Genomic DNA, 112,805 nt, shown 5'->3' on the forward strand with positions numbered 1-112,805 from the left:
GGCGTCGGGCACGTACTTCACGGTGACAACGATCCTCAAGCTCACGCCGGCTCTCCTCGCTCAGAGCGTCCTGGACTGCCTACGGACGCCAACGTATGGCACTCAGTTCCCTCTCGCAAGGTACGTAGTGCCAAAACGGCCTTCGCAGTGTTACGTTCCCGGCATGAGCGAGGCGCGCGAGGTCGACGGGGCACCGAAGAAGGCACCCATGCGGGAGGTGCTCGCGAAGGCGGCGTTCCAGCTGTTCCTGGAGCGCGGGTTCGAGCGGACGACCGTGGACGACATCGTGGCGCGGGCCGGTGTCGGACGGCGCTCGTTCTTCCGGTACTTCCCGTCCAAGGAGGACGCGGTCTTCCCGGACCACGAGAGCTGCCTGGCCGACATGACCGGCTTCCTGGACGCCGCGAGCGACGAGCGGGACGCCGTGGACGTGGTCTGCGGCGGGGCGCGGCTCGTCCTGCGGATGTACGCCGCGAACCCCGAATTCTCCGTGCAGCGCTACCGGTTGACCCGGGAGGTGCCGGGGCTTCGGACCTACGAGCTGTCCGTCGTGCGGCGCTATGAGCGGACGCTCGCCGGCTATCTGCGCCGACGCTGGGACCGTGCCGACGACGGCGCCCTGCGCGCCGAGGTCGTGGCGGCCTCCGTGGTCGCGGCGCACAACAACGCGCTGCGCACCTGGCTGCGTTCGGGGGGCGAGGGCGACGCCGAACAGGCCGTGGACCGGGCCCTCGAACTCGTACGGCGGGTGTGGGGCGAAGCGGAGGCGGCGCCGGCCCCGGCAGCCACGGACGAAGAGGTCGTCGTCATGGTCGCCACCAAGGGCGCGCCCATGTGGCGCGTCATCCAGCAGGTCGAATCCGCGCTGAGGAACGACTGACTCCGCCTTGAGGGGTACTCGGTGTCTTTACCGGGCGGCACTCAGTGTCATACGCTGCGAAGGTGCCGCGGCGGCAGCCCGGCACGCGGCGGACGAGCGCGGGGAGACCGAGTGATGTCAGCGATATCCGGGATGTCCAGGGGCGGTACGGGCGTCATGGCGCCGGCCGCGGAAGCCGATGCGGGCTTCGTCTACCAGCGGTGCCGGTGGTGCGGTACCTCGTCCTTCCGGCGGCTGCTGTGTCCGGTCTGTGCGTCGAGCGACCTGAAGACCGAGCACAGCACGGGGCCCGGCATCGTGGTGCAGTCCCGCGTCGTGAACCGTGGCACCGGAGTGGCGCGCAACGAATCGATGGTCCGTTTTCCCGAGGACTTCGTCGTGCCCTGCCGGATCGTGGGCACGGCCCCGCACATGGTGTGGGTGGGGGCCGCGGTGCGCCCCGCCCGAGGCGCCCACAACGACTCGGGGGAAGTCGTCTTCGAGCTGTGCGACCCGGCCGGGGACGACGACCTGCGCTGAGCCGGTGGCCGTCGCCCGGTGCCGGCGGCCCGTCAGGCGCCGGCCGCCTCCTGATCGATCCGGTCGAACTGCGCTCCCATCGCCGCGGCCAGCGCCTGCGCCGCCGACAGCGGCCGGACCATCACCATGAAGTCGTCGATCAGGCCGTCCTCGTCGAAGTGCAGGAAGTCGCAGCCGGTGATCTGCCGGTCGCCGACCCGCGCCTCAAAGACCAGTGCGTGATCGCGCCCGTCGGCGCTGTCGATCTCGCGTACGTAGCGGAAGTCCTCGAAGACCCGCGTGACACCGCGCAGGATCGCCGCGGTGATCGCCTTGCCCGGGTACGGCTTGAACACGATCGGGCTGGTGAACAGCACGTTCTCCGCCAGCATGGCCTCGACCGCGGCCAGATCGCCCTTCTCCACCGCAGCGCGGAAGGGATGCATGGACGCCACCTCGCTCCTCATAGACAACTATTTGAATAGGTGCGGAGGAGAATAATCGCCTCACGGTAAGGTGTCCATATGTCTCTCAAGTACGCCGTCCTGGCCGCCCTGTTGGAGGGCGAGGCGTCCGGGTACGACCTGGCGAAGATCTTCGACGTGTCGGTGTCGAACTTCTGGGCGGCGACGCCGCAGCAGCTCTACCGCGAGCTGGACCGGCTGGCCGCCGAGGGGCTGATCGACGCGCGGGTCGTGCCGCAGGAGCGGCGGCCGAACAAGCGGATGTTCACGCTGTCCGAGGAGGGCCGCGCCGATCTCGCCGCGTTCACGGCGAAGCAGCCGAAGCCGATGGCGATGCGCGACGAGCTGATGGTCAAGGTGCAGGCCGCCGACGTCGGCGACCTCGGCGCGGTGCGCGAGCACGTCGAGGAGCGCATGACCTGGGCGCACGGCAAGCTCGCCCGCTACGAGCGGGTGCGCCGGCATCTGCTCGGCGGGCTCGGCGAGGACGAGTTCCTCGCCGAGGGGGAGCGCGTCGGCCCCTACCTCACGCTGCTCGGGGGCATCGCGCTGGAGGAGGAGTACCTGCGCTGGGGGAGGCGCGTCCTGGACGTCCTGGAGCGCCGCGCCGCCCGGGCCGCGGGCGCCTCGGATCAGGCTTCGGGCCCGGTGAGCTGAAGCCCGTTCCCCAGCGAGCCTGCATGCGGACACGGGCCGCCTCCGGGGGCCTCTGTGACGTACGGCGACACGGCAGTCGACGGCGTGTGAGCGGGCGGACGACAGGTAGGGAAGCGGGGGTTGCCGGGGGTGGTCCTCCAGGTGAAGCGTGCGCCAGGATGGAGGTATGACCGCGGCCCAGCGCGCCATGACCGAACTCGGGACATGGCCGAACCTGGTAAGTGGCCCGCCCCGGTGCTCGGTTGGGCACGCCTTCGGCGCGGCAGGCCACGAACTCATTCATTTCCACGCCGACGACTGCGCCGATCTGTATCTCACCTCGACGGCGGTGCAGCGACTCCTTCCCCAACTGCGGCACAACAGCGCCATCCGCGTCCATCCGGGCGCCTCCTGGATCACGGTGCTCCTGGAGTGCGACACGGACGTGGAGCTGCTGCTGAGCCTCGTGAGCCTGGCCCTCAAGGAGCACGACGCGCACGCCTTCCCCTCGCCGCCGTGCGACTGGGAGCGTCCGCGCGCCTCCTGAAGACGTCCTCCACGGGTACGCGGTGAGCGGCGCGGCCGCCGATATCGCCCTGGGCGAAGCCCGGTTGCCGTGCGCCTGCCCCGTCGTAACCTGGGCCGATGAGCAACCACGAGACCCCCAGGCCCCGTCCCGTCGCCGCTCAGGAACCGCTGTGGCGGCATGTCGTCGGGGACGTGCTGCGCCGCCGACGCCGGGACCAGGGGCGGACCTTGCAGGACGTGGCCGACGTCGCGGGGATCTCCATGCCCTACCTCTCCGAGGTGGAGCGGGGCCGCAAGGAGGCGTCGTCGGAGATGCTCGCCGCCGCGGCCGGCGCGCTCGGCCTCGGCTTGGGCGACGTACTGTCGCTCGCGCAGAGCGAGTTGGCACGGGTCGCCCGGTTCCGCAGGCCCGTCTCCGTCACCGCGGCCACCGTGCTCGGGGCGGGCGCGACAGGCGCCCAGGGACGCGGCACCATGTGCCTGGCCGCCTAGACAAGGTCTCCGGAGCAGGTCTCAGGACTCTTCGGTGGCCTCTTCGAGGTGACGTACGAGCACAGGTACGTGGCTGTGCTCGACGTCCTTCACCGAGGTCACCAGCGTGACGGCGCCCCGCCGGGCCAGCGCGCGGACATGATCGACGAGATCGGCGCGCTCCGGCTCGGCCAGCTCCGCGCCGTACCGCTCGGCGAACGCCGCATGCCGCCCCTCACGGTCCTCGTGGTACCAGGAGCGCAGCTCCTTGGAGGGTGCGATGTCCTTGAGCCACTCGTCGACGGCGGCCCGCTCCTTGGAGATCCCGCGCGGCCACATGCGGTCGACCAGCAGGCGGGTGCCGTCGTGCGGGGCGGGCGGATCGTAGACGCGACGGGTCGGGAACGGTCCGGGCGCGGCGTTTGCGGTCATGCGCCCATTGTGCTGCTTTCGCGCGCTTTGCGTAGGCGGTGATCGCCGGGTCGGTGCGGTCCCGACCGTCGGGTCGCGCCCGCCCCACGTCACCCGTTCGGCCCTATCCCGGTGGCGGCCGAGAGGGCCCGGTGGGAACAGTCGGACATGACCCAAGCACCGCACGAACCGCAGAGCACGCACCGGAGCACCGAGCGGGAGGAAACCCCGCGCCGTCCCGAGGGCCCGCTCGGCAGACTCGTCGATGCCGCGTGGCAGGCGGTCCTGCTGGCGGGCGTCGCCGCGCTGATCCTCGGGGTGCTCGTCCTCGTCTGGCCGGGCGCCTCCCTGTGGGCCGCCGGCATCCTGTTCGGCCTCTACCTCGTGATCAGCGGTGTCTTCCAGCTGGTCACGGCGTTCGGCACCCATGTGACGACGGGGCTGCGCGTGATGGCGTTCATCAGCGGCACCGTCTCGATCCTGCTCGGTCTGTTCTGCTTCCGCGGTTCGATGCAGTCGATCCTGCTGCTCGCCCTGTGGATCGGCATCGGCTGGCTCTTCCGCGGCATCACCCAGACCGCCGCGGCCGCGTCCGACCCCGCGATGCCCGCGCGCGGCTGGCAGATCTTCCTCGGGATCGTCAGCGCCATGGCCGGCATCGTGCTGATCGTCTCGCCGTTCGAGTCGGTCGCCGTCCTCACCCTCGTCGGCGGCTGCTGGCTGGTGGCGATGGGCGTCGTGGAGATCGTCGAGGCGTTCATGCTGCGCGGCCGGGCCAGGAAGATGCCGCGCGGCGTGTGAGGGCCTGTCTTCGCACCCGGGCTCAGACGCCGACCGCCTCCTCCAACTCCTCCTCCACCTGCTCGTCGTCCCCGGCCGGGGCGGTGGCGGCGGCGAGTGCCCGCCGCTGCCGGCGTTCGGCGAGCGCCGCGACCGTGAACACGACCGCGCCCACCGCGAGCCACGCCACCAGCGTCCACACGTAGCGGCCCAGGCCGTAGTGGTCGAAGTACAGGAGGCTGCGGGCGCCCTCGACGAAGCCGGCGCCGTTCCAGAAGGCGTGCAGGCTGCCGAAGAACCCGTTCTGCAGCTCGGGGCGGAAGACACCGCCGGAGCTCGTGAAGTTGAGCATCACGAACAGCACCATCACGGCGAGCGTCGTCCACCGCTTCAGGAACGTGTGCAGGCCGACGCCGATCAGCAGGATCCCCGCGGAGTACCCCCAGGCCATGCCCCACACGCCCCACAGGCCGGCGTGCGCGAGGTGGAAGACCGGGCCCGCGAACGCCGCGCCGATGAGGCTGACCACCGCGGAAACGCCGACCACGAGCAGGGCGCGTGCCCGCATCCGCAGCGCGGCGCCCGCACCGCCCAGCACCGCGACCGACGCGTACGAGCCGATGCTCAACGCGACGAGCAGGAAGAACAGACCCTGTCCCGTCGGGTCGTCGGACACAGTCGGGGCCACGTCCGTCACCTTGAGCGGCTCGCCCTGCTCCGCGGCGACCGGCGTGAAGATCTTCTGTACGACGGAGACCGTGGTGTCGGAGCCCGCCGAGGCGACGATCAGCTCCGGTACCTCGCTGCCGAGCACATAGGCGCCGTCGATGTGCCGTGTCCTGAGCTGGTCGACGGCCGTGGCGCGGGTGGCGAGCGTCCGCACGTCGAGGGCGTCGCCCGCCTTGTCCTTCACGGTCTGCGCGAAGGCCTTCGCCTCGGGCCCGGAACCGACGACGGCGACGGGCAGATGGTGCGGCTCGGGCGCCGCGAAGGCGCCGAGGTAGGCCAGGCCCATGCCGACACACATCAGGAGCGGGGTGAGCAGATGCGTCAGGACGTGGCGCAGTGCTCGGTGGTCGGCGGACATGGGCAGGACCTCCAGGCGGTCGATCCGTAAAGTTGGCTTATACAACCCTTAATCAAGTTGTACTGTACAACCACATGGAGCGGGTGTGTCCCCGATCGGCTGTGACCATCGACACCGGGGGTGGAGGAGGGTCAGGCGGGCCGTGACAGGGGATGGTCCCGGAAGCCGGGCAACGGGGGAGTGGAGCGGTCCTCGCTCTCGCCCTCGCTCTCGTACGCACGCAGGCGCTCGCGCAAGGCGCGCAGACGCAGGCTCGTCTCGTACAGATAGCGGACCTTCGTCCGCATCACCCACGGTTCTATGGGTTTGACGACGTAGTCGGCGACGCCGAGTTCGAAGGCCTTGACGGCGAGCGCGGGGTCCTGGCCGGCGCCGGTGATCATCATGATGGGTATGTCCTGCGTCTGCTCCAGGCGCGCCATGTAGTGGGCCACCTCGAAGCCGCTGACGTCGGGCATCAGTACATCGAGGAGGACCACCGCGATTCCGCCGCGCAGGACCGCCTTGAGGGCGTCGTCGCCGGTGCTCGCCCGGTCCACCGGGTAACCGAGCGGTGCGAGAGCGCTCTCCATCGCGAAGAGAGTGTCCTCGCGGTCGTCGACGACCAGGACCTTGGGCCGTGCAGCGGTGGGCATCGCCGTGTGCCTCCCCATGTCGGCAACGACAGCATATGCCGGAACACGGGCGGTGGAAGGGGCTCTCAATCCTCTCCGCGCACCAGATTCCAGTCGGGATCCCGCTCGGCCTCGGGTTCGGCGGCGTCGCGTCCGTCGCGGCGGGCCGGGCGGCAGGTGCGGACGCGGCCCCTGACCTCGTGGTTGGTCTCCGCGGGGTGGGGCGCGCGCGGGCGGGTGCTCATGATCGGACCTCTCCTCGGACAGGTACGGGCTGATTCGGCTTGTAGACGGCTATGCAGACGGCCCCTTGCCGCCCACGTGCGATCACGGATGCGCAGAATGCGCCAAGTGGACGCCGGAGACACCGAGTTGGGCGGTCCCCGGCGTGGAGCCGGACCGACGGCCGTGTCCCTGCGAGTACCCCACGCGGTCCTCCTGACGCCCTACGTCAGAGGACCGGCGCACGTTTCACGCCCCCCTGGCGTTCCGGTACGGGAAACCGGCCATTTCCGGGACTTCGCGGCCGGTGTCAGTGGGCCTTGGGCTTCGGGAGGTGTTCCGCGCTGCGCAAGGAGAACGGGTGGCCGGCCGGGTCGGCGTACAGGCGGGTCTCGGTGCGGCCCTTGGTGCCCCGCGTCTCCAGCGGCCGGGCGCCGAGCCCGACGATCTGCCGCTCCACCTCGTCCAGGTGCTCGGCCGCCACGAGCAGGTCCAGATGGGCCTGCTGCGAGTCGTCGGGGCGGGGCCAGCTCGCCGGGGCGGCGTTGAGATCACGGCGGAACGCCAGCCGGGTGCCGCCGGCCCCGACGAGCTCGACGCGGTTGCCGCCGTCCGGCGGCTGGATCTCCCCGTCGAGCAGGACCCGGTAGAACTCGCAGAGTTCCTCCGGCTCCGCACAGTCGAACACCAGCACCGCCGCTTCCACCTGGCTCATCGGACCTCCCCTGCCGACCGGTGCGGCCGGCGTTCGCATGGCTGCGCTAGTACCCGTGTTCCCTTTGCCGAATCAGTCGGCCGCCGCCGTCACTCGCGTACGCGCAGGGGGACTTCCACCACGTCCAGGAAGACCTGGTCGGCCTCGGGCCAGGTGTCCTGGATGGTGCCCTTGATGCGCTCGCTGACCAGCTCCAGGCGTTCGCTGTCGATGCCGGGGGTCAGATCGACGCGGGCCGCGACGAGCGTCGAGTCCATGCCGAGACGCATGGTGTGCAGTGCCGCCACGTAGTCGATCTCTGGCTGGGCGTCCAATAGTTCGAGGATTCCGCTGCGCAGCTCCGGGTCGACGGCCTCGCCGATCAGCTGCTCGCGGGCGCTCTTGCCGAGCCGGTACGCGACGTAGACCAGCAGCGCGCCGATCGCCAGGGACGCCGACGCCTCCCACACGATGTCGCCGGTGACCATGTGCAGCACCATGCCGCCCGCGGCGAGCAGCACGCCGAGCACCGCCGTGCTGTCCTCGGCGAGGACCGTGCGCAGCGCCGGGTCGGAGCCGATCCCCTTGCCGGGCTGGGCCCGGACCTGGAGGACGGCGCGGATCAGCGAGGCACCTTCCGCCAGCAGCGCCACGCCGAGGACCACGAGGCCGGCGACGTAGCCCGAAGGCGACTCCTCGGTGGCCGGGCCCGTCAGTGCCTCGAAGCCCTGGAAGAAGGAGAAGCACCGCCCATGACGAAGATCCCGACGGCGGCCAGCAGCGACCAGAAGAACCGCTCCTTGCCGTAGCCGAACGGGTGCCGGCGGTCCGCGGGCCGGCGGCTGCGGTGCAGTGCGGCGAGGAGGAACACCTCGTTGAGGCTGTCGGCGACCGAGTGCGCCGCTTCCGACAGCAGCGCGGGCGACGCGGCGATGAGGCCGCCGATCGCCTTCGCCACGGCGATGAGCAGATTCGCGGAGAGAGCCACCAGAACCGTCAGACGGGTCTTGCGGTCCTCCCGCGTACCGGACTTCTCGGGCTCTGTCACTTGTCAACTCGCAGAAGGTGAGGGGTGGTTGCGGATGCACGCCGCGGCATGTGGGCCTGCGGCGAGCGGAGCGCGGGCCGCGCTCCGGCAGGGACTTCCAGTAACCGGGCCGGTGACGGCGTAAACCAGGCGCCCCCGGAGGCGAAGCCCCTGGCCGGACAGTGTGGAACCGGCCCTCGTACGCCGTTCGGCCGGATGGTGCGGGGCGTGCGGGCGCGCGGGGTGCGCCGGAAGTGACCCCACGCGCCGCCTCCCGCACGCGGTTTGATCGCGCAGGCGCCGTCGTGCCGGTTTGGCCATCGGCGATGCGGCTACTCGGCACCGGATCAGACGTTCCCTGAAAGGAGCCGGGCCGGTGACCCCCCTGGCGAAGCACCCGCACCTCCGCGCCGAGACCACAGAGGCCGCTGACCCCGCTTTGACGACCGACCCGCCCAAGGACACCCTGGTCCGCTTCCTCGAGGCCCGGTTCGCCTGCGCACAGGCCTGCACCGACTGCGCCCGCGCCGGCGCCCTGCGCGTCAGCGCCCTCGAACCGGGGCCCGCTGCCCCGCCCGCACACGGTCCCGTACGCCCCATGTCGGCGTGGGACTCCGAGCGGGAAGGCCTGCGGCACGGACTGCGGCGCTCCCTGCTGCTGTGCATCGAGGTCTGCGACGCGACGTGCCGCCTGCTGTCGGAGGAGGCCCACCAGGACGAGTACGGGCTGCGGCTCCAGGTCGAGTGGTGCCGCGCCGTCGCCCTGGAGTGCGCGCACGTCTGCGACGGTCTGCCGGACGCCGCGGACTGCGCCGAGCAGAGCCGTGCCTGCGCCCGGGCCTGCACCGACTTCCTGGCGATCCTCGACTGACGCGCCGGCGGCGGCCGGTTCGTGTGGCTCGGCCGATCTGTCCCCGGCATTCCCTATTTCTGGAACGAGTTCTACTGTGTGCGCCGTCAGTGCCCGGCAACGCCACGCCGACGCCGCCCAGTTGACCGCCAGGAGGGGCCGTGCACCTCGCATACACGCCTGAGCAGCAGCAGTTGCGCACCGAGCTGCGCGCCTACTTCGCCGACCTCGTCCCCGACAACGCGTACGCGCGCTATGAGGACCCGGGTGCCCAGAAGCGCTTCTACCGCGAGACCGTGCGCCGCCTCGGCTCCGACGGCTGGCTCGGGGTCGGCTGGCCGAAGGAGTACGGCGGCCGCGGCCTGACACCCATGGAACAGTTCCTCTTCTTCGACGAGGCCGCCCAGGCGGGCGTGCCGCTGCCGCTGATGGCGCTCAACACGGTCGGTCCCACGATCATGCGGTTCGGTACGGACGAACAGAAGGAGTTCTTCCTGCCGAAGATCCTCTCCGGCGAGCTCGACTTCGCGATCGGCTACAGCGAACCCGACGCGGGCACCGACCTCGCGGCCCTGAAGACCCGCGCCGTGCGGGACGGCGACTCCTACGTCGTGAACGGCCAGAAGATCTGGACGACCAACGGCGACACCGCCGACTGGGTCTGGCTCGCGGTGCGCACCGATCCGGGCGCCCCGTCCCACAAGGGCATCACGATGCTGCTCGTGCCGACCTCCGACCCCGGCTACTCCTGCACGGTCATCAACACCCTCGCCTCGCACTCCACCACGGCCAGCTACTACGAGAACATCCGCGTCCCCCTCTCACGCCGCGTCGGCGAGGAGAACAAGGGCTGGCGGCTGATCACCAACCAGCTCAACCACGAGCGCGTCACCCTCGCCGCGCACGGCACCATGGCGATCCGCGCCCTGCACGACGTCCAGCGCTGGGCCATGGAGACCAAGCTCGCCGACGGACGGCGCGTCATCGATCTCGGCTGGGTCCGCAAGCGGCTCGCGCAGACCCACACCAAGCTCGACGCGATGAAGCTCCTCAACTGGCAGATGGTGAACGCCGTCCAGGAGGGCACCCTCACGCCGCAGGACGCCTCCGCCGTCAAGGTCTACGGTTCCGAGGCACGCCGTGACGCGTACGCCTGGCTGATGGAGGTCGTCGCCGCGGCGGGCGCCCTGAAGGAGGGCAGCGCAGGCGCCGTGCTCCACGGCGAACTGGAGCGCGGCTACCGCTCCGCCGTCATCTTCACCTTCGGCGGCGGCAACAACGAGATCCAGCGCGAGATCATCTCCTGGATCGGCCTGGGCATGCCGCGGGTGCGCCGCTGAACCCACGGCATGCCGCGTCCAGGCTGGTGATGTCGGGCACGGCAAGGCTGGGAGGCCTGGGTGGCGCAGGCGGGCGCGGCGGATCCGGGGCTTTTCGGGCCCGACTCGGTGACCTGGCAGATGCATGCCGACCCCATGATGTGGGTGGCCGGCATCCGGGCCCTGTACCTACAGGCGCTGCATCCGCGCGCGGTGCGCGGCGTCATGCAGAACTCCGACTTCCGGCGCGACGCCTGGGGACGGCTGATGCGCACCGCGAGCTTCGTCGGGACGACGACGTACGGCACCGGGGAGGCGGCCGAGAAGGCGGGCGCCCGGGTCCGCGGGATCCACCGCCGCCTGACGGCCACCGACCCGGACACGGGGGAGCGGTACGGCGTCGACGAGCCCGGACTGCTGCTGTGGGTGCACTGCGCCGAGATCGACTCCTATCTGCACGTCGCACGGCGCTCGGGCTTCTGTCTCACCGGGGCGCAGGCCGACCGGTACATCGCCGAACACCGCACCAGTGCCCGCCTGGTCGGCCTCGACCCGGAGCAAGTGCCGGGCAGTGTGGTTGAGTTGGCGGCGTACTTCGAAGGGGTACGGCCCGAGCTCGCCGCCGGTCCCGAAGCCCGCGTCGTCGACGACTTCCTGCAACGGCCGCCCACCCACGCCCTGTTGGTCCCGGCGCGCGAGCTCCTGTGGCGGCGGGTGGCCGATCTGGCGTACGCCTCCCTGCCGCCGTACGCCCACGAACTGTACGGCCGACGCGCCCCCGCCCCTGCCGTCGTCACCCGCCGCCTGCGCGCCACGGGCACGGTGCTGCGCTGTGTCCCCGACCGTGTGCGCTGGCAACTGCCCCCGAAACACATCCTGCGGGCCATGGCGCGACTCGGCCCCGCGGCCCGCCCGGCACCCTACAAAGTCGGCAGACGGGTAGCCATACTGGGCCGGGGGAGGGTGCGGCGAGGCGACGGGGGCGACAGCGGGACATGCCAGAGCTGGGGGAAACCAGGAACATCCGGCTGATCCACGGGAGGTACCGGCTGCTCGACCAGATCGGCCGCGGGGGGATGGGCGAGGTGTGGCGCGCCCGCGACGAATCACTGGGCAGACACGTCGCGGTCAAGTGCCTCAAGCCGCTCGGACCCCAGCGCGACCAGTCGTTCACCCGCGTGCTGCGCGAGCGCTTCCGCCGGGAGGCCCGGGTCGCGGCGGCGCTCCAGCACCGCGGCGTCACCGTCGTGCACGACTTCGGCGAGTACGAAGGCATCCTGTACCTGGTGATGGAGCTCCTGGAGGGCAGGAACCTCAGCCAGCTCCTGGAGGACAACCGGCACCACCCGCTGCCCGTCGACGACATCGTCGACATGGCCGAGCAGGTCGCCGCAGCCCTCGCCTACACGCACGAACAGGGCATCGTGCACCGCGACCTGAAGCCCGCCAACATCGTGCGGCTCGCCGACGGCACGGCGAAGATCTGCGACTTCGGCATCGCCCGGCTCGGCCACGACATCGGCTTCACCGCCCGCCTCACCGGCACCGGCGTCGCCATGGGCACCCCGCACTACATGTCACCCGAGCAGATCGGCGGCACCCACGTCGACCAGCGCAGCGACCTGTACTCGCTCGGCTGCGTGCTGTACGAGATCGCCACGGGCGCGCCGCCCTTCGACCTCGACGACGCCTGGGCCGTGCTCGTCGGACACCGCGACACCCCGCCCGAGCCACCGCGCAACCACCGCCCCGAACTGCCCGCGTACGTCGAACAGATCATCCTCGACCTGCTCGCCAAGGACCCCGGGCAACGGCCGGGCGACGCACGGGAACTGGGACGCCGCCTCGCCGGCGGACGCCTCGGACGCGGGGCGTACGTGCCCACGGTGCGGGCCCCGCAGGTCGAACCGCGCACGGACACCCGCGTCGTCGCCGGGGAGCCGCTCTCCCGCGAGCCGCGCCTGCCGTCGTGGACGCGCGGCATGACCACCGGGCACAAGGCCACCGGCGGCGCGGGGCTGCGCCTGGCCCCGCCCGACTCGGCGGCGGGACTGTCCGGCGAGTGGATCCCGCGGCCCGCCGCCGATGCCCGCGCGACCCCGCCCGAGCGTGCCGAACGACCCACTCCCGCTCCGGAGTTGCTCGCCACGCTCGCCTCCCGGCACCACGCGGGACTCAGCCTCGGCCGGCTCGGCCGCTGGGCCGAGGCCGGCGAGGTGCACCGCGCCGTCGCCGCCGAGCGCGAGCACGCCCTGGGCCCCGACCACCCCGACACCCTCGCCAGCCGCTACGAGGTCGCCTTCTCGCTGAGCCGCACCGGACGCGCCGCCGACGCCCTGCGCGAGTACCGGCGCGTCGTCGAGGGACGTGAGCGCGCCCTCGGCCCCGAGCACCCCGAAACACTCGGCGCCCGGCAGGAAGTGGCCTACGTCATGGGCAAGTTGGGCCGCCACCTGGAGGCCCACCAGGTCTACACCTCGGTCCTCGCGGCGCGCGAGCGCACCATGGGCCCCGAGCACCCCGACACCCTGCGCTGCCGCCACAACCTCGCCTTCAACCTGAGCCGCCTCGGCCGACTGGAGGACTCCTACCGCATGGCGAGCGAGGTCGCCGACGCGCGCGCCCGCGTCCTCGGACCCGAGCACCCCGACACGCTCGTCACCCGGTGCGAAGTCGGTTACACGCTGGGCCAGTTGGGGCGCTGGAGCGAGGCGCTGCGGGCCTACCGGGAAGTGGCCGAGGCGCGGGCGCGGGCGTTGGGCCCCGACCACCCGGACACCCTCGCCGCGCGCTACGAGGTGGGCATCAGCCTGGGCCGCCTCGGCCGCAGCGCGGAGGCGCTCACGCTCTACCGGGACCTGATCGACGACCGCACCCGGGTCAGCGGCCCCACCGACCCCGAGACACTGCGCGCCCGGCACGGCCTCGGCGTCAATCTCGGCCGGATGGCCCGCTGGGAGGAGGCACTCGCCGAAGCCCGTGACGTGTGCGCGATCCGCGAGCGGGTCCTGGGCGAGGACCACCTCGACACCCTCGTCAGCCGCCGTGAGGTCGCGGTCGGGCTCGGCTGGCTGGGGCGGTGGCAGGACGCGCTGGCCGAGTACCGGAAGGTGGCCGCCGCGCGGGAGCGGGTGCTGGGGGAGGCGCATCCGGACACGCTCGCCAGCCGTAACGACGAGGCGCACTGTCTGGAACAGGTGGGGCGGGGGGTGGAGGCGGTGGAGTTGTACCGTCGTGTTGCCGAGCTGCGGGAGCGGGGTCAGAATCGCGGCTGAGGTCGCGGGGCTCCGCCCCGGGCCCCGCTCCTCGATCGCCGGAGGGGCCACCTTGTACTGGAGGGGCTTGTTTTGGATCAGTACGACGTCGTCATCGTCGGTGGCGGTCACAACGGGCTCGTCGCCGCTGCCTACCTCGCCCGGGCCGGCCGCAGCGTCACCGTCCTGGAGCGGCTCGGGGCGACCGGCGGCGCCGCCGTCTCCACCCGGCCCTTCCCCGGCGTGGACGCCCGCCTCTCCCGGTACTCGTACCTGGTCAGCCTGTTGCCCCGGAAGATCGTGGCCGAGCTGGGGCTCGACTTCGCCGTGCGGCAGCGGACCGTGTCCTCGTACACGCCGGCCGTCCGCGGGGGCCGCCCGACGGGGCTGCTGGTCGGCGGCGGTCCCGGGCGCACGCGCGAGGCGTTCGCCCGGCTGACGGGCGGCGAGCGCGAGTACGAGGCGTGGGACCGGTTCTACGGGACGACCGGGCGCGCCGCCGAACGGATCTTCCCCACGCTCACGGAGCCCCTGCCGACCCGGGCCGCGCTGCGGGAGCGGGTCGGGGACGAGGAGGCCTGGCGGCTGCTCTTCGAGGAGCCCGTCGGCGTCGGCATCGAGGAGCGTTTCGAGGACGACCTGGTGCGCGGCGTCGTCCTCACCGACGCGCTGATCGGCACGTTCGCCGACGCCCACGACGCCTCGCTGGCCCAGAACCGCTGCTTCCTCTACCACGTCATCGGCAACGGCACCGGTGACTGGGACGTGCCCGTCGGAGGCATGGGCGCGCTCACCGACGCCCTCGCCGCCGCGGCCCGCGCGGCCGGCGCCGACCTCGTCACCGGCCACGAGGTGACCCGGATCGAGACCGACGGGCGGCGCGCCGAGGTGACGTACAGGACCGAGGAGGGCGTCGGCGCCGTCGCCGCCCGGCACGTCCTCGTCAACGCCTCCCCGCAGGACCTCGCCCGGCTCCTCGGGGACACCCCGCCCGCCCCGGCCGAGGGCGCCCAGCTCAAGGTCAACATGCTGCTGAAGCGCCTGCCGCGGCTGAAGGACACGTCCGTCGACCCGCGCGAGGCGTTCGCGGGAACCTTCCATGTCGCCGAGGGCTACGACCAGTTGGCGACCGCCTACGCCGAAGCGGCCGCCGGGAACCTGCCGAGCGTGCCGCCCTCCGAGATCTACTGCCACTCCCTGACCGACCCGACGATCCTCGCCCCGGACCTCGTCGCGCGCGGCTACCAGACCCTCACCCTGTTCGGGCTGCACACCCCCGCGCGCCTGTTCGCGCAGGACAACGACGCCGCGCGCACCGAACTCCTGAGGGCGACCCTGGCCCAGCTCGACGCGCACCTCGCCGAGCCGCTCGCCGACTGCCTCGCCGAGGACACCGACGGCCGCCCCTGCATCGAGGCGAAGACGCCGCTCGACCTGGAGCGCGACCTGCGCCTGCCCGGCGGCCACATCTTCCACCGCCCCCTGTCCTTCCCGTACGCCGAGGACGGCACGGGCCGCTGGGGTGTGGAGACGGCGCACGCGAACGTACTGCTGTGCGGCGCGGGAGCGGTGCGCGGTGGCGGGGTCAGCGGCATCCCCGGGCACAACGCCGCGATGGCGGTGCTCGGCCGCTGACCCCGTCCCGGGGCGCCCCGGGGGCGGGTTCGGGGCGGATCAGTCCTGGGACGCCGTCCAGCCCACCGCGTCGATGCGCGAGGAGTCGGCGGGGCGGGCCTCGTCGAAGACGACCCGGTGGCCGTCGGTGACCCGTACGCCGTCCACGTAGACACCGCGGCCCACGTACAGCTGATCGGTCGTGTACCGCCACCGTACGCGCGTAGACGCGGAGCCGAAGTCGCCGAGGCCGGCGGTGAGACGGTGCCAGACGCGGCCCGCGTAGCCGTCCACCGCGCCCGCCGCGTGCTCGTCGGCCCGGTCCGTGGTGAAGGGCAGCGCCTTCCAGGTCGAGCCGCCGTCCGTCGAGACCTCCAGGGAGAGGGAGTCGGAGTGCGGTTCCGTGTCCCACCACAGCGAGCACGTCAGGCGGGCGGCGGGCGAGGTGAGGCGCAGGTCCGGCAGGGTCAGGGTGGCCGACGCGGCGCCGGCCATGCCGGAGAACCAGGCGGTGCGCCCGTGCGCGGGACGTACCGCGACGGCGCGCGCCATGTTGTTGCCCGCGGCGACCCGGGGCGCGGAGCCGGAGCGCCAGTTGCGTACGGGGTGGACGGAGTTGCCGAGCACGATGAGGAAGGAGTCGGTCGTCGGATCGAGGACGATCGAGGTGCCGGTGAACCCGGTGTGGCCCGCGGTGCGCGGGGTCGCCATCGCGCCCATGTACCAGTGCTGGTAGAGCTCGAAGCCCAGGCCGTGCTCGTCGCCGGGAAAGGCGGTGTTGAAGTCCGTGAACATCAGCTCCACCGACTTCTCGGAGAGGATGCGGGCCTTGCCGTACACCCCGCCGTTGAGCAGCGTCCGGCCGAGGATCGCCAGGTCCCAGGCGCTGGAGAAGACACCCGCGTGGCCCGCGACACCGCCGAGGCCGAACGCGTTCTCGTCGTGCACCTCGCCCCACACCAGTCCGCGGTCCAGGCCCGACCACGGCGCGCGGGCGTCCTCCGTCGCCGCGATCTTCGGCTTCCAGGAGGCGGGCGGGTTGTAGCGGGTGCGCCGCATCCCGAGCGGGTCCGTGATCCGCTCGCGCAGCAGTACGTCGAGGGTGTTGCCGGTGAGCTTCTCCAGGACCAGCTGGAGCGAGATCAGGTTGAGGTCCGAGTAGAGGTACGTGGTGCCGGGCGGGTTGAGCGGCGCCTCGTTCCAGATGAGCCGCAGCTGCCCCTCGCGCGTGGGTTCCTTGTAGAGCGGGATCCAGGAACGGAACCCCGAGGTGTGCGTCAGGAGTTGACGGATGGTCACGTCCTGCTTGCCCGCGCCCGCGAAGTCCGGGAGATAGGAGGCGACCTTCGCCTCCAGCTCCAGGGTGCCGCGCTCGATCTCCTGCACGGAGAGGATCGAGGTGAACAGTTTCGACACCGAGGCCATGTCGAAGACGGTGTCCTCGGCCATGTCGATCTGCTGGTCCGCGGGGAACTCGACACCGGTGTCGGTCGTGTCGTCGTAGCGCGAGTAGCGCACCGCCTTGCCGATGGGCTGGTGCAGGGCCACCGTGCCGCCACGGCCCGCGAGCAGCACCGCCCCCGCGTACCAGGGGTGCTTCGGGGAGGGCCCGAGGAACTTCTCGGCGTCCACGACCAGCTGACGCAGGTGGCCGGCGAGCAGGCCCGCGCGCTCGGGGGAGCCCCGGCGCAGGGTGGGGCGGCGCCGCTCCTTCTTCCCCGCGGAGGCCGCCGCGGGGCCGGCCGGGAACGGGGCGAGGGCCAGGGCGCCGCCCAACGCGAGTCCCGCGCTGCCCAGTTGGCGCCGCGTGAGGCCACCCCGTGATCTGTCCTGGTCCCCTGAGCTCATGAACAGTCCTCCTGAAAGTATCTTTCGGGATCTCGCCGGACGGATGAAACTTTCATGTCAGTACTGCCTCGTGTCAACCATCGCGAACCCGGCGCGCGGGCGGTCAAAAATCTGACGCTGCATCAGAAAACCCCTTCCGTCGTCCGGTTCGCTGCGGCATCCTGCGCGCATGCAGACGGAGCTGAGCAAGAAACTGGGGATCGAGCACGCCGTCTTCGGCTTCACACCGTTCCCCGCGGTGGCCGCCGCCATCAGCAGAGCCGGAGGCTTCGGCGTGCTCGGCGCGGTCCGCTACACGGCGCCCGAGGACCTCACCCGCGACCTGGACTGGCTGCACGCGCACGCCGACGGCCGGCCGTACGGGCTCGACGTCGTCATGCCCGCGAAGAAGGTCGAGGGTGTCAGCGAGGCGGACGTCGAGGCGATGATCCCCGAGGGCCACCGGCAGTTCGTCCGGGACACCCTCGCCAAGCACGGCGTGCCCGAACTCGCCGAGGGCGAGGCGTCCGGCTGGCGCATCACCGGCTGGATGGAACAGGTCGCCCGCAGCCAGCTCGACGTCGCCTTCGACTACCCGATCGGGCTCCTCGCCAACGCGCTCGGCTCACCCCCGGCGGACGTCATCGCCCGCGCTCACGAGCACGACGTCCTCGTCGCCGCGCTCGCGGGCAGCGCTCGGCACGCTCGCAAACACGCCGAGGCGGGCATCGACATCGTCGTCGCCCAAGGGTATGAGGCGGGCGGCCACACCGGCGAGATCGCGTCGATGGTGCTCACCCCGGAGGCCGTCGAGGCCGTCGCCCCGCTGCCGGTGCTGGCCGCCGGCGGCATCGGCAGCGGGCAGCAGGCCGCCGCCGCGTTCGCGCTCGGCGCGCAGGGTGTGTGGCTCGGATCGGTGTGGCTGACGACCACGGAAGCGGAGCTGAGTTCGCCCGCCCTCACCCGCAAGCTGCTCGCCGCGGGATCCGGCGACACGGTGCGCTCGCGCGCGCTGACCGGGAAGCCTGCGCGGCAGCTGCGTACGGAGTGGACGGACGCCTGGGACGACCCGGCGGGGCCCGGGACCCTGCCGATGCCCTTGCAGGGGCTGCTCGTTGCCGAGGCGGTGTCCCGGATCCAGAAGTACGAGGTCGAGCCGTTGCTCGGTACTCCCGTGGGGCAGATCGTGGGGCGGATGAACGAGGAACGCAGCGTGCAGGCGGTTTTTGATGAGTTGACCCGGGGTTTCGAGAGGGCGATCGATCGGGTGAACCGGGTTGCGGGGCGGTGACGTTCGCTCCGGGCGCCGGCCGTTGCGGGCGTCTTGCGCAGTTCCCCGCGCCCCTGGAGGGATTGCGTCTGCGGCCCCGGTGGGGGCTGGTCGCGCAGTTCCCCGCGCCCCTGAGATGCGCACTTCGTGCGCCACCTCATAGCCGAGGCTACGGCGAAGCCGCAAGCCGAAGGGGGCGCGGGGAACTGCGCGAGCAACCACGACGGTGCCGCACCTTCAAGACGGCGGGAGATGGCACTCGCTCAGGGGCGCGGGGAACTGCGCGAGCAACCACGACGGTGCCGCACCTTCAAGACGGCGGGACACGGCACACGCTCAGGGGCGCGGGGAACTGCGCGACCCGCCACTACGCACCCGCACCCGCACCTGGCACAGGACCCGCCCCCGGCACACCGACCCGCAGAAGGGAACGCCCCCCATGCCCGACCCGACCCCCCCGAACGGCTTCTGGGCCCAGGCCGCGGCCCACTCCACCCGCCCCGTCTTGATCGCCCCGGACGGCGAGGAATGGACCGCCGGCCACCTGCACGCTGCCGCGAACAAGATGGTGCACGGCCTCCGCGAGGCCGGCCTCAAGCGCGGGGACGCGTTCGCCGTCGTGCTTCCCAACGGCGTCGAGTTCCTCACCGCTTACCTCGCCGCGTCGCAGGCAGGCTTCTACCTGGTGCCGGTCAACCACCACCTCGTAGGCCCGGAGATCGCCTGGATCGTCGCCGACTCGGGCGCGAAGGTGCTGATCGCCCATGAGCGCTTCGCCGAGCAGGCACGCGCCGCCGCCGACGAGGCCGTGCTGCCCACGACGCACCGGTACGCCGTCGGCAGCGTCGACACGTTCCGCCCGTACGCCGAACTCTCGGATGGGCAAGAAGAGTCGGCACCGGACGAGCGGACCCTGGGCTGGGTCATGAACTACACGTCCGGGACGACGGGCCGCCCCCGCGGCATCCGCCGCCCGCTGTCCGGAAAGCTCCCGGAGGAGTCCTACCTCGGCGGCTTCCTCGGCATCTTCGGCATCAAGCCCTTCGACGACAACGTCCATCTGGTCTGCTCGCCGCTCTACCACACGGCCGTGCTCCAGTTCGCGGGCGCGGCCCTGCACATCGGGCACCGGCTCGTCCTCATGGACAAGTGGACCCCGCAGGAGATGCTGCGTCTCATCGACGCCCACCGGTGCACTCACACACACATGGTGCCCACCCAGTTCCACCGCCTCCTCGCCCTCCCGCAGGACGTGAAGGACCGCTACGACGTCACCTCGATGCGGCACGCCATCCACGGCGCCGCGCCCTGCCCCGACCACGTCAAGCGCGCCATGATCGACTGGTGGGGCGACTGCGTCGAGGAGTACTACGCGGCGAGCGAGGGCGGCGGCGCCTTCGCCACGGCCGAGGACTGGCTGAAGAAGCCGGGAACGGTCGGAAAGGCCTGGCCCATCAGCGAGTTGGCGGTCTTCGACGACGACGGCAACCGGCTGCCCCCGGGCGAACTCGGCACCGTCTACATGAAGATGAGCACCGGCGGATTCGCGTACCACAAGGACGAGGGCAAGACGAAGAAGAACCGCATCGGCGACTTCTTCACCGTCGGTGACCTCGGCGTCCTCGACGAGGACGGCTACCTCTTCCTCCGCGACCGCAAGATCGACATGATCATCTCGGGTGGCGTCAACATCTACCCCGCCGAGATCGAGTCGGCGCTCCTGAGCCACCCGGCCGTCGCCGACGCGGCCGCGTTCGGCATCCCGCACGACGACTGGGGCGAGGAGGTCAAGGCCGTGGTGGAGGCCGCCGAGGGCCGGGTGCCCGGCGCCGAGCTCGCCGCGGAGCTCCTCGCCCACTGCGAGCGGAACCTGGCGGGCTACAAGCGGCCCAAGAGCGTCGACTTCATCGAGGCGATGCCCCGTGATCCCAACGGCAAGCTCTACAAGCGGCGGCTGCGGGACCCGTACTGGGAGGGCCGGACCCGGGTCATGTGACCCGGGTGTCGGGCACGGGGGAGGGGAGGTGGCGGCCTCCCCTTCCCCTGTGCGCGTCGGCTTCCCGTGTGCGCGTCAGCCGCGCACCCGCACCACCTTCAGTGCGGGCGAGCGCCGGATGTCCTTCTCGCAGAAGCGCTCCGTGACCCACTTCCGCTGCGAGTAGAGGTGGGTCTGGTCGTTGTAACGCGGCGAGTCGGGGTTCGAGGACTGGGAGTACGTGAGGAGCGTGCGGGCCACCGGGCAGCTCCCGCCGTCCCAGCCGACGGCCTGGATGTAGCTGGAGCCGTGCACGACCTCCGTGTAGCCGCCGCCCTTCGGGTCCCAGGCCGGCTCGACCTTGTTCCACACGCCGAGCGACTCCGTGCCGCCGTGCACCGGGATCCGCTTGTCGCCGCGCACCACGAACTGGTTCGCGCCGAGCTTTCCGTCCAACGGGATGCCCGCTCCCCGCAGTTCGGCCACGGCATCGGCGAGGGCGGTCGCGAAACCGGGCTGCCGCGTGTCGAGGGTGTGCGGCGTGCGTACCGGGTCGGCGGCCGAGAACGGCACCTTCCACAGCTTGTCCGCCGGGACCGTCGCCGTCAGCTTCCGCCAGAACCGGTCGAAGAGCAGTGCTCCCCGGCTGCCGGTACTCATGGTGCGGTCCCAGCCGGCGAGGACGCGGCATGCCTGGCCGACCTCAACAGCCGTGCCGTCGCTGCCGGTTGCCGTGCCACCCGGCAAGTCCGCGCACGTCTTCGCCGCGTCCGCGGCCGCCAGATCACCGGCCGGCGCCCGGTCGGCGAACTGCTGCTTCTGCAAGTCCGCGACCTTCAGGCCGCCCTTGTCCGCCATCGCCGACACGTCCTCGACCGCGCCGCGTGTCCGCATGGAACGCGGGGTGCCGACCGTCCCGAAGATCCGCTCGTACCCGGTGAGCGGCCGGTCGGCGTTGGCCAGCCAGGCACTGTCGTTGGAGTTCTCCGCATACGGGGCGTCCTTGAGGACCGGCATCCTGGCGGGCCCGAAGATTCCGGGCTGCACCGCGTCCTTGTCCCGGCCGAGCGCACAGTCACCGCGCGAACCGTCGAGCACCGCGACACCCGACGCCGGGTACGTGACCTTGCCGAGCGGCGTCGAGCAGCGCGCCGCCAGATCGTCGGTGATGCGCGGCAGGACCTGGGACTGCGTGAACAGCGAGTGGCCCCGGGAGTCGGCCGCGATCGTGTTCACCCACGGAATGCCCTGCGTCCGGCGCAGCGCCCGCAGCACCTCGTCCGTCGAGCGTGCCTTGCTGAAGCCGAGGGCGGTGTCGGAGGCCCGCATGTTCACCGCGTTCGGGTCGTTCAGCGCGTACGCCGTCCCCGCCGTCCACGGCAGGGGGAGCTGGGCGCCGAGCGAGGTGACGACCGGCCCGTACCGCGTCCACCACTGCGTACGGGTCACGTCGGCGCCACCCCGCACGGGCACCGTCACGGTCCGCTTCGTCATCTTCTCCCGCCTGCCGTCGACCACGTACGCGGTCGGGTCGGACGGGTCGAGGGTCAGCCGGTGGAGGTTGAGGGTGACGCCGGTCGCGACCGTGTGGCTCCATGCGATACGGGAGTTGTGCCCGATGGATATCGTCGTGGTGCCGAGCAACGAGCCGCCCATGACGTCCAGTTCACCCGGGATCGTCTGCTGCGACTGCCAGAACCGGCGTCCGCCCTGCCAGGGGTAGTGAGGGTTGCCGAGCAGCAGGCCGCGCCCGTTCGCCGTGGTCGCGCCGCTGAACGCCACCGCGTTCGACCCCATGTCGGAGTCTTCCTGGGAGAACAACTCACGCGCGGCGTGCGCGATCTCGTCCCGCGACGGTGACGCCTGCTCCCGCGCGCCCGCCGTCGGCGGCTGCGCGGCCGCGATGCCGTCGACGCCGCGCCCCTGCCCGCCGAGCACCGAGATCGCGAAGCCGCGCGCCGCCACGTCCAGTGTCGTCACCGGCTTCACCCACTCCGCGCCCTTGCACGCCGGGTCGGTGATGCGGTTCTGCTTCAGCCACGCGTTGTACCCGGCGGCCCAGCCGCGCATCGCGTCCTTGACGTCCCTGCTGGGCCCGGCCGGAGCGGGCGTGGCGAGCAGCTTCTCCACCGTGTGTGTATCGCGTACGCCACGGAAGTACAGGTCGCCGGCGAGGTTCGTGGTCGCCGAGGAGAGCGAGCCGTCGGGGGCCGCGTCGGGGCCGAACCAGCGTGAGCGCTCGCCCCGTACGGTCAGGAACCCGTCGGCGAGCGTGCACACCTGGTCGGCGGCCTGGGCCCAGCCGGTGCCGAAGCCGAGGTTCGCGTAGTCCTCGGCGAGAATGTGCGGAATGCCGTACTCGGTGTAGCGGATCGTGGCGGACAGGCCGTCGCCGCGAGGGTGCTCGTGCCGGTCGGCGGCGGCCGGGGGCAGCGCGGCCGTGGTGGTGAGCGCGGTCAGCAGAGCGATCCCGGCGACCGTGTGACGCCGTTGTCTGAGCCGGATACGCATCGTGCTCCCAACTGCAGCGGGGACAGGGGCGGTTGAGCGTACCAATCGGTATGTCGCCTGCCGAGGGCCGTGCGCACACGTCTTGACCTGGCGTCCGCGGGCGCACAGGATCACGCCATGACGACGTCACCGGCGGCAGAAGCGGCAGGCAGCACCGTGGACGGGGTACTGCGGCGCAGCGCCCGCCGCACCCCGGCGCGGATCGCCCTGCGCTACGGGCCGCGCTCCTGGACGTACGAGGAACTGGACGAGGCCGTCTCGCGCGCGGCCGGTGTCCTGCGGGGCCTGGACCTCGCGCCTGGCGACCGGGTCGGCGCCTACGGGCACAACTCCGACGCCTACCTCATCGGGTTCCTGGCCGGCGCCCGCGCGGGCCTCGTGCACGTCCCCGTCAACCAGAACCTGACCGGCGACGACCTCGCCTACATCGTCGAGCAGTCCGGCAGCGCGCTGGTCCTCACCGACCCCGGCCTCGCGGGCCGGCTGCCCGAGGGCGTCAGGACGCTGGCGCTGCGCGACGCGGACGGTTCCCTGCTGGCCCGGCTGCCGGCCGCCACCCCCTACGACGGGCAGCGGCCGGGCGCCGACGACCTCGCCCAGCTGCTCTACACGTCGGGCACGACGGCGCTGCCGAAGGGTGCCCGCATGACGCACCGGGCCCTCGTCCACGAGTACGTCAGCGCGATCCACGCCCTCGACCTCAAGGCCACGGACCGGCCGCTCCACACGCTGCCGCTCTACCACTCGGCGCAGATGCATGTGTTCCTGCTGCCCTACCTCGCGGTCGGCGCCACGAGCACGATCCTCGACGCGCCCGACGCCGCCCGGATCTTCGACCTCGTCGAGGCGGGCGAGGCCGACAGCCTCTTCGCGCCGCCCACCGTGTGGATCGGCCTCTCCCAGCACCCCGACTTCGCCGGCCGGGACCTCGGCGGGCTGCGCAAGGCGTACTACGGCGCGTCGATCATGCCGGTGCCCGTCCTGGAACGGCTGCGCGAGCGGCTGCCGGGACTCGCCTTCTACAACTGTTTCGGGCAGAGCGAGATCGGCCCGCTCGCCACCGTCCTCGGGCCCGACGAGCACGAGGGGCGGATGGACTCCTGCGGGCGGCCCGTCCTGTTCGTCGAGGCGAAGGTCGTCGACGACACCGGCAAGGACGTGCCCGACGGGACACCGGGCGAGGTCGTCTACCGCTCACCGCAACTGTGCGACGGCTACTGGGACAAGCCCGAGGAGACGGCGGAGGCCTTCCGCGGCGGCTGGTTCCGCTCCGGTGACCTCGCCGTGCGCGACAGCGAGGGCTACTTCACCGTCGTCGACCGGGTGAAGGACGTCATCAACTCCGGCGGCGTACTCGTCGCGTCACGCCAGGTCGAGGACGCCCTCTACACGCATCCGGCCGTCGCAGAGACGGCGGTGATCGGCCTGCCCGACGAGCGGTGGATCGAGGCGGTGACGGCCGTCGTGGTCCGCGCCCACGACGTCACCGAGGCCGAACTGCTCGCCCACGCGCGCGAGAAGCTCGCCCACTTCAAGGCGCCCAAGCGGGTCGTCTTCGTGGACGAGCTGCCCCGCAACGCCAGCGGCAAGATCCTCAAGCGGGAGCTCAGGGACGCGCTCTGAGGCCCTCAGCGATTCCGTAGGTCCACGATCCGCTTGATCTTGCCCACCGAGCGCTCCAGCGTCTCCGGGTCGACGATCTCGACGGCCACCGTCAGCCCGACGCCGTCCTTCATCCCCGCCGTGATGGCCCGCGCCGCGGCGTCCCGCTCGTCCGGTGTCGCGCCCGGCCGGGCCTCCGCGCGGACCGTCAGCGCGTCCATCCGGCCCTCGCGGGTCAGCCGGAGCTGGAAGTGCGGGGCCACCCCGGGCGTGCGCAGCACGATCTCCTCGACCTGCGTGGGGAACAGGTTCAGGCCGCGCACGATCACCATGTCGTCGCTGCGGCCGGTGATCTTCTCCATGCGGCGGAACGCGGGCCGTGCCGTCCCCGGCAGCAACCGCGTCAGATCCCGCGTCCGGTAGCGGATCACCGGCATCGCCTGCTTCGTCAGCGACGTGAAGACCAGCTCGCCCGGCTCACCGTCGGGCAGCACCTCACCCGTGACCGGGTCGACAACCTCGGGGTAGAAGTGGTCCTCCCAGATGTGCAGACCGTCCTTGGTCTCCACGCACTCCTGCGCGACACCCGGCCCGACGACCTCGGAGAGCCCGTATATGTCGACGGCGTCGATCCCGCACCGCTCCTCGATCTCCCGCCGCATCTCCTCCGTCCAGGGCTCGGCACCGAGGACGCCGACCTGCAACGAGGTGGAACGCGGGTCGACGCCCTGCCGCTCGAACTCGTCGAGCAGCGTCAGCATGTACGACGGCGTCACCATGATGATCTCCGGCCGCAGGTCCAGGATCAGCCGGACCTGGCGGGCGGTCATGCCACCGGAGGCCGGAATGACCGTGCAGCCGAGCCGCTCCGCGCCGTAGTGCGCGCCGAGCCCGCCCGTGAACAGGCCGTACCCGTACGCGACATGGACCTTGTGGCCGGGCCTGCCGCCCGCCGCGCGGATCGCGCGGGCCACCATGTCGGCCCACATCGACAGATCGTCCTCGGTGTACCCGACGACCGTGGGCAGGCCCGTCGTGCCGCTGGAGGCGTGCAGCCGCCGCACCTCGGCCTGCTCCACGGCGAACAGCCCGAAGGGGTAGTTGTCCCGCAGATCCGCCTTGGTCGTGAACGGGAACCGCGCCAGGTCCGCGAGCGACGTGCAGTCCTCGGGGCGTACCCCCGCCTTGTCGAAGGCGTCGCGGTAGAACGGCACCCGTTCGTACACCCGGCTCAGGGTCGCGCGCAGCCGCTCCAGCTGGAGCGCCCGCAGTTCGGCCGCGCCCAGGCGCTCGCCCTCGTCCCACCATCGCGTCGTCGTCGACGTCATCGCCGCACTCCCGAACTTCAGAACTTCCGCACCGCCGAACGCCGGGCCGATCCCGACCGATCATTCGGTTGACCTGCTGCTCGTCAGTAATTCAAGGCGGGACCGGCCACGTCAAGACATGCGACGCGACGTGTTGATCAGATGCCGGGCGCAAGGCCGGGCGCACGAAGCCGGGTGCAAAGCCGTTGCCGCCGCGGCTGCCCGGCTGTGATGATCACGGCATGTTCACGTTCACCGCGCCGGACGGCACGGAGCTGGCCTGTCACGTCCGCGGTGCGGGCCCGCCCCTGGTGTGTCTGCCCGGCGGGCCGATGCGCGCGTCCGAGTACCTCGGGGACCTGGGCGGCCTCACCGCCCACCGGACCCTGTACCTCCTCGACCTGCGCGGCACGGGGAGGTCGGCGGTGCCGGCCGACGAGGCGACGTACCGCTGCGACCGGCAGGTCGACGACGTCGAGGCCCTCCGCGTCCACCTCGGGCTCGACCAGATGGATGTCCTCGCCCATTCGGCGGGCTGCAACCTCGCCGCCCTCCACGCGGCCCACCACCCGGAGCGCATCGCACGGCTCGTCCTGGTCACCTCCGCGCAACGTGCCCTGGGCCTGCGGGCGAGCCCGGACGAGCGGCGCGCCGCGGCCCGACTGCGCAGCCACGAGCCGTGGTTCGAGGCGGCCTACGCCGAGTACGAGAAGCTGCTCGCCGGCCGGGACGACGCCGACTACCTCTACGACGCCTTCTTCTACGGGCGCTGGGACGAGCGGGCCCGGGCGCACGCGGCCCGCACCGACGACCAGAGCAACGAGCGCGCCGAGGTGCGCTACTCCGCCGAAGGCGCCTACGACCCGCCCGCGACCCGCGCGGCGCTGGCCCGACTCGATGCCCCGGTCCTGCTGCTCGCGGGCGAACTGGACGGCGGCCCGTGCCCCGAACTCGTCCACCGCGCCGCGGAGTACTACCCGCGGGGCCGGGTCGTGGTGCAGCCGGGGGCCGCGCACTACCCCTGGCTGGACGACGAGGAGTTCTTCGTGGCGCGGGTGGCGGAGTTCCTGTCGTCGGCGTGAGGACTTCCAGGGCCTGGCGTCCTCACCCGGTCGCCTTCAGAACGTACGGCGTGGTCGTCCCCAGCGCGACGAAGCCCAGCCGTTCCAGGATGGGCCTGCTGTACGACGTGGCGTCCACGTGCAGGTACGAGAAGCCGCGCTCGGCCGCGATCCGGACCCGGAACGCGACGAGCGCCCGGTAGATACCTCGACCCCGCCACTCGGGCGCGGTGCCGCCGCCCCACAGACTCGCGAAGTCCGTCCCCTCGTGCAGTTCGAGGCGGGCGGCGCTGACCGGTTCCTCGCCATACAGGGCGACCACGGCGGGCACGGTCGCCGGGTCGGCGGCGAGCTGCTGACGCACCTGGTGCCCGATGGAGGACCGTCCGCCGTCGAAGGCCCGGTCGTGCACCCGCTCGACCAGCTCGACCTGGGCCTCCTCGGTGACGGGCAGCAGCCGGATCCCTTCCGGCGCCGCGACATCGAGGGCAAGCCCGGCCGTCTCCGCCACGAGCAGCGTCTCCGTCTCCTCGGCCACGAAGCCGGCGGCGGTCAGCCGCGCCCCCAGATCAGCGGGCCGGTCGTGCCCGTACGCCTTCCACTCCGCCTCGACGCCCAACTCGGCGTAGAAGCGCGCCTGTTCGGCGATGGCCGCGTCCACGCTTGCCGCAGCCTCCGGGCTGTCCGGGGCAGCCGCGCCGAACCCCGACCACAGCACCCCGTTCCACCCGTCGCCGGGACCCACCTGCCGTACGACATCGTCCACCCGCTCGACCCGCGCCCCCGGCTCGTCGGGCCGCGCCTCGCGCCGCATCTGCCGGTCGAACAGGGCCAGCACCGCTTCTTGATCCATCCAGTCACTTCAGCAGCGGTCCGGGCCGCGGGCAACCGGATTAGGGTGCGGTCATGTCTTCCGTGCGCCGCTTCTACGACGACCTCGCCGCCGACTACCACCGCATATTCCAGGACTGGGACACGAGCATGGCAGCCCAGGCGCGGGTCCTCGACGCGCTGGTCGGGGCCTGCCTCGGCGCGGGCCCGCACCGGGTTCTGGACGGCGCCTGCGGGATCGGCACCCAGGCGATCGGCCTGGCCCGCCGCGGCCACCGGGTCGTCGGCACGGACCTGAGCCCGCGCGCCGCGGCCCGAGCGGGGACCGAAGCCGCGGCCCGCGGCGCCGTCCTGCCCGCGGCCGCCGCGGACCTGCGCGCTCTGCCCTTCGGGTCCGCGACGTTCGACGCGGCGATCTGCGCCGACGACTCCCTGGCGCACCTGCTCACGCCCGGCGACCTCTCCGCGGCGCTGACCGGCCTGCGCCGGGTGCTCCGCGACGACGGTCTCCTCCTGCTCACGGTCCGCGACTACGAGGAGGCGCGCCGCACCCGGCCCACGGCGCCGCCGCCGCAGCTGTCGACGGACGCCGACGGCCGGGAGACGATCACCATCCAGCTCTGGCACTGGCACGACGACGGCGAGCGCTACGACCTGCGGCACATCCAGCTGACCGGTCAGGGCGACGAACGGCGGGTACGGGAGCGCCGTACCACCTACTGGGCGTTGACGCAGCGGCAGTTGACAAGTTTCGCGCTCGACGCGGGCTTCACCGAGGTGACCTGGCACGCGCCGGACAGCACGGGCTTCTACCAGCCCGTGCTCACGGCCCGGCGCGGCAGCGGTCAGCCGGCCGACCCGGCGGCCACCGCCCGTGCCCAGCGATAGTCCGCCTTGCCGCTCGGGGAGCGCTGGATGCTGTCTGTCACGACGAGCCGGCGGGGAATCTTGTAGCCCGCCAGGTGGATGCGGCAGTGCGTCTGGAGGGTGTCCAGGGTGAGAGTGGGCACGCCGGGTCTGAGCTGGACGACGGCGGCCACGTGGTTGCCCCACTTCGCGTCGGGGACGCCGGCGACCAGCGCGTCGTAGACGTCCGGGTGCGACTTGAGGGCCTGCTCGACCTCTTCGGGGTAGACCTTCTCGCCGCCGGTGTTGATGCACTGGGAGCCGCGGCCGAGGACGGTGACGATGCCCTCCTCGTCGACCGTGGCCATGTCACCGAGCAGCACCCAGCGCTCCTCGCCCTTCCGGAAGAACGTCTCGGCGGTCTTCCCCGGGTCGTTGTAGTAGCCGAGCGGAACGTGGCCGCGCTGTGCGATGCGGCCCACCTCGCCGACGGCGACCGGTTCGTACGTCGCCGGATCCACCACCTGCGTACGGGAGTTGACGCGTAACCGGAAACCCTGTCCGGCGCCGGAGTCGTCCGTGGCGGTGCCGTTGAAGCCGGACTCCGACGAACCGAAGTTGTTCAGGAGCAGCACGTTCGGGACCAGCGCCTGGAACTGCGCGCGCACCGTGTCCGACATGATCGCGCCCGACGAGGAGACGCTGAACATGGACGAGCAGTCCGTGCCCTTCAGCGGACCCTCCAGCGCGTCGATGAGCGGGCGCAGCATCGCGTCGCCCACCAGTGACATGCTCGTCACCTTCTCCTTCTCGATCGTGCGCAGTACCTCTTCCGGTACGAACTTGCGGTGGATGACGATGCGTTGGCCGAAGTTGAAGCCGATGAAGGCGGTGAGGGTGGACGTGCCGTGCATCAGCGGGGGAGTGGGGAAGAAGGTGATTCCGGCGCCGCCCGCCGCCACCCGCTCGGCCAGCTCCTCGGGTCGCGTCACCGGCTCACCCGTCGGCGCGCCACCGCCCAACCCCGAGAAGAACAAGTCCTCCTGACGCCACATCACACCTTTGGGCATACCGGTAGTGCCACCGGTGTAGATGATGAACTGGTCGTCCGCCGAGCGCGGGGCGAACCCGCGCCCGGGCGACGCGGCGGCCTCGGCCCCGGCGAAGTCCACGGACTTCAGTGGCGGCGCGCCTGGCGCCGGGGTTCCCACCCGCACCAGGTGCCGCAGCTTCTCCGTCCGTGGCAGCGCGGCCGCCACGCGCTCGGTGAACTCCGCGTCGAAGACCAGCGCGGCCAGGTCGGCGTCCCGGTAGAGGTACACCAACTCCTCTTCGACGTACCGATAGTTGACGTTGACCGGTACCACTCGCGCCTTGAGGCAGCCGAGTACCGTCTGGAGGTACTCGATGCCGTTGTAGAGGTGCAGGCCGAGGTGTTCACCGGGGCGCAGACCGCTGTCGATCAGGTGGTGGGCGACGCGGTTCGCCGCCGCGTCGAGCTGTGCGTAGGTCAGCCTGCGCTCCGCGCCCGTGCCCGGGTGGTCGATGTAGACGAGTGCCTCGCGGTCCGGGACCACGTCGACGACCGACTCGAACAGGTCGGCAAGGTTGTACTCCACCGCTCCTCCTGACCGTCGCCCCATCTCGTGTGGCCGTCATCAGAGCAGAGACGGTTTGAAGGGGGAAGGGGCCCCACAGAGATAATCTGACTGAGTGTCAGAAAACTCTTGAACTGGCCCGCCCCCTCCTGCAACCTGTTCTGGTCTCGGAGGCGGGCCCTCAAGGGCCCCGCGGCTCCGGCCGACTGGAGGGCAGTCATGAGTGGGACCGAACATCTCGAAGTACGGCGCGAGGGCGCGACGCTCGTGCTCACGCTCAACCGGCCCGAGGCCAAGAACGCGCTGTCCCTGCCGATGCTCGTCGGCCTCTACGACGGATGGCTCGAGGCCGACGCCGACGACGCGGTCCGCTCGGTCGTGCTCACCGGGGCGGGCGGGTCGTTCTGCGCGGGGATGGACCTCAAGGCGCTGGCCGGAAAAGGCATGGAGGGCGAGCGGTACCGGGACCGCCTCAAGGCCGATCCGGATCTGCACTGGAAGGCGATGCTGCGCCATCACCGCCCGCGCAAGCCCGTGATCGCGGCGGTCGAGGGCTACTGCGTGGCCGGCGGCACGGAGATCCTTCAGGGCACCGACATCCGGGTCGCGGGGGAGTCGGCGACGTTCGGCCTCTTCGAGGTCGCGCGGGGGCTGTTCCCCATCGGGGGCTCGACGGTACGGCTGCCGCGGCAGATTCCGCGTACGCATGCGCTGGAGATGCTGCTGACGGGGCGGCCCTATCCGGCGGCGGAGGCGGCCTCGATCGGGCTGGTGGGGCGGGTCGTTCCGGACGGGACGGCGCTCGATGCGGCGCTGGAGATCGCGGAGCGGGTCAATGCGTGTGGGCCGCTGGCCGTGGAGGCGGTGAAGGCGTCCGTCTACGAGACGGCCGAGCTCTCCGAGGCGGAGGGGTTGGTCTCGGAGCTCAAGAGGGGGTGGCCGGTTTTCGATACGGCCGATGCGAAGGAGGGGGCGCGGGCCTTTGCGGAGAAGCGGTTGCCTTTGTTTCGGCGGGAGTAGGGGTGGGCGGGGTTCCTTGTGCCGGTCCGCTCTGCGGGTTCTGGGTCTTGGGTGCGGGTTCCGTTGTGGCGGGCGTCGCGCAGTGCTCTGCGGGGTTGTGTGTGCGGGTCGATACGACTTTTGCGCAGTTCCCCGCGCCCCTTGGGGGTTGGTGTGTGTCTGCGGGTCGGTGGGGGTTCTCGCGCAGTTCCCCGCGCCCCTTGAGATGCGCACTTCGTGCGCCATCTCAAGGGGCGCGCCCTCCTGGAGCCGCGGCGAAGCCGCAAGCTCCCAGGGGTGCGGGGAACGGCGCGATCAGCCACGACGCACGTGTCACTCGGCAGCGCGCCCAGAGAGGCAGATGCGGCCCCCGAGCTACACCCGCCGAAGCCGCGAGCCCTCAGGGGCGCGGGGAACGGCGCGCTCAGCCACGACGTACGTGTCACTCGGCGCGCGCGCAGAGAGGCAGATGCGGCCCCCGAGCTACACCCGCCGAGGCCGCAGCCTCCAGGGGCGCGAGGAACTGCGCGACCAGCCACGACGCACGTGTCACCCGGCAACGCACCCAGAGAGGCAGACGCAGCCCCCGCGCCGCGACGACCAGCACCCCCGGAATCCGCCCCGCCCCACGCCCGCTCCGCGACGACCGCCCCCGGCCCCGCCGCACCCCCACCCCCCGGACGGCAAGTCCCACCCCAACCCCGCCCCCTTTTGGAGGAGCCCTAATGACAATCGCGCCCCAACCGGAGGTACCGCGCGCACCCTTGGTCGTGGAGTTCCCCTTCACCCGGTCCCTGGGCCCCGTCCAGAGCGCGTTCCTGACCGGGCTGCGCCACCGCACGGTCCTCGGGGTCCGTACGACCAGCGGCAGCGTCCTCGTGCCGCCGGTCGAGTACGACCCCGTGACCGCCGACGAGATCCGGGACCTCGTGGAGGTGGGCAGCACGGGCACCGTCACCACCTGGGCGTGGAACCCCGAACCCCGCCGCGGCCAGCCCCTGGGCACCCCCTTCGCCTGGGTCCTGGTCAAGCTGGACGGCGCCGACACTGCCCTGCTGCACGCCCTCGACGCCCCGGGCCCGGACACCGTCCACACCGGTCTGCGCGTCCGCGTCCGCTGGGCCGAGGAGCGGGCCGGCGCCATCACGGACATCGCCTGCTTCGAGCCGGACGGAGACAACGGAGACAACGGAGACAGCAGCCCTGCCGAAACACAAGTAAGCCCGCACACAGGGCAGTTCGGGGACAACGTCACCGGCATCGTCGCCCCCGCCCGCCTCGACTACACCTACAGCCCCGGCGGCGCCCAGAGCCGGTACATCAACGCCCTCGCGGACAACCGCACCGTCGGCGAGCGCTGCCCGTCCTGCCGCAAGGTCTACGTCCCGCCCCGCGGCGCCTGCCCCACCTGCGGCGTCGCCACCACCGACCAGGTCGAGGTCGGCCCGGCCGGCACCGTCACCACGTACTGCATCGTCAACGTCAAGGCCAGGAACCTCGACATCGAACTGCCCTACGTCTACGCGCACATCGCCCTGGACGGCGCCGACCTGGCGTTGCACGGCCGCATCGCCGGAATCCCGTACGACGAAGTACGCATGGGGCTGCGCGTCGAGCCCGTGTGGAGCGAGGGCGGGCGCTATCCGGACCACTACCGGCCGACCGGCGAACCGGACGCCGACTACGACACGTACAAGGAGCTGATCTGAATGCGGCGACCGCCGATCCGGGACATCGCCGTGGTCGCTTTCGCGCAGACCGACCACCGGCGCACCACCGACGAGCAGTCGGAGGTCGAGATGCTGATGCCCGTGCTGCACGAGGTGCTCGACGCGACGGGGCTCAGGACCAGCGACATCGGCTTCACCTGCTCGGGGTCGAGCGACTACCTGGCCGGGCGGGCCTTCTCCTTCACCATGGCCCTCGACGGCGTCGGCGCCTGGCCGCCGATCTCCGAGTCGCACGTCGAGATGGACGGTGCGTGGGCGCTGTACGAGGCGTGGACCAAACTGCTGACCGGCGAGGCCGACACCGCGCTCGTCTACGCGTACGGCAAGTCGTCACCCGGGTCGGTGCGTGACGTGCTGACCCGGCAGCTCGACCCGTACTACGTCGCCCCGCTCTGGCCCGACTCCGTCGCCCTCGCCGCGCTCCAGGCCCAGGCCCTCATCGACGCGGGCCACACCGACGAACCCGCCCTGGCCGGGGTCGCCGCCCGCAGCCGCACCGCCGCCGCGGACAACCCGCACGCCCAACTGCGCGGCCCCGACGTGCCGCATGGCGAATACGTCGTGCACCCGCTGCGGACCGGCGACTGCCCGCCCATCGGAGACGGCGCCGCCGCTGTGATCCTCGCGGCGGGCGACCGGGCCCGCGACCTGTGCGAGCGGCCCGCCTGGATCCGCGGCATCGACCACCGCATCGAGGCACACAGCCTCGGCGTACGCGATCTGACCGACTCGCCCTCCGCGCGGCTCGCCGCCGAGAACGCAGGGGCTTTCGAACGGCCTGTGGACACCGCCGAGTTGCACGCCCCGTTCACCTCACAGGAAGTCGTCCTGCGCAAGGCGTTGCGGCTCGGCGACGACGTCACCGTCAACCCGTCCGGCGGTGCCCTCGCCGCCAACCCCGTCATGGCCGCGGGACTCATCCGCATCGGGGAGGCCGCCGCCCGTATCCACCGCGGCGACTCCCGCCGGGCGCTCGCCCACGCCACCTCGGGCCCCTGCCTCCAGCAGAACCTCGTCGCCGTACTCGAAGCACCCGACGTACCCGACGTACTCGACGTACCCGACGTGCCCGACGCATCCGAAGGGGAGGACCAGCGATGAGCAGCAGCGGTACAGGCAAGGAGCCCGTGGCCGTCGTCGGGATCGGGCAGACCAGACACGTCGCCGCCCGCCGCGACGTGTCCATCGCCGGACTGGTCCGCGAAGCCGCTCAAGAGGCGCTGGCGGACGCCGAGTTGACCTGGGCCGACATCGACGCCGTCGTCATCGGCAAGGCGCCCGACTTCTTCGAGGGCGTCATGATGCCCGAGCTCTACCTCGCCGACGCGCTCGGCGCCGTAGGAAAACCGATGCTGCGCGTGCACACCGCCGGATCCGTCGGCGGCTCCACCGCACTCGTCGCCACCAACCTCGTCGCGGGCCGCGTCCACGGCACCGTCCTCACCCTCGCCTTCGAAAAACAGTCCGAGTCCAACGCCATGTGGGGGCTCTCGCTGCCCGTCCCGTTCCAGCAGCCGCTGCTCGCCGGAGCCGGTGGCTTCTTCGCGCCACACGTACGGGCCTACATGCGGCGTACGGGCGCACCCGACACCGTCGGCTCGCTCGTCGCCTACAAGGACCGCCGCAACGCGCTGAAGAACCCCTACGCCCACCTCCACGAGCACGACATCACCCTGGAGAAGGTCCAGGCCTCACCCATGCTGTGGGACCCCATCCGCTACTCCGAGACGTGCCCCTCCTCCGACGGCGCCTGCGCGATGATCCTCACCGACCGCGCGGGTGCGGCCCGTTCACCGAAGCCGCCCGCCTGGCTGCTCGGCGGCGCCATGCGCAGTGAGCCCACGCTCTTCGCCGGCAAGGACTTCGTCTCCCCGCAGGCCGGCAAGGACTGCGCCGCCGACGTGTACCGGCAGGCGGGCATCGCGGACCCGCGCCGCGAGATCGACGCCGTCGAGATGTACGTCCCGTTCTCCTGGTACGAGCCCATGTGGCTGGAGAACCTCGGCTTCGCCGACGAGGGCGAGGGCTGGAAACTCACCGAGGCGGGCGTGACGGAACTCGACGGGGACCTGCCGGTGAACATGTCGGGCGGTGTCCTGTCCACGAATCCCATCGGCGCCTCCGGCATGATCCGCTTCGCCGAGGCCGCCCTCCAGGTACGCGGACAGGCGGGAGAGCACCAGGTCGACGGCGCCCGCAAGGTGCTGGGGCACGCCTACGGAGGCGGATCGCAGTTCTTCTCCATGTGGCTCGTCGGCGCCGAACCGCCCACGCGGTGATCCACCGATGACCGTCAGGCGGACGATCGCCACCTTCGTGACCTGTGCGGCGTACGAACCGATCGCTAGGCTGGCGCACGGACGACGAACCGGGAGGAGCACGGACGTGGCCGAGAGCACCATCGACCAGCACCCGCTCATGGGGTGGGACAAGCCGGATCTGGATCTGAGCCAGGCGGACTGGCGCTCCAGCAGCAGGGGAGCGGGCGATGTCCAGATCGCCTTCGTGGAGGGATTCATCGCGATGCGCAACAGCGGGAGCCCGGAGAGCCCGTCGCTGATCTTCACACCGGACGAGTGGGGAGCGTTCGTGCTCGGCGCGCGCGAGGGCGAGTTCGATCTGACATAGGTCCCGCGGGACCACAGGGGGTGCTCGGATGCGAGCGGCGTCGCCGCAGGAGCCGTGGTCGCGCACGCCGGTTCACCCGCCGATTTCCGACACGTGACCTTCGGCCCTGTCCTGTGGCCTCCGGGTGCGCGAGCCTGGCCACAGGAACAGCCGGTCAATGAGGGCGCGGCCAGCGTGCCCTGTGTCGGAGGCGAAGAACCATGAGCACGCCGCACCCCCTGCCCGTCGTCGCCGCCGTCGACGGGTCCGACGACAGCAAACGCGCCCTGCGCTGGGCGCTCGCCGAAGCGGCCCGGCGCGACGCCGACCTGCGCATCGTGCATGTGCGGCAGTACGCGCCCCACCTCCAGCCCGCCGTGCTCGTCGCCGGACCCGACGAGCCCGCCGACGACCCCGTCATCGGGGACGTGCGCAAGGAACTGGAGGGGCGCGAGGGGCCGCCGCCCCTGGAGTTCATCAGCCGCGAGGGCGTGCCCGCCGCGGTGGTGCCCGAGATGAGCAACGAGGCGCAGCTCCTGGTGCTCGGCTCGCGCGGCCGCGGCGGTTTCGCCAGCCTGCTGCTCGGTTCGAACGGGGTGGCGGCCGCCCGGGACGCGGCCTGCCCCGTCGTCGTGGTGCCGCCACCGGGCCGCGCGGTCCACGGTGACGTGCCGGTGAAGGGCGGCCCGCGCGTCGTCGTCGGCCTCCAGACCGACGACCGGGACGAGACCGTGCTCGGCTTCGCCTTCGAACACGCCGCCCGTACCGGCGCACGGTTGCAGGTGGTCGCCGCCTACCCGTGGCCGACGCTCGCCTGGTCCGCGTTCGGCGACTTCACGCCGACCACGGTCGACCAGGAGGCCGCCGAGCGGGAGACGGTGCGATTGGCCACCGAAGTGGTCGCCGACCGGCGAAAGTCTCACCCTAAAGTCGAGGTCGACCTTTATGTGGCGCCCGGCGACGCGGCGGGTCATCTCGTGGCGAATTCGCGCGAGGCCGAGCTGGTCGTCGTCGGCCGCCACCGCCGCCGCTTCACGCGTCCCGCCCCGATCCTCGGCTCGGTCACCCAGGCCGTGCTGCTGCACGCGGCGAGCCCGGTCGCGGTCGTGCCCCCGGCCCGTGAAGAAGAGGGCTGAGAGCCTGTCTTCGGCAAGTACCAGCAGTCGGTTCAGCGCAGTACGACGCATCCGCGCCCGGTCAGCTCGGTGAGCAGGCCGGGCGCGACCCGTACGTCGTTCCAGCGCAGATCGAGCTTCTCCAGAGCGGGCAACTCCGCGACCCAGGCGGGCAGTTCACGTACCCGGTTGCCGCGAAGATCGAGCCTGCGCAGCAGCGGCAGACCGCGCAGCGGCTCGGGGACGGCATCGAGGGCGTTCTCGCGCAGCTCCAGCTCCCGCAGCTCCCGAAGCTCCCGGACGGAGTCGGGCAGTGCCGTGAGCCGGTTGCCGCGCAGCCACAGTTCCCGCAGCGAGCCGAGTGCGCCGACGGTGTCGGGCAGCGCGGTCAGCCGGTTGTGCTGGGCGCGCAGTTCGACGAGGCCGGTCATCGAGCCCAGCGTCGGCGGCAGCGACGTCAGCCGGTTCTCGCCGATGTTCAGATAGGCGAGCCGGCCGAGCGCGCCGACGGTGTCGGGCAGCTCGGTCAGCAGGTTGTCGTGCAGATAGAGGAACCGGGTGAGGCCGGTGAGGTCACCGAGGCTCGACGGCACCGCCGTCAGCCGGTTGTGGCCCAGGTCCAGCGTGTGCATCCGGGTCAGCGTGCCGACACGGTCGGGCAGCCGCGCCAGCCGGTTGTCCGCCAGCAGCAGGACCTCGAGCGCGGGATGGCGCCACACCTCGTCCGGCACGGAGTCCAGACCCGCACGCCAGTAGTCGAGCGTGCCGCCGCCCATGATCCCCCTCGCACACCGACCGGCGATCGTTAATGGTTGACGGGGAACCTATCATTAGGGCATGCCTGACATCAGCACGGCGGGCCCCGACGGCACCCGGCTCGTCCTCGACCTCGCTCTCACGCTGCGCCACGACGGGAACGGGGGCGTGGCCGACGATCTCCACACCCCGCAGGGCCTCACCACGTGGGTGCGTGACCATGCCGCCGAGCTGCCCCTGGACACGGGCTACAGCGCCGACGAGGAGGACCTGCGCCAGGTGTGCGCGGTGCGGGCCGCCGTGCGCACCCTGTTCGCGCACGCCGTACGCCCGGGGGAGCCCAGCCCCGCCGACGCGCGCCGCCTGCTGCCCGTCGCCGACGCCGTCGCCCGTCTGAACACGGCGGCCGCCCGTGTGCCCGCCGTGCCCGTCCTGCACTGGCAGGAGGATGACGGCGCGCCGACGGTACGCGAGACGGCCACCGGCGACGCACCCGCCGCCGACCTGCTCACCGCGGCGCTGGCCCGCGCGGCGCTCGCCTTCCTCACCGGCCCCGACCGGCAGCGGCTGCGCGCCTGCCACGCGCCGCGCTGCGTGCGGTACTTCCTCAAGGAGCACCCGCGCCAGGAGTGGTGCAGGCCGTCCTGCGGGAACCGGGCCCGCGTGGCCCGCCACCACGAGCGCCACAACTCCCGTACGCAGTAGGCCACATGACGCTCCCCGCCGGTCGGTTCGGCGTAGGCTGAGAGACCTGGAACCCGCGGCGTGTACCGGCTCCCCGCGCCGGGCGCACCGACGCGGCTGGGGGTACGTCATGGTGCAGCGCGCAGGCCGGGGCAGGCGGCAGCTGCTCGAGCGCGACAGTGAACTCGCCGCCGTCGACGAGGCGCTCAGCGAGCTGGCCGGACTGCGCCCCAGCGGCGTGGAACCGCCCGAGCGGCCGCACGGCGCGCTGCTCGCCGTCGCCGCCCCCGCCGGACTCGGCAAGACGTCGCTCCTCGCCGAAGTGCGCAGGCGCGCCGCCGCCAAGGGCTGCACCGTCCTGTACGCCCGCGGCGGCGACCAGGAGCAGGGCGTCGCCTTCCACGTCGCACGCCAGCTCGTCCAGCCCCAGCTGGCCGGCGCCCCGGAGGCCGAACTCCGTTCCAGGCTGGGCAGTTGGTACGCCATCGTCGGCCCCGCCCTCGGACTGTGCGCCGCCGCCGAGGGAGCGCCGCCCGACCCGCAGGGCCTGCGCGACGGCCTCGACTGGGTCCTCACCCACCTCGCCGTGCAGCGCGCCCCGATGGTCCTCGTTCTGGACGACGCGCACTGGGCCGACCCGGAGTCCCTGAGCTGGCTCGCCGCGTTCGCGCCGCGCGCCGAGGAACTCCCGCTGCTGCTCGTCGTCGCCTACCGGCCCGAGGAGCTCCCCGACCACGCCGAGGCGCTGCGCGGCCTGCCCGGCCGCGCGGGCCGGCGGCCCCTGGGCCTCGAACCGCTCAGCGCGCCCGCCATCGCCCGGATGGTTCGCGAGTCCGTCGGCGCGCACGCCGACGACGCCTTCTGCCGCGAATGCTGGGCCGTCACCGCCGGCAACCCCTTCGAAGCCGTCGAACTGACCGCGAAGGTGCACGACCGGGGCCTCGTCCCGACCGAGAACGGCGCCCACCTGCTGCGCGACCTCGCCGCCGCCGTCAAGGGCAGCGGACTGATCGCCCGCCTCGAACGTCTGGGCAGCTCCACCGTCCGCTTCGCCTGGGCCTGCGCCGTCCTCGGCACGGAGATCTCCCCCGAACTCGCCGCGGGCGTCGCCGGGCTCGGCGCCGAGGAGGCCGCGGACGCCGCCGACCGGCTGCGTGACGCCCGCGTCCTCACCGGCGTGCACACCCTGGAGTTCGTCCACCCGCTGATCGCCACCGCCGTCTACCGCGCCATCCCGAGCGGCGTCCGCGTCGCCCTGCACGGCCAGGCCGCCTGGACCGTCGTCAACGCGGGACTCGGCTCCTCCGCCGCCGCCCGCCACCTCCTGGAGACCCACCCCGACGGAGACCCCTGGGTCGTCCAGCAACTGCGCTCCGCCGCGCGCGAGACCGTCCGCGCCGGAGCCCCCGACGCCGCCCGCCGCTACCTGGCCCGCGCCCTGCGCGAACCCCCGCCCTACGACGACCGCGCCGTCGTCCTCTACGAACTCGGCAGCGCCTCCCTGCTCACCGAACCCGCCACCACCGTCAACCACCTGCGCGCCGCCCTCGAGGAACCCATCACCGACCCGGCGCTGCGCCACGGCATCGTCTACCGCCTCTCCCAAGTCCTCGCCCACAGCGACCGGTTGGCCGAGGCCTCCGAGACCCTCGCCCGGGAGATGCGGCTCACCACGGACTCCCGGGTCCGGCTGCGCCTGCAGGCCGAACAGTTCATGTGGGACGCCTTTCGCGCCGATGAACCCGAGTCCCCGGCCCGCTCCCGCCGCCTGGCCAGACTCGCCGACCGGCTCACCGGACGCGACCTCACCGAGCGCTACATCATCGGGCTTCGCACCTGGGACGCCACCCTTCGCGGCGAGCCCGCCGCCACCGTGATCCGGCACGCCGAGCGCGCCCTGGCCGGCGGACTGCGCTGGGCCGCCGACGAGGACCGCGGCTTCGAGGTGCCCGTCCTCGTCGCCCTGTCCTTCCTCTACGCCGACCGCCCAGGGCGTACCGAGGAACTCTTCGTCGAAGGCATCGCCGACTTCGAACACGCCGGCTGGCGCGGCGGCCACCTCTCCTTCGCGTACACCCTGCTCGGCTACGTCCGCTACCGGCGCGGGCGCCTCGCCGAGGCCGAGGACTTCGCCCGCGCGGGTCTGCGCCTCGCCGAGCGCGTCGGCCCCGGCACCCCCGCCCACTGGTACGCAGTCGGCACCCTCATCGAGGTGCTGCTCGCCCGCGGCCGGGTCGCCGAGGCCGAGAGCGTGGCCGAGACGTACGCGTTCGGGGCGCCGTTCCCCGCCGCCGTCGTCTTCCCCGACGCGCAGACCGTGTACGGCGAACTGCTCCTCGCCCTCGGCCGCACCAAGGACGCCGCCGTCGAGCTCGCCGCCGCGGGCCGCCGGCTCGATCCGCGCGGCATGCGCAACCCCGCCTGGTGCCCCTGGCAGCTCCACCTCGCCCGCGCCGAGGTGCACGACGCCCCCGCGAGCGCCCTCGCCACCGCCCACGACGCCGTCGACCGCGCCCGGCACTTCGGCGCCCCGTCCGCGATCGGAGCGGCCCTGCGCGCCGCGGCCGAGGTCTCCTCCGGCGCGGCCCGCGGCAAACTCCTGGAGGAGTCCGTCAGCCACCTGGAGCGCTCCCCGGCCGGCTACGAGCTGGCCTGCTCACTCGTCGCCCTCGGCGCGGAACTGCGCCGCACGGGCCGCGCCGAGGAAGCCGCCGACCGGCTGTACCGCGGCCTGGACACGGCCGCCGGCTGCGGCGCCGACGGCCTGGTCGAGCGGGCCCGCGAGGAGCTCGCCGCCGCGGGGCTGCGGCCCCGGCCGCTGCGCAGCGCGGCGACGGACACGCTGACCGCGCGGGAGCGGGCGGCCGCCCAATGCGCGGCGCGCGGGCTGTGCCCGGCGGAGATCACGGGGGAGCTGCACCTGGACGAGCAGACCGTGGTGCGACTCCTGTCGGCGGTCTACCGCAAGGTGGGCACCGACCAGAGCGGCCTCGCGGCGGCCCTCGGCGAGTGACCGGGTCTGCCAAACCCCGGGACGAACCGCCTCCACCGGCGACGTACGATGGACAGCATGTCCTTCCTCCGCCGCCGCGCAGCGACCCCCGCGGGCCCCGACTTCGACGTCCTGGCCATGGATCCGGGCGACTGGCCGGGCAACCTCGGCGCGGGCCTGCTGCCCGCCCCCGACGGCAGCTGCCAGGGCGTGTTCCTGCGCTACGACCTGTTCGGCGGCCGCGGCCCCGCGATGATCATCGGCAATCTTCCCGAGGGCTCCCCGGCCCGCGAGATCGCCGAGGACGAGATCCCCTTCGAGGTCGCCCAGCTGCTCATCGCGCTGGAGAACGAGGAGGAGGTCACGGTCACCGGCGTCGAGGACGTGCCCGTGATGCAGGGCGACAACCTCCTCATCGTGCGGCGGCTGAAGCTCTCCGAGACGCGTATCTCCTGCGTCCAGTTCGACCGCAGTGACAACGTGCTGGTGACGATCGCGTCCTGGGACCGCCCGATCACCGACGATCTCTACGCGCTGCTCAAGCCGCTGCCCGCGGAGCTGTTCCAGCAGGGCTGAGAGCACTCCCGTTCCGGAGCGCTCCCGGCCCTCGCCGCGGAGTCACCGGCCGGTCATGACTTCTTCGAAGACACCACCTGGACGTCGGCGGCCCGCACATAGGCGACCCGGTGGGCGAACTGGATCTCGTAGTACACGTCCTTGCCCTTGACCACCTTGTGCGTCGACGTGTCGAACGTCGGCGAGAAGAAGTACTCGCCCGTCGTCCGCCCGCCGATCACATACCGCTGGCCGGCGAGGAGCTTGTACGGCAGCGGTGAGACCGCCTGCGGCGTCATCCCCGCCGGGTAGGCCGCCGCCTCCGGATAGGCCCGCCCGTACACCGGCACCTCGGTCGCGCCCGCCTTCGGCGTGACCACCAGGCCCTTGGCACCGACCGCGGTCGGCTGCTTCCCCGGGTTCTTGAACCAGGCCTTGTGGCCGAGGTACCAGATCGCCGTCCAGTCGCCCTTGCGGTCTGCGACCGCGTACTGCTGGCCCGTCGAGACCCGCGACGCCATGTCGTTCACATCGATCGTCGAGTCCTGGCCGCCCGGCCGCAGACCGATGTCCTTGACCAGCGGGGCGTCCTCGCTCGGCGCCGTGTACACGCGCACCACGCTCGACCCGTGCGGCGCGCACGCCTCGCCCGCCTTGGCGCAGCCCGTGAACTCCGGCTTGTTCCGCGCGAAGTCGGGGTTGATGGTGACGACCCCGCCGTTCGCCCCCGCCGCCCGGTGGAACGGCCGGCCCATCAGCGCGAAGTAGTGCGCCCAGTCCCAGTACGGGCCCGGGTCCGTGTGCATCGACGGGATGGTCGACGTCGTCGGCCCCGGCACCGTGTCATGGCCCAGGATGTGCTGGCGGTCCAGCGGGATGTCGTACTTCTTCGCGAGGTACGAGACAAGGCGCGCCGAGGACCGGTACATCTCCTCCGTGTACCAGGAGTCCGGCTGCGCGAGGAACCCCTCGTGCTCCAGGCCGATCGACTTCGCGTTCACGTACCAGTTGCCCGCGTGCCAGCCGACGTCCTTCGCCTTGATGGACTGCACGATGTGCCCGTCGGTCGAGCGCAGCGAGTAGTGCCAGGCCAGATACGTCGGATCCTGGACCAGCTTCAGCGTCTGCTCCCACGTCGCCTCCGTGTCATGGACGACGATGTAGTCGATGCTCTGGTCCTTGGGGCGGTCCGCCAGGTCGTGGTTGCCGTAGTCGCCCTCGCCGAACTCCTCGTACGGCGCCGGGATCCACTCGCACGACACGGTCCTCGGGCACTCGGTGTCGGAGGTGTCCGTCCTGCGCAGGCCCATCTCCGTGAGCTGCGCCGCCCGCGGCGTCGCGGCCGGGTCTGCGGCTAGGGCCACGCGCTGGCCCGCGTCCGTGGTCCGCTTCTCGCCGTCGCGGATCACCGCGAAGACATCGTTGGCGTACGTCGCCGCGGTCGCCGAGTCGTCCGCTCCGGAGAACGTCGCGACCGCGCCGTACCAGTCGGACGCGGCGCCGCTGAGCGGCTTCCCGAGCCGCTTCTGCGCCGCCGCGAGCAGGGCCGCGCCACCGCGCACATTGGCCGCGGGGTCGCTGCGCAGCCGCTCGGCGGGGATGCCGGACAGCTCCGCCGCCCGGGTCAACGTCTTGAGACGGGCCGGGAGTTGGTTGTCCGTCGGCACGGACCGCGTGGCCTTCAGCGGGGCGCGCGAGTCGTCGCCGCGGGCGTCGCCCTCCGCGTGGCTGTGCGCCACGGTGTGCGCGATCGCCGTCCGCGCGTCGGTGAGGTGCATGGGCCCGTAGCCGCCGGTGACACTCGGCGCACCGCCGTGCGCGTCCCACCGCGACTGAAGATACGAGACGCCGAGCAGCACGCTCTGCGGCACCCGGTACTCGGCCGCGGCAGCGGCGAACGCGCCCTGCAGCCGCGCCGACGGAGCCGGCCCCGCGTCCTGGGGCGGGGCCGCGCCGAGCAGCGGCAGCAGCAGTGCCGCCGTGGCGAGCGTGCCCGCCGCCCGCACTCCCGCACGGGGACGTCTGCCGGGGATGGAACGGGTGGACCGATGCAACGGTGCCTCCTGGGAGCGCTGGTGGTCGCATTGCTGCGCGGGGCGTGCGGGCGTCTTGTGCGACAGTGGTATCGGCTGGCCGACCATCCGTCAATCATCCGACGGGCAACGGAATTCCCCAGGATTTCCCATGTCAGTGGGCGTGTATGCGAGTTTCCTGTGCGGCGGCGCGACCGCCTGCGGCGCGTCAGTGGCTTAGACCAATGGGCGGCTGCGGAACGGGAGATGACCTCGACCGTGTCCGGCCCGCGACGCCGAAGACCCGCGGTGCGCCATGGTCACCGGCGCACCGCGGGTCTCCGTCCCCGTCAGCGAGTGCCGACCGCCGCACGGACCGCCTTGCGGGCCATGTTGCAATCGTCGTGCAGTCGGCGCAGCAGCAGCCGCTGCTCCTCACCGGACGGCGCAGCACCGGGGTGGGCCGGACCCGGTGCCGCCGGGGTCTGCTCGTGCAGAGAACGCTGCACGGCCGTCTCGTACGTACGGATCTCCCGGGTCAGTACGAGCATCAGGTTGACCAGGAACGCGTCCCGGGACGCGGGGCCGCCGGACTGTGCGAGCTGACTGATCTGCCGGCGCGCCACCGGGGCATCGCCCAGGACCGCCCACAGCGTCGCCAGGTCGTACCCCGGCAGGTACCACCCCGCGTGCTCCCAGTCCACGAGCACCGGTCCCGCGGGCGACAGCAGGATGTTCGACAGCAGGGCGTCGCCGTGGCAGAACTGGCCCATGCCGCCGCGGCCCGACGCGTGGGCGATGCCGTGCAGCAGCTTCTGCAGATCACCCATGTCGCGGTCGGTCAGCAGACCCAGATCATGGAACCGGTTGATGCGCTCCGCGTAGTCCAGTGGCGCGTCGAAGGTGCCCGCCGGAGGCCGCCACTGGTTGAGCCGGCAGATCGCGCCGAGCGCGGCGCGCACATCCGCCCGCGGCGGTGCCTCGGCAGGGTGGCGCTGCAGGGCCGCCACCCGGCCGGGCATCCGCTCGATCACCAGCGTGCCGTTGTCCGGGTCCGCCGCGATGAGACGCGGCACCCGCACCGGCGGCCGGTGCCGGACGAACGATCGGTATGCAGCTATTTCGTGCCGGACCCGCTCCGTCCACATCGGGGAGTGGTCCAGTAAACACTTGGCAACAGCCGTGCTGCGCCCGGTAGTTCCGACGAGTAGCACGGAGCGCGGACTGCGCCGCAGCACCTGCACCGGATGGAACTCCGGGCAGATCCGGTGCACCGAGGCGATCGCGGTGCGCAGCTGGGCGCCCTGAGGGCCGGACAAGTCGAGTCTCCCGCTGAGCGGTGGTGTGCCGATCCCGGGGGCACGACGCGGCCGGCCGACGCCCCCGAGCGTCGTGGTCGCGGGCCGCACGGGGTCGAGGTACGGGCCGCTGCCGGGCACCGCCGGGCGGGCGGGACGGGGCGGCCGGGGCGGGGCGGACACGGAGGACGATGCTGCGTACATGGGCGATACAGATCCCTTCGCGTGCCGACGAGTTGCCTGCGCTGCCCGGCCCGGCCGATTCGGTACACCCTGGGGAATGCCCTGTGGCGACCGGGTCGGGGTGGCGCATTCCTACCTGACACCCCACGGGCAGGAGCACAACAGCTGGCGCACCCTGGCGAACCCTGGCGAATAGTCGCTCAGCAACTGACAGAGGGCTACTGTCGGTTTCAGCCGAGAACCTGGGGGCTCACGTGAACGGACAACCCAACACCCGCCTGAACGACCTGTTCGGCCTGGCCGGCTGGTCCAAGGGCGAACTCGCGCGACTCGTCAACCGGCAGGCGGCGGCCATGGGCCACCCGCAGCTGGCGACGGACACCTCGCGGGTGCGGCGTTGGATCGACATGGGAGAGATCCCGCGCGATCCGGTACCGCGGGTGCTGGCGGCGCTGTTCACCGAGCGACTCGGCCGTGTCGTGACCATCGAGGATCTCGGTCTTGTCCGACGCGGGCGTGCGGGGAAACGGCAGGGCGGCGGGGGCCTGGAACAGCAGGGGCCCGACGGAGTGCCGTGGGCGCCCGAGCGGACAGCTGCGGTCCTCACCGAATTCACGGGAATGGACCTCATGCTCAACCGACGCGGCTTGGTGGGCGCGGGTGCCGCGCTCGCCGCAGGTTCCGCACTCAGCAGCGCCATGCACGACTGGTTGCACACGGACCCGACCCTCGCGGCCGACGCTCCGACCTCCCACGATCCCCTGCACGCCGACCCCGCTGGGTTCGACCGCTACGAGGCCGCCCCCATCGGGTCGCAGGAGATCGAGGAGCTGGAGCGTTCGGTCGAGGTGTTCCGAGCCTGGGACGCCTCCCGCGGCGGCGGGTTGCAGCGCAAGGCGGTCGTCGGCCAACTCAACGAGGTCGGTGGGATGCTCTCCTACCGACACCCCGACCACTTGCAGCGGCGCCTCTGGGGTGTCGCCGCCAATCTCGCCGTCCTCGCGGGCTGGATGTCCCACGACGTCGGCCTCGAACCCACGGCCCAGAAGTACTTCATCATCGCCGCGCACGCCGCGCGCGAGGGCGGCGACCGGCCGCGGGCCGGTGAGGCCCTCTCGCGGGCCGCCCGCCAGAAGATCCACCTGGGCGCGCCCGACGAGGCGCTCGACCTGATGAAGCTCGCCAAGTCCGGTGCGGGTGACGAGGTGCTGCCCCGGACCAAGGCCATGCTCTACACCATCGAGGCCTGGGCCCAGGCGTCACTCGGAAAGGGCCAGGCGATGCGCCGCACGCTGGGCGAGGCGGAGGATCTCTTCGTCTCCGACCGGGGCGACGTGGCACCACCGAGCTGGATGCAGATGTTCGACGAGGCGGATCTGCACGGCATGCAGGCCCTCGCCTACCGCACCCTCGCCGAGCACGAGCCGGGCGCCGCGATCATCGCGCAGCGCCACGCCAAGGAGGCCCTCGCCCTGCGCGCGGGCGGCCGTGACCGTTCGAAGATCTTCGACCATCTGTCCATGGCGTCGGCCTGCTTCATCGCCGACGACCCTGAACAGGCGGACCGGTACGCGCGGTTGGCGCTCTCGTCGATGGGGTCGAACTCGTCCCATCGCACCTGGGACCGGCTGCGCGAGATGTACCGGCTCACCGGTCAGTTCGCCGGCTACGCGAAGATCGAGGACCTGCGCCGGGAGATCAAGCTGGCTCTGCCGAAGTTCCCGGGGAAGCGTGTCCAGGCCTGACGTCCGGGCCTGACCCGGAAGCATCCGCACAGTACTCCGTACCAGTACTCCGTACCAGTACTCCGTACCAGTACGTCGTCAGGAGCCGATCCGGGCGACGAGCACACAGGCGTCGTCCTCGCGCTCACCCGCGTCGAGCCTGTCCACGACCACGCGCACGCAGTCCTGTGCGTCACGGGCCGCGGCCAGGTGCGGTGCCAGAGCGAGCAGTCGGCCCACGGTGGCCCTTCCGTCGTGCTGCGGTACCAGGCCGTCGGTGTGCAGCAGCAGTATGTCGCCGGGGCGCAGTGTCTCCTGCGACTGTCCGCGGGCGGAACCGGAGGCCGTGCCGTGGGGCCGGTCCTCTGGCGACGTGAGCGCACGCCCCGTTCCGTCGCGGAAGAGCAGCGGGGCGGGGTGTCCCGCCTGCGCCCACGCCAGTGTGCGGGCCACCGGGTCGTACCGGCAGCACAGGGCGCCGGCGAGGCAGGGCCCTGTGGAGTCGTCGAGGAGGTGATGCAGCCGGGAGAGCAGCTCGCCCGGGCCCGCTCCACAGACGGCCAGGCCACGGACCGTGCCGAGCGTCATCGCCATGGCGGAGGCGACCGCGACGCCGTGCCCGATGAGATCGCCGACGGCCAACAGGGCTTGCCCGTCGGGTAGTTCGAGTACGTCGTACCAGTCGCCGCCGATCAGGCCGCCGACGGACGAAGGGAGGTGACGGGCGGCCACCTCGAGGAGAGCGCCGCCCTCGGGGGCGCTGCGCGGGAGCCGCAGGGAGCCACGCCGCGGCGGCAGCACGGCCTCCTGCAGCTCGACCGCGAGCCGGTGCTCGGTCTGCGCGATGTGCCGCTGGCGCTGGAGCGAGTCACGGGTCTCACTCACCGCGCGCTGGCTGCGGCGCAGTTCGCTGACGTCGCGCACGACCGCCCACATCGAGGCGGTCGAGCCGTCGGCGTCAAGCACGGGCTCGCCCATCATGTGCACCGTGCGCACGGTGGTGTCGGGGCGCACGACACGGAACTCCCCGTCGATCGGCTTGCCGTCGATCAGGCAGTCCGTGACCATCGCGGTGAGCTGCGGCTGGTCGTCACGGTGTACCAGGGACGGCAGCTCGTCGAGGGTGAGGGCGGGCGCGGCCGGATCCCGGCCGAGGATCTGGTACAGCTCCCCGGACCAGCTCGCCTCGTCGGTGAGCAGGTTCCACTCGGCGCTGCCGACCCGGCTCAGCAGTGATCCCGGCCGGTCCTCGGCGGCCGTCGGCCGGGGCGCAGGCGCGGTGCGGTCCGCGGGGCCGTCGCGCAGTTGGGCCAGGTGTTTGTCGAGGTCGCTGAGTTGATGCACCGCCAGCTCGTACAGGGCGCGCTGCCATCGGACCTCGGGGTCCGTCCCGTCGTCGGCGGGGCCCGAGGCCTCGCGGCGCACCGCGTCGACATCGCCGAGGAGTCGGCGTGTCTGCGTGATCAGTGCGTCGACCGTGCCACGCTCCGGCGGCTGGCCGGCGGGGCGGTCCGCGAAGACATGGGGGGGCATGACGAACTCCGATGCAGGCGCGGGGGCCACGGCGGATGGGAGGACCGGTTACGACTGTGGCACAGGCCGCCTGGCCTCGTAAGGCATTTCGCCATACACGATGCGGTGGTGCTTCTGGCATATGACATAGTCCTCCGGAGCCCGCTTCCCGGCCGTCGCGGTCGAACGGACGGCCGGGTGCGGCGTATGCCCCTCTGGTCGACGCGCCGGGCCGGGGGAGGGCCGAACGCCGTAGCTCGTCTACGTCGCGGAGGCTGTCCGCAACCACACCGCCGTGTCGCCTGGCAGTCGCCCGTCGTCGTCCAGGGCGTCGCTGGCCAACAACACAGCCTCATGCGGCGGGAGTTGCACCGGCTCGGCGGCGCCGAGGTTCACGACACACACCAGACCGTCCCCGCGGGCGAAGGCGAGTACGCCCTCGGGCGCGGAAAGCCAGCGCAACTCACCGCCTTCGAAGCCTGGTCGACTGCCGCGAAGGAGCAGCGCCGTGCGATACAGCGACAGCATCGAGGTGGGGTCCGCCGCCTGGTCCTCGGCGGCGTACGTGCCCCAGTCCGCCGGCTGCGGCAGCCACGGCTCGCCCGTGTTCCCGAAGCCGTACGACACTCCGTGCGCGGCCCACGGCAGCGGCACCCGGCAGCCGTCGCGTCCCGGGTCGACGCCGCCGGAGCGGAAGTGCATGGGATCCTCGATGCGCTCGCGCGCCACCTCGACCTCGGGCAGCCCCAACTCCTCGCCCTGGTACAGGTACACGGCCCCCGGCAGGGCCAGCGAGAGCAGGGCCGCGGCCCGGGCGCGGCGTCCGCCGAGTGCCAGGTCCGTCGGCGTGCCGAACCGCTTGGCCGCGAAGTCGAAGCGGGTGTCGGCGCGGCCGTAGCGGGTGACGGTGCGGGTCACATCGTGGTTGCAGAGCACCCAGGTCGCGGGAGCGCCCACCGGCGCGTGGTAGGCGAGGGTGTTGTCGATGGACGCGCGCAGTTCGGCCGCGTCCCAGGCGCGGGACATGAAGTCGAAGTTGAAGGCCGTGTGCAGCTCGTCGGGGCGCAGGTAGCGGGCGAAGCGCTCCGGGTCCGGCACCCACAGCTCGCCGATCAGGACGCCGTCGTACTCGTCGGCGATGGCGCGCCAGGCGCGGTAGATGTCATGCAGTTCATCGCGGTCGACGTATCCGCTCTCGTCGCCGTCGACGGCGTCGGCGAGCCCCGGGTCCTTCGCGACGAGCGCGGCGGAGTCGATCCGGACCCCGGCCGCGCCCCGCTGGAACCAGAATCTGAGCACGTCCTCGTGTTCCTGGCGCACCGCGGGGTGCGCCCAGTTGAGGTCCGGCTGCTGCGCGGTGAACAGGTGCAGGTACCACTCCCCGTCCGGCACCCGCGTCCAGGTGTCACCGGAGAACTGCGAGGGCCAGTTGTTGGGCGGCAGTTCACCGTCGGGGCCGCGGCCGGGGCGGAAGTGGAACAGCTCCCGCTCGGCACTGCCCGGCCCTGCCGCCAACGCCGCCTGGAACCAAGGGTGTTGGTCGGACACATGGTTCGGCACGATGTCGACGATCACGCGGATGCCCAGATCCCGGGCTTCCTCGATGAGCTTCTCGGCCTCGGCGAGCGTGCCGAACGCCGGGTCGATCACGCGGTAGTCGGCGACATCGTAGCCGCCGTCCGCGAGCGGTGAGCGGTACCAGGGCGTGAACCAGATCGCGTCGACGCCGAGCTCCGCCAGATAGGACAGGCGCGCTCTGACCCCGGCGAGGTCTCCCGTGCCGTCGCCGTCGCCGTCGGCGAAGCTGCGGACGTACACCTGATAGATGGCTGCGGAACGCCACCAGTCGTCGGCCACCACGAAGGGTCCTTTCGGGCAGGGCGGGGCGCGCCGCGGCGGACCGCGGCGGCACACAGAGAGAGGAGAAGAGGAGGGGAAGGTGCGGCGGCGTCAGCCTTTGAGGCCGCCGGCGGTCAGGCCGCTCATAATGTTGCGCTGGAAGAGCAGGAAGAGGATCAGCGTCGGCACCGAGGCGATGGTGAGCGCGGCGATGAGCTGGTTCTGCGGGACACCGTTGGCCAGGGAGTAGATCCCGACGTTCAGGGTCTGCTTGGACGGGTCGGGCAGCGTCAGCATCGGCCAGAGGAAGTCCTTCCACACGCCGACGACCGCGAAGATCGAGACCACGCCGAGGATCGGCCGGGAGATCGGCAGGACGATGGAGCGCAGGGTGCGCACCGGCGAGGCGCCGTCGATGGAGGCCGCGTCGAGGAGTTCCTGCGGGATCGAGTCGAAGAACCGCTTGAGCAGGAAGATGTTGAACGCGTTGGTGACGGACGGCAGCCAGATCGCCCAGGGACTGTTCAGGAGGTTGCGCTCGAAGATGGGTACGTCGAGCACGGTCAGATACTGCGGGACGACCAGGACGGTCGCCGGGATCATCAGCGTCGCCAGCATCATGCCGAGGATGACGTTGCCGAATATCGGCCGCAGCTTGGACAGGGAGTACGCGGCGGCCACGTCGAGGACGAGTTGGAAGGCGAGTGCGCCGAACGCGTAGTAGAGCGTGTTGAACAGGAGCTTGGCGAGGTCCATCACGCGCCAGGCGTCCTGGTAGTTCTCCGGGTGCGTGCTGTGCGGCACGAGGGTCGGCGGGGACTGGACGATCTCCGCGGTGGTCTTGAGGCCGCCGGTGACCATCCAGTACAGCGGGCCGAGGAAGACCAGGGTGAACAGGCCCATGGTCATGCCGAAGACGGTCCAGTAGATGATCTTTCCGCGGCGCCGGCCGAGCTGGGCCGGGGAGATCAGGGTGCGGGGGCGCATCGTGTCGGTTGCCATGTCGGTGTTTCCCTACTCCCTGGGCGGTCAGTCGTCCGATGAGCGGCTGAGGCGTACGTAGACCGCGGAGAAGGCCGCGAGCAGGACGAGCAGGACGAGGCCGAGGGCTGCCGCGCCGCCGTAGTTGTTGAAGTTGAAGGCGTACTGGTAGATGAGGTAGACGACGGTGGTGGTGGACCCTTCGGGGCCGGCCCCGTTCGTCAGCAGGAACGGCTCCGTGAAGACCTGCATCGTGGCGATGATCTGCATGAGGAACATCAGCGAGAGGATCAGCCGCGTCTGCGGGATCGTCACGTGCCAGATCTTGCGCCACAGGCCCGCGCCGTCCAGTTCGGCGGCCTCGTACAGCTCACCGGGGATGCCCTGGAGCGACGCCAGGTAGATGAGGGTCGCCCCGCCCATGTTCATCCAGGTCGCCGCGATGACGACGGACAGCATCGCGGTGTCGGTGGACTGCAGCCACTGTTGCTCGGGGATCCCGAAGATGCCGAGGACCCGGTTGAACAGGCCGTACCCGGGGTCGTAGAAGTACTTGAAGAGCAGGACGGAGGCGACCGGCGGGAGCATCACCGGCAGATAGACGAGCATCCTCAAGTAGCCCTGGCCGTGCCGGAATTCATTGAGGAGGACCGCCACGAGGAACGGGACGGCGAAGCCGAGGACCAGGGCAAGCGCGGTGAACAGCAGGGTGTTGCGCCAGGCCTGCCAGAAGGCCGGGTCGTTGAAGACGTAGGTGAGGTTGGACCAGCCGGCCCAGGTGGTGCGGCCGTCCTTCGTCTTCTGGAAGGCCAGGATGAACTCCCTGACCATCGGATACCAGGAGAAGAAGGAGAAGCAGAGCACCGCGCCGATCAGGAAGCCGTGAGCGGAGATGTTGCGTTTCACGGTCCGCGCCAACGAGCCGTCGCTGGGGCTGGGTTGATGCTTGGCGGGCGGTGCGGCCTGCTGGGTCTTCGCGGGCAGCGTCGGGGCCGACATGGTCACTCCTCGGATCACAGGTACCGGTGGGGCTGCTTACTGGTTGGCCAGCACCTGGTTGACCTGCTGCTCGGCGGTGGACAGGAGCTTGTCGATGTCGGCGTCCTTGTTGGTCAGAACACCCGACATGACGTTGTCGAGAACCTTGTAGATCTCCTGCGCCTTCGGCGGCTCGGCCTTGCCGGGCACCGGGTTGTCCATGAACTGCTTGAAGTTCTCGACGGGCATCGTGGCGTTGTCCGTACGGGACTTGAGGTCCTGCTCCTTGGTCTCACCGGTGAAGAAGTTCGGCTGCGGCAGTCCCACGGGCAGCTTGTCGGCCTTGGTGCGCTCCCACTGGAACTGGCCCTTGCCGGGGGTGAGCGTCTTGAAGTTCAGCCAGGCGATGGCCGCCTTGATCTTGTCGGGCGACGAGCCCTTCTTGATCATGTAGTCGTTGCCGCCGAACAGGGTCGCCTTGCCGCCGGGGATGGGGCCCATCCCGAAGTTGTCGTAGTCCGCGCCCAGTTGCTGCACCATGTACGTCACGTCGTCGGGCGCGGCGAGGAACATGCCGAGCTTGTCGGACGCGATCTGCTTCTGCAGGTCGCCCCACTTCAGCAGCTGCGTCTTGCCCATGCTGTTGTCGGTCCAGCGCATGTCGTGCAGCTGCTGGACGACCTGCTTGCCGGTGGCGTCGTTGAACGCGGCCTTCTTGCCGTCGGCGGTGACCATGTCTCCGCCCAGGCTGTACTGCGCCGCCGCGAAGTGCCAGCCGCCGGTGTTCTCCGCGCTGTACTCGCCGTATCCGGAGATGCCGTTGCCGAGCCCCGCGATCTTCTTCGCGGCGGTGCGCACCTCTTCCCAGGTGGTCGGCGGCTTGTCCGGGTCGAGCCCGGCCTGCTTGAACAGCTTGCGGTTGATGAGCAGGCCCATGGTGTAGTTGCTGGTCGGCACGCCGTAGAGCTTGCCGTCCTTCTTCAGGGCGTTCATCACGTTCGGGTCGATGGAGTCGATCGCCGGGACGGTCTTCGGCGTGACGTACGCGGTGATGTCCTCGGCGCCGTTGTTGTCGAGGACCTGCTGGAGGTCGGTGAAGTACGTGTAGAAGACGTCGGGCTGCGACTTCGCCTTGAGCGCGGCGGTGAACCGGGCGGGTTCCTCGCACTGGCCCGCGGTCGACTTCCCGTCGATCGTGACGTTCGGGTACTTCTTGTTGAACTCCTCGACGTCCTCCTTCCACTGCTTGAGCTCGGCCGCCTTGGCCTTCGGCGGCATGCAGTCGATGGTCAGCGTGACCTTGGTCTTGGGGTCGAGCGGAGCGCTGATGTCGGCCTTCGACCCGGCGCCGCCCGACCCGCCGCCGTCGTCGGAGCTGCTGCTGGTGCCGCAGGCCGCGAGCGAGCCCAGGGCGAGGGCGGTGGCGATGGCCACCGCGGACGTGCGGCGTACAGGGCGTGACCAGGTGCTGCTTCTCATCGGTGGGTCCCCTTCGGGCCTGAGCCTGTGCAGGCAGGAACGTGGAGGCCCGCGGCACGGGATGCACGGGGAGGTGCGTGCCGGGGCGTGCCACACTCAAGCACCGTCGACGGATGTTCGCAAGATGTCGCGCGTACTCCGCAAAAAACGAACAGACGCCATGGGTTCGCCGTTGCCGGCGGACCCATGGCGTCCGGTTCTTGCTGTCGAATGTCGTCGGATTCCGGTCGCTACGCGGTCGCGGGCGCCGGCGGAGGAGCGGTCGAGCCCCGCACCACCAGCTCCGGTTCGAAGAGCAGCTCACCCGGCGGGACCGTGCCGCCCTCGATCTGCGCGACGAGGAGTTCGACCGCGGCGCGTCCCATCGCCTCGATGGGCTGGCGTTCCGTGGTAAGCGGCGGCTCGGTGCAGTTCATGAACGCCGAATCGTCGTAGCCGACCACCGAGACGTCCCGGGGTACCGAGAGCCCGGCCCGGCGGGCGGCGCGCACGGCGCCGAGCGCGAGCGGGTCGCTGGCGCAGATGATGCCGGTGATGCCGCGCTCCAGGAGCCGGGAGGTCGCGGCGTGCCCGCCCTCCAGCGAGAACATCGCGCGCTCGACCGCGTCGTCCGGGAGCTTCCCGCCGGCCGCGCGGGCGGCGGTGCGGGCCGCGGTGAGCTTGCGCCGCGACGGCATGTGGTCCTCGGGGCCGAGGACCAGACCGATGCGCTCGTGCCCGAGGGAGGCGAGGTGCCGCCACGCCTGCTCGACCGCGACGGCGTCGTCGCACGCCACGCGCGGGAAGCCGAGCCGCTCGATGGAGGCGTTCACGAGCACCACCGGCACATTGCGCTCGGCGAGCCGCTGATAGTGGCTGTGCTCGGCGTCCGCCTGGGCGAAGAGACCGCCCGCGAACACCACGCCGGACACCTGCTGTTGCAGCAGCAGCTCCACGTAGTCCGCCTCGGAGACCCCGCCCTTGGTCTGGGTGCAGAGCACCGGGGTGAGGCCCTGCTGGGCGAGCGCCCCGCCGATCACTTCCGCGAACGCCGGGAAGATCGGGTTCTGCAGCTCCGGCAGGACCAGGCCGACGAGGCGGGCCCGTTCACCGCGCAGCTGTGTCGGCCGCTCGTAGCCGAGCACGTCGAGCGCGGTGAGTACCGCCTGTCGCGTGGCCTCCGATACGCCGGGCTTGTTGTTGAGCACCCGGCTGACCGTGGCCTCGCTGACTCCGACCTTCTTCGCCACCTGAGCAAGTCTGCGCGTCATGGAACGCAAGATTAGCGCAAAGCTTGCGGTTGGTTTGCGTGACGGGGGCATCGGATCCGGCCGAACCGGGGACCGCGCGCGGGAGGCCGGTCACCGCCGGGCGGCGCTCCGGGGCAGCTCGGCGGCGAGCAGTTCCAGTACGCGCCGGTCGTCCTCCGCGCTGCCCCGGGAAACCGGGTCGCCCGGATATGTGTCGAAGAGCAGATGGGTGGCGCCCAGTTCCGCGAGGGTCTCCACATCCGCGCGGATGCGCTCGATGCTGCCGTGGCCCAGCGGCCGGTCCTCCGTGTCCGGCACCGACCCCACCGCCACCTGGATGCGCGGCGCGAACTCCGGTACCGGCCGCCCGGCCCGGTCCGCCTCCTCGGCCAGCCGAGGCAGCTGCCTGCGCAGCGCCGCGAGCGTCGGGCGGAACGGGTGCCACGCCTCGCCGAGCCGCGCCGCCCTGCGCAGCGCCGCCGGGGAGTCGCCGCCCACCCAGACCGGCAGATGGGGTGATGTCGCGGGGGCCGGCGCCGTACGGACGCCCTCGAAGGCCACGTACCGGCCCTGGAAGGTGCACGGATCCTGCGTCCACGCCGCCCGGATCGCCGTGAGGTACTCGTCGGTGATGGCGCCGCGCTCCTCGAACGGGACGCCGAGAGTGCGGTACTCGGCCGCCGACCAGCCGACGCCCGCGCCGAGGATGAAGCCGCCGTCGGTCATCCGGTCGAGGTTCGCGGCGAGCCGGGCCGTCTGCAACGGATGCCGATAGGGGATCACGGTGATCGTCGTGCCGAGGGTGAGGCCGGGTACGCGCCCGGCGAGATGGGCCGCGGTCAGGAACTGGTCGTAGAACGGGGCCGGATAGACCGTGTGCACATCCGGGGTGACCGCGATGTGGTCCGAGATCATCGCGAAGGTGAAGCCCAGGTCACGCGCGTCCGTGGCCTGGCGGACCAGGCTCTCGGGGGTCGTGCCGGAACCGAAGTTGAGGAGATTGACGCCGTATCGCATGATCCGAAGTCTTGATCATCGACGACTCCGTGTCGAGTTCGCGCCGGGGCGGGCATCCGTCGCGCACCCCGGGCGTTCCCGATCGCGATCGTTTCACGCGGCGAGCGTGACCGTGCCCGACCACAACTGCCGTACGGGTGCGCGGACGGCGCCGCCGGGCAGCAGTTCCCCGGTGTCGTCGAAGACGATCGTGCCGTTGCACAACAGGCTCCAGCCCTGCTCGGGGTGGGCCGCGACGACGCGGGCCGCGTCGTGGTCGGGACGGTCTGCGCCGGGGCACGGCGGCTGGTGAGCGCACATGGGGCACCTCCTGGGCGGGCGGGTCGTTCCCTTGCCTTTAAGACTCCCCCGGAGGTGTGTACTCATCGTCGCGAAGATGTCTCAGTCCTTCGTCAGTACGAAGACGCCGTACCCGAATCCGTCCGCCTCGACCGCGGTGCCGTCCGCGGACACGCGCACCCCGGACACCTCCACCGGACGCACCTGCGCCAGATGCCGCGCGTCAATCGTCGCCCAACTCGCCTGTTGCGCGGCCGGATTGATGACCACGAGGAACTCCTCCCCGCGCACGTACACGAACGGATGGCCCTCGTGCAGCACCTCGACGGGGGAGTGGTGGCCGAGGGCCGGGGCCGACCTGCGCAGCGCGACGAGACGGCGTACGAGATGCAGCAGGGAGCGCTCGTCGGCGCGTTGCGCGGCGACCGAGGGGCGCCGCGGGTCGGGGTCGAGCGGCAGGTAGAAATCTTCCTCGGGCGCGCTCGAGAAACCCGCGCCGGGGCCCTCGTCCCACTGCATCGGTGTACGGGAACCCGCCCTGTTGTAGTGCGGGCCGAGCACACTGCCCTCGGTGTCCGGCAGGCCCGGCACGTACCGCATGCCGATCTCGTCGCCGTAGTAGATCGCGGGCAGTGTCGGCCAGGTGAGCTGGAAGGCGAACGCGGCCGGGAGCTGACCGGCGGTGCGGGGGCCGCAGTTGAGGCGGGAGAAGTCGTGGTTGGAGGTCGGCAGCGACACGAAGCCGGTGGAGCCCAGGGCGGTCGCCGCCGCGCGCCAGGCCTCGACGAACGGCCGGGGCGAGCCGAGGCCCGACGCGTCGAAGAAGCAGTCCAGCGGAGCCCACGCCTCGTTCCTCGTACCCGACCCGTTGTTCCACAGCGAGCGCATCGCCAGGCCGTCCGTCGGGCCGCCGAACTGGAGGAAGAAGTCGGCGTGGAACCCGGCCGGCACGGACACCTGCGGGTCGCCCCACTCGGACAGCAGCACGGCGTCGGGATGGGTGCGGTCGAGCCAGTGCCGCAGCTCGGTCCAGATCCGCGAGGTCGCCCGCTTGTCCGGGTCGTCCTTCACCAGAGAGGCCGCCATGTCGACCCGGAACCCCGCCAGGCCCAGGCGCAGCCAGTGGTCCATGACGGTGCGCAGTGCCGCCCGGTTGGCGCGCGGCCCTTCGGCGTCGACCGGCTGCCGCCAGGGCTCGGCCGAACTCTCCTGCCCGTAACCGAAGTTGAGTGCAGGCTGTGAGTCGAAGAAGTTCGGCAGATACGCGCCAGGGCGCGCGCCGGGTGAGGGTACGAAACCGTCGGGGACGCCGTCCGCACTCCAGATGTAACGGTGGTCGGCCGGATCGTCCACGGTCGCACGGAACCACGGGTGCTGGTCGGAGGTGTGCCCCGCGACGAGGTCGAGAAGGACGCGGATGCCCCGCCGTCCGGCCAGCTCCACCAGTTCGGCGAGGTCGTCGTCGGTGCCGTAGCGCGGCGCCACCGAGAGGTAGTCCGCGACGTCGTAGCCCGCGTCGCGAAACGGCGACGCGAAGCAGGGATTGATCCAGACGGCGTCGACACCGAGCCAGGCCAGATGGTCGAGCCGCTCGATGATGCCGCCCAGGTCGCCGATGCCGTCGCCGTTCGAGTCGGCGAACGACTGCGGGTAGATCTGGTAGAACACGGCGTCGGACAGCCAGGCCGGGGCGGGGCGGAACGGAGTCATGAGGGCGCCACTGCCTTTCGGTCGCGGAGGACCGAGCCTACGAGGAGCGGCGGCCTCCGGACAGCGGGCCTGCGATGACGGGCTGCGCGGTGACGGGCTCTGCGGTGGAGGGCCGTGCGGTGGCTCAGGTGTGCGGGACTATGGCCACCGGGCTGGTCACATGGTGCACCACCGAGTGCGCCGTGCAGCCCAGCCGGTTCGCGTCCATGCCCCGCCCGATGACCGTCAGGCTGGCCGCCGTGGACGCCTTCAGCAGATGGTGACCCGGCTGTCCGTACACCAGCCGCTGCACCACCGGCACCTCCGGGTACTTCGCGCGCCACACCTGCAACGCGCCCGCCAGGGCCCGGCGGCGCAGCGTCTCGCGGCGTGCCGCGTCACCCGGCGGCGTCGGCGCGCCCGCCGCCGTGTCCCCCCGCAGCGGCGGCAGCGTCCAGGCGTGCAGCGCGTGCAGTTCGGTACCGCGCAGGGCCGCCGCCTCGAAGGCGTAGGAAAGCACCTCGTCGGCGGGGCCCGACACGTCCAGGCCGACGACCACCGGCAGGAAGCCGGGTTTGTCGGGCGCCCGTTCGTCCTGCGGGAGCCCGCCCGCCCGCACCAGGACGACCGGCCGGTCGGCCCGCGCCGTCACGGCGAGCGCCACCGAACCGACGAGGAACCCGGAGTACCCGGCGAAGCCGCGCGATCCGAGGACCAGTGTCTCGGACTCGGTGACCGCCTCCAGGAGCGCGGTGATCGGCGGTGCGGGGCGACGGCGGGCCAGGATCTGCAACGCGGGGTGTGCGTAGGAGAGTTGGAGTGCCGCCCGGTCGAGGACACTGCGGCCTGGCAGGTCCACGTCGGGTGGCGGTGGGGTGCGCCGCTCGCCGCTGTCGGCGTGCAGCAGCCGCAGGGGCAGGCCGCGCCGCAACGCCTCGCGGGCCGCCCAGTCGGCGGCGTTCATGCTCTCGCGTGAACCGTCCGTCCCGACGGTCAGGACGCGCATGCTGGTCATGGCGGAACCTCTCGGACGACGTGAGTGATGTGTGCTGTTGCGGGTTCCACGCAAGGGAGCGGTCACGCGTGTCCGACCCCAGAACCGGGTGCACGATGCGGCCCGCGCGCCGGGCATGCGGATGGGCGCGGGGGCAGGCGTGCCTTGGACCCTGCCACCCGTGCCGTTCGCGCCGGGAGAGGCGGACCGGCCCCGGCGCCGGGGTCGTTCGGCCCCTGTGCCGCGCCGGCGGGCCGCGCGAGCGTGGGACGAGGAGGCCGCCATGTCGACGTGCAGGCCGAGTCGCCGGGCCCTGCGGAGCAATCCGCTGCGCCGCAGGTCGGACGTGGTCGAGGCCTGGGCGGCGCTGCTGCTCGGCGTGCTCGCCGTCCTGGTGGCCCCGGCCGCGGGCGCGCTGAGTGGCTGGGCCGCCCACGGGGAGGCTCGTGAGCACGCCCGCGCCCAGCACGCGGCCCGCCATCCCGTACGGGCGCAACTGATCGAGGACGCGCCGGAGTACGTCCCCGCGGCGAGCGGCGTCCAGAACAACCCCACCTACCCGGTGACGGTGCGCTGGACCGGCCGGGAGGGCCGCACGATCACCGCGCTCGCCCCCGTCGAGGCCGGTTTCGTGCGCGGCGACGCCGCCACCGTCTGGCTCGACGGCCGGGGCGACGTCACCACGGCGCCCTGGAGCGGCGACGACGTCTGGTCGCACACGCTCGCCGCGGGGTTCCTCGTCACCGCCGCCACCGCGGGGCTCGCCGTCATCAGCCGCCTCGTCCTGCACGGCATCCTGGACCGCCGCCGCCTCGCCGCCTGGGAACGCGAATGGAACCGCGTCGGACCCGAGTGGGGGTCCAGACGGCCTTAGGGCCTGCCTTCGAACCGGTGTCCGCTCGACGGGCGCGCCGGGGTCGGCCACGCCACGTCGTCTATCGCGAGCCACGGCGCCGAGGCGACGCCCGCGGGTGTCAGGCCGGCGAAGTCCCTGACCTCGCGGTGGAGGTGGGACTGGTCGACGTAGCCGCTCTCGACGGCGACGCGCGCCGCGGGGTGGCCCGCCGCGAGAAGGTGGGCGGCGTGGTCGAAGCGGACCAGCCGGGCGGCGCGCTTGGGTGTGATGCCGAGCTGGGACCGGAAGCGGGCCGACAGGCGTTTGCGGCTCCAGCCGACCTCCCCCGCCAGGCCATCGACCCGCACCCGCCCCCGGTCCGCGAGGGTGCGCCGCCAGCTGTGGGCGACCTCCGGGTCGACCGGAGGCCGGCTGTCCGCACGCCCGCGCAGGAGTTCCCCCGCGATCGCGAACCGTGCGTCCCACGACTCCACGGCCCGCAGCCTGTCCTCGGCCCGTCCGGCGTCCGGGCCCCACACATCGGCCAGCGGCACCACCGTCCCGCTGAGCTCGGTCGACACCCCCAGCACCGCGGCCGCCACGGCCGGCTGGAGCCGGATCTGCAGGCACGCGCCCACCCGGCCGCCGGCCCGCAGCTCGCCGGGAAGCAGCCCGACGACGGCGCTGCCGCGCTCCTGCCGCCCCCGGGCGTCGTAGACGAGGCCGTCGCCGTCGCTCAAGTCGAAGAGGAGGGTGACGGACGGATGCGCGACCATGGCGATGTCCATGGGTACGGGGGCCCGCTGACGGAATCCGGCCATACTGACGCCCGGCAGGTGCCGGGCCGGCCGGGGGACCGCGATGTCCACCGACGCCCAGTCGGGCCCCCGGGCCCCGGCTGCCGGCAGCTGACCAGCCCGCATGCGCTCACCCTAGGACCTGTCGGACGAGGTGTCAGCGCTCGTCGCCGCGAAAGCCAGCAACAGATCGCAGGTCGCCCCCGGCGCCTCGATCAGCGGGATGTGCCCGATCCCGGGCAGCAGTTCCACCCGCGCGCCCGGCACCGTGTCGTACTGGTGCGCCGACGAGGGGTCCCAGCGCGGATCGGCGGCGCCGCTGATCACCAGCACCGGGACATCGAGGGCGGCGAGCCGCGCGGGCACGGCCCGCTCGACGACGTACGCCGTGTTCTCGCGCAGTACCGCCCGGAACGCGCGGTACGTGATGCCCCGTACCCCGGCGACCAGTTCGTCCGGGACCTCCACCGGGCGTGCGGTCGTCGCCGTGATCCCACCGCGGATCCACGCGTCCGAGCGCAGCGCCCAGAGGAACCGGCCGAAGGGCGGGCCCAGGAGGACCCGGAGGATGAGGGGTTGGGGGAGCAGCGCGTCGAGGCTCGGGCCTGTACTGATCAACGCGAGCGAGCGCACCAGGTCGGGGCGTTGCTCGGCCAGCGCGGTGGCGACGTAGCCGCCGCTGGAGTGCCCGGCCGCGCAGACGTCACGCAGGCCCAGGTCGTCGAGGAGAGCCGCCACCCGGCCCGCCTGCACGGGCACGCCGTACGACCGGGCGGGCGGGGACTGGCCGCAGCCCGGGAGGTCGACCCGGATGACGTGATGACGCTCGGCGAGCGCCGGGACCATCGGAGCCCAGGAGCCGCCCGAGGCCCCCGATCCGTGGATGAGCAACAGGGGCGGCGCCGCGCGGGGGCCGTCGTGGACCACATGCATTCCGTGCGCGAGTTCGGTGTCGTACGCAGTCATGCGAACGATGATGCGCGGGCCGCCGAGGGGCGGTCTTGTACAAATGTCAGCGTCGCGCGTGCGCCCCCCGGATCCGACAGGCCCCCTGGCCAGAGCCGTTCGGCCCCTGGTCGCGGCGGCCCCGGACGACGATCGTCGAGTTAGCGCACGACGGCAGTCCGGACAGTGCCCGGACAGTGCGACGGCCGCCGCCAGGGCCACGCGCCGACCCACAAAGCCCCGGCGGCGGGCGCCGGAGGGAAGCGTTCCCGGCCGTCGTCCCGCGCCCCGAAAGGAGGCCGCTCATGACCACCACGGCCCCGCGCATGAGCCAGACCCTGCCCGAAGAACACCGCGGCCGGCTGATGCGCATCGCCCGCGAGGTCACCTTCGCGCGACACGACCGGCTCTTCGAGGAGGGTTCGCGCGCGGACCGCTTCTGGATCGTCCGCAGCGGCAGCGTCGCCCTGGACATGCGGGTGCCGGGGCAGCGGGCGCCCGTCGTCGAATCGCTCGGCCGCGGTGAACTGATCGGCTGGTCCTGGCTCTTCCCGCCGTACGTCTGGCAGCTCGGAGCACAGGCCGAGACGCCGGTCCGCGCCCACGAGTTCGACGCCTTCACGGTGCGTCTGATGTGCGCCTCCGATCCCGGACTCGGCTCGTTCGTCGCCCAGTGGGTCGGCGGCGTCCTCGCCCACCGCCTGAGCATCACCCGCTCCCGGCTCCTCGACCTCTACGCCCCCTACGGGTACGACGCGGCCTGAGGACCTGTCCACGCAGCCCTGTTCGCGCAAGCCTGCGCGACGAAGTCCGCCCGAAGGACTGATCGGGACCGTTCGGCCCTGGCGGATCACCGCGCACGGCCCCAGGATCGAGGAACACCATATCCGAGGGGGACGTATGCCTCAGCCACCCGGTTTCTCCGCGGACCGTCCCATTCGCATCCTGCTCCTCGACGATCACGAAGTGGTCCGCCGCGGCCTGCGCGATCTGCTCGGCGCCGAGCCGGACATGGAGGTCGTCGGGGAGGCGGCCACCGCGGCGCAGGCCCTCGCCAGGGGGCCCGCGCTGCGGCCCGACGTCGCCGTGCTCGACGTCCGGCTGCCCGACGGGGACGGCATCACCATCTGCCGTGAACTGCGTGGCCTGCTGCCCGAGTTGAGCTGTCTGATGCTGACGTCGTTCGACGACGACGACGCGCTGCTCGACGCCATCATGGCGGGCGCGGCCGGCTATGTGCTCAAGCAGATCAAGGGCTCCGACCTCGTCTCCGCCGTACGTACCGTCGCCTCCGGCCAGTCGATGCTCGATCCGGCGACGACGGCACGGCTGATGCGCAGCCTGCGCGGGCCCGAGGTCTACGGCGCCGAGCGGGACGACAGCGACGCCGCGGCCGACGGCAGGCTCGCCGACCTCACCGAGCGGGAGCGGGACATCCTCGCCCTCGTGGGGGAGGGGCTCACCAACCGGCAGATCGGTCTGCGGCTGTTCCTGTCCGAGAAGACGGTGAAGAACAACATCTCGCGGCTCCTTGCCAAGCTGGGGGTGGAGCGGCGGATCCAGGCGGCGGTGATGGCCAGCCGCCTGCCCCCGCGCCCCCGGTAGAGCGCCCCGGTCAACTCCCGTGCCGCAGCGGCACCTGCCACTCCAGGCGGGTGCCGCCGCTCTCCCGCCGCGTGGTGGTCAGCGTGCCGCCCCGGCCCCGGGCCCGCGCCGCCATGTTCGCCAGTCCGCTGCGGTGCTCGTCCGCCACCTCCGGGATGCCGACGCCGTCGTCCTCCACGATCAGCGACACGGCCCGGCCGCGTACGACGAGCGCCACCTCCGCCGAGGACGCCCGCGCGTGCCGTGCCACGTTCGTCAGAGCCTCGCCGAGCACCGCCACCGCGTCGTCGGCGACGGGCGGCGGTACGTCCACGTCGATCAGGCCCTCCATGCGCAGCGCCGGAGTGAAGCCGAGCACGCGGGCCGCGTCCTCCACGGCCCGCACCGTGCGCACCCGCAGCCCGGCGCCCGTCGGCGGTGACTCCTGTTCGCGCAGGCCGAAGATGGTGGAGCGAATGATCTTGATGGTGGTGTCCAGATCGTCCACCGCCCGCATCAGCCGCTCCGACGCCTCCGGGTGCTGCACGAAGCGCTGGGCGCTCTGCAGCGTCATGCCCGTCGCGAACAGCCGCTGGATCGCCAGGTCGTGCAGGTCCCGGGCGATGCGGTCGCGGTCCTCCAGCAGACTCATCTGTTCCGCGTCACGGTGCCGGTCCGCCAGCTCCAGGGCGAGCGCGGCCTGCCCCGCGAACCCGACCAGCGGCACCAGCTCGGTGGCCGAGAAGGGCTGACGCTCCGCCCGGCGGGCGAGCGTCAGCACCCCGCGCACGCTGTCGCGGGTGCCGATGGGCACGGCCACAGCCGGGCCGAGCCCCTCCCAGCGGGACGGCTGATACGTGATCCGCGGATCCTTGCGCACATCGTCCGACGTGACCAGCTCGCCGGCGGCGAGCGCGGCGCCCGCGAACGTGCCCTTGCGCGGCAGCGTGACATCGTGGTGCGGCTCGGCGTACTGGCCCAGGGCCAGCGTCTCGTGCAGCTCGTCGGTGCCGGGAATGACGAGGGCCACCATGCCGAGGTCCGCGGCGGCGATCTCCCGCGCGCGCTCCACCATCAGCTTCAGTACGGGCATCTCCGCCGTGCCGGACAGCAGACTGCCGGTGAACTCCGCGCTCAACTGCAGCCAGCGCTCCCGCAGTTGCACCTCCTCGTACAGGCGCGCGTTCTCGATCGCGACGCCCGCGGCGGCGCCCAGCGTCTGCAGCACCGCCACGTCCTCGTCGTCGAAATCCATCCCGCCCCGCTTCTGGGTGAGGTACAGATTCCCGAACACGTCCTCCCGCACCCGGATGGGCACCCCCACGAAGGTGTGCATCGGCGGGTGGTGCGCGGGGAACCCGGACGACGCCGGATGCGCCGCCAGTTCGGGCAGCCGCAGCGGCTCGGGGTGCCGGATCAGCTCACCGAGCAGGCCGTGCCCCGACGGCAGATCGCCGATCCGGGCCCGCAGATCGTTGCTGATGCCGACCGGCAGGAACTGCGACAGCTTGCGCCGGTCCTCGCCGATCACGCCCAGCGCGCCGTACTCGGCGTCGACCAGGACCACCGCCGCCTCCACGATGCGGCGCAGCACCTGGGAGAGGTTCAGCTCCTGACCGACCGACAGGACCGCCTCCAGCAGACCCTGGAGCCGGTCGCGGGTGCCGCGCACGGCGTCGATCCGCACCTGGAGTTCCTCGAGCAGCTCGTCGAGCCGCAGCCTCGGCAGCGGCCCGGGCCCCCGTGCAGCGTCCTCGCCCATTCGACCTCCGCGGGACCTCCGGGTACACGTCCTTGTACTCACGGTAGCGGCTGGTGCCGCTGCCATGACCTGCTTCGTCAGACCCGCGGTGGCGGAACGACGGCTTCCGGCGCCGCGGCCTCGCGCAGCGCGGCGATCTGGGAACGGGAGGTGAGAGCGAGCTTGGTGAGTATGTGTTCCACGTGGGAGTCGACCGTCCGCTTCGACACGGCGAGTTCGGCCGCGACCTCCCGGTTCGTCAGCCCCGCGCTGACGAGCCCGGCGACCTGCCGCTCGCGTGGCGTGAGTCCGTCGCCGGGGTCCGAGGACCGCGCCGACGCGTTCGGGGCGTCCGCGGTCTCGACGGTCAGGGCCAGGCCCACCACGGCGTCCAGCGGCAGCAGGCCGCCCTTGCCGAACGCATCCCGGTAGCTGTCGGCGCCCAGCGCGGTCCGGGCCTGCGCCGCGGCTTCCGTGTGCAACTCGTGCAGTGCCGCGATCCCGAACCGCGCCTCCTTCGCGGACCGGCGCCACAGCGCGTCCGCCGCACCCTGCAACACGGCGACCCGCTCGAAGTGCCGCAGCTGTGCCGCGTACCAGGCGAGTCCCTCCATGAAGTGGGCGAGGCCCATCAAGTCGTGCAGGACCGCCTTGCTGCGCAGGCCCTCCCGCGAGCAGGCGAGCGCGGCCTCGTGATCGCCGCGCAGCCACAGACCGACGCTCTTGACCCACAGCGCCCAGCCGCGCGCCCACTGCTCGCCGGGGCGCGCGGCGCCGCGCGCGAGCGAGTCGTCGCACCACGCGATGCCCTGCTCGTGGTCGCCGGAGAGGACGAGCATGAACCCGCCGTAGAAGCCGATCATCAGCAGGCCCGTGTCGTCGCCGAGCGCCGTCATCCGCTCGCGTGCCTCCGCGAGGTCGGCGGCGCAGCCTTCCATGTGACCGAGGAAGTAGCGGCGGTGCGCCTGGAACGCGAGCGTCCACGCGGCACCCACCGGGTCGTCGATGCGCGCGGCGAGCGCCTCGGCCTCCTTCAGCAGTTCCTCGTTGGTCCCGCGCTCGCCCTGGAGGTCCATGTACCAGCTGCTCAGCCAGAGCGCCTTGACGCGTACGGGCGTCTCGTCACGGCAGCCCTCCAGCGTGCGGCGCAGCCAGTAGCGGCCCTCGGTGAGGAGGCCGGCGACGTGCCAGTAGCCCCACAGGGCCGTCGCCATCCGCAGCCCTTGGCAGTGCAGCCGGGGCGAGGCCACGCAGTACTCCAGGGCGGCCCGGACATCGGCCTGGTCACGTACCAGGGCCCGCAGCAGCGGAACCTGCGCGTCCCCCGTCCACTCCTCGTCGAAGGAACGGGCCACTTCCAGGAAGTACGCGAGATGGCGGCGCCGGGCCGCTTCCTCGCCGCCGCTGCGCGCGAGCTGGTCCCGGCCGAACTCACGGACCGTGTCCAGCATCCGGTAGCGGGTGCCCTCGGGGGTCTCCACACGGACCACGACCGACTTCTCGACCAGGCCGATCAGTGCGATGAGGACGTCCTCCGCGGGCAGCACGGTCTCCTCGGCGCCCACCGGGTCCACCGCGTCCGCGCACACCGCCTCCGCGGCCGCCAGGCTCACCTCGCCCGCGAACACGGAGAGCCGGGCCCACAGCAGCCGCTCCGGCACGGTCGACAGATCGTGGCTCCAGCCGATCGCCGTCCGCAGCGTCTGATGGCGCGGCACCGAGGTGCGGCACCCGCCCGTCAGCAGCCGGAACCGGTCGTCGAGCCGGGCCAGCATCTCGCCGGGGGAGAGCACCCGCAGCCGGGGCACCGTGAGTTCGATGGCGAGCGGGATCCCGTCGAGACGGCGGCACAGGGCGAGCGCCTCGGCCCGGTTGTCGTCGCTCACCGTGAACCCGGGCACCGCCGCCGATGCCCGGTCCGCGAACAGCGTGAGCGCGTCGCAGTCGTGCCCCGCGTCGCCGGCCGCCGGATCGGGCACGCTCAGCGGCTCGATCGCGAGGACGTGCTCGCCGGCCACGTCGAGCGGCTGCCGGCTGGTCGCCACGATGCGCACCCCCGGTGCGGCGCGCAGAAGTGCGTCACACAGCAGCGCGCACGCGTCGACCAGGTGCTCACACGTGTCGAGCAGCAGCAGCAGATCCCGCTCGGCCAGATGGTCGGCGATCACCTCGATCGTGGGGCGGGCCGTCTGCTCGGGCAGGTCGAGCGCCGCGGCGACGGTGTTCGCCAGCAGCTCGGGGTCGCTCAGCGCCGAGAGTTCCACCAGCCGCACCCCGGCGGGGAAGGTGGGGCGCAGTTCGTACGCCGCGCGCACCGCGGTACGGGTCTTGCCGACGCCGCCCGGCCCCGTCAGCGTCACGAGGCGGGCCCGGGTCAACAGGTCGGCCAGGCATGCCAGTTCGCGCCGCCGTCCGACGAAACTGGTGGCCTCGGCGGGCAGGTCTCCCGGCGTCCGACGGCCGGAACTGCGGTTCATGGACGGTCTCACTCCGTACAGACGGTGCGGGCAGCGACGTCAGGACGGCGCGTCCTGTGCCGCCACGCTAGAAAGGCCCGGCCGTGATCCGGACGGCTTCGCCGGTTCGCCCCGCACGCGGCGGCCGGAAGTGGGACACTGCGTTTCCCGCGGGGCGCGTACGTGCCAGATCCGGATGCCTCGGGCACATTCTGTGCACGCTTCGGGGAAATCGTCACACTGTGCGCCCGGCTGACTACACTCCCCCGGGACATCGCTACGGCCCCCCGCACTCCGCCGGAGCCGCCCTGACCGGCCTGCCCCTGGAAGGCTTCCATGACCACCCGCCCGCGTACGACCAGCGCGCTCCCGGAAACGGTCGGCACTCTGAGCGTCAGCGCCCGCCGCCTCACCGCCGGCACCGGGGGCGACGGCAGGGGCGGCGACGTGTACGGCGCCGTCGCCACGCCGTTCGGCACCCGGTTGCTCATCGGAGATGTCATGGGCAAGGGCCCCGAGCTGTCCCGCACCGCCGACGACGTTCTGCGGTACTGGGAGCAACTGGCATCACGCCAAAGGTCGTTGGAGGTACTCGCGGTACGTCTGCACTCTCTCGTCGCCCACTCCGAGGAGCCCGACCGGTTCGTCACGGCCACGCTCGTGTCCGTCGCCCCGGACGGCTCGGCCGAGCTCGTCTGCTGCGGCCATCCGCCGCCCCTGCTGCTGCGGGGCGGTGGCGCGGTGCCCGCCGCCGTGCCCGCTCCGGCGCCTCCGCTCGGGCTGCTCGACCTCGCGCACGGCTGGTGCGCGGCCCAGCCCGTGCCGGACAGCGCCTGGGACCGGATGCTGCTGCACACGGACGGTGCCTCCGAGGCGCGGGACGCCGCCGGCACGTTCTATCCCCTCGCCGAGCGCGCGGCCGAGCAGAGCGCCACGCCTCTCGCCGGCTTCACGGCCGCGCTCGCCGCCGACCTGCTCCACCATGCGCAGGGCCGCCTACCGGACGACGCCACACTGCTCGCCGTGGAGCCGGCACCCGCAACTCCCGCTTCCTGAGCAGCCTGTTTGTGAAAGGAACGGCCGGGCACAAGGGCGAGGATCCCGTGACGACGAAGGAGCCCCGACGATGCTGCTGGCCCACCCCGCCCTGCTGGCCGACCTCGTCCGCGAGTACGAGACGCTCCACGCGCTCGACGCCGACGAGGGCGGCCCCGAGGCGCGGCGCCGCTTGAACGACGTGTCCTACACACTCTGCGTCGCCACCGGTACCCGGGACGTCGACAGCGCCCTCGTCGCGGCCCGGCACCGGCTGCCCGGCGCCCGGGTCCACGACGACTCGCTCATCGGGGCGGCCCGCCCCAGGACGGCGGCGCGGCTGTCAGGGGTATGACACCACGGTCGACGGCACGGTGGTGTCGCCCGAGGTGGCGCCACCGATGTCGTTGATCACGTGCTCGTACTGCCCCTTGCCGCCCAGCGACACCACCGACAGGCCGTGGAACTTCACGCCCGCCGCGTTCGGCGCGGCGAAGCCGTGGCCCTGCACGATCGTCGGGTCCACGTTGTAGAAGCAGTACGAGCCCAGGCCCCAGCCCTCGTGCGAGGTCACGGAGTCGGCGACCTTGTACGCGGCGAAGCCCTTGAGCGAGCCGTTCTGGATCGCCGCCTGGTTCGGCGCGTCGTACGCCTTCTCGTTCTGGAAGAAGATCGTGCGCCCGCGCTGGCCGTTCCACTGCACGTCGTACTTGTTGAAGTGCTCCACGAATAGGCCGGTGGCCAGCACGTCGTCGCCGTTGACGACGACGCCGTAGTCGGCGCGGTTGGTCTCCCAGCCGACGCCCTCACCGTGGTCGGCGCGCCACACCCAGGTGTGGTCGACGATCGTGTGCCGCGCGTTGATCACCATGCTGGTGGTGGCCTTGCCGGCACCCGCGCCGCCGATCCGCACGAACACGTCCTGCACGGTGATCGGATCGGCCGAGTGGTCCGCGGACGCGCCCTGCGGGCCGACCTCCAGCAGCGTGGCGGAGTTGACGGTTCCCGCGTCGATGAGGAACCCGGCGAGCCGCACGCCGTCGACGTCGGCCACCTCGACCGCGGTGGCGCCGCCGTCCGGGATCAGCGTGGCGTAGCCGAGGCCGAGGACGACCGTGCCCGCCCGCTTCACCTGGATCGGCGCGTCCAGGTGGTAGACGCCGGGCGTCAGCAGCAGGTGCAGGCCCTGGGACAGGGCGGCGTTGATCGTGCTCGCGCTGTCCCCGGGCTTCGCCACGTAGAACTGGGTGAGCGGTACCGAGGTGCCGCGCGGGGTGCCGTTGCCCCAGCTGGTGCCGCGCGCGTTCGTCCGCTTCTCCGGCAGGAACACCTTGTAGTCCGCGCCGTCGAGGTACAGGAACGGCTTCTCGCGGGAGACCGGCGTCGTGTCGAGCGTCGTGTACGGCGGGTTGGGGAAGCTCTGCCCGGGCGCGCCCTCGACACCGGAGAACACCATGTTCCAGACCGCGTTCTCCCAGCCGCCGACGGAGGAGTCGCGGGTGTACCACTGCTGCTGCGAGTACGGTCCCACGGCGCCGTCGATCCGGCTGTCGGCGATGTAGCCGCCGCTGGCCCAGCCGTAGCCGTCGGGCGCGAGGTTGAGGCCGCCGCGCACATGCATCCGGCGGAACGGGGCCGCCTGCGCGACCGCCCACCGGTTCGTGCCGCTGACCGGCACAAGGGCGAGGTTCTCCGCGCTGCGCCAGAAGTTCTGCGTGGCGTTGCCGTCGAACCAGCCCGCGTCCACGGTGACGTCACCGTTGATGGTGGTGTCGTCGGGGGACAGGCCAAGGCCCGCTATCGAGGTGTAGAAGCCGAGTTGGGCGTTGAGCCCGTTGTAGGTGCCCGGCTTGAACAGCAGCGCGTAGCGCCCGCCGGCGAACTGCGCCGACTCCTGCTGCTTGAAGACCTCGTCGAGCTTGGCCTGGATCCCGGAGGTGGAGGGATCGAAGACGATCACGTTCGGTCCGAGGTCGCCGCCGCCGGCAAGCGCCTTGCGGGGCTCGGCGGACTCGGTGGACCCGGCGGCGGACGCGACGGCGGAGCCGAGGGCGGGCAGGGCCGCGGCGGCTGCGGCCGCGCCGAGGATCGTACGGCGGGACGGCGATGGGGGGAGGACGGACACGGCGGCTCTCCTGGTTCAGAAGGTGAACAAGTGGGGGTGTGGGAGCGCTCTCTTGGCGACGCATGTTTCAGGCGTGAGAAACGGGCGTCAAGAGTTGTGACCGAAGTTCGCCGTGATTACGGGGGAGCAGTACCAACAAAACGCACACAATGGGCAGTTGGCGGCGGGCGGCGATTCAGGAAGTGACGGAAAGAGGTCCCTGCCGCAGCATTCCCGCTCGACACCCTTGACGCGCGGCGGCCCGTGGGTCCTCGGCCCCAGCCGGTACAGGTCTCAGGCGGCGATGATGCCCCGGCCGGTCGTCTCCTCCAGGAGCACCTGCGTGGCCCGGTGCGGGGACGACTGCCACAGCGTCGTCACCGGATCGTAGACGGCCAGCCCGGCCGGGGCACCCAGCTTCAGCACTTGGAACGTGCGCCCGTCATGGTCCGGGACGGCGGCCACGTGCAGGGACATGACGGTGCGGGCCTCGTCGTCGGCGTCCTTCGAGTCCGACAGCGAGAGGACCGCCGCGTACACGGTGGTGTGCGGGGCGAGGGACCGTCCGGCGTGCCGCACGGTCGGCACCGGAAGGGCCGCCCCGTCCAGATCGCCGTACGTGACCGTCGGAACGCGGTCGACGAGGCAGGCCCGCGCCGAGTCGTTGCGCACGCTCAGCCTGAGCACGCCGTCACTGTCGTCGGACGGCTCGGCGCGCACGGTCAGGTTCTTCTCGGCGCAGGGCGCCGGTTTTGCGGCCGTGGCGGTACCGGCCGAGGCGGCCGGGGCGACGAGGGCGGTCGATGCGGTCAGAGCCGTCAGGGCGACTGCGGTGACCGTGGCTGCTGTGGCACGACGTACGCGCATCGGAATCCCCAGTTCGTTGCCGCGATACAGGGCAATCCTGTCTTATGCGGGTCTTGTCCTGGCAATGCAGACATAAAAGGCTATCCCGGATGGCGTGCTCTCTGCATGCGCAGGCCGCAGGGGTGCAGCGGCCGCAAGTTTGCACGGTGTGCAAGAATCCTCGACGTGCTCACCACCGACCCGCAGCAGACCGCCCCCACCGAGGGGCTGCGCGCGCGCAGGCGCCGCCGCACGCGGGCCGAACTGCACGCCGCCACCGTGCGGCTCGTCCGCGAACTGGGCTTCGCGCACGTCACGGTCGACATGATCAGCACGGAGGCCGGGGTCTCGCCCCGTACCTTCTTCAACTACTTCCCCAGCAAGGAAGCCGCGCTGTTCGCCCTGCCCGGCAGCCTGCCGGCCGCACTCGCCGACCGGTTCGCCGAGGGGACGGGACAGGACACCGACGCCGTCCTGCGCGACCTCGGCGACGTGCTCGCCGACCACCTCCAGGAGGCCGCACAGAGCCCCCGGGAGATGGAGGACATCCTGCGCATCGCCGAAGGCGTGCCGTCCGTCCTCGCCACCTTCCTCGCCCAGTGCGAAGCGGTGGAACGCGACCTCGCAGGCACCATCGCCCGGCGCACCGGCACCCCGGCCGACGGCGAGAGCGCCGAACTCCTCGCGGGCATCGCCATGGCGACCGTCCGCAGCGCGCTGAAGCAGTGGTCGCGGACGAGCGACCTGCACGACGGGGCCGGACCCGCCGCCTGCGTGCGCGACTCCTTCACCGCGCTGCGCGCCCTGCTCGGGCGGGCCGCGGTGAAGTAGGCGCCACCCGTGTGACCGGACCCCCGCGCGTCCGGCCACCCACGCATTGCTCCCCGAACCCCGCAGTACCCGTACGCGGCCCCGCTCTCCCCGCGCCGCACGGTCCCCGAACCATCCACACCCGTACATCGGAGAACCACGCAATGACGCACGCCCCCGCAGCCGAGGGCATCGACACCGGACCGGAGGGCGGCGCCGAGGCCACCGCCAAGCCGGCCAACTTCGGGCTGATCTTCGCCGCGCTGATGCTGACCATGCTGCTCGGCGCCCTCGACCAGACCATCGTGTCCACCGCGCTGCCGACCATCGTCGGCGAGCTCAACGGCATCGAGCACATGGCGTGGATCACCACCGCGTACATCCTCGCCGCCACCATCGGCATGCCCGTCTACGGCAAGCTCGGCGACCTCATGGGCCGCAAGAACATCTTCCTCGCCGGCATAGCCCTGTTCCTGGTGGGCTCGGTGGTCTGCGGACTCGCCCAGAACATGGGCACGTTGATCGCGGGCCGCGCCCTCCAGGGCCTCGGTGGCGGCGGCCTCATGATCACCTCGCAGGCGATCATCGCCGACCTGGTGCCGCCGCGTGAGCGGGCCAAGTACATGGCGCCGATGGGCGCCGTCTTCGGTCTGTCCTCCGTCGTCGGACCTCTGCTGGGCGGCTGGTTCACCGACGAGCACTCCTGGCGCTGGGCGTTCTGGATCAACCTGCCCCTCGGTGTCCTCGCGTTCTTCGTCGCCGCTGTCGTGATCAAGCTGCCGCGCAAGGCGGTCAAGGTCACGCTCGACTACCTCGGCACCGCGCTCATGGCCGCCGCCGTCACCTGCACCGTCCTGTTCGCGAGCTGGGGCGGCACCCAGTACGACTGGTCCGACCCGCTGGTCATCGGCCTCGGCATCGGCGCGGTGGCCGCCTGGATCCTGTTCTTCGTCGTGGAGAAGCGCGCCGACGAGCCGGTCATCCCGCCGCACCTCTTCCGCAGCCCGATCTTCAACGTGGCCACGCTGCTCGGCATGATCGTCATCGGCCTCGGCATGTTCGCGATCGTCGGCTACATGCCCACGTATCTGCAGATGGTCTACGGCAAGTCCGCCACCGAGTCCGGGCTGCTGCTGATCCCCATGGTCGTCGGCATCATGGCCACCGCGCTGCCGTCCGGCGCGATCATGTCCAAGACGGGCCGCTACAAGATCTACCCGATCGTCGGCACCGCCCTCATCATGCTCGTCGCATACCTGATGTCGACGCTCGACGTGTCCGACCCGGTCTGGCTCGTGTGCGTGTACGTCGGTCTCGCGGGCGCCGGTGTCGGCCTCATGATGCAGACCCTGGTGCTCGCCGTGCAGAACGACTTCCCGGCCTCGGAGGTCGGCACCGCGACCTCCGCGAACAACTTCTTCCGGGAGATCGGCGCGACGCTCGGCGTCGCCGTCGTCGGCGCCGTGTTCGCCAGCCGCCTCACCGACAAGCTGTCCGCCGGCCTTCCGGCGGAGGCCGCCGCCAAGATCGGCGACAGTGACTCGCTCACGCCCGCCCTGGTCCGCGCCCTCCCGGCGGATCTGCGCGAGACGGTCGTCAACTCCTACCAGGAAGCGCTCGTCCCGATCTTCCTGTATCTGCTGCCCGTCTTCGCGGTCGGCCTGGTCCTCGCCTTCGTCCTGAAGGAGAAGCCGCTCGCCGACAACGCCGACTGGCACGCCGAGAACACGGCCTCCGGCGACGCCGGTGACGCTGGCACCGGTGACGCCGACACCGTCGGGGAGAAGGAGCCGGCCCCGGTCGGCTGACGCATCCCGCGACGCCCGCTGTGCCCCTCACCGTCTCGTGTGCCCTCACCGTCTCGTGCGGTGGGGGCACACGTGTGTCAGTCCGTGGCGAGCCACGCGCCGTCGCGCATCAGGTCCCGGCCGGCGAGCTCGTTCACCTCGCGCCAGGCCTGGATCAGCAGGGGGCGGATCCGGAAGTACAGATACCGGCCGTCGATCGCGCGCGGGTCGAAATCGGTCCGCACGGCGAACTCGTCAGCCAGTGCGGGGGAGATCTCGTCCTCGCCCAGCGCCTCGCTCTCGCCCTCGATCCGTACGACGTCCCGGGTGTTCCCGAGGGTGAGCTGCACCTTTCCGGTGGCGACGAGGTTACGGGCGAGCGGGTTCGTGGCACGGGTCGACACATAGACGCTGCCGTCCTGCCACAGGAACGACAGCGGCATCAGATGAGGCCGGCCGCCCTCCGGCCCGGCCGTCGCCACCCACGCGTCGATGTCCGTCTCCAGCCGGGCGAGCGTGTCCTGCTTGCGCTGCTTCGCCGAACGGGCGGGCGCGACCTGCGTCATCGGGGCTCCTTGGGTGTGGGGTACGTCGGACATGGGCGGGCCCGTCAGGCGGGCGGCGCCGCGTAACACCGTACGTCGACCAACTCGCCGGGCCCCCAATCCTGTTGGCCCACGGCGAGGAACTCCCAGCCGAGGCGTTCGTACAGGGCGACGGCCGCGGTGTCGGTCGTGACGACGTCGAGGACGGCGCGGGCCCCGCCCTGCCGGGCCTCTCGCGCGGCCCGGTCGAGCAGCAGTGCACCGATCCGGTGCCCCCGGGCCGCGGGGTCGACGAACAGCCGGCTGACGACAGCCACCTCGGTGCCCGCCGGGACCAGGGACGGCGACACATCGCCCCCGTCCGGCGGCACCAGCGCCACATGCCCGACGACCCGGTCGCCCCACTGCGCGACCCAGGCCGTCCCGCTTCCGTCACTGGCCAGCCAACGGGCCGCATCCGAGGGCCAGTTGACGGGATAGCCGTCCCGTGCGTGTACTGCGGCCAGCGCGGCGACACACGCCGCGAGGTCTTCGGGGGCACGCGGCCTGACCAGCAGTTCCGAGGTATGGGTGATCTCTCGCACGCCTCATGGAAACACGGCAGTCGAAAGCGCTTGCAGATCAGACGCCCCCTCTCACTGTCCCACCCCCTGGCCTCCCGTCGCCGGAACCCGGCCCCGTACTCCCCGTCGCGCCACCAACGCCCGGCGCCAGCCCGCGAGTTCCTGGGGCGGTGCCGGTTCGGCGCGTCGGCCGCCGCGGGCGAAGAAACCCGCGAGCGGCAGCGTGGCCGCGCCGACGGTCACCGCGTCGGGGCCGAGGCGGCCCAGCTCCACGCCGACGCGCCCCACCGGATAGTCGAGGGCGTACGTCCCGATGTGCCGCCGCACCGATTCCAGGAAGCGCGGCCCGAGCCGCAGGCCCGCCCAGCCGCCGATCAGGATGCGCTCCGGCTGGAAGAGGTTGATCAGATCGGACAGGCCCGCGCCGAGGTACTCGGCGGTCTCCTCCAGGACCGAGAGGGCCAGCGCCCGGTCCAGCTCGGAGGCGCCGGGAAGTCCGTCGCCGTACGCGGTCTCCAGGAGCTCGGTCAGGGCCGCCTCCTCGCCGCCGTGCCCGCTCGGCGCCCCGCCCGCCTCCCGCCACCGCTCGACGAGCGCCTGTGCCCCGGCGTACGCCTCCAGGCAGCCGAGCGCCCCGCACCGGCAGCGCCGCCCGCGCACCCGTACCGTCAGATGTCCCCACTCCACGGCCCGCCCCTCGGCCCCGTCCTCGGCGACCACGCACGCCCCGACGCCCGAGCCGAACAGCACCACCACCGCGCTGCCGGCCCCCCGCCCGGCCCCGAACCACATCTCCGCCTGGCCGAGCGTCTTGGCGCCGTTGTCGATGAAGTACGGGACCGCCTGGGGGAGTTGGGAACCCTCGCGCAGCAGCCGCTCCAGCTCCACCGCCCGCCAGCCGATCGTCTGCCCGTGCACCACCGCCCCGCGCTCCGGGTCCCACGCGACGATGCCGGGCACACCGACGCCCACCCCGAGCAGGTGCCCGGGATCCGCGTCCGCCGCCGCGAGGACGTCCGCGACGCCGTCGCGGATGTGCCGCACCACGAGATCGACGTCGTACCGGTCCCGCACCGCCAACCGCCGCTCCACGCGGGCGAGTTCGGTCAGGACCAGGTCGAACAGCTCGACGCGGACCAGGTTCTCCCCGACGTCCACGCCGATAAGGAGGCCGCTGTCCGGCGCGATCCGCAGCAGCGTGCGCGGCCGGCCGCCGTCGGACTCGACACTGCCCGCCTCCTCCACCAGCCCCTCGGAAGCCAGCTCGGCCACCACATTGCTGACGGAACCTGAACTCAGCCCGGTGGCCGGGCCCAGCTCGTACCGGCTCAGTGGCCCATCGAAATACAACTGTTGCAATAGGGCCGCGCGATTCTCGCGCCGCAGGTCGTGCACCGTACGCCCGTTCCGCCCGGCCATGATCTCCCTCTCCCTGCGCCGTCAAGACGCCAACAACCCCCGCTTCGCGCAAGATACCCGTGTGCGATCCCTTGACGCCCTCTTCCTGTGCGGCTTAACTCACAGCCTAAATTAAGCCCTGAGGGCGTTCACTACTTGAAGTCGCAGACGACTCGCAGTCGATGAGCCTGTGTGAACGCGGTCGGGGTTCCTCCGGATAAGGGACACCTGGAGCCATGAGCAGAATCCGAGCCGCAGCCGTCGGCGCCGCCACCCTCTCGCTCGCCCTCGCCGCGACCGCCTGCGGCGGTGGCTCGTCCTCGGGCGGCGGGTCCAACGACTCCCCGAAGACCCTCACGTACTGGGCGTCGAACCAGGGCCCCAGCATCGCGGTCGACAAGAAGGTCCTCCAGCCCGAGATCGACAAGTTCGAGAAGCAGACCGGCATCAAGGTCAAGCTCGAGGTCATCCCGTGGTCGGACCTGCTCAACCGGATCCTGACCGCGACCACGTCGGGCCAGGGCCCCGACGTCCTCAACATCGGCAACTCCTGGAGCGCCTCGCTCCAGGCCAGCGGCGCGCTGCTGCCGTGGGACGCGAAGAACTTCGAGAAGATCGGCGGCAAGGACCGGTTCGTCGAGTCCGCGGTCCAGTCGGCCGGCGCCGAGGGCAAGGACCCCGCGGCGGTACCGCTGTACTCCCTCTCCTACGCGCTCTTCTACAACAAGAAGATGTTCAAGGACGCGGGGATATCCGAGCCCCCGACGACCTGGGACGAGATCGTCGCCGACGGCAAGAAGATCTCCAAGAACGGCAAGTGGGGCCTGGCCGCCGAGGGTTCGAACCTGTCCAACAACATCCACCAGATCTTCGTCCTCGCCAAGCAGCACGGCGCCGACTGGTTCACCGCCGACGGCAAGCCGGACTTCACCTCCGACGGCGCGGTCGCGGCCGTGAAGCAGTACGTCGACCTGATGGCCAAGGACAAGATCATCGCGCCCGGCAACGCCGAGTACGCGCAGAACCAGTCCCTGAGCGACTTCTCCAAGGGCAAGACCGCGATGGTGCTCTGGCAGGCCGCCGCGTCCACCTTCGCGTCGCAGGGGATGAAGGACGACGAGTGGGGCGTCGTGCCCGCGCCCGTGCAGTCCGGTGCCCCCGGCCCGGACCGGAACATCAACTCCATGGTCGCCGGCATCAACATCGCCGTCTTCAAGAACACCAAGAACCTCGACGGCGCCACGAAGTTCGTCAAGTTCATGACCAGCGACGAGGAGTCGAAGCTCCTCAACAAGGCCTACGGCTCGGTCCCGCCGGTCAAGGGCGCCCAGGCGGACCCGGCGTTCGGTACGCCGTCCACGTCCGTCGTCAAGGACACCCTCGCCAAGAGTGCGGCCCCGCTGCCGCAGGTCGCGGACGAATCGCAGTTCGAGACCGCCGTCGGCACGGCCGTGAAGGAGCTCTTCGCGGACGCCGCCGCCGGCAAGCCGGTCACCACGGAGTCCGTGAAGGCCGCGCTGACCAAGGCCCAGCAGTCGATGCCGACTAAGTGAGTGCGGAGACCGTCATGACCACGACCGCCACCACCCCCGCCGAGGCGGGGGAGGGGCGGGCCGTCGGCAAGAACTCCCCCGGGGCGGCGCGCGGCAAGAGCCGCCGCCCCGGGCGGATCCGCCGGATCGGCCTGCCGTACCTGCTGCTTCTGCCGGCCCTGGCCCTCGAACTCCTCGTGCATCTGATCCCGATGGTCATCGGCATCGTGATGAGCTTCCGGGAGCTCACCCAGTTCTACATCCGCGACTGGGGCACCGCCCCGTGGGCCGGACTCGACAACTTCAAGGTGGCCGTCGACTTCGACGCCCCCGTCGGCCAGGCCCTGCTCCACTCCTTCTTCGTCACCTGCCTGTTCACCGTCCTCTCGGTCGGCCTGTGCTGGGCGATCGGCACGGCGGCCGCGGTCTACATGCAGGAGACGTTCAAGGGACGCGGCATCCTGCGCGCCCTGTTCCTGATCCCGTACGCGCTGCCCGTCTACGCCGCCGTGATCACCTGGGTGTTCATGTTCCAGCACGACAACGGCCTGGTGAACCACGTCCTGCACGACCAGCTCGGCGTCACCGACAAGCCGTCGTTCTGGCTGATCGGCGACAACAGCTTCTACGCGCTGCTCACGGTCTCCGTCTGGAAGGGCTGGCCGTTCGCCTTCCTCATCGTGATGGCCGGACTGCAGAACATCCCCAGGGAGATGTACGAGGCCGCCGCCCTCGACGGCGCCGGACTCTGGCAGCAGCTGCGCCGCATCACCCTGCCCTCGCTCCGCCCGGTCAACCAGGTCCTCGTGCTCGTCCTGTTCCTGTGGACGTTCAACGACTTCAACACGCCGTACGTGATGTTCGGCAAGGCGGCGCCCGAGGCGGCGGACCTGATCTCGGTGCACATCTACCAATCGTCGTTCGTCACCTGGAACTTCGGCAGCGGGTCCGCCATGTCCGTCCTGCTCCTGCTGTTCCTGCTCGTCGTGACGGGCGTGTACCTCGCGCTCACCTCACGAGGAAGGAAGGCCGCCGATGCCTGACACCCAGGCCGCCGTCCCCGGGCGGCACCGGTCGCCGATGGCCGCGCCGCCCTCGTTCACCTGGGGCCGGCGGATCTTCCTGACCCTGCTCAGCGCCTTCGTGCTGCTGCCCGTGTTCGTCATGGTGTCCAGCTCGCTCAAGCCGCTCGAGGACGTCCAGGGCGAGTTCCGCTGGATCCCCAGCGGGCTGACCATCCGCCCCTACATCGACATCTGGTCGACCGTCCCGCTCGCCAAGTACTTCATGAACTCGGTGATCGTGGCGGGCGTGGCGACGGCCTGCTCGGTCGTCATCGCCGTCTTCGCCGCCTACGCGGTCAGCCGCTACCGCTTCCGCGGCAAGCGCGTCTTCACCGTGACCGTCCTGTCCACGCAGATGCTTCCCGGCATCCTCTTCCTGCTGCCGCTGTTCCTGATCTACGTCAACATCGGCAACGCCACCGGGATCGCCCTGTTCGGCTCGCGCGGCGGGCTGATCCTCACCTACATGACCTTCACGCTGCCGTTCTCGATCTGGATGCTGATCGGATACTTCGAGTCGGTGCCCCGCGATCTCGACGAGGCCGCCCTCGTCGACGGCTGCGGTCCGCTCGGCGCCCTCTTCCGGATCATCGTGCCGGCCGCGATCCCCGGCATCGTCGCGGTCGCCGTCTACTCGTTCATGACGGCCTGGGGCGAAGTGCTCTTCGCCTCCGTCATGACGAACGACACGACCCGCACCCTCTCGGTCGGCCTCGGCGCCTACGCCAACCTCAACGACGTGTACTGGAACCAGATCATGGCCGCCTCCCTGGTGGTCAGCGTGCCCGTCGTCGCCGGCTTCCTGCTGCTGCAGCGCTACCTCGTCACCGGTCTGACCGCCGGCGCCGTGAAGTGACCGACCCCCGTACCAGCGCACGTTCTTGTGAAAGGAACCCTGTGTCCGACCCCGTTGACCTCGCCGCCTTCCCGCACGACTTCCTGTGGGGCACCGCCACATCGGCGTACCAGATCGAGGGCGCCGTCGCCGAGGACGGCCGCTCGCCCTCGATCTGGGACACCTTCTCGCACACCCCCGGCAAGATCGACAACGATGACCACGGCGACATCGCCTGCGACCACTACCACCGGTGGCGCGACGACATCGCCCTGATGCGGCAACTGGGCACCAACGCCTACCGGTTGTCCGTCGCCTGGCCGCGCGTGATGCCCGGCGGCGACGGCGCTGTCAACGCCAAGGGTCTCGACTTCTACGACCAGATCATCGACGCCCTGCTCGCCGAGGGCATCACCCCCTCGGTCACCCTCTACCACTGGGACCTGCCGCAGGTGCTCCAGGACCGGGGCGGCTGGCCGGCGCGCGAGACCACCGAGCACTTCGCCGCCTACTCCGCCGTCGTCGCGGAGCGGCTCGGCGACCGCGTGAAGCACTGGACGCCGCTCAACGAACCGCTGTGCTCGGCCTGGATCGGTCACCTCGAAGGCCGGATGGCGCCCGGCTGGACCGACCTGACCGCCGCCGTCCAGGCCTCGTACCACCTGCTGCTCGGCCACGGCCTGGCCACGCAGGCGATCCGCGCGGCCGTCCCCGGCGCCGAGATCGGCATCGTCAACAACCTCGCCCAGGTCGAGCCCGCCACCGACCGCCCGGAGGACATCGCCGCGGCCCACCGCATGGACGGCCACGCCAACCGCTGGTGGCTCGACCCGGTGCACGGCCGCGGCTTCCCCGCCGACATGGTCGAGGTCTACGGCGTCGAACTCCCCGAGAAGCCGGGCGACTTGAAGACCATCGCCGAGCCGCTGGACTGGCTGGGCCTCAACTACTACTTCCCGTCCACGATCGCCGACCACCCCGCGGGCCCGGCTCCGTACGCGGACGCGGTGCGCCGGCTCGGCGTCCCGCGCACCGGCATGGACTGGGAGGTCGACGCGAACGGCATCGAGACGCTGCTGCTCCGCCTCACCCACGAATACGGCGCCCGCAAGCTCTACGTCACCGAGAACGGCTCGGCCTTCCCCGACGTCGTACGCCCCGACGGCACCGTGGACGACCCGGATCGCGAGGAGTACCTCGTGAACCACATCGCCGCCTGCGCCCGAGCCGCCCGCAAGGGCGCCCCGCTCGCCGGGTACTTCGCGTGGTCGCTGCTCGACAACTTCGAGTGGGCCTACGGCTACGACAAGCGCTTCGGCCTCGTCCACGTCGACTACGCGACGCAGGTGCGCACCATCAAGGGCAGCGGCCACCGGTACGCGGATCTCGTGCGCCGCCACGGGTCACGCGCCCGGCGCGCCGCCTGACGCCGCCGTCCCGGCGGGGCCGCCGTCCCGGCGGGGCCGCCGGGACGGTCGGGCGTGTGCGTTCTACCGCGTACTTGCGCGTACGTGCTGTCGTGTGTGTCCTGCCGCGTGGGTGCCGGCCGCGTGCGTGCTGCCGTGTGCTTGCTCGACGACAGCCTCCGGCGCCGCGGGATCCCCGCTCAGCCGCGCAATGCCGCGCGCGCCTCGTCCAGCGCGCCCGGCTCGGGCCGGTTGAACGGCAGCCGGCCCAGCATCGCCGCCATGCCGCAGGTGTTGCTCAGCCCGGAGTACACCAGGCCGGACGCGATTCCGGCGGCCAGCAGGCGGGCCTTCGGCGCACGCCGCCCGAGGGCGAGACCGAGCAGGACGAGCGAACCGGCGGCGAACCGGACCTGGCGGTCCATGGCCCACACGGTGCGGCCCGCGCGCGCGGCCGAGTCGACCGGCAGCCCCTCGGCGGCCCAGGCCCGCGTGCCGCCCGCGAGCCCGACGGCCTCGACGCCCGCGTCGGCGAGCTTCGCGCAGGCGGCGGCCGAGCGCTGACCGGCCGCGCACACGACGACCAGATCCCGCCGCTCGGCCGCGGCCCGCAGATCGGGCAGCAGGGTGTCGAGGTGCTCCGCCGGCACGTTGACCGCGCCGGGCACGTGTCCGGACGCGTACTCGCCGGGTGCGCGCACATCCACGACGAGGGTGCCGTCGGCGGGCCGGGCGTGCAGGTCGGCGGGGGCGAGGGTGGTGCTCATGGTTCTCCAGGTGCAACGGCTGTGTGGGGGGATCGGGCCGACCCTGACGCCACAGGTGACCCAATGTTCCCGAGCGTAACAATCACCCCGGGGATGAGCCGGACGCGTCGTCCTGAGCCGACACGGCAGACGCAGCCGAAAGCCGGACAGAAGATGTCGGGTTTCCCGGGCATGCTCGGCACAAGTCCGCGACGGACGGCGCGGCAACCAGCACGGGAGACGAACGTGACGCACTCGCAGCAGCACCATCCTCAGGGGACCCCGGCGCAGCGGCAGGGACCGCTCGGCGGCAAGGTCGCCCTCGTCGCGGGAGCGACCCGCGGCGCGGGCCGCGGCATCGCCGTGGAGCTCGGCGCGGCGGGCGCCACGGTCTACGTCACCGGCCGCACGACCCGCGCCCGGCGCTCCGAGTACGACCGTGCCGAAACCATCGAGGAGACCGCAGACCTGGTCACGGCGGCGGGCGGACGCGGTATCGCCGTCCCGACCGACCACCTGGAACAGGACCAGGTCCGCGCCCTCGTCGAGCGCGTCGACGCCGAACAGGGCCGCCTCGACGTCCTCGTCAACGACATCTGGGGCGGGGAGCAGCTCTTCGCCTGGGACGCCCCCGTCTGGGAGCACGACCTCGACAAGGGCCTCAGGCTGCTCCGCCTCGCCGTCGAGACACACGCCGTCACCAGCCACTTCGCCCTGCCGCTCCTGCTGCGCCACCCGGGCGGCCTGGTCGTCGAGATGACGGACGGCACGGCCGAGTACAACGGCGCGAACTACCGCAACTCCTTCTTCTACGACCTCGCCAAGAGCTCCGTGCTGCGCATGGCGTTCTCCCTCGGCCACGAACTCGGCCCGCGCGGCGCCACCGCCCTGGCGCTCACGCCCGGCTGGATGCGCTCGGAGATCATGCTCGACGCGTTCGGCGTCACCGAGGACACCTGGCGCGACGCCCTCGGGGCCGAGCCGCACTTCGCCATCTCCGAGACCCCGCGCTACGTGGGCCGCGCGGTCGCCGCCCTCGCCGCCGACCCGGACGCCCGCCGCTACAACGGGACCTCGCTGTCCAGTGGCGGCCTCGCCCAGGTCTACGGCTTCACCGACCTGGACGGCAGCAGGCCCGACGCGTGGCGCTACGTCGTGGAGGTCCAGGACACCGGCAAGCCCGCCGACGTCACCAGCTACCGGTAGACGCAGGCCCGTACACGGGGCTCGACCCGGCCCGGCGCGGCCCGGCCAGGCCCGTACGAGTCCTAGATCCCGTCGTCCGGGTTCTTGATCCCGGCGGGCCACATCGCACTGCCGCCGCCGCGCCATTCGATGAAGTCCGGGTCGTCGAGGGGGGCGTCCTGCAGCCCGGCGCGGCGCAGGAACTCCACCACGTCCGCCCGCGAGGTCGCGAGGCCCGCGTCCTCGCCGCGGATGGCGACCCGCCGCCCGCCGGGCTGCGCCGCGTGTACGACAACTGAGGGGTATCCGTCGAGTCCGTCCATGCCCCTCAGCTTCGTACTCCGGGGGAGAGTCCGCACCCTCAGCCGGCCGGCGGCGCGGCGGGCGCCGGCCGCTCTCCCCGTCCGCGGCGGCCCGCACCAGGACCTTCGCCACGTCCAGGGGAGCGGCCAGCACCAGGACCTTCGCCACGTCCAGGGGAGCGGCCAGCACCGGCCAACGACCCGTCGCCAGCTCTCGATCGTCCCGATGCCGGGATCGCCGCCCAACGCGCACGGGACAACGCCGAGTTCAGACGGCACCTGCGGCTGCTCCTCGCCCGCACCACGGACCGGGCCGTGGACCGCTACCGGCAGTTCGCCGCCGCCGTCGACCCGGCCGCGCCCCCGACGACGGGCGCGGCCCACGACTGGCTGTGCGCGGCGCTGCGTACGGAGTCGAGCGTGTCCTGATCCGTACCTGCCCAGGTGTGTAAAAGGGCTGAAAATCACCCGTAGAAGGACCAGTTGGGGTGCTGTTACGGGGCGCGCACCCCGCCGGATTGCGGTTACGGTGCTGGGGTGATCAACGCGCAAGGCACATACGAGGCACATTCCACCGAGCCGGGGACGGCGCTGCTGCTCGCGGCCGCGCCCGCGGGCAAGGGATGCCTCATCGACGCGGCCGCCGTGCTGCCGACGCTCGCGGCCGTCCCGCCCAGCGCGCTCACCGGCACGAGCGCGGCCACCGTCGTCGAACTCGCCGACCCGCTCGACCCACAGGCCGTCCTCACCCGCATCCGTACCGCCGCCGCGCTGCCCGGACCGCTCCACCTGTACGTCACCGGGCAGCTCCATCTCGACCACCGCCAGCGCCTGCTCCACTTCGCGCTGGCCCGCACCACCCCCTCCACGCTGCGCTACACCGCCCTGCCCTGGCACTGGCTCACCGGCGAACTGGCCCTGCGGCGCCCGCACACCACCACCGTCGTCCTCGACCTGGTCACCGACGCGGCCGCCTGGCAGCACGTGCGGGACGGCGGCCTCGGACTCGGCCACGGGGTGCGCCTGTACGGGCGCGTCTGCCCGCCCCCGCCGCGCCGCACCGTCCTGACCCCCGCCTACCTCAGGGCCTGCGCCGACATCTGGCGCAGCGGCGAGCGCCCCACGCGGGCCGCTCTGCACGATGCGGCCTCCCTCCACACGGGCCCCCCGAACGCACTGTTCCTGGCCCAGGACACGCAGTACCCACCGTCGACGCCGGTCCAGGGGCCGGTGGGCGGGGCGCCGACGGGGCAGGTGCCGGTGGGCGAGATGCCCGTGGGTCAGGCCCCGGTGGGTCAGGCGCCGGTGGTTCAGCCCCGGGCCGCCTCCACCCAGCCCGGTCCGGCCCAGGCCCAGCCCGCTCGGCCCCAAGCGCAACCCGCTCCGGCCGTGCAGGCTTCAGCTGCTCCCGCGCAAGCCCAGTCCGCCTACGCCCAGGCTGCTCAGGCCCCGGCCGTGCCCGCGCAGACCGGCGGCTCACAGGCCGCTCCGGCGCAGGCTGCTCCCGTACAGGCCGCCCCAGTCCAACCCGCTCCGGGCCGGCCCGCTCGGCCTCAAGCTGCGCACGCTCCGGCCCAACCCGGGTACGCCCAGGCCGCCCCCGCACAAGCCGTACAAGCCCCGTCCGTCAACGCCCAGGTCGCCCCGGCGCCCACTTCCGCCTCTCAGCCCACCCCGGCACCGGCCGCCCCGGCACAGGCACCCGCCCAGGCCGCCCCCGCGCAGCCCGCCCGGACCGCTCCTCACCGAACCGTTTCGCCCCGGGCCGTGCCCAGACCCGCCCCCAGAACCACCGCAGCCGCGCGGCCCGCCGACGGTGGCGACCCGCACCCCGCGCTGCTCGCGGCCGCCCAGGCCGGGCGGCACGGGGAGGCGTCCGCGATCGCCGCGATGTGGGAGAGCGAGGCGCTGCGCACGCACGGCGCCGGTTCGCCGCAGGCCATCCACTGGCTGGAGGTGCGGGCGGACCTGGCGCGGCTCGCCCAGGATCCACCCCGCAGCTGTGAGTTGTGGACGGCGGTCGCCCAGGCCCGGCTGGCCCGCGGCGAGGCCCGCACCGACGAGGACGTCGAGGCCGCCGTGGACCGCGCGCACCACCAGTGGGAGCAGGTCGCGGACCCGGCCCGCGCCCGGTCCCAGGCCGGCGCCCTCAGGGAACTGCGCCGTCAGGTCCCCGGCCGCCGCCCCGGCGCGCTGGAGGCGATCCAGCACCGCCTGGAAGCCCTGGGAGCGGCGCCCCGCACGCGCTGAAGGGACTGTCCCGAAGACCCGCGTCAGCAGGCCTCGCGCACGTACCCCTTCGACCCCGCGGGCCGCACGTCCAGATCCCGCAGCACGATCGAGAGCTGCTCACCCCACGTGTCGCAGGCCTTCGTGAAGTCGGCGGCGCGGTACTCGATGACGAAGACCCGGTCGTCGTACGCGGACGCGTAGTCCCCGCACTCGTCGTAGCGGGCGCACTCCTCCGCCACCGCGAAGTCGAAGCCCATCTTCTTGTGCCGCGCCAGCAGTTCGGCCGTGTTCTTCTGGCCGATGGCGAGCCCCGCGTCATGCGCGCGCTCGGCGAGCAGCTTCGCGAAGGCGGCCGCGTCCGCGGGCTTCAGCAGATCGTCGGAACGCCCGTAGGAGTCGAGGTTGTCGGGTTCGACGGCCTGGTAGCCGTCGTCCGCGCAGCCGTCGATCCACGGCCCGACGATGTCGGCGAGCCGCTCCCGCTTGTCCGCGGTCGAGATGTCGAGGAGCGCCTCGTCCCAGTCCTCGTCGATGACCAGTTCGCCGGTGCCGTCGTCGTCGCGCAGCAACAGGTCGGGATGCTTGCTCTTCCACCAGTCCAGCGCGTCGGGCTGGGCCTGGAACGCATTGACGTAGCAGACGTTGTAGAGCCCGTCGGCCGGCGCCGAGGTCCGGTCGCGGGACACCGCGCGTACCCCGGAGGGCGGCTTGTAGGGGCCCCCGATCTGATAGTCGAAGTCCATGTCGGCCGTGGGCAGCACGAGGCGCGGCGACGCGTCGTCGGAGGACGCGGCCGCGGAGGACGGAGCTTCGGAGGGCGACGGAGATGATGAACAGGCGGACAGCAGGGCGCCGGCCAGGACGAGGCACAGGGCGGACAGCCGACGGGAAACCGGGACGAAGATCACCAGGGCACCCTATGTCCTCGCGGGAGGGGCACAGAGCGGCGGAGTGCGACATGAACACGGCTCATTCGTCACAGGTCGGCACGAGAGCGCACGGACCGTGACGTACCTCACGCCGGGCCGCGGAGTGGCCGGGAACAACCTTGACCTGTTGCCCGTTGAACCCACCGTGGGCACGGATGGAAAGTGTCCCCGGGCCTCACCTATAGCCCGCAGGGAAGATCGTTCGGCTGAAGCCCTGCGGAGCCCCCCGCCGAGAGGCGACCGCCATCCGTGCTCATCCTCGAGCCGCCCCGGCCGTGATCCCCCGTCGCGGCCGGGGCCTCCCTCTGTCCGGGCCCCGGATCGGCGCGGACCCTCAGGGCCTGTCCTTCACCGGCCGCGGCCCCCGCGCGCGAGCACCGCGACCGCCGCGTCGAAGGCCGAGTCCCGGTTCTTCGCGAACTCCTCCTCGGTGAAGACAGGCGTGCGCAGCCGCGGCGGGATCCCGGAGCCGTCGAAGGTCCGTCCCGAGCGGGTCAGGAACTCCTCGTTCGGCAGCCAGACCGCCATACCGTTCGGGAGCTTGCGGTCCATCGTGTCCGAGAAGACGCCCTGGGTGGCCTCACCGATACGGACCGTTCTGCCGGGCCGGTCCATGAGCGCCTGGGTGAACGTCTCGCCCGCGCTGACCGTCGAACCGCCCGTCAGCAGGGCGACGGGGCCCGTGTAGCGCGGGACACCGCGCGCCGGCTCCACCGTGATCGGCTGAGGGCGCGTGTACTGAGTGCGTTTGCGGTAGGCGACGTACGGGGTGTCCGTGAGGCGCTCGGCGACGTGCAGGCCGAGCGAGTCGTAGCCGCCTCCGTTGATCCGCAGATCGATGATCAGTCCGTCGAGCGAGGCCGTGCGCTCCGCGGTGAGGACGGCGTCCAGCGCCTTGTCGAGCTGTGCGAGATGCGCGGCGTACGAGCGCTCCTGCCCCGCGTAGCCCGCGAACCCGGAGATGCGCAGATAGCCCTGCCCGCCGGGCAGGTCCGCATAGCCGATCCGGCCGCCCGCGAACTCCCGCAGCTTTCTGCCGCCCAGGTCGCGGCGCTCGACGTACTTCCTGACCTTGGTGTCCAGTTCCTCGCTCGGCATCGTGGTGCCCGGCCTGATCCGCGCGAAGTGCCGGTCGCCGTCGAGGACCGCCACATGCGCGTCGTAGAGCGGCGCCACCATCTCGCTGAAGACGGCGAAGAGTTCGTCCCGCGTCGTACCGGCGTCGATCCTCGGCCGGTAGGTGTCCCGCACGGCATGCCAGTCGATGTCCTTGGCCGCGAAGAAGGGGTAGTTCTCCTCGAAGGAGTGCCAGAGGACATCGAACGCCGCCACCGGGTCGGCGGGCAGCGGACGCTCGCACTCCTCCGGGAGCGCCGCGAGCCGCCGCAGCTCCCGGTACCCGGGCGAACCGGCGATCCGAAGCGTCCCCTGCGACCTTCCCTGTGATCTTCCCTGTGGTCTTCCGTGCGGCTTCTCCTGCGGCCCGACCGTGTAGACCGATCCCTCGTCGTCCGTGTACGTGCCCGGCCCCGTCCGGCGCGCGGTGTCGCCCGGCGCGCAGCCGGCCGCCGTCGTCTGGTACTCCCGCAGCCGCCCGGCCGTGATCGACAGGACCGTGCCGTAGCCGGTCACCCGCCAGATGCCCTCGGCGGACGGCCGCCCGGCGGCGGAAGGCCGTCCGGCCGCCGCGGCGGGGGTCACCACGGCGCCCGCCAGCGCCAGCGCCAGGAAAGCAGTCGTCGCCTTGTGATTCTTGTGCCGCACCGTCATCTTCTCCCCGTATGCCTCGTGTTGAGGTCCCGTCGCGTGCTGTCCGGGAAGATCGACGATCGTCCACCGGGCCACCCGGCGCCATCGGGGCACCCGGTCGATCGATAGGGGGGACAACCCCCGCTACAGTGCCGGCATGGAGCGCGCCCAGGAGATCAAACACCGCATCGTCACCACGTTCCAGCGCCGGGTCGCCAACCCGCTGTCGACCCGGATGCCGGGCCAGGTGCTCATCGAGACCACCGGCCGCTCCTCGGGCCTGGCCCGCCGCACCCCGGTCGGCGGGCGCCGCGTCGACGGCTCGTTCTGGCTCGTCTCCGAGTTCGGTCTCGCCTCGCAGTACGTGCGCAACATCCAGGCCGACCCGAAGGTCCGCGTGCGCCTCGGCGGCCGCTGGTACACCGGCACCGCGCACCTGCTCCCGGACGACGACGCCCGCGCCCGCCTGAAGACCCTGCCCCGCTACAACAGCGCGGCCGTCCGCGCCTTCGGCACCGATCTGCTCACGATCCGGATCGACCTGACCGACTGAACCGCCGCCCTCCTGCTGTCTGTCGTAGCCGTGTCCCGTCTTCGCGCCGCACCCTTGTTGAAGCACTGAATCGGTGCTTCACTTCTTACGTGCCCTACCGCCGAACCCCCGCCGTCCAGGCCCGCCTCGACGCCCAGCGCACCACCGTCCTCGACGCGGCCACCGCACTGCTCGCCGAGCACGGCTACGCGGGCTGCTCCATGTCCGCCGTCGCCGCGCGCGCCGGGATCGCCACAGGCAGCGTCTACCGGCACTTCCCCAGCAAGGCCGAGCTGTCCGTCGAGCTGTTCCGGCGCGTCGTCACCCGTGAGGTGGCCGCCGTGCGGGAGGCGGCGGACCGGCCCGGCGAGGGCCCGGCCGAGCGGGTCGTCGCCGTCGTCGAGACGTTCGCCCGCCGCGCCCTGAAGTCGCCGCGCCTCGCGTACGCGCTGCTCGCCGAGCCGGTCGACCCGGCGGTGGACGCCGAGCGCCTCGTCTTCCGCCGCGCCTTCCGCGACGTGTTCGCCGAGCACATCGCCGATGGCGTACGCAATGGGCAACTGCCGCCGCAGGACGCCCAGTTGACGGCGGCCGCGCTGGTCGGTGCGGGCGCCGAAGCGCTCATCGGTCCGCTCTCGGACCCGGGCCGGGGGCCCGACGCCGTCCCCGCGCTGCTCGCCTTCACCCTGCGAGCCCTCGGAACCATCGGAACCATGGGAGCCGTCGATGCCGACCACGCATGAAGCCACGCAGCAAGCCACACAGCGAGCCGCGCAACAAGGCATGCAGCACGTCGCACATCAAGCCACGCACGAAGTCACCAATCAGGTGCCGCCGCTGACCGGACACGACGTCGCCGCCGACCCCGCCCTCCTGGAGGGTCTGCGCCGCGAGGGCGCCGCCTGGGCCGAGCCCGAGCTGCACGAGCTCGGTCTCCTCGCCGGGTCCGAGAAGGTCCAGGAGTGGGGGCGGCTGGCCGAGCGGAACCACCCCGTCCTGCACACCCACGACCGCTACGGCCACCGCGTCGACGAGGTCGAGTTCCACCCGTACTGGCACGAGCTGATGACCGTCGCCGTGGAGCGCGGCCTGCACGCCGCGCCCTGGGCCGACAGCCGGCCCGGCGCCCACGTCGCCCGCGCCGCCAAGATCTACGTGTGGGGCCAGGCCGACCCGGGCCACCTCTGCCCCGTCTCCATGACGTACGCGGCCGTCCCCGCCCTGCGCACCTCGCCCCGACTGGCAGCCGTCTACGAGCCGTTGCTCACCTCCGGCGTCTACGACTTCGGGCTGCGCGAGCCCACCGGCAAGCGCGGCCTCATCGCCGGGATGTCGATGACGGAGAAGCAGGGCGGCTCCGACGTCCGCGCGGGCACCACGCGTGCGGTGCCGACGGGGGAGGAGGGTCAGTACGCGCTGACGGGCCACAAGTGGTTCACGTCCGCGCCCATGTCGGATGTCTTCCTCACCCTCGCCCAGGCGCCCGGCGGGCTCTCCTGCTTCCTGGTGCCCCGCGTCCTGCCCGACGGGACCCGCAACGCGATCCGCCTTCAGCGCCTCAAGGACAAACTGGGCAACCGCTCGAACGCCTCCTCCGAGATCGAGTACGAGGGAGCGGTCGGCACCCTCGTCGGCGAGGAGGGCCGGGGCGTCGCCACCATCATCAAGATGGTCAACATGACCCGCCTCGACTGCGCCGTCAGCTCCGCCTCCGGGATGCGCCAGGGCCTCGTCCAGGCCGTGCACCACGCCACGCACCGCAGCGCCTTCGGTGCCCGGCTCATCGAGCAGCCGCTCATGACCAACGTCCTCGCCGACCTGGCCGTCGAGGCGGAGGCCGCCACCGTCTCGGCCCTGCGCCTCGCCGGCGCCGTCGACCGGTCCGCGCGCGGCGACGACTCCGAGGACCTGCTGCGCCGCATCGGCCTCGCCGTCACCAAGTACTGGGTGTGCAAGCGGGCCCCCGCGCACGCCGCCGAAGCCCTCGAATGCCTCGGCGGCAACGGCTACGTCGAGGAGTCCGGCCTGCCGCGCCTGTACCGGGAGGCGCCGCTGCCCTCGATCTGGGAGGGCTCGGGCAATGTGGCCGCGCTCGACGTGCTGCGCGCCCTGGCCAGGCAGCCCGCGACCGTCGAGGCGTACTTCGAGGAGGTCGAGCGCGCCGCGGGCGCCGACCGGCGGCTCGACGAGGCCGCGAGCCGGCTGCGCAAGGACCTCGCCGGTCTCGGCGCCGACCCCGACGCACTCCAGTTCCGCGCCCGCCGCCTCGTCGAATCGCTGGCGCTCGTCCTTCAGGGGTCGCTCCTCGTGCGCCACGGGGAGCCCGCCGTGGCCGACGCCTTCTGCGCCTCCCGGCTCGACCGCGACTGGGGTGTCGCCTTCGGCACCCTTCCGCTGGGCGTGGACACGTCAGCAATCCTCGATCGGGCGCGGACCCTGGCATGATCGGGGCATGGCAGAACGTGTGATCGCCGCGTGTGACGGCGCGTCGAAAGGAAACCCCGGACCCGCGGCATGGGCATGGGTCGTCGCCGACAGCGATGAGCAGCCCGTCCAGTGGGAAGCCGGCGCGCTGGGTACCGCGACGAACAATGTCGCCGAACTCACCGCCCTGGAAAGGCTGTTGAGCACCATCGGCCCCGAAGTGGCGCTGGAGGTCCGGATGGACTCCCAGTACGCGATGAAGGCGGTCACGACCTGGCTGCCCGGCTGGAAGCGCAAGGGCTGGAAGACCGCGTCCGGCAAGCCCGTCGCCAACCAGGAGCTGGTCGCCCGCATCGACGCGCTGCTCGAGGGCCGCAAGGTCGAGTTCAAGTACGTGCCCGCGCACCAGGTCGACGGCGACCCGCTCAACGACTTCGCCGACCGCGCCGCCAGCCAGGCCGCGATCCAGCAGGAGGACGCGGGCAGCGCGCTCGGCTCGCCCGTGCCGCCGCCGTCGTCCCCGTCGTCCAAGGCGCCGAAGTCGTCGGGTGGCTCGACCCGGGCCGGAGCGGCCAAGAAGCGTACGTCGGCGGGGTCCTCTGTGTCCTCGTCGCGCACGCTCAAGGCGAAGTTCCCGGGCCGCTGCCGCTGCGGACGCTCGTACGCCGCGGGTGAGGACATCGCCAAGAACGCCGACGGCTGGGGCCACCCGGAGTGCCGCGCGTCGGCCTGAGGGTCTGTCTCTGAACGCGCCTGAACGCCCCTGAACGCGACGAGGCTCTGCCCGACCGGCCGCTGCACACGGCCGGTCGGGCAGAGCCTCGCGTCATTCGCTAGTCGGACACCCGTACGTAGTCCACGATCAGCTGCTGCGGGAGCTGCGTGCTGCCGTCCGGGTCGCCCGGCCAGTAGCCGCCGACCGCCAGGTTCAGGATGACGAAGAACGGCTTCTCGAACACCCACTGGTTGCCGCCGACGTCGGCGGGCGTGCGGGTCTGGTAGACCGTGCCGTCGACCGACCACTTGATGGAGTTCGGCGACCAGTCGACCGCGAACGTGTGGAAGTCGTCGGCGAACGCCTGGCCGCCGGGGAGCGAGTAGCCCGCGCCGATACCGCCCGAGCCGGAGTAGCCGGGCCCGTGGATCGTGCCGTGCACCGTCGACGGCTCGAAGCCGACGTTCTCCATGATGTCGATCTCGCCCGAGTTGGGCCAGCCGACCGACCCGATGTCGTCGCCGAGCATCCAGAACGCCGGCCAGATGCCCTGGCCGCGCGGGATCTTCATCCGGGCCTCGACGTGCCCGTGTGTGGTCGAGAACTTGCCCGACGTGTTGAGGCGTGCCGAGGTGTACTCGCAACTGCCGTACCAGCAGTTGTAGTTGCCCGGGTTCTCCTTACGGGCGGTGATGACCAGGTGGCCCTGGCCGTCGAGCGCCGCGTTCTTGTTGCCCGACGTGTAGTACTGCCGCTCGTGGTTGTTCACGTTGTCGCCGGTCTCGATCTGCCACTTCGACCCGTCGACCGCCGAGCCCGCGGCCCCGTCGAAGTCGTCGGAGAAGGTGACAGCGGCGGCCGCGGCGCGGCCGTCCGTGCCGGTGTCGGCGGCCTGTGCGGCGGGCATCAGGCCCGCGCCGAGACACAGGAGCGCGGCGGTCGCCAGGGGCAGCCTGCGGCGGAGAGGTATGCGCATGGGGGATCACGTCACTTCGGGTAGGGGGATCGCGCCTGTCTCGGGCGCGCCAGAAAGTGAAGACAAGGGGGGTGTACGTGGTGCGTTAACTTCAAGAGTTGATTTAAGAGACGTGATGAAGACACGTCAAGGCATTCGTCCGTACCAAGTCGCGAAGACGGCCGACAGTGCCCGGAGTTGTCCCGTACTAGGGTGTCCGTACAAGATCGACCCGGGGAGTGTTGGTGACCACGCTGCGTTGTGCCGTACTCGACGACTTTCAGGAGGTCGCCCGCGGGCGCGCCGACTGGGCGCGCCTCGCGGACCGCGTCGACGTCCGCTTCCTCCGGCGCCACCTCACCGCGCACGACGAGCTCGTCGCGGAGATCGGTGACTGCGAGATCGTCGTCGTGATGCGGGAACGCACCCCGTTCCCCGCCGAGCTGTTCGCGCGGCTGCCCAAGCTGCGGCTGCTGATCACCTCGGGGCTGCGCAACGCCTCGATCGACCTGGCCGCCGCGGCCGCGCACGGCGTCACCGTCTGCGGGACCCCGAGCAGCTCCGAGCCGCCCGCCGAACTGACCTGGGCCCTCCTCCTGGGCCTGGCCCGCGGTGTCGTCACCGAGAACGGCAACCTGCGCTCCGGCGGCCCCTGGCAGTCCACCCTCGGCGCCGATCTGCACGGCCGCCGCCTCGGCCTGCTCGGACTCGGCAAGATCGGCGCCCGGGTCGCCCGCGTCGGCGCCGCCTTCGGCATGGACGTGGCCGCCTGGAGCCAGAACCTGACCGGGGAGCGCGCCGCCGAGGCCGGGGCCACACTCGCCCCCTCCAAGGAGGAACTCCTCGCCACCAGCGACTTCGTCTCCGTGCACCTCGTGCTCAGCGAGCGCACCCGCGGCCTCGTCGGCGCCGACGACCTGCGCCGGATGCGCCCCACCGCCTACCTCGTCAACACCTCGCGCGCCGCGATCGTCGACCAGGACGCACTGGTACGGGCCCTGCGCGAGGGCTGGATCGCCGGCGCCGGCAGCGACGTCTTCGAGACCGAGCCGCTGCCCCTGGACCACCCGCTGCGCACGGCACCGAACTTCCTCGGCCTGCCCCACCTCGGCTATGTCACCCGCGGCAACTACGACGGCTACTTCCAGGGCGCCGTCGAGGACATCGAGGCTTACCTGGCCGGCAGCCCGATCCGCACGCTGGGCTGAGAAACCGTCTCTGAGATCTACGCGCGCACGAACTCCCGCAACTCCGCGGCCAGGTGCGGGAATTCGTCCAGCACGGAGCGCGGGGCGAACTCGTGGTCCGCGTAGTCGAACCCGGGGGTGACGACCTCCGCCACCAGGCCGTGGCGGGCGCCGCCGACGAGCCGCGACGCCTTCCACCATGTTCCGGGCACCAGCAGGAACCGCTCGGCGTCCGCGCCGAGGACGGTGCGTCCGAGGGTGCCCGCGGGGTCGACCGTGACGTACTCCAGCGGGCCGCCGTCGATCAGGAAGTGCAGGATGTCGCTGCGATTGCGGTGCAGCAGGCCGCTCGGCCGCGCCTCGTCGAGCAGGTAGTAGATCGACGTGGCCGAGGGGCGCGGGCCGTGGGCGGTGGCCATCTCCTGCGGGCCGGTGTAGATCCGCCGGAAGAAGCCGCCTTCGCCGTGCGGCTCGAGGCCTAGTTCCTTCTGCCAGTCACGCACGGCTGCTCCCTCGAGCGGTTCTGCGGCTCTTCGACGCAGGGGCAACCCTACGGGCGTACGCCGGTCGCGGCATCCCGGAGGCGCGCGCTCCGCAACGGCCACCGTCCGCATCCGGAGCCGCACCCGGGGTGAACTGCCAACGCCCTGACCAGCCCGGGGAGTTGACATGGCAGACTTGGACCAAGGTCAATCCGACCCGTCCCGCCCCTCGCCACGATGGAGCCCGCCCATGACGGCACCCGCCCCCCGGCCCCGGATCGACACCAGCCAGGCGCACCCCGCGCGGGTCTACGACTGGCTGCTCGGCGGCAAGGACAACTACCCCGTCGACGAGGCCGTCGGCGTGAAGTTGCCGCCCGAGGCGCGCGACGCGGCCCGGCAGAACCGCGAGTTCATGCACCGGGCGTCCGCCTGGCTCGCCTCGCAGGGCGTCGACCAGTTCCTGGACGTCGGCACCGGCATCCCGACCTCGCCGAACCTGCACCAGATCGTGCAGCGCGTCGTCCCCGCCGCGAAGGTCGTCTACACCGACAACGACCCCATCGTGCTGCGGCACGCCGAGGCCCTCCTCGTCAGCACGCCCGAGGGCGCCACGGACTACATCCAGGCCGACGTCCGCGACCCGAAGACGATCCTCGAGCACGCCCGTACGATCCTCGACTTCGACCGCCCGATCGCCCTGTCGCTGATCGCGCTCATGCACTTCATCTCCGACGAGCAGGAGCCGTACGACATCGTCTCCACGCTGGTCGGCGCGCTGCCCTCCGGCAGCCACCTCGTCCTGTCGCACGCCTCGTCCGACATCTTCCCCGAGCTGTCGGACCAGGTCACGGCCGAGTACGCGAAGGGCGGCATCAAGCTCGGCTTCCGTACGCGTGAGGGTGTGACCCGGTTCCTGGAGGGTCTGGAGCCGGTGGAGCCGGGCCTTGTCACGGCGCCCGAGTGGTTCCGCGACGGGGACGCGCCCGAGGCCGAGCCCAGCGGGATCTACGCGGTGGTGGCGCGCAAGCCCTGACCCGGGCGGGCCGGACCCGAGGAGAGCGGCGTGGCGACGTGATCGCCACGCCGCTCTGTCGTTCCCCCTGCGGAACGTGCGGAACGTTACCTACTGGTATGCATCGACTTGTGTGGCGATCAACAGTAGAACTCGTTCCCATTCTGTCGAGAGTGAGGAACCCCGATGGCCGACCCAACCCGTCCTGATGTGGCCCGTAACGGAATCTCGCGCCGCGGATTCCTTGCAGGAACAGGTTCTGTTCTCGGTGCCGTGGTGCTGAGCGGGCACGCCGCCGCCGCGGAGCGCGGCGCCACCACCGCCGTCGCCGACGGCGCCCGTATCCCCGCCCTCGTCATCGGCACCGGGTACGGCGGCTGTGTCGCCGCGCTACGGCTCGCCGAGGCCGGTGTGGACGTACAGATGGTGGAGATGGGCATGGCCTGGGACACCCCGGGCGCGGACGGCAAGATCTTCGCCAACACGACCAGCCCCGACAACCGGTCCTTCTGGCTCAGAACGAGAACGAAGCAGCCCCTGAGCAACTTCCTCGGCTTCCCGATCGACAAGAACATCCCGAAGTACACCGGGATCCTCGACGCGGAGGACTTCGCGGGCATCACCGTCTACCAGGGCCGCGGCGTCGGCGGCGGCTCGCTGGTCAACGGCGGGATGGCCGTCACGCCGAAGCGCGAGAACTTCGGCGCCATCCTGCCGACGGTCGACGCGAACGAGATGTACGGCACGTACTACCCGCGGGCCAACGCCGGCCTCGGCGTCGCCACCATCGATCCGGACTGGTTCGAGAGCGCCGAGTGCTACCAGTACGCGCGCGTCGGCCGCAAGCACGCCCAGCGCTCGAACTTCCCGTTCGTCTTCGTGCCGGACGTGTACGACTGGGACTACATGAAGCAGGAGCAGGCGGGCACGGTGCCCAAGTCCGCGCTGGCCGGCGAGATCCTGTACGGCAACAACCACGGCAAGAAGTCACTGCAGAAGACCTACCTCCCGCGGGCCAGGGCCACCGGCCGGGTCGCCATCTCGCCCCTGCACAAGGTGACGTCGGTCGCCCCGGCCTCCGGCGGCGGCTACACCGTACGCATCGAGCAGCTCTCCACCACGGGCGCCGTCACGGCCACCAAGGAGATCACCGCGGACCGGGTCTTCTTCGCCGCGGGCAGCGTCGGCACCAGCAAGCTCCTCACGAAGCTCAAGGCGACCGGCGCGCTGCCCGCGCTCAACGGCGAGATCGGCAAGGGCTGGGGCGACAACGGCAACGTCATGTGCGGACGCGCCAACCACCTGTGGGACCCGACCGGTGCCCTCCAGGCGTCGATCCCCACCGGCGGCATCGACAACTGGGCCGCGGGCGGCGCGTTCGCCGAGGTGGCCCCGCTGCCGACGGGCATCGAGACGTTCGCCTCGTTCTACCTTTCCATCACCAAGAACCCGCACCGCGCGCAGTTCACGTACAACCCGACGTCGGGCGGGGTCGACCTGAACTGGCAGACCGCGTGGAAGCAGCCGGGGATCGACGCGGCCAAGACCATCTTCGACAAGATCAACGCGAAGGAGGGCACGATCTACCGCACCGATCTGTTCGGCACGTACAAGATCTGGGGCGACCATCTCACGTACCACCCGCTGGGCGGCGCCGTCCTGGGCAAGGCGACCGACAACTACGGCCGCCTGCACGGCTATTCGGGGCTCTACGTCATCGACGGATCGCTGATCCCGGGCAACACCAGCGTCAACCCGTTCGTGACGATCACGGCGCTCGCCGAGCGCAACATCGACCGCATCGTCGCCACGGACCTGTGACGGCCGCGCCCTGTCCGGGCCCGGCCGCCTCGGGGCGGTTCAGGGCTTGGGCAGGGCGCACATCGCGTCGAGGCCGAGGACGTGGTTGAGCCGGCCGAAGGCGAGCCATGAGCCGATGGCCATGCTCAGCTCCACGATCTCGGCCTGGCTGTAGTGGGCGTTCATCCGCTCCCAGAACGCGTCGTCCAGACCGTGGTGGTCCACGGTGTAGCGCTCCGCGTACTCGGCGGCGAGGCGGGTCCGCTCGTCGAAGGCGTCGGTGGAGCGCCAGTCCTGCACCGCGTCGATGAACGACGCCTCGACCTTCTCGCCGTCCCGTTCGGTGCGCCAGTCCAGACAGAACAGACAGCCGTTGATCTGAGCGACGCGCAGGCGTGCCGCCTCGAACTCCCGCAGGCCCAGCGACGAATGGTCGTACACCGCCATCGAGAACTGGGCCGCCACGGGCCCGATCCCGGGCACCATCTCGCCCCACACGTACGGGATGGGCTCCTCGCCGTCGGGGATGTCGATCCTCATGACTGCTTCCTTCCGAGTCGGCCGACGGCGGGGAGCACGGGCACGTCCAGGGCGTCGTAGAGCCCGGGTGGCGCGGCCACCAGCCAGTCGACTGCGCCCACGAGCCGTCCGACCGCGGTCGCGTTGCCGCCCGCCGCGTGGTTGCCGCCCTCGTCGGTGGCCTGCACGGTGACCTCGATCCGAGGGCGGCCCTCCACGACGACGCGGTGCGCTCCGGCCCCGCCGCCGGGCGGCACCGGCCAGTCGGGCGCGCACGACGGATGGATCCGGGTCACGTGCTCGACGACGATGCGGGGCTCGCCGTCCACGATGCCCTGCACCTCGAAGCGGACCGCGCCCTGGGTGCCCGCCGCGAAGTCGCCCATGGCGGCTGTCGTCACATCGCTCTCCAGGGGCCGGCGCTCCAACGTCTCGCGGATCTCGTCGAGTTCGACGCCGAGCGCCCGCGCCAGCAGCCGCAGCTGCCCGCCCCAGACCATGGAGGGAACGGACTCGGCGAGCATCAGGGGCTCGTACTCCATGGGGTGGCCCATGCCGATGAGATGGCGGACCGAGTCCTCCTGGTCGTACGTGGAGTAGTCGAAGATCTCCTGGCAGCGCAGGACGTCCACGCGGGTGCCGAGGCCGCTGACCAGGAGGGGCAGGATGTCATTGGCCCAGCCGGGGTCGACGCCGGACACGAACAGCGAGCCGCCGCCCTCCTCGATCGCCGCGCGCACCGGATCGGTGAAGTCGGGGGGTGCGCCGCGCGGGTCGTAGAGGGGGTAGAGCGCCGGGCTGACGACGACGGCGCCGGTGCGCAGCGCGCGGCAGATGTCGGCGAGGGCCTCGTCGGGGCGCAGATCGCCGGAGGCGGCGTAGAAGACGGCGCCGGGCCGGGCCGCGAGCACCGCGTCGACGTCCGTCGTCGCGGTGACACCGAGGGCGTGGTCGAGACCGGCCAGGTCGCCCGCGTCGCGGCCGTCCTTGGCGGGATCGTGCACGAGCACGCCGCAGAGTTCGAGCCCGGGGTGGGCGTCGACGGCTCGGATCGCCGCGCGGCCCACGTTCCCGGTGCCCCAGACCACCGTGGAAGTCATGCGCCGGAGGGTAACCTGACGTGCCGTCAGTTCATAGGCCTACCGCGTGAGTTGGCTGCGTGCCGCGGCGACGGCCTGGTCCGCGTAGCCGCGCCCGAAGAGCACGGTGTGCACCAGCAGCGGGAACAACTGGTGCAGCGGGACGCGGTCCCGCCAGCCGTCCGCGAGCGGCGCCGCCTCCTGGTAGCCGTCGAGGATCCTCTCGAGGTGCGGGGCGCCGAACAGGTCCAGCATCGCGAGGTCGCTCTCGCGGTGGCCGCCGTGCGCGGCCGGGTCGATCAGCCACGCGTCGCCGTCCGGGCCCCACAGCACGTTGCCGTTCCACAGGTCACCGTGGAGCCGGGCGGGTGGTTCGGCGGGGCCCGCGAGGCCGGGCAGCCGGTCGAGGACCTTCTCGATGGTCGCGGCCTCGTCGGCGCGCAGGGTGCCGGCGTCCACCGCGAGCCGGACGTAGGGGAGCACGCGGTGCTCCGCGTACCACTGCGGCCACTGCCCGCCCGTGATGTTGCGCATCGGGGCACGGCCGATGAAGGCGTCCGCCGGGCCGCCGGGCGGGGGCGCGCCGAACGCGGGGGCGCCCGTGGCGTGCAGCGCGGCCAGGTCCCGGCCGAACCGCGCCGCGCTCTGCGCCGTCGCCCGTCCCTCGGGCACACGGTCCGTCACCAGCCACTCGGCGTCGTGCCCGTGCACCTCGGGGACGGCGACGGTGTCCGCGGCGGCAAGCCAGCGCAGGCCGGCCGCCTCCGCCTGTAGCGCGCCGGGGGAGTCGGCGTGCTTGACCATCACCACGCGCCCGTCGTCGAGAACGACCTCGGTCAGCTCGGCGGTTCGGCGATGCTCCTCGATGACCCGGCGACCCGTGTGGTGTGCGGCGGCATCTGAAGCGTGAGACATGCGTCTCAGCGTACGACCGGTACGGCCGGGGCCCCGGCCGTTGACGAGGCGCGCCCGGTCCTGATCTCCTGCATCCGTCCCGCGGATCCCCTGATGCCCTGATCTCCGGGCGCGACGAGCGAGGGAGTCGAGCATGCCGGCGGACGAGCGCGGTCCGGGCCAGGTCCTGGTCGTGCAGAACACCCCGGGCGGCGGGCCCGGCCGGGTCGGCACCTGGCTGCGCGAGGCGGGCCTCGACCTGCACGTACTGCACCCGTACGCGGGGGAAAAGCTGCCCGACGCTCTCGGCGGACGCCCCCTCGTGGTGCTCGGCGGCGGCTTTCTGCCGGACGACGACGAACGCGCGCCGTGGCTCCCGGCCGCCCGCGGCCTGGTCGGACAGGCGCTCGCCGACGCCACCCCGTTCCTCGGTATCTGTCTGGGCGGGCAGATGCTGGCGCAGGTGGCGGGCGGTGTGGTGCGGGCCGAGCACGGGCGGCCCGAGTACGGCAGCACCGCGATCCGGCTGCGCCCCGAGGCGGCACGGGACCCGCTCCTGCACGGGTGGGAAGGCACGGTGCCCGCGATCGAGCGGCACGTCGACGCGATCACCGAACTCCCGCCGGGCGCGGCCTGGTTGGCGTCGAGCGAGGACTGCCCGCACCAGGCGTTCCGGGTCGGCGCGAACGCGTGGGGCGTCCAGTTCCATCCCGAGGCGGAGGCCGCCCGGATCGCCACCTGGGACCGGGACGGGCTCGCCGCGCGAGGCGTCGACCGGGAGCGGATCCATGCGCGGGCGCTGGCCGACGAGGCCGAGTCGATCGCGACGTGGTCGGAGTTCACACGCCGGTTCGCTGCGCTGTGTGCGGGGTGAGGGGTGAACCTGGGTGTGATGCGCTGCCTCGTGGGGGCCGCGATGCGTGTGCCGGTGTCGACGGGTGCGGGTCCGTCGTGGTTGCTCGCGCAGTTCCCCGCGCCCCTGGCGGGGTGGAGGCGTGGGGTTGTCGGGAGTCGGCGGGCAAGCTGCGTCCGGCGGGTGGGCGGCGGCCCGTGCGGTCCTCACGCGCCGGTTCGTACGGGTGCGCTCGGCTCCGGGACGCAGGGGGTCCTGGAGGTCCTGCGACGGCCGAAACCGGCGATGACGCTGGTGAGGGCCCCCGCGAGCAGGCCCCAGAACGCCGAGCCGATGCCGAGGAGGGTCACGCCGGATGCCGTGGCCAGGAAGGTGACGGCCGCCGCCTCGCGGGAGGACGGGTCGGTCAGGGCCGAGGCCAGCGACGCCTCGATCGTGGCGAGCAGGCCGACCCCGGCGACGGCAAGGACCAGCGCATGCGGCATCGCCACCAGCAGCGAGGCCACGGTCGCGCCGAGCAGGCCCACGCAGAGATAGAAGACCCCGGCCCAGACGGCGGCGAGGAAGCGCCGCTCGCGGTCCGGGTGCGCCTCCTCGCCCGTGCAGATCGCGGCGGTGATCGCCGCCAGGTTGATGCCGAACGCGCCGAACGGGGCGAGTACGGCCTGCACCGCACCGGTCCACGTCAGCAGCGGCGACACGGGCACCTGGTACCCCGAACCGCGCAGTACCGCGACACCCGGCAGGTTCTGCGAGGCCATGGTGACCACGAACAGCGGCACGCCGACGCTGACGAGCACCTTCCAGTCGAACTCCGGAGCCGTGAACACCGGTTGCGCCAGGGAGAGTCGCACCTTCTCCAGGTGCCAGCCCCCGGTCAGGACGGAGGCCACGACGCCTCCACCCAGCGCGAGCAGAACCGCGTACCGGGGGAGGAACCTGCGTCCCAGGAGGTAGAGGACGAACATGGGGAAGGCGAGGGCGAAGCTGCCGTCCATCTCGGCGAAGAGCCCCGTGCCGAACTGCAGCAGCACCCCGGCGAGCAGCGCCGCCGCGAGCGGTACCGGGATCCGGTCCATGACCCGGGCGAACCAGCCCGTCAGCCCGCTCAGCAGGATCAGTACGGCGCTGAAGACGAACGCTCCGACGGCCTTGCCCATCGACACCCCGCTGAGCCCGGTGGCCAGCAGCGCCGCACCCGGCGTCGACCACGCGGTCACCACCGGCGCCCGGTACCGCAGCGAGAGGCCCGCGCACGTCACGGCGAGGCCGACGCCCAGGGCGAGCATCCACGACGAGATCTCCCGTGCGTCCGCCCCGGCGGTCCGGGCCGCTGTGAAGACGAGGGCGGCCGAACTCGTCACGCCGACCGTGACGGCGATGAGCCCCGCCGCCACGGCCGAGGGCGGGGCGAGGGCGCGTATGCGCGTGAAGGGGGAGGAGGACAAGGAGGACATGCGGAGATCACTTCCGGAAGCGCGGCAAAGAAGCAGCCGTTCCATAAACGGAACGTTCTGTATATGGAACACTAAGGACGTGGGCGGCGAACCGTCAACAACGAAGCGCCGGGCGGCGCGGACGGGAGTGGTGGAAGCGATGAGCCTCAACGACGAGGTGGGGCGCCGGCTCAAGGGGCTGCGGGGCGAGCGCGGCCTGTCCCTGTCGGAGCTGGCCCGCCGCTCGGGCGTCGGCAAGGGCACCCTCTCGGAGCTGGAGAGCGGCCTGCGCAATCCCACCCTGGAGACGCTCTACGCGCTGACCACCGCGCTCGGCAGCCCGCTGAGCGCCGTCCTGGACGACCCGCCCGCCGGCGTGCGCGACGGCGAGGGCGGGGTCTCGGGAAGCGCCGTCACCGCCGTGCTTCTGGAGCGGTACGAGGACGCCGAGGCCGCCACGGACGTCTTCCGCGTCACCATCGCCGACGGCGCCACCCAGGACTCGACCGCCCACGTCCCGCACACCACCGAGAGCCTCATGGTGCTCTCCGGCACCGCGGTCGTCGGCCTCCCCGAGGCGCCGCAGACCGTCGGCCCGGGCGGCCACGCACACTGGCGCGCCGACGCCCCGCACCGCTACGCCGCACCGCACGGCGAGGTCCACGGCATCCTCTTCGTGCGGTATCCCAAGAACCGGCCGTAGCCGCGCCCCGGGCGTACGTACGTCAGTCGCCCTCGCCGCACACCTTCAGCCCGACCGCCGTACCGCAGGGAAGGTGACCATGGGTGGCGACCACGCCCTTGCCGGTCCCGTTGTCGACGGCGTACGAGAGAAAGCTCGACGCCAGTGAGTCTGCGGGCGGCCGGCCGTACGTGTAGGCGTACTCGATCGCGCGGTACGGGTAGCCACTGGTGGTCAGGCGGTCGGGGTCGGGCGTGTGCCCGCCGAGGGTGACGCGGTGCAGACCGCGCGGCGCCTCCGGCGGGGACGCCGCGCGCAGCTCGCTGTATCCGACGGCCCCGGGCGTGCGGGCCACGGTCGCGAGGACCTGCGCGGTCGAGTCGAGCTCGCAGCGCAGCACCGCGGCGGCGCGGGTGGCGCGGGCCGTGCGGTTCACGCAGTCGTCGGAGGTGGCGGGCGGTTCGTCGGCGCCGGCGAGGACCCGGCTGCCGAGCGCGCTGCGGGTACCGGAACCGGAGGTGCGGCTGACCAGGACGACGGGCAGGTCGGGGCCGTCGAGCTGGGACCAGTTGCGGATCTCGCCCCGGTAGATTCGGCGTACGTCGGCGACGGACAGGTCATCGAGACGCACACCGTCGTGGACGACGAGCGTGAACAGGGAGACAGCGACGCGGCTCTCGCTGAGCCGGATGTAACTTGCCGGACGCGGCCCGTCCGAGAACGCGATCACTGTCGCACCCTGCTCGGGCCGGCCTTCGGACAGCGCCAGTTCCCGCACCCCGGTACGGCTGCCGTGCGCGGCGACCGTGATGTCCGGGCGGCCGCCGCAGTGCTCCCGGTACTTCGTCGCCAGCTCGGACAGCACCGGAGCGAACGCCGTCGACCCCGTCAGCCGCAGCGTTCCCTTCTCGCAGTCGTCCGGCAGAGGTGGCGGCAGGAGCAGGGGCAGCGTGGCGGCGGCGATCAGCGCGAGACCGAGCACGACGGTCGTCCACCGGGCGTGCCGGCTGAACACCGGCGGTTTCTCGTCCGGCGTGAGGCTGTGGTTCTCGTGGAGTTTGCCGTCCTTGAGGTCGCCGGTGACGTGGACCAGGTCACCCTCCTGACCACCCGTCAGGAGTACGAGGATCTTGTAGTGCGCGCCCGGCTTCAGCGGTACACGGGGCACGCGCAAGGTGCTCGGGCCGGCCACCAGGAGGCCGGGCTGGTTCTCGAAGTAGCCCATCAGGTTGCCGTGTTCGCGCGGCAGTGTGACGTCCTTGGCCACGATCCGCCGCCCCGGGAACTCGGCGGTGAGCCCGTACTGCGCCGACGGGTCGATGTAGTCGGACTCCTCGATGTGCCGCGAGCCGTCGTTCTCGATCCGCAGCAGCACGAGGGTGGCGTCCCGCATCGCGGGCAGGTCGTTGAAGAGCCCCAGCTGCGGATCGGCCGCGCTCACCTGGTCGTTGTGCCCTATGGCGATGTCCATCTGCTTGCGGAAGCCGATGCGTCTGCTGCGCCGCGCCCGCCGGTCCGCGACGAACGGCGTGACGATGGAGAAGGCGCCGAGCAGCAGGCCCGCGGCCGTGAAGGAGATCTCGAGCCAGCCCATGAAGCCGACGGTACGGACCCGCCGCGGTGGGCGACGGGTCCGGTGCGGAGCTTCGCCGACTGTTCGCCAGGTGTTCAGCCTCGGCCCGCGAAGGCTGCGTGGGCCGTCATGCTCCCGTGGTGGAGCCGGGGCGGACGATCATCAGGACGGTGACCGTGGCCCACAGCAGGTTGAACACCCCGGTGAGTGCGGCGAGTTGACCGGCGTTGCGGGGCAGGGACCCGGCGCCCGGCTCCCGTACCGCGACGAGGGCCGCTTCCTGTGCGGGCAGGATCAGCAGGGCCAGCACGCCGGCGGCAGCTGCCGTCAGCAGGATCGAGGCGATCAGCCAGGCACTGCCGAGGACCCCGAGGCTGCCCGCCGTCGCGAACCCGAAGAGCGGAACGGCGACGCCGATGACCGCGTAGACCCGGCAGATGCGGTGCAGCGTGCCCAGGGCCGACACCGGTTCCGCGTCGTCCGGCGAACCGAGCGCCTGCCGCAGGGACTTGGGGAACATGCTGGCGGCGACGGCGACCGGCCCCACGGTCAGGACGGCGGCCAGGACGTGCAGGGTGAGCAGGAATTTCGTCATGGTCAGCGGGCGCCGCTCAGGGTCGTGGCGGGCACCGGGCCCGCGGGCCGCCAGACCGTGCCGCGCCGCTCGTACGCGAACAACTCCTCGACCGCGTGGGCGACTTGCGGACCGACCTCGCGCTCCAGCAGATACAGGGCGAGGTCGAGCCCCGAGGTGACTCCGGCGCCGGTGACGAGGTCGCCGTCGTCGACGACCCGGGCGCGCACCGCGTGTGTGCCGGCGGTGTCGAGCAGCTCCAGGCCCAGGTGGTGCGTGGTGGCGTGGCGGCCCTTGATCAACCCGGCCATGGACAGGAGGAGCGAGCCGCCACAGACGGAGGCGACCGTCACCGCGGGATCGGCCGTCGCCGCTCCGAGCAGCGCGGGCAGACCGGTGGCCAGGGTGCGGCCCAGCAGAACGGGAACGGTGGCCTGTGCCTCTGCTGCTGCTTCCGCGCCCACCCCGTCGAACGCCTCTCCCGCGCCCGGCGCGTCGTTCCCGCCCAGCGGCCCCGCCGCGCCAGGCACCAGGACGAGGTCCGCCCGCGCCGGGTCGAGCGCGGCGTTGGCGCGCAGGGTGAGCCCGCCGGTCCCGCTGACCACGTCCCGGGGCCCCTCGGCGGAGACCAGCTCCACCTCGACGGCGCCGCCGGACGCGGTGCCGCCCGCGTGGAACACCTCGAACGGGGCGATGGCGTCGAGGGGGTCGAAGCCGTCGAAGAGGACGATCTGGACGTGCATGGGAGAGGTTTCCTTCGCGTGCGACGGGCCCGGTCCGCGCCGGGCTCGCCGTCGACGCTAGTCAGCCGCGCCCTCGCCTCCCAGTGGCATTAGTGACGGCAGTCAACGGGATAACGCCAGAGGCCGTTTGTCCTGCTGGTGCGGGCGGTCGGTGCAATCCGCGCCATCAGGCCGGGAGCAGCGCGGTGTCGCTATCCAGGCGGTCAGGTACGTTCTGGTCATGCACCTCGTCGCCGTTCTGGCCCTGGACCATGTGATCCCCTTCGACCTGTCCACGCCCATCGAGGTCTTCACCCGTACCCGCCTCCCGGACGGGCGCCCCGGCTACCAGGTCCGGGTGTGCGCCGAGCGGCCGGAGGTGGACGCGGGCGCGTTCAAGCTCCGTGCGCGCTGGGGTCTGGACGGTCTGAAGGGCGCGGACACGATCATCGTGCCGGGGACCGCCGTGCCCACCGCGCCGCTGCCGCCCGCCGTCCGCGACGCGCTGCGCGACGCCGCGGCGCGGGGCACCCGCATCGCGTCCATCTGCGCGGGTACCTTCCCGCTGGCCGCCACCGGACTCCTGGACGGGCTGCGGGCCACGACCCACTGGATCGCGGCGGATCTGCTAGCCGAGACGTATCCCGAGGTAGAGGTCGATCCCGATGTCCTGTACGTCGACAACGGGCAGATCCTGACGTCGGCCGGCGCGGCCGCGGGCCTCGATCTGTGCCTGCACATGATCCGCCGTGACTACGGTTCCGCGGTGGCCGCGGACGCGGCGCGGCTGTCCGTCATGCCGCTCGAACGGGAGGGCGGGCAGGCGCAGTTCATCGTCCACGACCACACGCCGGCACCCACGCCCCAGGGGTCCTCCTTCGAGCCGCTGCTCGGCTGGCTCCGGGACCATCTGGACAGCGAGCTGACCCTGGCCGACATCGCCGCGCGCGCCGGTGTCAGCACCCGTACGCTCATGCGACGCTTCCGCGAGCAGACCGGCACCACACCGTTGCAGTGGCTGCACCGCGCCCGCATCCGGCAGGCCCAGCACCTCCTGGAGACCACCCGGCATCCGGTGGAACGGATCGCGGCGCAGGTCGGGTTCGGTTCGCCGACCGCGTTCCGCGACCGCTTCAAGCGCACGACGGGTGTCAGCCCACAGGCGTACCGCCGAACCTTCAGCTAGGGCCCTGGGCCCCGTCCTCCACCGACTCCCGCAGCCGCGCGCTCGCCATCCGCATGTGCTCGGCCATCGCCCGGTCGGCAGCCTCCGGGTCCCGGTCGCGGATCGCGTCGAGCACGGCGTCGTGCTCGCACAGGGTGCCGCTGACGGTGCCCTCGATGTCGCTGACCCGCTCCATCCAGACCTGGAGCAGCGCCCGGATGCTGTGCAGGATGTCGCTGAGGACCGTATTGCGCGCGATGCTCGCGCACTCCAGGTGGAAGGCGATGTCGGCGTCGATGAACGCCTTGACGTCGCTGCCCGCCTCCCGCATGTGCCGCAGGTGCTCCTCCAGGCGGGCCACGTCCTCGTCCGTCGCCCGCTCCGCGGCGAGGCGCGCCGAGACACCCTCCATGTAGGTGCGCACCTCGACGAGGTCCCGGGTGCGGCGCTGGCCCAGCATCAGCCCCCAGTTGATGGCGCGCGGCAGGAACTCCGAGGTGCCCTCGCGCACGTACGAGCCCGAGCCCGGCCGGATCTCGATGATGCCCAGCACATCGAGCGCGGACAGTGCGCCACGGACGCTGGAGCGCGCCACCCCGAGGGCCTCGGCGAGCTGGCGCTCGGCGGGCAGCCGGGTCCCGGGCCTGATGTTGCCCGCGGAGAGGTGGTCGAGGAGGCGCTTGGCGACCTCGCTCACCGAGGACTCCCGCACCACGGGGCGCAGGAGTTGGGCGAGGTCGGGCTGGTCGCCGGGGGCGGCGGGGGCGGGCTGACTGGTCACGGTCACCAGTAGACCAGACGGGCCGTCAGTGCCCCGCCTCGGTGCGCGTGAGGCCGTCGCGTCCTGCGCGCGTCACCCCTGCCCCACCTGTTTGTCAAGGGTTCAACCAGCGGCAACAAATGCGACGCTCGCCACATTGGTAAATTGGTGACCAATTTGAAGATCGGGCTTAGCGTGAAACGCAGATCGGCCCCCACCGGCGTGGACAGCCCCCGCTGCCCGCCCCCGGCGCCGAGAGTGACCCAAGTCCGGACAGAGCTGTCCGGCGAGCCGAGGAGTCGCCATGCCTGCCAGCACCGCGCCGCCCGCGACGGCGGAGGCGAGATCAGCCGTCGAGACGTCGGCGATCAAGAAGATCTCGATCCGCCTCGTGCCGTTCGTGGCCCTGATGTTCTTCGTGAACTATCTGGACCGCACGGCGGTGTCGTTCGCCGAACCCAACGGAATGGGCCAGGACCTGGCCCTGACCGCCGCCCAGTTCGGCTTCGCCTCCGGAATCTTCTTCCTCGGCTACATCGTGCTCGAGGTCCCCAGCAACATGGCGCTGCACCGCTTCGGCGCCCGCCGCTGGCTGGCCCGGATCATGGTCACCTGGGGCATCGTGTCGCTCCTCTTCACCTGGGTGAACAGCAGCGGCGGCCTCTACACGCTGCGCTTCCTGCTCGGCGTCGCCGAGGCCGGGTTCTTCCCCGGCGCGATCCTCTTCCTGAGCCAGTGGGTGCCGAGCCGGCACCGCACCAAGATCCTTGGCCTCTTCTACCTCGCCCAGCCGCTGACCACGGTCTTCGGCGCCCCGCTCGCGGGCTGGCTGATCGGCCACCACGGCCTGTTCGGCCTCGAGGGCTGGCGCGTGATGTTCCTGTTCGTGTCGATCCCGGCGATCCTGCTCGGCGTCATCGCCTGGTTCTACCTGATCGACCGCCCGGCGGACGCGAAGTGGCTGACGCGGGAGGAGCGGGACTGGCTCACCACGGAGCTGGAGGCCGAGAACGCCGACAAGACGGGCCACGAGAGCGCCCACGCCAAGGGCGACCTGAAGACGGCGTTCACCAACACCCGCGTCTGGATCCTCGCCGTCGTCTACTTCGGCTTCGTCTACGGGCTCTACGCGCTCGCGTTCTTCCTGCCGACCATCATCAACGGCTTCCAGGACCAGTACGACACCACGTTCAGCGTGATGGACAAGGCGTGGATCACCGCGATCCCGTACCTGCCCGCGGCCGTCGTCCTCTTCTTCTGGACCCGGCACGCCACCCGGCACGGCACCCGCACCTGGCACGTGGCCGGGCCCGCGATCGTCGGCGGTGTCACGATCCCGCTCGCCCTCTACATGGGTTCGCCCGCCGCCACCGTCGCCGTCATCACGGTCACCGCCTGCTCGATCTTCGCCGCGCTCCCGGTCTTCTGGGCCGTGCCCTCCCGCTTCCTCACCGGAGCGGCCGCCGCCGCCGGTATCGCGTTGATCAACACCGCGGGCAACGTCGCAGGATTCGCCTCCAGCTACATCACCGGCTGGCTCAAGGACTGGACCGGCGCCTACTACGTGCCGCTCTACCTCGTCGGCGCCTTCATGCTGCTCTCCGCCGCCCTGATGATCTGGCTCGCCGCCCGCACCCCGAACGACCCGCAGCCCCTGTCCAGCACCACAGCACCCGCGGAGAACCAGCGATGACCCGCCTCTACAACGACCCCGCCGCCTTCGCCGATGAAGCGCTCGAAGGGTTCGCCGCCGCGCACCGCCGCTGGGTGCGCCCTGTCCCGGGCGGCGTCGTGCGGGCCACCGCGAAGACTCCGGGCCAGGTGGCCGTCGTCATCGGCGGCGGCTCGGGCCACTACCCGGCCTTCTCCGGGCTCGTCGGCCAGGGGCTCGCGCACGGCGCCGCCGTCGGCAACGTCTTCGCCTCGCCCTCGGCCCAGCAGATACGCAACGTCGCGCGGGCCGCCGAGTCCGGCGGCGGCGTCCTCCTGCTCTACGGCAACTACGCGGGCGACGTCCTGCACTTCGGCCAGGCCGCCGAGCGGCTCACCGCCGACGGCGTCCCCGCCCGCACCTTCGCCGTCACCGACGACCTGTCCAGCGCCGCCGCCGACGAGGCCCACAAGCGTCGTGGCATCGCGGGCGACCTGCCCGTCTTCAAGGCCGCTTCGGCCGCCGCCGAGCAGGGCCGCACCCTCGACGAGGTGGCGGACGTCGCCGCGTACGCCAACGCCCGCACCCGCTCTTTCGGCATCGCCTTCTCCGGCTGCACCCTGCCCGGCGCCGACCACCCGCTGTTCTCCGTCCCCGAGGACCGGATGGCCGTCGGCCTCGGCATCCACGGCGAACCCGGCATCGGCGAAGCCGCCGTGCCCACCGCCGACGAGGCCGCCGAACTCCTCGTCTCCGCCCTCCTGAAGGAACTCCCCGACGGCGTCACCGCCCCGGCCGGGCAGCGCGCCGCCGTCGTCCTCAACGGCCTCGGCTCCGTCAAGTACGAGGAGCTCTTCGTCGTCTACCGGCGCGTGGACCGCCTCCTCGCCGAAGCGGGCGTGCAGACCGTCGACCCCGAGGTCGGCGAGCTCGTCACCAGCTTCGACATGGCGGGCATCTCCCTCACCCTGACCTGGCTCGACGACACGCTCGAACCGCTGTGGACCGCCCCCGCCGACACCCCCGCCTACCGCAAGGGCGACGTGCCCGCCGCGGCCCTCGTCACCGAGGAGCCGGTGTATGAGGCCGAGCGCGACGCCGAGCCGTACCGGGCGAGCGAGGAGTCCCGCCGGGCCGCCGCCACCGCCCTGGACGCCCTGCGGCTGCTCAAGGAGACCGTCGACACGCACGCCGACGAACTCGGCCGCATCGACGCCGTCGCCGGGGACGGCGACCACGGCATCGGCATGCAGCGCGGCTCGGGCGCCGCCTACGTGGCAGCCCGGGAAGCGTGTGAGTCGGGCGCGGGCGCCCGTACGTTGCTGACCACCGCCGGTGACGCCTGGGCCGACAAGGCCGGCGGCACCTCGGGCGCCCTGTGGGGCATCATCCTGCGCGCCCTCGCCGACGCGCTCGGCGACACCGAACAGCCGACCCCGGCGACCGTCGCCCACGGAGTCCGGCAGGCGTCCGACGGCGTCCGCCGGGCCGGCGGCGCCGAGGTCGGCGACAAGACGATGGTGGACGTCCTCGTCCCCTTCGCCGACACTCTCGGGCAGCAGGTCGCCGGGGGAGCGGGCCTCGTCCCCGCCTGGGCCGCCGCCGCGGACGCCGCCGAGCAGGCCGCCCGCGCCACCGCCGACCTCCTGCCCCGCATGGGCCGCGCCCGCCCGCACGCCGAGAAGTCCCTCGGCACCCCCGACGCGGGCGCGCACTCCCTCGCCCTGATCGTCCGCGCCGTGCACGGCGCGCTCACCCCCCGCCCGTAACTCCCGCTAAGGACACGCAACATGAGTGAGAAGCTGCGGATCGTCGTCGGCTGCGACGACGCCGGATTCCAGTACAAGGAAGCCCTCAAGGCGGACCTCCAGGCGAGCGACCTCGTCGCCTCCGTCACCGACGTCGGCGTGGACGCCGACGGGCACACCGCCTACCCGCAGATCGCCATCGCCGCCGCCGAGCTGGTCGCGCGCGGCGAGGCCGACCGGGCGCTGCTCGTCTGCGGCACCGGCCTCGGCGTCGCGATCGCCGCCAATAAGGTCAAGGGGATCCGCGCCGTCACCGCCCACGACTCCTTCTCCGTCGAGCGCGCGGTGCTCTCCAACAACGCCCAGGTCCTCACCTTCGGCCAGCGCGTCGTCGGCCTGGAACTGGCCCGCCGCCTCGCCGCCGAATGGCTGACCTACCGCTTCGACGACTCCTCGCCGTCCGCCGCGAAGGTCCGCCTGATGAGCGACTACGAGAACGACACCGAGAACGACTCCGAGGCCGCCTGATGACTTCCCCCGTCCTGCTCGGGGTGAGCCTGAAGATGTACTTCGGCCACCACGAGACCCTCAACTGGGCGCGGAAGATAGTCCAGTTGGCCGACCGGCACCCCGCCGTCACCAGCGGCGCGGCCCGCCTGTTCGTGCTGCCCGCCTTCCCGGCGATCGTGCCCGTGGCCGGGATCCTCGCGCGCAGCGGCGTCGACGTCGGCGCTCAGGACATCGCCACCGAGGACGTCGGCGCGTACACGGGCGAGGTGTCGGGGCCGTATCTGAAGGAGATCGGCTGCCGTTACGCCGAGGTCGGGCACGCCGAGCGCCGCCGCCTCTACGGCGAGGGCGACACGGTCGTCGCCGCGAAGACCGCCGCCGCCCTGCGCAACGGGCTCACCCCGGTCCTGTGCGTCGGCGAGCTCGACCCCGTCGAGCCCGGGGAAGCCGCCCGCCGCACCCTCGCCGAGGCCGCCCGCCTGCTGTACGGCATGCGCGGCAAGGTCGTCCTCGCCTACGAGCCGCAATGGGCCATCGGGGCGCCCGAGCCCGCCTCGCCCGAGCACATCACCACGGTGTGCGCTGCGCTGGGGGAGTGGCTGAACTCCCGCCCTCAGCATGCCGGTTCGACCGTCATCTACGGCGGCAGCGCGGGACCCGGACTGCTGACCCGCCTCGGCGGAGCCGCCGGCGGCCTCTTCCTGGGCCGCTTCGCGCACGACCCGGCGGCCGTCGGCGCGATCCTCGACGAGGTCGAGGCCCTGAACTCCCCCGCGGCGGTGGCGTGATGGCGTACGGCATCAGCACCTACGCGTACTTCTGGCGGATCTCCGAGCGTGCGCCCAAGCCGCTCTCCCTGCTCGACATGCTCGTCGACACCAAGGAGCTGGGCGGCGAGGTCTTCCAGATCTGCGACTACCCCGAGATCGAGTCGTACGACGCCGCGCGCCTCGCCGACGTCCGGGACGCCGCACGCGACCTGGGCCTGCGCCTGGAACTCGGCACCCGGGGCGTACGCCCCGCCCACCTCGCCAAGTACCTCGACATGGCCGGTCAGCTGGATGTGACGCTCGTCCGCTCGATGATGAACACCGCCGACCACCGGCCATCCGTCGACGAGGCCGTCACGCTGCTGCGCGAGGCGCTGCCCGGATACGCGGCCGCCGGGGTGACCCTCGGCCTGGAGACCTACGAGCAGGTCTCCACCGACGATCTCCTCGCCGTGGTCAAGGGCGTCGACGACCCGCACCTGGGCGTCGTCCTCGACCCGGGCA

Annotated in this window: 101 protein-coding genes and 1 pseudogene (1 of these 102 running past the window's edge); 54 read left to right on the plus strand and 48 right to left on the minus strand. The window is 71.9% G+C overall.

Annotated features, from left to right (window positions below):
- Positions 1–163 precede the first annotated feature (163 nt).
- Entirely contained in the window at positions 164–880 is a 717-nt protein-coding gene (locus ABD366_RS12155; protein WP_324768160.1) for a TetR family transcriptional regulator, read from the plus strand.
- 114 nt (positions 881–994) lie between these two features.
- A complete protein-coding gene (locus tag ABD366_RS12160; protein ID WP_411293674.1) occupies positions 995–1,399 on the plus strand; it encodes a Zn-ribbon domain-containing OB-fold protein in 405 nt (134 codons plus the stop codon).
- 32 nt (positions 1,400–1,431) lie between these two features.
- Here ABD366_RS12160 and ABD366_RS12165 read toward each other — a convergent pair whose 3' ends face one another.
- Positions 1,432–1,824, minus strand: coding sequence for a nuclear transport factor 2 family protein (locus ABD366_RS12165; protein ID WP_324768162.1), 393 nt, complete (start codon positions 1,822–1,824; stop codon positions 1,432–1,434).
- A 78-nt stretch (positions 1,825–1,902) separates the two neighbouring features.
- On the opposite strand from ABD366_RS12165, the gene ABD366_RS12170 reads away from it, so the two are divergent.
- The 3 genes from ABD366_RS12170 (at position 1,903) to ABD366_RS12180 (ending at position 3,498) form a co-directional block, all read left to right on the plus strand.
- Positions 1,903–2,499, plus strand: a complete 597-nt coding sequence (locus tag ABD366_RS12170) for a PadR family transcriptional regulator (protein WP_324768163.1) — start codon at positions 1,903–1,905, stop codon at positions 2,497–2,499.
- A 166-nt stretch (positions 2,500–2,665) separates the two neighbouring features.
- Positions 2,666–3,025, plus strand: a complete 360-nt coding sequence (locus ABD366_RS12175) for a luciferase domain-containing protein (RefSeq protein WP_324768165.1) — start codon at positions 2,666–2,668, stop codon at positions 3,023–3,025.
- A 98-nt stretch (positions 3,026–3,123) separates the two neighbouring features.
- On the plus strand, positions 3,124–3,498 hold the full coding sequence (locus ABD366_RS12180) for a helix-turn-helix transcriptional regulator (RefSeq protein ID WP_324768166.1): 375 nt from the start codon (positions 3,124–3,126) through the stop codon (positions 3,496–3,498).
- Between the two features lie 21 nt (positions 3,499–3,519).
- On the opposite strand, the gene ABD366_RS12185 is transcribed toward ABD366_RS12180, so the two are convergent.
- Positions 3,520–3,909: a DUF488 domain-containing protein gene (locus ABD366_RS12185; RefSeq protein ID WP_324768167.1), complete on the minus strand. Its 390-nt coding sequence runs from the start codon at positions 3,907–3,909 to the stop codon at positions 3,520–3,522.
- Between the two features lie 147 nt (positions 3,910–4,056).
- Between ABD366_RS12185 and ABD366_RS12190 the strand changes: the two genes are divergently transcribed.
- Positions 4,057–4,689, plus strand: coding sequence for an HdeD family acid-resistance protein (locus ABD366_RS12190; RefSeq protein WP_324768169.1), 633 nt, complete (start codon positions 4,057–4,059; stop codon positions 4,687–4,689).
- Between the two features lie 22 nt (positions 4,690–4,711).
- Here ABD366_RS12190 and ABD366_RS12195 read toward each other — a convergent pair whose 3' ends face one another.
- The 5 genes and pseudogenes from ABD366_RS12195 to ABD366_RS12215 all read right to left on the minus strand — a co-directional run bounded on the left by ABD366_RS12195 (position 4,712) and on the right by ABD366_RS12215 (position 8,333).
- The gene (locus tag ABD366_RS12195) at positions 4,712–5,755 is read right to left on the minus strand and encodes a hypothetical protein (protein ID WP_324768170.1); all 1,044 of its coding nucleotides are present in this window, start codon (positions 5,753–5,755) and stop codon (positions 4,712–4,714) included.
- Between the two features lie 131 nt (positions 5,756–5,886).
- The gene (locus ABD366_RS12200; protein ID WP_324768171.1) at positions 5,887–6,390 is read right to left on the minus strand and encodes a response regulator; all 504 of its coding nucleotides are present in this window, start codon (positions 6,388–6,390) and stop codon (positions 5,887–5,889) included.
- 65 nt (positions 6,391–6,455) lie between these two features.
- Positions 6,456–6,614: a hypothetical protein gene (locus ABD366_RS12205; RefSeq protein ID WP_324768172.1), complete on the minus strand. Its 159-nt coding sequence runs from the start codon at positions 6,612–6,614 to the stop codon at positions 6,456–6,458.
- 287 nt (positions 6,615–6,901) lie between these two features.
- Positions 6,902–7,306 (minus strand): VOC family protein, encoded by a 405-nt coding sequence (locus tag ABD366_RS12210; RefSeq protein WP_324768173.1) that lies wholly within the window; start codon positions 7,304–7,306, stop codon positions 6,902–6,904.
- Between the two features lie 89 nt (positions 7,307–7,395).
- A pseudogene (locus tag ABD366_RS12215) lies at positions 7,396–8,333 on the minus strand (cation diffusion facilitator family transporter).
- A 418-nt stretch (positions 8,334–8,751) separates the two neighbouring features.
- On the opposite strand from ABD366_RS12215, the gene ABD366_RS12220 reads away from it, so the two are divergent.
- From ABD366_RS12220 to ABD366_RS12240, 5 genes are all read left to right on the plus strand, one after another.
- A complete protein-coding gene (locus ABD366_RS12220; protein ID WP_324768180.1) occupies positions 8,752–9,183 on the plus strand; it encodes a four-helix bundle copper-binding protein in 432 nt (143 codons plus the stop codon).
- Between the two features lie 140 nt (positions 9,184–9,323).
- Complete coding sequence (locus ABD366_RS12225; RefSeq protein ID WP_324768174.1) at positions 9,324–10,502, plus strand: acyl-CoA dehydrogenase family protein; 1,179 nt, start codon at positions 9,324–9,326, stop codon at positions 10,500–10,502.
- 120 nt (positions 10,503–10,622) lie between these two features.
- Positions 10,623–11,513 carry an oxygenase MpaB family protein gene (locus tag ABD366_RS12230; protein WP_324768181.1) on the plus strand — a complete coding sequence of 297 codons (891 nt, stop codon included), beginning with the start codon at positions 10,623–10,625 and terminating at the stop codon, positions 11,511–11,513.
- The gene (locus tag ABD366_RS12235) at positions 11,477–13,756 is read left to right on the plus strand and encodes a serine/threonine-protein kinase (RefSeq protein ID WP_411293675.1); all 2,280 of its coding nucleotides are present in this window, start codon (positions 11,477–11,479) and stop codon (positions 13,754–13,756) included. Before ABD366_RS12230 ends, ABD366_RS12235 begins: the two co-directional genes overlap by 37 nt.
- 72 nt (positions 13,757–13,828) lie before the next feature.
- Positions 13,829–15,370: a phytoene desaturase family protein gene (locus tag ABD366_RS12240; RefSeq protein WP_324768176.1), complete on the plus strand. Its 1,542-nt coding sequence runs from the start codon at positions 13,829–13,831 to the stop codon at positions 15,368–15,370.
- A 39-nt stretch (positions 15,371–15,409) separates the two neighbouring features.
- Here the strand turns inward: ABD366_RS12240 and ABD366_RS12245 are convergent, their stop codons facing one another.
- The gene (locus tag ABD366_RS12245) at positions 15,410–17,197 is read right to left on the minus strand and encodes a serine hydrolase domain-containing protein (protein ID WP_344441663.1); all 1,788 of its coding nucleotides are present in this window, start codon (positions 17,195–17,197) and stop codon (positions 15,410–15,412) included.
- Positions 17,198–17,366: 169 nt separating this feature from the next.
- Between ABD366_RS12245 and ABD366_RS12250 the strand changes: the two genes are divergently transcribed.
- Together ABD366_RS12250 and ABD366_RS12255 are read left to right on the plus strand one after the other, a co-directional pair.
- Complete coding sequence (locus ABD366_RS12250) at positions 17,367–18,467, plus strand: NAD(P)H-dependent flavin oxidoreductase (RefSeq protein WP_324769476.1); 1,101 nt, start codon at positions 17,367–17,369, stop codon at positions 18,465–18,467.
- A 418-nt stretch (positions 18,468–18,885) separates the two neighbouring features.
- Complete coding sequence (locus ABD366_RS12255) at positions 18,886–20,442, plus strand: acyl-CoA synthetase (RefSeq protein ID WP_324769477.1); 1,557 nt, start codon at positions 18,886–18,888, stop codon at positions 20,440–20,442.
- 75 nt (positions 20,443–20,517) lie between these two features.
- Here ABD366_RS12255 and ABD366_RS12260 read toward each other — a convergent pair whose 3' ends face one another.
- Complete coding sequence (locus ABD366_RS12260) at positions 20,518–22,932, minus strand: penicillin acylase family protein (RefSeq protein WP_324769478.1); 2,415 nt, start codon at positions 22,930–22,932, stop codon at positions 20,518–20,520.
- A gap of 117 nt (positions 22,933–23,049) precedes the next feature.
- Between ABD366_RS12260 and ABD366_RS12265 the strand changes: the two genes are divergently transcribed.
- Positions 23,050–24,555 carry an acyl-CoA synthetase gene (locus ABD366_RS12265; protein ID WP_324769479.1) on the plus strand — a complete coding sequence of 502 codons (1,506 nt, stop codon included), beginning with the start codon at positions 23,050–23,052 and terminating at the stop codon, positions 24,553–24,555.
- 5 nt (positions 24,556–24,560) lie between these two features.
- Here ABD366_RS12265 and paaK read toward each other — a convergent pair whose 3' ends face one another.
- Positions 24,561–25,862 carry a phenylacetate--CoA ligase PaaK gene (gene paaK, locus ABD366_RS12270; RefSeq protein ID WP_324769481.1) on the minus strand — a complete coding sequence of 434 codons (1,302 nt, stop codon included), beginning with the start codon at positions 25,860–25,862 and terminating at the stop codon, positions 24,561–24,563.
- Between the two features lie 221 nt (positions 25,863–26,083).
- Between paaK and ABD366_RS12275 the strand changes: the two genes are divergently transcribed.
- Positions 26,084–26,923 carry an alpha/beta fold hydrolase gene (locus ABD366_RS12275; protein ID WP_324769482.1) on the plus strand — a complete coding sequence of 280 codons (840 nt, stop codon included), beginning with the start codon at positions 26,084–26,086 and terminating at the stop codon, positions 26,921–26,923.
- Between the two features lie 22 nt (positions 26,924–26,945).
- Here ABD366_RS12275 and ABD366_RS12280 read toward each other — a convergent pair whose 3' ends face one another.
- Positions 26,946–27,755 (minus strand): GNAT family N-acetyltransferase, encoded by an 810-nt coding sequence (locus ABD366_RS12280; RefSeq protein WP_324769483.1) that lies wholly within the window; start codon positions 27,753–27,755, stop codon positions 26,946–26,948.
- Positions 27,756–27,808: 53 nt separating this feature from the next.
- On the opposite strand from ABD366_RS12280, the gene ABD366_RS12285 reads away from it, so the two are divergent.
- On the plus strand, positions 27,809–28,621 hold the full coding sequence (locus tag ABD366_RS12285; protein ID WP_344441667.1) for a class I SAM-dependent DNA methyltransferase: 813 nt from the start codon (positions 27,809–27,811) through the stop codon (positions 28,619–28,621).
- Here ABD366_RS12285 and ABD366_RS12290 read toward each other — a convergent pair.
- On the minus strand, positions 28,579–30,198 hold the full coding sequence (locus ABD366_RS12290; protein WP_324769697.1) for an acyl-CoA synthetase: 1,620 nt from the start codon (positions 30,196–30,198) through the stop codon (positions 28,579–28,581). The genes ABD366_RS12285 and ABD366_RS12290 overlap by 43 nt on opposite strands.
- Before the next feature lie 198 nt (positions 30,199–30,396).
- Here ABD366_RS12290 and ABD366_RS12295 point away from each other — a divergent pair, with 198 nt between their 5' ends.
- The 6 genes from ABD366_RS12295 to ABD366_RS12320 all read left to right on the plus strand — a co-directional run bounded on the left by ABD366_RS12295 (position 30,397) and on the right by ABD366_RS12320 (position 36,649).
- Positions 30,397–31,197, plus strand: a complete 801-nt coding sequence (locus ABD366_RS12295; protein ID WP_324769696.1) for a crotonase/enoyl-CoA hydratase family protein — start codon at positions 30,397–30,399, stop codon at positions 31,195–31,197.
- Positions 31,198–31,901: 704 nt separating this feature from the next.
- A complete protein-coding gene (locus tag ABD366_RS12300) occupies positions 31,902–32,885 on the plus strand; it encodes a Zn-ribbon domain-containing OB-fold protein (RefSeq protein ID WP_324769695.1) in 984 nt (327 codons plus the stop codon).
- Complete coding sequence (locus tag ABD366_RS12305; RefSeq protein WP_324769694.1) at positions 32,886–34,007, plus strand: thiolase domain-containing protein; 1,122 nt, start codon at positions 32,886–32,888, stop codon at positions 34,005–34,007.
- Positions 34,004–35,185 (plus strand): thiolase domain-containing protein, encoded by a 1,182-nt coding sequence (locus ABD366_RS12310; RefSeq protein WP_324769693.1) that lies wholly within the window; start codon positions 34,004–34,006, stop codon positions 35,183–35,185. The genes ABD366_RS12305 and ABD366_RS12310 overlap by 4 nt, the downstream gene beginning before the upstream one ends.
- 106 nt (positions 35,186–35,291) lie before the next feature.
- Positions 35,292–35,534, plus strand: coding sequence for a DUF397 domain-containing protein (locus ABD366_RS12315; protein WP_324769692.1), 243 nt, complete (start codon positions 35,292–35,294; stop codon positions 35,532–35,534).
- A gap of 200 nt (positions 35,535–35,734) precedes the next feature.
- Positions 35,735–36,649 carry a universal stress protein gene (locus ABD366_RS12320; protein ID WP_324769691.1) on the plus strand — a complete coding sequence of 305 codons (915 nt, stop codon included), beginning with the start codon at positions 35,735–35,737 and terminating at the stop codon, positions 36,647–36,649.
- A 32-nt stretch (positions 36,650–36,681) separates the two neighbouring features.
- Here ABD366_RS12320 and ABD366_RS12325 read toward each other — a convergent pair whose 3' ends face one another.
- Positions 36,682–37,404: a leucine-rich repeat domain-containing protein gene (locus ABD366_RS12325; protein ID WP_324769690.1), complete on the minus strand. Its 723-nt coding sequence runs from the start codon at positions 37,402–37,404 to the stop codon at positions 36,682–36,684.
- Positions 37,405–37,465: 61 nt separating this feature from the next.
- Here ABD366_RS12325 and ABD366_RS12330 point away from each other — a divergent pair, with 61 nt between their 5' ends.
- From ABD366_RS12330 to ABD366_RS12340, 3 genes are all read left to right on the plus strand, one after another.
- On the plus strand, positions 37,466–38,089 hold the full coding sequence (locus ABD366_RS12330) for a CGNR zinc finger domain-containing protein (protein WP_344441671.1): 624 nt from the start codon (positions 37,466–37,468) through the stop codon (positions 38,087–38,089).
- 109 nt (positions 38,090–38,198) lie between these two features.
- The gene (locus tag ABD366_RS12335) at positions 38,199–41,081 is read left to right on the plus strand and encodes a helix-turn-helix transcriptional regulator (RefSeq protein ID WP_344441673.1); all 2,883 of its coding nucleotides are present in this window, start codon (positions 38,199–38,201) and stop codon (positions 41,079–41,081) included.
- Positions 41,082–41,138: 57 nt separating this feature from the next.
- On the plus strand, positions 41,139–41,636 hold the full coding sequence (locus ABD366_RS12340; protein ID WP_324775387.1) for a hypothetical protein: 498 nt from the start codon (positions 41,139–41,141) through the stop codon (positions 41,634–41,636).
- Between the two features lie 53 nt (positions 41,637–41,689).
- Here the strand turns inward: ABD366_RS12340 and ABD366_RS12345 are convergent, their stop codons facing one another.
- Complete coding sequence (locus ABD366_RS12345; RefSeq protein WP_324775389.1) at positions 41,690–43,669, minus strand: N-acetylmuramoyl-L-alanine amidase; 1,980 nt, start codon at positions 43,667–43,669, stop codon at positions 41,690–41,692.
- Positions 43,670–43,977: 308 nt separating this feature from the next.
- Positions 43,978–45,129, minus strand: a complete 1,152-nt coding sequence (locus ABD366_RS12350; RefSeq protein ID WP_324775391.1) for an aminoglycoside phosphotransferase family protein — start codon at positions 45,127–45,129, stop codon at positions 43,978–43,980.
- 233 nt (positions 45,130–45,362) lie between these two features.
- On the opposite strand from ABD366_RS12350, the gene ABD366_RS12355 reads away from it, so the two are divergent.
- Complete coding sequence (locus tag ABD366_RS12355; RefSeq protein ID WP_324775393.1) at positions 45,363–46,853, plus strand: DNA-binding protein NsdB; 1,491 nt, start codon at positions 45,363–45,365, stop codon at positions 46,851–46,853.
- A gap of 78 nt (positions 46,854–46,931) precedes the next feature.
- Here the strand turns inward: ABD366_RS12355 and ABD366_RS12360 are convergent, their stop codons facing one another.
- From ABD366_RS12360 to ABD366_RS12405, 10 genes are all read right to left on the minus strand, one after another.
- Positions 46,932–48,365 carry a PP2C family protein-serine/threonine phosphatase gene (locus ABD366_RS12360; RefSeq protein ID WP_324775396.1) on the minus strand — a complete coding sequence of 478 codons (1,434 nt, stop codon included), beginning with the start codon at positions 48,363–48,365 and terminating at the stop codon, positions 46,932–46,934.
- A gap of 240 nt (positions 48,366–48,605) precedes the next feature.
- Positions 48,606–50,201 (minus strand): glycoside hydrolase family 13 protein, encoded by a 1,596-nt coding sequence (locus ABD366_RS12365; RefSeq protein WP_324775454.1) that lies wholly within the window; start codon positions 50,199–50,201, stop codon positions 48,606–48,608.
- Positions 50,202–50,294: 93 nt separating this feature from the next.
- The gene (locus ABD366_RS12370; RefSeq protein WP_324775456.1) at positions 50,295–51,170 is read right to left on the minus strand and encodes a carbohydrate ABC transporter permease; all 876 of its coding nucleotides are present in this window, start codon (positions 51,168–51,170) and stop codon (positions 50,295–50,297) included.
- A 42-nt stretch (positions 51,171–51,212) separates the two neighbouring features.
- Positions 51,213–52,163 carry a carbohydrate ABC transporter permease gene (locus tag ABD366_RS12375; RefSeq protein ID WP_324775398.1) on the minus strand — a complete coding sequence of 317 codons (951 nt, stop codon included), beginning with the start codon at positions 52,161–52,163 and terminating at the stop codon, positions 51,213–51,215.
- Between the two features lie 36 nt (positions 52,164–52,199).
- Positions 52,200–53,621 carry an extracellular solute-binding protein gene (locus tag ABD366_RS12380; RefSeq protein ID WP_324775400.1) on the minus strand — a complete coding sequence of 474 codons (1,422 nt, stop codon included), beginning with the start codon at positions 53,619–53,621 and terminating at the stop codon, positions 52,200–52,202.
- A gap of 230 nt (positions 53,622–53,851) precedes the next feature.
- On the minus strand, positions 53,852–54,871 hold the full coding sequence (locus tag ABD366_RS12385) for a LacI family DNA-binding transcriptional regulator (protein WP_324775402.1): 1,020 nt from the start codon (positions 54,869–54,871) through the stop codon (positions 53,852–53,854).
- 90 nt (positions 54,872–54,961) lie between these two features.
- Positions 54,962–55,867 carry a TIGR03619 family F420-dependent LLM class oxidoreductase gene (locus tag ABD366_RS12390; protein WP_324775404.1) on the minus strand — a complete coding sequence of 302 codons (906 nt, stop codon included), beginning with the start codon at positions 55,865–55,867 and terminating at the stop codon, positions 54,962–54,964.
- Positions 55,868–55,960: 93 nt separating this feature from the next.
- Complete coding sequence (locus tag ABD366_RS12395) at positions 55,961–56,167, minus strand: DUF5999 family protein (protein ID WP_324775406.1); 207 nt, start codon at positions 56,165–56,167, stop codon at positions 55,961–55,963.
- Between the two features lie 81 nt (positions 56,168–56,248).
- A complete protein-coding gene (locus tag ABD366_RS12400; protein WP_324775408.1) occupies positions 56,249–57,856 on the minus strand; it encodes an alpha-amylase family glycosyl hydrolase in 1,608 nt (535 codons plus the stop codon).
- A 124-nt stretch (positions 57,857–57,980) separates the two neighbouring features.
- Complete coding sequence (locus ABD366_RS12405; protein WP_324775410.1) at positions 57,981–58,850, minus strand: universal stress protein; 870 nt, start codon at positions 58,848–58,850, stop codon at positions 57,981–57,983.
- Positions 58,851–59,112: 262 nt separating this feature from the next.
- On the opposite strand from ABD366_RS12405, the gene ABD366_RS12410 reads away from it, so the two are divergent.
- Positions 59,113–59,703 carry an Rv1733c family protein gene (locus ABD366_RS12410; protein WP_324775412.1) on the plus strand — a complete coding sequence of 197 codons (591 nt, stop codon included), beginning with the start codon at positions 59,113–59,115 and terminating at the stop codon, positions 59,701–59,703.
- Here ABD366_RS12410 and ABD366_RS12415 read toward each other — a convergent pair.
- A complete protein-coding gene (locus ABD366_RS12415) occupies positions 59,700–60,587 on the minus strand; it encodes an AraC family transcriptional regulator (RefSeq protein WP_324775414.1) in 888 nt (295 codons plus the stop codon). The genes ABD366_RS12410 and ABD366_RS12415 overlap by 4 nt on opposite strands.
- 9 nt (positions 60,588–60,596) lie before the next feature.
- On the minus strand, positions 60,597–61,427 hold the full coding sequence (locus tag ABD366_RS12420) for an alpha/beta fold hydrolase (protein ID WP_324775416.1): 831 nt from the start codon (positions 61,425–61,427) through the stop codon (positions 60,597–60,599).
- 284 nt (positions 61,428–61,711) lie between these two features.
- On the opposite strand from ABD366_RS12420, the gene ABD366_RS12425 reads away from it, so the two are divergent.
- Positions 61,712–62,170 (plus strand): Crp/Fnr family transcriptional regulator, encoded by a 459-nt coding sequence (locus ABD366_RS12425; protein WP_324775418.1) that lies wholly within the window; start codon positions 61,712–61,714, stop codon positions 62,168–62,170.
- A 136-nt stretch (positions 62,171–62,306) separates the two neighbouring features.
- The gene (locus tag ABD366_RS12430; protein WP_324775421.1) at positions 62,307–63,011 is read left to right on the plus strand and encodes a response regulator transcription factor; all 705 of its coding nucleotides are present in this window, start codon (positions 62,307–62,309) and stop codon (positions 63,009–63,011) included.
- Between the two features lie 10 nt (positions 63,012–63,021).
- Here the strand turns inward: ABD366_RS12430 and ABD366_RS12435 are convergent, their stop codons facing one another.
- Together ABD366_RS12435 and ABD366_RS12440 are read right to left on the minus strand one after the other, a co-directional pair.
- Positions 63,022–64,752 (minus strand): sensor histidine kinase, encoded by a 1,731-nt coding sequence (locus tag ABD366_RS12435; RefSeq protein ID WP_324775423.1) that lies wholly within the window; start codon positions 64,750–64,752, stop codon positions 63,022–63,024.
- Between the two features lie 77 nt (positions 64,753–64,829).
- On the minus strand, positions 64,830–67,208 hold the full coding sequence (locus ABD366_RS12440) for an ATP-binding protein (RefSeq protein WP_324775425.1): 2,379 nt from the start codon (positions 67,206–67,208) through the stop codon (positions 64,830–64,832).
- A gap of 315 nt (positions 67,209–67,523) precedes the next feature.
- Between ABD366_RS12440 and ABD366_RS12445 the strand changes: the two genes are divergently transcribed.
- Together ABD366_RS12445 and ABD366_RS12450 are read left to right on the plus strand one after the other, a co-directional pair.
- Positions 67,524–68,243 carry a PP2C family protein-serine/threonine phosphatase gene (locus ABD366_RS12445; RefSeq protein ID WP_324775427.1) on the plus strand — a complete coding sequence of 240 codons (720 nt, stop codon included), beginning with the start codon at positions 67,524–67,526 and terminating at the stop codon, positions 68,241–68,243.
- Between the two features lie 70 nt (positions 68,244–68,313).
- Entirely contained in the window at positions 68,314–68,577 is a 264-nt protein-coding gene (locus ABD366_RS12450; protein ID WP_324775430.1) for a DUF5133 domain-containing protein, read from the plus strand.
- On the opposite strand, the gene ABD366_RS12455 is transcribed toward ABD366_RS12450, so the two are convergent.
- Positions 68,566–70,347 carry a coagulation factor 5/8 type domain-containing protein gene (locus ABD366_RS12455; RefSeq protein ID WP_324775432.1) on the minus strand — a complete coding sequence of 594 codons (1,782 nt, stop codon included), beginning with the start codon at positions 70,345–70,347 and terminating at the stop codon, positions 68,566–68,568. The genes ABD366_RS12450 and ABD366_RS12455 overlap by 12 nt on opposite strands.
- A 273-nt stretch (positions 70,348–70,620) precedes the next feature.
- Entirely contained in the window at positions 70,621–71,193 is a 573-nt protein-coding gene (locus ABD366_RS12460) for a DUF4232 domain-containing protein (protein ID WP_324775434.1), read from the minus strand.
- Positions 71,194–71,358: 165 nt separating this feature from the next.
- On the opposite strand from ABD366_RS12460, the gene ABD366_RS12465 reads away from it, so the two are divergent.
- Together ABD366_RS12465 and ABD366_RS12470 are read left to right on the plus strand one after the other, a co-directional pair.
- Positions 71,359–72,003 carry a TetR/AcrR family transcriptional regulator gene (locus ABD366_RS12465; protein WP_324775436.1) on the plus strand — a complete coding sequence of 215 codons (645 nt, stop codon included), beginning with the start codon at positions 71,359–71,361 and terminating at the stop codon, positions 72,001–72,003.
- Between the two features lie 143 nt (positions 72,004–72,146).
- Complete coding sequence (locus ABD366_RS12470; RefSeq protein ID WP_324775438.1) at positions 72,147–73,790, plus strand: MDR family MFS transporter; 1,644 nt, start codon at positions 72,147–72,149, stop codon at positions 73,788–73,790.
- A 77-nt stretch (positions 73,791–73,867) separates the two neighbouring features.
- Here the strand turns inward: ABD366_RS12470 and ABD366_RS12475 are convergent, their stop codons facing one another.
- From ABD366_RS12475 to ABD366_RS12485, 3 genes are read right to left on the minus strand one after another with little or no spacing between them, the layout of a single operon-like run.
- Complete coding sequence (locus ABD366_RS12475) at positions 73,868–74,335, minus strand: pyridoxamine 5'-phosphate oxidase family protein (RefSeq protein WP_324775440.1); 468 nt, start codon at positions 74,333–74,335, stop codon at positions 73,868–73,870.
- A 44-nt stretch (positions 74,336–74,379) separates the two neighbouring features.
- On the minus strand, positions 74,380–74,898 hold the full coding sequence (locus ABD366_RS12480) for a GNAT family N-acetyltransferase (RefSeq protein ID WP_324775442.1): 519 nt from the start codon (positions 74,896–74,898) through the stop codon (positions 74,380–74,382).
- 51 nt (positions 74,899–74,949) lie between these two features.
- The gene (locus tag ABD366_RS12485; protein ID WP_324775444.1) at positions 74,950–76,296 is read right to left on the minus strand and encodes an ROK family transcriptional regulator; all 1,347 of its coding nucleotides are present in this window, start codon (positions 76,294–76,296) and stop codon (positions 74,950–74,952) included.
- Positions 76,297–76,511: 215 nt separating this feature from the next.
- On the opposite strand from ABD366_RS12485, the gene ABD366_RS12490 reads away from it, so the two are divergent.
- The 4 genes from ABD366_RS12490 to ABD366_RS12505 are packed head-to-tail and all read left to right on the plus strand — an operon-like array spanning position 76,512 to position 81,133.
- A complete protein-coding gene (locus ABD366_RS12490; protein WP_324775446.1) occupies positions 76,512–77,828 on the plus strand; it encodes an ABC transporter substrate-binding protein in 1,317 nt (438 codons plus the stop codon).
- Between the two features lie 14 nt (positions 77,829–77,842).
- The gene (locus ABD366_RS12495; protein ID WP_324775448.1) at positions 77,843–78,850 is read left to right on the plus strand and encodes a carbohydrate ABC transporter permease; all 1,008 of its coding nucleotides are present in this window, start codon (positions 77,843–77,845) and stop codon (positions 78,848–78,850) included.
- Positions 78,843–79,727, plus strand: coding sequence for a carbohydrate ABC transporter permease (locus ABD366_RS12500; RefSeq protein WP_324775450.1), 885 nt, complete (start codon positions 78,843–78,845; stop codon positions 79,725–79,727). The genes ABD366_RS12495 and ABD366_RS12500 overlap by 8 nt, the downstream gene beginning before the upstream one ends.
- 41 nt (positions 79,728–79,768) lie before the next feature.
- Positions 79,769–81,133 carry a GH1 family beta-glucosidase gene (locus ABD366_RS12505; protein ID WP_324775452.1) on the plus strand — a complete coding sequence of 455 codons (1,365 nt, stop codon included), beginning with the start codon at positions 79,769–79,771 and terminating at the stop codon, positions 81,131–81,133.
- 179 nt (positions 81,134–81,312) lie between these two features.
- Here ABD366_RS12505 and ABD366_RS12510 read toward each other — a convergent pair whose 3' ends face one another.
- On the minus strand, positions 81,313–81,879 hold the full coding sequence (locus ABD366_RS12510) for a rhodanese-like domain-containing protein (RefSeq protein ID WP_324775973.1): 567 nt from the start codon (positions 81,877–81,879) through the stop codon (positions 81,313–81,315).
- Between the two features lie 225 nt (positions 81,880–82,104).
- Between ABD366_RS12510 and ABD366_RS12515 the strand changes: the two genes are divergently transcribed.
- Positions 82,105–83,064: an SDR family oxidoreductase gene (locus tag ABD366_RS12515; RefSeq protein WP_324775971.1), complete on the plus strand. Its 960-nt coding sequence runs from the start codon at positions 82,105–82,107 to the stop codon at positions 83,062–83,064.
- Positions 83,065–83,126: 62 nt separating this feature from the next.
- Here the strand turns inward: ABD366_RS12515 and ABD366_RS12520 are convergent, their stop codons facing one another.
- Positions 83,127–83,366 carry a hypothetical protein gene (locus ABD366_RS12520; protein ID WP_324775969.1) on the minus strand — a complete coding sequence of 80 codons (240 nt, stop codon included), beginning with the start codon at positions 83,364–83,366 and terminating at the stop codon, positions 83,127–83,129.
- Positions 83,367–83,882: 516 nt separating this feature from the next.
- Here ABD366_RS12520 and ABD366_RS12525 point away from each other — a divergent pair.
- Positions 83,883–85,595 (plus strand): hypothetical protein, encoded by a 1,713-nt coding sequence (locus tag ABD366_RS12525; protein WP_324775967.1) that lies wholly within the window; start codon positions 83,883–83,885, stop codon positions 85,593–85,595.
- Between the two features lie 23 nt (positions 85,596–85,618).
- Here ABD366_RS12525 and ABD366_RS12530 read toward each other — a convergent pair whose 3' ends face one another.
- The gene (locus ABD366_RS12530) at positions 85,619–86,485 is read right to left on the minus strand and encodes an endo alpha-1,4 polygalactosaminidase (protein WP_324775965.1); all 867 of its coding nucleotides are present in this window, start codon (positions 86,483–86,485) and stop codon (positions 85,619–85,621) included.
- A gap of 369 nt (positions 86,486–86,854) precedes the next feature.
- Positions 86,855–88,276 (minus strand): S41 family peptidase, encoded by a 1,422-nt coding sequence (locus tag ABD366_RS12535; RefSeq protein ID WP_411293880.1) that lies wholly within the window; start codon positions 88,274–88,276, stop codon positions 86,855–86,857.
- Positions 88,277–88,412: 136 nt separating this feature from the next.
- Between ABD366_RS12535 and ABD366_RS12540 the strand changes: the two genes are divergently transcribed.
- The 4 genes from ABD366_RS12540 to ABD366_RS12555 all read left to right on the plus strand — a co-directional run bounded on the left by ABD366_RS12540 (position 88,413) and on the right by ABD366_RS12555 (position 91,944).
- The gene (locus tag ABD366_RS12540) at positions 88,413–88,808 is read left to right on the plus strand and encodes a nitroreductase/quinone reductase family protein (protein WP_324775961.1); all 396 of its coding nucleotides are present in this window, start codon (positions 88,413–88,415) and stop codon (positions 88,806–88,808) included.
- 89 nt (positions 88,809–88,897) lie between these two features.
- On the plus strand, positions 88,898–89,530 hold the full coding sequence (locus ABD366_RS12545) for a TetR/AcrR family transcriptional regulator (protein ID WP_324775959.1): 633 nt from the start codon (positions 88,898–88,900) through the stop codon (positions 89,528–89,530).
- Between the two features lie 40 nt (positions 89,531–89,570).
- Positions 89,571–91,232, plus strand: coding sequence for an acyl-CoA dehydrogenase family protein (locus ABD366_RS12550; protein ID WP_324775975.1), 1,662 nt, complete (start codon positions 89,571–89,573; stop codon positions 91,230–91,232).
- Between the two features lie 7 nt (positions 91,233–91,239).
- Positions 91,240–91,944: a ribonuclease H family protein gene (locus ABD366_RS12555; RefSeq protein WP_324775957.1), complete on the plus strand. Its 705-nt coding sequence runs from the start codon at positions 91,240–91,242 to the stop codon at positions 91,942–91,944.
- A 100-nt stretch (positions 91,945–92,044) separates the two neighbouring features.
- On the opposite strand, the gene ABD366_RS12560 is transcribed toward ABD366_RS12555, so the two are convergent.
- Positions 92,045–92,902 carry a glycoside hydrolase family 16 protein gene (locus tag ABD366_RS12560; RefSeq protein WP_324775955.1) on the minus strand — a complete coding sequence of 286 codons (858 nt, stop codon included), beginning with the start codon at positions 92,900–92,902 and terminating at the stop codon, positions 92,045–92,047.
- A gap of 224 nt (positions 92,903–93,126) precedes the next feature.
- Here ABD366_RS12560 and ABD366_RS12565 point away from each other — a divergent pair, with 224 nt between their 5' ends.
- Positions 93,127–94,089 (plus strand): D-2-hydroxyacid dehydrogenase family protein, encoded by a 963-nt coding sequence (locus ABD366_RS12565; protein ID WP_324775953.1) that lies wholly within the window; start codon positions 93,127–93,129, stop codon positions 94,087–94,089.
- Positions 94,090–94,106: 17 nt separating this feature from the next.
- Here the strand turns inward: ABD366_RS12565 and ABD366_RS12570 are convergent, their stop codons facing one another.
- A complete protein-coding gene (locus ABD366_RS12570; protein WP_324775951.1) occupies positions 94,107–94,571 on the minus strand; it encodes a cupin domain-containing protein in 465 nt (154 codons plus the stop codon).
- Between the two features lie 229 nt (positions 94,572–94,800).
- Between ABD366_RS12570 and ABD366_RS12575 the strand changes: the two genes are divergently transcribed.
- Positions 94,801–95,586, plus strand: coding sequence for an SAM-dependent methyltransferase (locus tag ABD366_RS12575; protein WP_324775949.1), 786 nt, complete (start codon positions 94,801–94,803; stop codon positions 95,584–95,586).
- A gap of 165 nt (positions 95,587–95,751) precedes the next feature.
- A complete protein-coding gene (locus ABD366_RS12580; protein ID WP_324775947.1) occupies positions 95,752–97,386 on the plus strand; it encodes a GMC oxidoreductase in 1,635 nt (544 codons plus the stop codon).
- A gap of 39 nt (positions 97,387–97,425) precedes the next feature.
- Here the strand turns inward: ABD366_RS12580 and ABD366_RS12585 are convergent, their stop codons facing one another.
- The 3 genes from ABD366_RS12585 to ABD366_RS12595 are packed head-to-tail and all read right to left on the minus strand — an operon-like array spanning position 97,426 to position 99,878.
- The gene (locus ABD366_RS12585; protein WP_324775945.1) at positions 97,426–97,905 is read right to left on the minus strand and encodes a carboxymuconolactone decarboxylase family protein; all 480 of its coding nucleotides are present in this window, start codon (positions 97,903–97,905) and stop codon (positions 97,426–97,428) included.
- Positions 97,902–98,984 (minus strand): NAD(P)H-dependent amine dehydrogenase family protein, encoded by a 1,083-nt coding sequence (locus ABD366_RS12590; protein WP_324775944.1) that lies wholly within the window; start codon positions 98,982–98,984, stop codon positions 97,902–97,904. The genes ABD366_RS12585 and ABD366_RS12590 overlap by 4 nt, the downstream gene beginning before the upstream one ends.
- 39 nt (positions 98,985–99,023) lie before the next feature.
- Positions 99,024–99,878 carry a fructosamine kinase family protein gene (locus ABD366_RS12595; RefSeq protein WP_324775942.1) on the minus strand — a complete coding sequence of 285 codons (855 nt, stop codon included), beginning with the start codon at positions 99,876–99,878 and terminating at the stop codon, positions 99,024–99,026.
- A gap of 133 nt (positions 99,879–100,011) precedes the next feature.
- Between ABD366_RS12595 and ABD366_RS12600 the strand changes: the two genes are divergently transcribed.
- Positions 100,012–100,731, plus strand: coding sequence for a type 1 glutamine amidotransferase (locus ABD366_RS12600; protein WP_324775940.1), 720 nt, complete (start codon positions 100,012–100,014; stop codon positions 100,729–100,731).
- A gap of 185 nt (positions 100,732–100,916) precedes the next feature.
- On the opposite strand, the gene ABD366_RS12605 is transcribed toward ABD366_RS12600, so the two are convergent.
- Positions 100,917–102,167, minus strand: coding sequence for a benzoate/H(+) symporter BenE family transporter (locus ABD366_RS12605; protein WP_324775938.1), 1,251 nt, complete (start codon positions 102,165–102,167; stop codon positions 100,917–100,919).
- A gap of 139 nt (positions 102,168–102,306) precedes the next feature.
- On the opposite strand from ABD366_RS12605, the gene ABD366_RS12610 reads away from it, so the two are divergent.
- A complete protein-coding gene (locus ABD366_RS12610; protein WP_324775936.1) occupies positions 102,307–102,849 on the plus strand; it encodes a helix-turn-helix domain-containing protein in 543 nt (180 codons plus the stop codon).
- Positions 102,850–102,871: 22 nt separating this feature from the next.
- Here the strand turns inward: ABD366_RS12610 and ABD366_RS12615 are convergent, their stop codons facing one another.
- The 3 genes from ABD366_RS12615 to ABD366_RS12625 form a co-directional block, all read right to left on the minus strand.
- A complete protein-coding gene (locus tag ABD366_RS12615; protein WP_324775934.1) occupies positions 102,872–104,422 on the minus strand; it encodes a PstS family phosphate ABC transporter substrate-binding protein in 1,551 nt (516 codons plus the stop codon).
- Positions 104,423–104,528: 106 nt separating this feature from the next.
- Positions 104,529–104,996: a hypothetical protein gene (locus tag ABD366_RS12620; protein WP_324775931.1), complete on the minus strand. Its 468-nt coding sequence runs from the start codon at positions 104,994–104,996 to the stop codon at positions 104,529–104,531.
- 2 nt (positions 104,997–104,998) lie between these two features.
- Positions 104,999–105,718, minus strand: coding sequence for a DJ-1/PfpI family protein (locus tag ABD366_RS12625; RefSeq protein ID WP_324775929.1), 720 nt, complete (start codon positions 105,716–105,718; stop codon positions 104,999–105,001).
- A 220-nt stretch (positions 105,719–105,938) separates the two neighbouring features.
- Here ABD366_RS12625 and ABD366_RS12630 point away from each other — a divergent pair, with 220 nt between their 5' ends.
- A complete protein-coding gene (locus ABD366_RS12630) occupies positions 105,939–106,883 on the plus strand; it encodes a GlxA family transcriptional regulator (RefSeq protein WP_324775927.1) in 945 nt (314 codons plus the stop codon).
- On the opposite strand, the gene ABD366_RS12635 is transcribed toward ABD366_RS12630, so the two are convergent.
- Positions 106,876–107,649, minus strand: a complete 774-nt coding sequence (locus ABD366_RS12635; RefSeq protein WP_411293879.1) for a FadR/GntR family transcriptional regulator — start codon at positions 107,647–107,649, stop codon at positions 106,876–106,878. The two genes, ABD366_RS12630 and ABD366_RS12635, sit on opposite strands and share 8 nt — an antisense overlap.
- Before the next feature lie 277 nt (positions 107,650–107,926).
- Between ABD366_RS12635 and ABD366_RS12640 the strand changes: the two genes are divergently transcribed.
- The 5 genes in view from ABD366_RS12640 to ABD366_RS12660 are tightly spaced (at most 21 nt apart) and all read left to right on the plus strand, a layout consistent with a single transcriptional unit that may run on beyond the window.
- A complete protein-coding gene (locus ABD366_RS12640; protein ID WP_324775922.1) occupies positions 107,927–109,315 on the plus strand; it encodes an MFS transporter in 1,389 nt (462 codons plus the stop codon).
- Positions 109,312–111,042: a dihydroxyacetone kinase family protein gene (locus ABD366_RS12645; RefSeq protein ID WP_324775920.1), complete on the plus strand. Its 1,731-nt coding sequence runs from the start codon at positions 109,312–109,314 to the stop codon at positions 111,040–111,042. Before ABD366_RS12640 ends, ABD366_RS12645 begins: the two co-directional genes overlap by 4 nt.
- A gap of 21 nt (positions 111,043–111,063) precedes the next feature.
- Positions 111,064–111,549, plus strand: a complete 486-nt coding sequence (locus ABD366_RS12650; protein WP_324775918.1) for a ribose-5-phosphate isomerase — start codon at positions 111,064–111,066, stop codon at positions 111,547–111,549.
- Positions 111,549–112,319: a triose-phosphate isomerase family protein gene (locus ABD366_RS12655; RefSeq protein WP_324775916.1), complete on the plus strand. Its 771-nt coding sequence runs from the start codon at positions 111,549–111,551 to the stop codon at positions 112,317–112,319. Before ABD366_RS12650 ends, ABD366_RS12655 begins: the two co-directional genes overlap by 1 nt.
- Positions 112,319–112,805 carry the 5' portion of a sugar phosphate isomerase/epimerase family protein gene (locus ABD366_RS12660; RefSeq protein WP_324775914.1) on the plus strand. It continues 341 nt past the right edge of the window, so the window shows 487 of its 828 coding nt (coding positions 1–487); its start codon is at positions 112,319–112,321; its stop codon lies beyond the right edge, outside the window. Before ABD366_RS12655 ends, ABD366_RS12660 begins: the two co-directional genes overlap by 1 nt.

This window comes from Streptomyces kunmingensis (assembly GCF_039533535.1).
In the GTDB taxonomy this organism is placed as follows: Bacteria; Actinomycetota; Actinomycetes; order Streptomycetales; family Streptomycetaceae; genus Streptomyces; species Streptomyces kunmingensis.

Bases quoted from the DNA above. Each gene is read 5' to 3' on its own strand.
- ABD366_RS12155 (WP_324768160.1), top strand. From the start codon at position 164: ATGAGCGAGGCGCGCGAGGTCGACGGGGCACCGAAGAAGGCACCCATG.
- ABD366_RS12160 (WP_411293674.1), top strand. From the start codon at position 995: ATGTCAGCGATATCCGGGATGTCCAGGGGCGGTACGGGCGTCATGGCG.
- ABD366_RS12165 (WP_324768162.1), bottom strand. From the start codon at position 1,824: ATGCATCCCTTCCGCGCTGCGGTGGAGAAGGGCGATCTGGCCGCGGTC.
- ABD366_RS12170 (WP_324768163.1), top strand. From the start codon at position 1,903: ATGTCTCTCAAGTACGCCGTCCTGGCCGCCCTGTTGGAGGGCGAGGCG.
- ABD366_RS12175 (WP_324768165.1), top strand. From the start codon at position 2,666: ATGACCGCGGCCCAGCGCGCCATGACCGAACTCGGGACATGGCCGAAC.
- ABD366_RS12180 (WP_324768166.1), top strand. From the start codon at position 3,124: ATGAGCAACCACGAGACCCCCAGGCCCCGTCCCGTCGCCGCTCAGGAA.
- ABD366_RS12185 (WP_324768167.1), bottom strand. From the start codon at position 3,909: ATGACCGCAAACGCCGCGCCCGGACCGTTCCCGACCCGTCGCGTCTAC.
- ABD366_RS12190 (WP_324768169.1), top strand. From the start codon at position 4,057: ATGACCCAAGCACCGCACGAACCGCAGAGCACGCACCGGAGCACCGAG.
- ABD366_RS12195 (WP_324768170.1), bottom strand. From the start codon at position 5,755: ATGTCCGCCGACCACCGAGCACTGCGCCACGTCCTGACGCATCTGCTC.
- ABD366_RS12200 (WP_324768171.1), bottom strand. From the start codon at position 6,390: ATGCCCACCGCTGCACGGCCCAAGGTCCTGGTCGTCGACGACCGCGAG.
- ABD366_RS12205 (WP_324768172.1), bottom strand. From the start codon at position 6,614: ATGAGCACCCGCCCGCGCGCGCCCCACCCCGCGGAGACCAACCACGAG.
- ABD366_RS12210 (WP_324768173.1), bottom strand. From the start codon at position 7,306: ATGAGCCAGGTGGAAGCGGCGGTGCTGGTGTTCGACTGTGCGGAGCCG.
- ABD366_RS12230 (WP_324768181.1), top strand. From the start codon at position 10,623: ATGCATGCCGACCCCATGATGTGGGTGGCCGGCATCCGGGCCCTGTAC.
- ABD366_RS12235 (WP_411293675.1), top strand. From the start codon at position 11,477: ATGCCAGAGCTGGGGGAAACCAGGAACATCCGGCTGATCCACGGGAGG.
- ABD366_RS12245 (WP_344441663.1), bottom strand. From the start codon at position 17,197: ATGAGCTCAGGGGACCAGGACAGATCACGGGGTGGCCTCACGCGGCGC.
- ABD366_RS12250 (WP_324769476.1), top strand. From the start codon at position 17,367: ATGCAGACGGAGCTGAGCAAGAAACTGGGGATCGAGCACGCCGTCTTC.
- ABD366_RS12255 (WP_324769477.1), top strand. From the start codon at position 18,886: ATGCCCGACCCGACCCCCCCGAACGGCTTCTGGGCCCAGGCCGCGGCC.
- ABD366_RS12260 (WP_324769478.1), bottom strand. From the start codon at position 22,932: ATGCGTATCCGGCTCAGACAACGGCGTCACACGGTCGCCGGGATCGCT.
- ABD366_RS12265 (WP_324769479.1), top strand. From the start codon at position 23,050: ATGACGACGTCACCGGCGGCAGAAGCGGCAGGCAGCACCGTGGACGGG.
- paaK (WP_324769481.1), bottom strand. From the start codon at position 25,862: ATGACGTCGACGACGACGCGATGGTGGGACGAGGGCGAGCGCCTGGGC.
- ABD366_RS12275 (WP_324769482.1), top strand. From the start codon at position 26,084: ATGTTCACGTTCACCGCGCCGGACGGCACGGAGCTGGCCTGTCACGTC.
- ABD366_RS12280 (WP_324769483.1), bottom strand. From the start codon at position 27,755: ATGGATCAAGAAGCGGTGCTGGCCCTGTTCGACCGGCAGATGCGGCGC.
- ABD366_RS12285 (WP_344441667.1), top strand. From the start codon at position 27,809: ATGTCTTCCGTGCGCCGCTTCTACGACGACCTCGCCGCCGACTACCAC.
- ABD366_RS12295 (WP_324769696.1), top strand. From the start codon at position 30,397: ATGAGTGGGACCGAACATCTCGAAGTACGGCGCGAGGGCGCGACGCTC.
- ABD366_RS12300 (WP_324769695.1), top strand. From the start codon at position 31,902: ATGACAATCGCGCCCCAACCGGAGGTACCGCGCGCACCCTTGGTCGTG.
- ABD366_RS12305 (WP_324769694.1), top strand. From the start codon at position 32,886: ATGCGGCGACCGCCGATCCGGGACATCGCCGTGGTCGCTTTCGCGCAG.
- ABD366_RS12310 (WP_324769693.1), top strand. From the start codon at position 34,004: ATGAGCAGCAGCGGTACAGGCAAGGAGCCCGTGGCCGTCGTCGGGATC.
- ABD366_RS12320 (WP_324769691.1), top strand. From the start codon at position 35,735: ATGAGCACGCCGCACCCCCTGCCCGTCGTCGCCGCCGTCGACGGGTCC.
- ABD366_RS12325 (WP_324769690.1), bottom strand. From the start codon at position 37,404: ATGGGCGGCGGCACGCTCGACTACTGGCGTGCGGGTCTGGACTCCGTG.
- ABD366_RS12330 (WP_344441671.1), top strand. From the start codon at position 37,466: ATGCCTGACATCAGCACGGCGGGCCCCGACGGCACCCGGCTCGTCCTC.
- ABD366_RS12335 (WP_344441673.1), top strand. From the start codon at position 38,199: ATGGTGCAGCGCGCAGGCCGGGGCAGGCGGCAGCTGCTCGAGCGCGAC.
- ABD366_RS12340 (WP_324775387.1), top strand. From the start codon at position 41,139: ATGTCCTTCCTCCGCCGCCGCGCAGCGACCCCCGCGGGCCCCGACTTC.
- ABD366_RS12350 (WP_324775391.1), bottom strand. From the start codon at position 45,129: ATGTACGCAGCATCGTCCTCCGTGTCCGCCCCGCCCCGGCCGCCCCGT.
- ABD366_RS12360 (WP_324775396.1), bottom strand. From the start codon at position 48,365: ATGCCCCCCCATGTCTTCGCGGACCGCCCCGCCGGCCAGCCGCCGGAG.
- ABD366_RS12370 (WP_324775456.1), bottom strand. From the start codon at position 51,170: ATGCGCCCCCGCACCCTGATCTCCCCGGCCCAGCTCGGCCGGCGCCGC.
- ABD366_RS12375 (WP_324775398.1), bottom strand. From the start codon at position 52,163: ATGTCGGCCCCGACGCTGCCCGCGAAGACCCAGCAGGCCGCACCGCCC.
- ABD366_RS12380 (WP_324775400.1), bottom strand. From the start codon at position 53,621: ATGAGAAGCAGCACCTGGTCACGCCCTGTACGCCGCACGTCCGCGGTG.
- ABD366_RS12385 (WP_324775402.1), bottom strand. From the start codon at position 54,871: ATGACGCGCAGACTTGCTCAGGTGGCGAAGAAGGTCGGAGTCAGCGAG.
- ABD366_RS12390 (WP_324775404.1), bottom strand. From the start codon at position 55,867: ATGCGATACGGCGTCAATCTCCTCAACTTCGGTTCCGGCACGACCCCC.
- ABD366_RS12395 (WP_324775406.1), bottom strand. From the start codon at position 56,167: ATGTGCGCTCACCAGCCGCCGTGCCCCGGCGCAGACCGTCCCGACCAC.
- ABD366_RS12400 (WP_324775408.1), bottom strand. From the start codon at position 57,856: ATGACTCCGTTCCGCCCCGCCCCGGCCTGGCTGTCCGACGCCGTGTTC.
- ABD366_RS12405 (WP_324775410.1), bottom strand. From the start codon at position 58,850: ATGACCAGCATGCGCGTCCTGACCGTCGGGACGGACGGTTCACGCGAG.
- ABD366_RS12410 (WP_324775412.1), top strand. From the start codon at position 59,113: ATGTCGACGTGCAGGCCGAGTCGCCGGGCCCTGCGGAGCAATCCGCTG.
- ABD366_RS12415 (WP_324775414.1), bottom strand. From the start codon at position 60,587: ATGCGGGCTGGTCAGCTGCCGGCAGCCGGGGCCCGGGGGCCCGACTGG.
- ABD366_RS12420 (WP_324775416.1), bottom strand. From the start codon at position 61,427: ATGACTGCGTACGACACCGAACTCGCGCACGGAATGCATGTGGTCCAC.
- ABD366_RS12425 (WP_324775418.1), top strand. From the start codon at position 61,712: ATGACCACCACGGCCCCGCGCATGAGCCAGACCCTGCCCGAAGAACAC.
- ABD366_RS12430 (WP_324775421.1), top strand. From the start codon at position 62,307: ATGCCTCAGCCACCCGGTTTCTCCGCGGACCGTCCCATTCGCATCCTG.
- ABD366_RS12435 (WP_324775423.1), bottom strand. From the start codon at position 64,752: ATGGGCGAGGACGCTGCACGGGGGCCCGGGCCGCTGCCGAGGCTGCGG.
- ABD366_RS12440 (WP_324775425.1), bottom strand. From the start codon at position 67,208: ATGAACCGCAGTTCCGGCCGTCGGACGCCGGGAGACCTGCCCGCCGAG.
- ABD366_RS12445 (WP_324775427.1), top strand. From the start codon at position 67,524: ATGACCACCCGCCCGCGTACGACCAGCGCGCTCCCGGAAACGGTCGGC.
- ABD366_RS12450 (WP_324775430.1), top strand. From the start codon at position 68,314: ATGCTGCTGGCCCACCCCGCCCTGCTGGCCGACCTCGTCCGCGAGTAC.
- ABD366_RS12460 (WP_324775434.1), bottom strand. From the start codon at position 71,193: ATGCGCGTACGTCGTGCCACAGCAGCCACGGTCACCGCAGTCGCCCTG.
- ABD366_RS12470 (WP_324775438.1), top strand. From the start codon at position 72,147: ATGACGCACGCCCCCGCAGCCGAGGGCATCGACACCGGACCGGAGGGC.
- ABD366_RS12475 (WP_324775440.1), bottom strand. From the start codon at position 74,335: ATGACGCAGGTCGCGCCCGCCCGTTCGGCGAAGCAGCGCAAGCAGGAC.
- ABD366_RS12485 (WP_324775444.1), bottom strand. From the start codon at position 76,296: ATGGCCGGGCGGAACGGGCGTACGGTGCACGACCTGCGGCGCGAGAAT.
- ABD366_RS12490 (WP_324775446.1), top strand. From the start codon at position 76,512: ATGAGCAGAATCCGAGCCGCAGCCGTCGGCGCCGCCACCCTCTCGCTC.
- ABD366_RS12495 (WP_324775448.1), top strand. From the start codon at position 77,843: ATGACCACGACCGCCACCACCCCCGCCGAGGCGGGGGAGGGGCGGGCC.
- ABD366_RS12500 (WP_324775450.1), top strand. From the start codon at position 78,843: ATGCCTGACACCCAGGCCGCCGTCCCCGGGCGGCACCGGTCGCCGATG.
- ABD366_RS12510 (WP_324775973.1), bottom strand. From the start codon at position 81,879: ATGAGCACCACCCTCGCCCCCGCCGACCTGCACGCCCGGCCCGCCGAC.
- ABD366_RS12520 (WP_324775969.1), bottom strand. From the start codon at position 83,366: ATGGACGGACTCGACGGATACCCCTCAGTTGTCGTACACGCGGCGCAG.
- ABD366_RS12535 (WP_411293880.1), bottom strand. From the start codon at position 88,276: ATGACGGTGCGGCACAAGAATCACAAGGCGACGACTGCTTTCCTGGCG.
- ABD366_RS12540 (WP_324775961.1), top strand. From the start codon at position 88,413: ATGGAGCGCGCCCAGGAGATCAAACACCGCATCGTCACCACGTTCCAG.
- ABD366_RS12550 (WP_324775975.1), top strand. From the start codon at position 89,571: ATGCAGCACGTCGCACATCAAGCCACGCACGAAGTCACCAATCAGGTG.
- ABD366_RS12555 (WP_324775957.1), top strand. From the start codon at position 91,240: ATGGCAGAACGTGTGATCGCCGCGTGTGACGGCGCGTCGAAAGGAAAC.
- ABD366_RS12560 (WP_324775955.1), bottom strand. From the start codon at position 92,902: ATGCGCATACCTCTCCGCCGCAGGCTGCCCCTGGCGACCGCCGCGCTC.
- ABD366_RS12575 (WP_324775949.1), top strand. From the start codon at position 94,801: ATGACGGCACCCGCCCCCCGGCCCCGGATCGACACCAGCCAGGCGCAC.
- ABD366_RS12580 (WP_324775947.1), top strand. From the start codon at position 95,752: ATGGCCGACCCAACCCGTCCTGATGTGGCCCGTAACGGAATCTCGCGC.
- ABD366_RS12585 (WP_324775945.1), bottom strand. From the start codon at position 97,905: ATGAGGATCGACATCCCCGACGGCGAGGAGCCCATCCCGTACGTGTGG.
- ABD366_RS12590 (WP_324775944.1), bottom strand. From the start codon at position 98,984: ATGACTTCCACGGTGGTCTGGGGCACCGGGAACGTGGGCCGCGCGGCG.
- ABD366_RS12595 (WP_324775942.1), bottom strand. From the start codon at position 99,878: ATGTCTCACGCTTCAGATGCCGCCGCACACCACACGGGTCGCCGGGTC.
- ABD366_RS12600 (WP_324775940.1), top strand. From the start codon at position 100,012: ATGCCGGCGGACGAGCGCGGTCCGGGCCAGGTCCTGGTCGTGCAGAAC.
- ABD366_RS12605 (WP_324775938.1), bottom strand. From the start codon at position 102,167: ATGTCCTCCTTGTCCTCCTCCCCCTTCACGCGCATACGCGCCCTCGCC.
- ABD366_RS12610 (WP_324775936.1), top strand. From the start codon at position 102,307: ATGAGCCTCAACGACGAGGTGGGGCGCCGGCTCAAGGGGCTGCGGGGC.
- ABD366_RS12615 (WP_324775934.1), bottom strand. From the start codon at position 104,422: ATGGGCTGGCTCGAGATCTCCTTCACGGCCGCGGGCCTGCTGCTCGGC.
- ABD366_RS12620 (WP_324775931.1), bottom strand. From the start codon at position 104,996: ATGACGAAATTCCTGCTCACCCTGCACGTCCTGGCCGCCGTCCTGACC.
- ABD366_RS12625 (WP_324775929.1), bottom strand. From the start codon at position 105,718: ATGCACGTCCAGATCGTCCTCTTCGACGGCTTCGACCCCCTCGACGCC.
- ABD366_RS12630 (WP_324775927.1), top strand. From the start codon at position 105,939: ATGCACCTCGTCGCCGTTCTGGCCCTGGACCATGTGATCCCCTTCGAC.
- ABD366_RS12640 (WP_324775922.1), top strand. From the start codon at position 107,927: ATGCCTGCCAGCACCGCGCCGCCCGCGACGGCGGAGGCGAGATCAGCC.
- ABD366_RS12645 (WP_324775920.1), top strand. From the start codon at position 109,312: ATGACCCGCCTCTACAACGACCCCGCCGCCTTCGCCGATGAAGCGCTC.
- ABD366_RS12650 (WP_324775918.1), top strand. From the start codon at position 111,064: ATGAGTGAGAAGCTGCGGATCGTCGTCGGCTGCGACGACGCCGGATTC.
- ABD366_RS12655 (WP_324775916.1), top strand. From the start codon at position 111,549: ATGACTTCCCCCGTCCTGCTCGGGGTGAGCCTGAAGATGTACTTCGGC.